The organism is Herbaspirillum sp. AP02, from assembly GCF_015767275.1.
Lineage (GTDB): Bacteria > Pseudomonadota > Gammaproteobacteria > Burkholderiales > Burkholderiaceae_D > Herbaspirillum.
On the sequence record NZ_JADWMY010000012.1, the window covers coordinates 53,985 to 148,106 of the forward strand.

80 protein-coding genes and 4 tRNA genes (1 of these 84 cut by a window edge) are annotated in these 94,122 nt (G+C 63.1%); 36 read left to right on the forward strand and 48 right to left on the reverse strand.

Annotated elements, in window-relative coordinates; translation table 11 throughout:
• The 25 genes from I5R65_RS20655 to I5R65_RS20775 all read right to left on the reverse strand — a co-directional run.
• Positions 1–1,370: the 5' portion of a TonB-dependent hemoglobin/transferrin/lactoferrin family receptor gene (locus I5R65_RS20655; protein WP_370546799.1), read on the reverse strand. The gene continues 877 nt to the left of window position 1, outside the view; the window shows 1,370 of its 2,247 coding nt (coding positions 1–1,370); it begins with the start codon at positions 1,368–1,370; its stop codon lies beyond the left edge, outside the window.
• Positions 1,371–1,739: 369 nt separating this feature from the next.
• On the reverse strand, positions 1,740–5,981 hold the full coding sequence (gene rpoC, locus I5R65_RS20660; RefSeq protein WP_196872256.1) for a DNA-directed RNA polymerase subunit beta': 4,242 nt from the start codon (positions 5,979–5,981) through the stop codon (positions 1,740–1,742).
• 250 nt (positions 5,982–6,231) lie between these two features.
• Positions 6,232–10,338: a DNA-directed RNA polymerase subunit beta gene (gene rpoB, locus I5R65_RS20665; protein WP_196872257.1), complete on the reverse strand. Its 4,107-nt coding sequence runs from the start codon at positions 10,336–10,338 to the stop codon at positions 6,232–6,234.
• A 280-nt stretch (positions 10,339–10,618) separates the two neighbouring features.
• Positions 10,619–10,996, reverse strand: a complete 378-nt coding sequence (rplL, locus tag I5R65_RS20670) for a 50S ribosomal protein L7/L12 (protein ID WP_196872258.1) — start codon at positions 10,994–10,996, stop codon at positions 10,619–10,621.
• A gap of 96 nt (positions 10,997–11,092) precedes the next feature.
• Entirely contained in the window at positions 11,093–11,590 is a 498-nt protein-coding gene (gene rplJ / locus I5R65_RS20675) for a 50S ribosomal protein L10 (protein ID WP_196872259.1), read from the reverse strand.
• A 326-nt stretch (positions 11,591–11,916) separates the two neighbouring features.
• A complete protein-coding gene (gene rplA / locus I5R65_RS20680; RefSeq protein WP_196872260.1) occupies positions 11,917–12,612 on the reverse strand; it encodes a 50S ribosomal protein L1 in 696 nt (231 codons plus the stop codon).
• Entirely contained in the window at positions 12,612–13,043 is a 432-nt protein-coding gene (gene rplK, locus I5R65_RS20685; RefSeq protein WP_007875265.1) for a 50S ribosomal protein L11, read from the reverse strand. Before rplK ends, rplA begins: the two co-directional genes overlap by 1 nt.
• 158 nt (positions 13,044–13,201) lie before the next feature.
• Positions 13,202–13,792, reverse strand: a complete 591-nt coding sequence (gene nusG / locus I5R65_RS20690; protein WP_006465499.1) for a transcription termination/antitermination protein NusG — start codon at positions 13,790–13,792, stop codon at positions 13,202–13,204.
• Between the two features lies 1 nt (position 13,793).
• A complete protein-coding gene (gene secE, locus I5R65_RS20695) occupies positions 13,794–14,174 on the reverse strand; it encodes a preprotein translocase subunit SecE (RefSeq protein ID WP_006465500.1) in 381 nt (126 codons plus the stop codon).
• Positions 14,175–14,205: 31 nt separating this feature from the next.
• Positions 14,206–14,281 (reverse strand) — tRNA-Trp (locus tag I5R65_RS20700).
• Between the two features lie 73 nt (positions 14,282–14,354).
• Positions 14,355–15,545: an elongation factor Tu gene (tuf, locus tag I5R65_RS20705; protein ID WP_077234960.1), complete on the reverse strand. Its 1,191-nt coding sequence runs from the start codon at positions 15,543–15,545 to the stop codon at positions 14,355–14,357.
• Between the two features lie 80 nt (positions 15,546–15,625).
• A tRNA-Thr gene (locus I5R65_RS20710) sits at positions 15,626–15,700 on the reverse strand.
• 46 nt (positions 15,701–15,746) lie between these two features.
• Positions 15,747–15,820 (reverse strand) — tRNA-Gly (locus tag I5R65_RS20715).
• A 79-nt stretch (positions 15,821–15,899) separates the two neighbouring features.
• Positions 15,900–15,985: transfer RNA gene (locus I5R65_RS20720), tRNA-Tyr, on the reverse strand.
• Positions 15,986–16,113: 128 nt separating this feature from the next.
• The gene (locus I5R65_RS20725; protein WP_196872261.1) at positions 16,114–17,376 is read right to left on the reverse strand and encodes an AmpG family muropeptide MFS transporter; all 1,263 of its coding nucleotides are present in this window, start codon (positions 17,374–17,376) and stop codon (positions 16,114–16,116) included.
• Positions 17,377–17,480: 104 nt separating this feature from the next.
• Positions 17,481–18,083 (reverse strand): methionine biosynthesis protein MetW, encoded by a 603-nt coding sequence (gene metW / locus I5R65_RS20730; protein WP_196872262.1) that lies wholly within the window; start codon positions 18,081–18,083, stop codon positions 17,481–17,483.
• On the reverse strand, positions 18,080–19,219 hold the full coding sequence (locus I5R65_RS20735) for a homoserine O-acetyltransferase (RefSeq protein ID WP_196872263.1): 1,140 nt from the start codon (positions 19,217–19,219) through the stop codon (positions 18,080–18,082). Before I5R65_RS20735 ends, metW begins: the two co-directional genes overlap by 4 nt.
• 337 nt (positions 19,220–19,556) lie before the next feature.
• Positions 19,557–21,344 (reverse strand): phosphoenolpyruvate--protein phosphotransferase, encoded by a 1,788-nt coding sequence (gene ptsP / locus I5R65_RS20740; protein ID WP_196872264.1) that lies wholly within the window; start codon positions 21,342–21,344, stop codon positions 19,557–19,559.
• 251 nt (positions 21,345–21,595) lie between these two features.
• On the reverse strand, positions 21,596–21,865 hold the full coding sequence (locus I5R65_RS20745) for an HPr family phosphocarrier protein (RefSeq protein WP_196872265.1): 270 nt from the start codon (positions 21,863–21,865) through the stop codon (positions 21,596–21,598).
• Between the two features lie 72 nt (positions 21,866–21,937).
• Entirely contained in the window at positions 21,938–22,414 is a 477-nt protein-coding gene (locus tag I5R65_RS20750; protein WP_102664096.1) for a PTS sugar transporter subunit IIA, read from the reverse strand.
• Positions 22,414–23,382 carry a glutathione synthase gene (gene gshB / locus I5R65_RS20755; RefSeq protein WP_196872266.1) on the reverse strand — a complete coding sequence of 323 codons (969 nt, stop codon included), beginning with the start codon at positions 23,380–23,382 and terminating at the stop codon, positions 22,414–22,416. Before gshB ends, I5R65_RS20750 begins: the two co-directional genes overlap by 1 nt.
• A gap of 38 nt (positions 23,383–23,420) precedes the next feature.
• The gene (gene gshA, locus I5R65_RS20760) at positions 23,421–24,722 is read right to left on the reverse strand and encodes a glutamate--cysteine ligase (protein ID WP_196872267.1); all 1,302 of its coding nucleotides are present in this window, start codon (positions 24,720–24,722) and stop codon (positions 23,421–23,423) included.
• Between the two features lie 393 nt (positions 24,723–25,115).
• Positions 25,116–26,651, reverse strand: a complete 1,536-nt coding sequence (locus I5R65_RS20765; RefSeq protein ID WP_196872268.1) for an ammonium transporter — start codon at positions 26,649–26,651, stop codon at positions 25,116–25,118.
• 16 nt (positions 26,652–26,667) lie between these two features.
• The gene (locus tag I5R65_RS20770; RefSeq protein ID WP_006713297.1) at positions 26,668–27,006 is read right to left on the reverse strand and encodes a P-II family nitrogen regulator; all 339 of its coding nucleotides are present in this window, start codon (positions 27,004–27,006) and stop codon (positions 26,668–26,670) included.
• A gap of 12 nt (positions 27,007–27,018) precedes the next feature.
• Positions 27,019–27,801 (reverse strand): TorF family putative porin, encoded by a 783-nt coding sequence (locus tag I5R65_RS20775; RefSeq protein WP_196872269.1) that lies wholly within the window; start codon positions 27,799–27,801, stop codon positions 27,019–27,021.
• 418 nt (positions 27,802–28,219) lie between these two features.
• On the opposite strand from I5R65_RS20775, the gene I5R65_RS20780 reads away from it, so the two are divergent.
• From I5R65_RS20780 to I5R65_RS20790, 3 genes are all read left to right on the forward strand, one after another.
• Positions 28,220–28,465 carry an accessory factor UbiK family protein gene (locus I5R65_RS20780; protein ID WP_006713294.1) on the forward strand — a complete coding sequence of 82 codons (246 nt, stop codon included), beginning with the start codon at positions 28,220–28,222 and terminating at the stop codon, positions 28,463–28,465.
• 73 nt (positions 28,466–28,538) lie between these two features.
• Complete coding sequence (locus I5R65_RS20785; protein ID WP_196872270.1) at positions 28,539–30,062, forward strand: YifB family Mg chelatase-like AAA ATPase; 1,524 nt, start codon at positions 28,539–28,541, stop codon at positions 30,060–30,062.
• 127 nt (positions 30,063–30,189) lie between these two features.
• Complete coding sequence (locus I5R65_RS20790) at positions 30,190–30,822, forward strand: LysE family translocator (protein ID WP_196872271.1); 633 nt, start codon at positions 30,190–30,192, stop codon at positions 30,820–30,822.
• 8 nt (positions 30,823–30,830) lie between these two features.
• Here I5R65_RS20790 and I5R65_RS20795 read toward each other — a convergent pair whose 3' ends face one another.
• Complete coding sequence (locus tag I5R65_RS20795; protein ID WP_196872272.1) at positions 30,831–32,837, reverse strand: OPT family oligopeptide transporter; 2,007 nt, start codon at positions 32,835–32,837, stop codon at positions 30,831–30,833.
• A 141-nt stretch (positions 32,838–32,978) separates the two neighbouring features.
• On the opposite strand from I5R65_RS20795, the gene I5R65_RS20800 reads away from it, so the two are divergent.
• From I5R65_RS20800 to I5R65_RS20840, 9 genes are all read left to right on the forward strand, one after another.
• Positions 32,979–33,506: a hypothetical protein gene (locus tag I5R65_RS20800; RefSeq protein WP_196872273.1), complete on the forward strand. Its 528-nt coding sequence runs from the start codon at positions 32,979–32,981 to the stop codon at positions 33,504–33,506.
• Between the two features lie 177 nt (positions 33,507–33,683).
• Entirely contained in the window at positions 33,684–34,028 is a 345-nt protein-coding gene (locus I5R65_RS20805; protein WP_102664087.1) for a DUF1840 domain-containing protein, read from the forward strand.
• A gap of 211 nt (positions 34,029–34,239) precedes the next feature.
• A complete protein-coding gene (gene rsmB, locus I5R65_RS20810; protein WP_196872274.1) occupies positions 34,240–35,565 on the forward strand; it encodes a 16S rRNA (cytosine(967)-C(5))-methyltransferase RsmB in 1,326 nt (441 codons plus the stop codon).
• Positions 35,562–36,185, forward strand: a complete 624-nt coding sequence (locus I5R65_RS20815; RefSeq protein WP_231395269.1) for a DUF4390 domain-containing protein — start codon at positions 35,562–35,564, stop codon at positions 36,183–36,185. Before rsmB ends, I5R65_RS20815 begins: the two co-directional genes overlap by 4 nt.
• Positions 36,182–38,476 carry an ATP-binding protein gene (locus tag I5R65_RS20820; RefSeq protein ID WP_196872275.1) on the forward strand — a complete coding sequence of 765 codons (2,295 nt, stop codon included), beginning with the start codon at positions 36,182–36,184 and terminating at the stop codon, positions 38,474–38,476. Before I5R65_RS20815 ends, I5R65_RS20820 begins: the two co-directional genes overlap by 4 nt.
• Before the next feature lie 153 nt (positions 38,477–38,629).
• Positions 38,630–39,379: a response regulator gene (locus I5R65_RS20825; protein ID WP_196872276.1), complete on the forward strand. Its 750-nt coding sequence runs from the start codon at positions 38,630–38,632 to the stop codon at positions 39,377–39,379.
• Positions 39,380–39,913: 534 nt separating this feature from the next.
• Positions 39,914–40,171 (forward strand): DUF3567 domain-containing protein, encoded by a 258-nt coding sequence (locus I5R65_RS20830; RefSeq protein WP_006713246.1) that lies wholly within the window; start codon positions 39,914–39,916, stop codon positions 40,169–40,171.
• 142 nt (positions 40,172–40,313) lie between these two features.
• Positions 40,314–40,991, forward strand: a complete 678-nt coding sequence (locus tag I5R65_RS20835) for a methyltransferase domain-containing protein (RefSeq protein WP_196872277.1) — start codon at positions 40,314–40,316, stop codon at positions 40,989–40,991.
• Positions 40,988–41,833, forward strand: a complete 846-nt coding sequence (locus I5R65_RS20840) for a DMT family transporter (RefSeq protein ID WP_196872278.1) — start codon at positions 40,988–40,990, stop codon at positions 41,831–41,833. Before I5R65_RS20835 ends, I5R65_RS20840 begins: the two co-directional genes overlap by 4 nt.
• 65 nt (positions 41,834–41,898) lie before the next feature.
• Here I5R65_RS20840 and I5R65_RS20845 read toward each other — a convergent pair whose 3' ends face one another.
• The 5 genes from I5R65_RS20845 to I5R65_RS20865 all read right to left on the reverse strand — a co-directional run bounded on the left by I5R65_RS20845 (position 41,899) and on the right by I5R65_RS20865 (position 47,574).
• The gene (locus tag I5R65_RS20845; RefSeq protein WP_196872279.1) at positions 41,899–42,621 is read right to left on the reverse strand and encodes an amino acid ABC transporter ATP-binding protein; all 723 of its coding nucleotides are present in this window, start codon (positions 42,619–42,621) and stop codon (positions 41,899–41,901) included.
• 8 nt (positions 42,622–42,629) lie between these two features.
• The gene (locus tag I5R65_RS20850; RefSeq protein WP_006465352.1) at positions 42,630–43,382 is read right to left on the reverse strand and encodes an amino acid ABC transporter permease; all 753 of its coding nucleotides are present in this window, start codon (positions 43,380–43,382) and stop codon (positions 42,630–42,632) included.
• A gap of 137 nt (positions 43,383–43,519) precedes the next feature.
• Positions 43,520–44,299: a basic amino acid ABC transporter substrate-binding protein gene (locus I5R65_RS20855; protein WP_196872280.1), complete on the reverse strand. Its 780-nt coding sequence runs from the start codon at positions 44,297–44,299 to the stop codon at positions 43,520–43,522.
• Between the two features lie 256 nt (positions 44,300–44,555).
• Positions 44,556–45,482, reverse strand: a complete 927-nt coding sequence (gene rocF / locus I5R65_RS20860; RefSeq protein WP_077236518.1) for an arginase — start codon at positions 45,480–45,482, stop codon at positions 44,556–44,558.
• A 190-nt stretch (positions 45,483–45,672) separates the two neighbouring features.
• Positions 45,673–47,574, reverse strand: a complete 1,902-nt coding sequence (locus I5R65_RS20865) for a potassium transporter Kup (RefSeq protein ID WP_196872281.1) — start codon at positions 47,572–47,574, stop codon at positions 45,673–45,675.
• A 452-nt stretch (positions 47,575–48,026) separates the two neighbouring features.
• On the opposite strand from I5R65_RS20865, the gene I5R65_RS20870 reads away from it, so the two are divergent.
• Genes I5R65_RS20870 through I5R65_RS20885 form a run of 4 tightly spaced genes read left to right on the forward strand, consistent with a single transcriptional unit; the run spans position 48,027 to position 51,813 of the window.
• Positions 48,027–49,067, forward strand: coding sequence for an ABC transporter substrate-binding protein (locus I5R65_RS20870; protein WP_196872282.1), 1,041 nt, complete (start codon positions 48,027–48,029; stop codon positions 49,065–49,067).
• A gap of 1 nt (position 49,068) precedes the next feature.
• On the forward strand, positions 49,069–50,094 hold the full coding sequence (locus I5R65_RS20875) for an ABC transporter substrate-binding protein (RefSeq protein WP_370546809.1): 1,026 nt from the start codon (positions 49,069–49,071) through the stop codon (positions 50,092–50,094).
• Positions 50,075–50,938: an ABC transporter ATP-binding protein gene (locus tag I5R65_RS20880; RefSeq protein WP_196872283.1), complete on the forward strand. Its 864-nt coding sequence runs from the start codon at positions 50,075–50,077 to the stop codon at positions 50,936–50,938. Before I5R65_RS20875 ends, I5R65_RS20880 begins: the two co-directional genes overlap by 20 nt.
• An 8-nt stretch (positions 50,939–50,946) precedes the next feature.
• Positions 50,947–51,813, forward strand: coding sequence for an ABC transporter permease (locus I5R65_RS20885; RefSeq protein WP_196872284.1), 867 nt, complete (start codon positions 50,947–50,949; stop codon positions 51,811–51,813).
• Positions 51,814–51,846: 33 nt separating this feature from the next.
• Here the strand turns inward: I5R65_RS20885 and I5R65_RS20890 are convergent, their stop codons facing one another.
• Positions 51,847–52,419, reverse strand: a complete 573-nt coding sequence (locus I5R65_RS20890) for a methylated-DNA--[protein]-cysteine S-methyltransferase (RefSeq protein ID WP_196872285.1) — start codon at positions 52,417–52,419, stop codon at positions 51,847–51,849.
• Positions 52,420–52,548: 129 nt separating this feature from the next.
• A complete protein-coding gene (locus I5R65_RS20895; protein WP_196872286.1) occupies positions 52,549–52,899 on the reverse strand; it encodes a hypothetical protein in 351 nt (116 codons plus the stop codon).
• 347 nt (positions 52,900–53,246) lie between these two features.
• On the opposite strand from I5R65_RS20895, the gene I5R65_RS20900 reads away from it, so the two are divergent.
• Positions 53,247–54,452, forward strand: a complete 1,206-nt coding sequence (locus tag I5R65_RS20900) for a threonine ammonia-lyase (RefSeq protein WP_196872287.1) — start codon at positions 53,247–53,249, stop codon at positions 54,450–54,452.
• Between the two features lie 27 nt (positions 54,453–54,479).
• Here I5R65_RS20900 and I5R65_RS20905 read toward each other — a convergent pair whose 3' ends face one another.
• Genes I5R65_RS20905 through I5R65_RS20915 form a run of 3 tightly spaced genes read right to left on the reverse strand, consistent with a single transcriptional unit; the run spans position 54,480 to position 56,835 of the window.
• On the reverse strand, positions 54,480–54,764 hold the full coding sequence (locus I5R65_RS20905) for a DUF6587 family protein (protein ID WP_196872288.1): 285 nt from the start codon (positions 54,762–54,764) through the stop codon (positions 54,480–54,482).
• Positions 54,761–56,587 carry a ferrous iron transporter B gene (locus I5R65_RS20910; protein WP_196872289.1) on the reverse strand — a complete coding sequence of 609 codons (1,827 nt, stop codon included), beginning with the start codon at positions 56,585–56,587 and terminating at the stop codon, positions 54,761–54,763. Before I5R65_RS20910 ends, I5R65_RS20905 begins: the two co-directional genes overlap by 4 nt.
• Positions 56,584–56,835: a FeoA domain-containing protein gene (locus I5R65_RS20915; RefSeq protein ID WP_196872290.1), complete on the reverse strand. Its 252-nt coding sequence runs from the start codon at positions 56,833–56,835 to the stop codon at positions 56,584–56,586. The genes I5R65_RS20910 and I5R65_RS20915 overlap by 4 nt, the downstream gene beginning before the upstream one ends.
• Positions 56,836–57,414: 579 nt before the next feature.
• On the opposite strand from I5R65_RS20915, the gene I5R65_RS20920 reads away from it, so the two are divergent.
• A complete protein-coding gene (locus I5R65_RS20920; protein ID WP_196872291.1) occupies positions 57,415–57,867 on the forward strand; it encodes a hypothetical protein in 453 nt (150 codons plus the stop codon).
• A 40-nt stretch (positions 57,868–57,907) separates the two neighbouring features.
• Here I5R65_RS20920 and I5R65_RS20925 read toward each other — a convergent pair whose 3' ends face one another.
• Positions 57,908–58,813, reverse strand: a complete 906-nt coding sequence (locus I5R65_RS20925) for a LysR family transcriptional regulator (protein ID WP_196872292.1) — start codon at positions 58,811–58,813, stop codon at positions 57,908–57,910.
• A gap of 140 nt (positions 58,814–58,953) precedes the next feature.
• Here I5R65_RS20925 and I5R65_RS20930 point away from each other — a divergent pair, with 140 nt between their 5' ends.
• Positions 58,954–60,213, forward strand: a complete 1,260-nt coding sequence (locus I5R65_RS20930; RefSeq protein WP_196872293.1) for an MFS transporter — start codon at positions 58,954–58,956, stop codon at positions 60,211–60,213.
• Positions 60,214–60,375: 162 nt separating this feature from the next.
• On the opposite strand, the gene I5R65_RS20935 is transcribed toward I5R65_RS20930, so the two are convergent.
• Together I5R65_RS20935 and I5R65_RS20940 are read right to left on the reverse strand one after the other, a co-directional pair.
• Positions 60,376–60,732 (reverse strand): hypothetical protein, encoded by a 357-nt coding sequence (locus tag I5R65_RS20935; RefSeq protein ID WP_196872294.1) that lies wholly within the window; start codon positions 60,730–60,732, stop codon positions 60,376–60,378.
• Between the two features lie 302 nt (positions 60,733–61,034).
• Complete coding sequence (locus tag I5R65_RS20940; protein ID WP_196872295.1) at positions 61,035–61,769, reverse strand: glutamine amidotransferase; 735 nt, start codon at positions 61,767–61,769, stop codon at positions 61,035–61,037.
• Positions 61,770–62,253: 484 nt separating this feature from the next.
• On the opposite strand from I5R65_RS20940, the gene I5R65_RS20945 reads away from it, so the two are divergent.
• Together I5R65_RS20945 and I5R65_RS20950 are read left to right on the forward strand one after the other, a co-directional pair.
• Positions 62,254–62,655 carry a DUF4148 domain-containing protein gene (locus I5R65_RS20945; protein WP_196872296.1) on the forward strand — a complete coding sequence of 134 codons (402 nt, stop codon included), beginning with the start codon at positions 62,254–62,256 and terminating at the stop codon, positions 62,653–62,655.
• Between the two features lie 638 nt (positions 62,656–63,293).
• Positions 63,294–63,584 carry a DUF4148 domain-containing protein gene (locus I5R65_RS20950; RefSeq protein ID WP_196872297.1) on the forward strand — a complete coding sequence of 97 codons (291 nt, stop codon included), beginning with the start codon at positions 63,294–63,296 and terminating at the stop codon, positions 63,582–63,584.
• A 278-nt stretch (positions 63,585–63,862) separates the two neighbouring features.
• Here the strand turns inward: I5R65_RS20950 and I5R65_RS20955 are convergent, their stop codons facing one another.
• The 3 genes from I5R65_RS20955 to I5R65_RS20965 form a co-directional block, all read right to left on the reverse strand.
• Complete coding sequence (locus I5R65_RS20955) at positions 63,863–64,996, reverse strand: mechanosensitive ion channel family protein (protein ID WP_196872298.1); 1,134 nt, start codon at positions 64,994–64,996, stop codon at positions 63,863–63,865.
• 87 nt (positions 64,997–65,083) lie between these two features.
• Positions 65,084–67,270 (reverse strand): FUSC family protein, encoded by a 2,187-nt coding sequence (locus I5R65_RS20960; RefSeq protein ID WP_196872299.1) that lies wholly within the window; start codon positions 67,268–67,270, stop codon positions 65,084–65,086.
• 287 nt (positions 67,271–67,557) lie between these two features.
• Positions 67,558–68,454 carry a LysR substrate-binding domain-containing protein gene (locus I5R65_RS20965; RefSeq protein WP_196872300.1) on the reverse strand — a complete coding sequence of 299 codons (897 nt, stop codon included), beginning with the start codon at positions 68,452–68,454 and terminating at the stop codon, positions 67,558–67,560.
• 186 nt (positions 68,455–68,640) lie between these two features.
• Between I5R65_RS20965 and I5R65_RS20970 the strand changes: the two genes are divergently transcribed.
• Positions 68,641–70,131 (forward strand): acetyl-CoA hydrolase/transferase family protein, encoded by a 1,491-nt coding sequence (locus I5R65_RS20970; RefSeq protein WP_196872301.1) that lies wholly within the window; start codon positions 68,641–68,643, stop codon positions 70,129–70,131.
• 28 nt (positions 70,132–70,159) lie between these two features.
• Here the strand turns inward: I5R65_RS20970 and I5R65_RS20975 are convergent, their stop codons facing one another.
• Positions 70,160–71,149: a LysR family transcriptional regulator gene (locus I5R65_RS20975; protein ID WP_196872302.1), complete on the reverse strand. Its 990-nt coding sequence runs from the start codon at positions 71,147–71,149 to the stop codon at positions 70,160–70,162.
• A gap of 134 nt (positions 71,150–71,283) precedes the next feature.
• Between I5R65_RS20975 and I5R65_RS20980 the strand changes: the two genes are divergently transcribed.
• From I5R65_RS20980 to I5R65_RS21015, 8 genes are all read left to right on the forward strand, one after another.
• Positions 71,284–72,525, forward strand: a complete 1,242-nt coding sequence (locus I5R65_RS20980) for an MFS transporter (protein WP_196872303.1) — start codon at positions 71,284–71,286, stop codon at positions 72,523–72,525.
• A gap of 195 nt (positions 72,526–72,720) precedes the next feature.
• Entirely contained in the window at positions 72,721–73,257 is a 537-nt protein-coding gene (locus I5R65_RS20985) for a GbsR/MarR family transcriptional regulator (RefSeq protein ID WP_196872304.1), read from the forward strand.
• A gap of 100 nt (positions 73,258–73,357) precedes the next feature.
• Entirely contained in the window at positions 73,358–74,650 is a 1,293-nt protein-coding gene (locus I5R65_RS20990) for an SDR family oxidoreductase (protein ID WP_196872305.1), read from the forward strand.
• 11 nt (positions 74,651–74,661) lie between these two features.
• Entirely contained in the window at positions 74,662–75,126 is a 465-nt protein-coding gene (locus I5R65_RS20995) for a DUF2269 domain-containing protein (protein ID WP_196872306.1), read from the forward strand.
• Between the two features lie 169 nt (positions 75,127–75,295).
• Positions 75,296–75,547 (forward strand): hypothetical protein, encoded by a 252-nt coding sequence (locus tag I5R65_RS21000; protein WP_196872307.1) that lies wholly within the window; start codon positions 75,296–75,298, stop codon positions 75,545–75,547.
• 23 nt (positions 75,548–75,570) lie between these two features.
• Positions 75,571–76,209 (forward strand): ATP-binding cassette domain-containing protein, encoded by a 639-nt coding sequence (locus tag I5R65_RS21005; RefSeq protein WP_196872308.1) that lies wholly within the window; start codon positions 75,571–75,573, stop codon positions 76,207–76,209.
• Between the two features lie 277 nt (positions 76,210–76,486).
• Entirely contained in the window at positions 76,487–78,091 is a 1,605-nt protein-coding gene (locus I5R65_RS21010; protein ID WP_196872309.1) for a methyl-accepting chemotaxis protein, read from the forward strand.
• Positions 78,092–78,254: 163 nt separating this feature from the next.
• Positions 78,255–79,886, forward strand: a complete 1,632-nt coding sequence (locus tag I5R65_RS21015) for an acyl-CoA synthetase (RefSeq protein WP_370546821.1) — start codon at positions 78,255–78,257, stop codon at positions 79,884–79,886.
• A 22-nt stretch (positions 79,887–79,908) separates the two neighbouring features.
• Here the strand turns inward: I5R65_RS21015 and I5R65_RS21020 are convergent, their stop codons facing one another.
• Positions 79,909–81,186 carry a DUF445 domain-containing protein gene (locus tag I5R65_RS21020; RefSeq protein ID WP_196872311.1) on the reverse strand — a complete coding sequence of 426 codons (1,278 nt, stop codon included), beginning with the start codon at positions 81,184–81,186 and terminating at the stop codon, positions 79,909–79,911.
• 261 nt (positions 81,187–81,447) lie between these two features.
• On the opposite strand from I5R65_RS21020, the gene I5R65_RS21025 reads away from it, so the two are divergent.
• On the forward strand, positions 81,448–81,708 hold the full coding sequence (locus I5R65_RS21025; RefSeq protein ID WP_077236492.1) for a helix-turn-helix domain-containing protein: 261 nt from the start codon (positions 81,448–81,450) through the stop codon (positions 81,706–81,708).
• Positions 81,709–81,737: 29 nt separating this feature from the next.
• On the opposite strand, the gene I5R65_RS21030 is transcribed toward I5R65_RS21025, so the two are convergent.
• Both I5R65_RS21030 and I5R65_RS21035 read right to left on the reverse strand, forming a co-directional pair.
• Complete coding sequence (locus I5R65_RS21030) at positions 81,738–83,156, reverse strand: heavy metal sensor histidine kinase (protein WP_196872312.1); 1,419 nt, start codon at positions 83,154–83,156, stop codon at positions 81,738–81,740.
• Positions 83,153–83,824 (reverse strand): heavy metal response regulator transcription factor, encoded by a 672-nt coding sequence (locus I5R65_RS21035; protein WP_196872313.1) that lies wholly within the window; start codon positions 83,822–83,824, stop codon positions 83,153–83,155. Before I5R65_RS21035 ends, I5R65_RS21030 begins: the two co-directional genes overlap by 4 nt.
• Before the next feature lie 223 nt (positions 83,825–84,047).
• Between I5R65_RS21035 and I5R65_RS21040 the strand changes: the two genes are divergently transcribed.
• From I5R65_RS21040 to I5R65_RS21060, 5 genes are all read left to right on the forward strand, one after another.
• Entirely contained in the window at positions 84,048–84,338 is a 291-nt protein-coding gene (locus I5R65_RS21040; protein WP_102664339.1) for a DUF4148 domain-containing protein, read from the forward strand.
• A 127-nt stretch (positions 84,339–84,465) separates the two neighbouring features.
• On the forward strand, positions 84,466–84,843 hold the full coding sequence (locus I5R65_RS21045) for a cobalt transporter (RefSeq protein ID WP_196872314.1): 378 nt from the start codon (positions 84,466–84,468) through the stop codon (positions 84,841–84,843).
• 66 nt (positions 84,844–84,909) lie between these two features.
• Positions 84,910–86,181 (forward strand): TolC family protein, encoded by a 1,272-nt coding sequence (locus tag I5R65_RS21050; RefSeq protein ID WP_196872315.1) that lies wholly within the window; start codon positions 84,910–84,912, stop codon positions 86,179–86,181.
• An 8-nt stretch (positions 86,182–86,189) separates the two neighbouring features.
• Complete coding sequence (locus I5R65_RS21055) at positions 86,190–87,458, forward strand: efflux RND transporter periplasmic adaptor subunit (RefSeq protein WP_196872316.1); 1,269 nt, start codon at positions 86,190–86,192, stop codon at positions 87,456–87,458.
• 55 nt (positions 87,459–87,513) lie between these two features.
• A complete protein-coding gene (locus I5R65_RS21060) occupies positions 87,514–90,726 on the forward strand; it encodes a CusA/CzcA family heavy metal efflux RND transporter (protein WP_196872317.1) in 3,213 nt (1,070 codons plus the stop codon).
• A gap of 27 nt (positions 90,727–90,753) precedes the next feature.
• On the opposite strand, the gene I5R65_RS21065 is transcribed toward I5R65_RS21060, so the two are convergent.
• Positions 90,754–93,084, reverse strand: coding sequence for a bifunctional diguanylate cyclase/phosphodiesterase (locus I5R65_RS21065; protein ID WP_231395270.1), 2,331 nt, complete (start codon positions 93,082–93,084; stop codon positions 90,754–90,756).
• A gap of 41 nt (positions 93,085–93,125) precedes the next feature.
• Positions 93,126–94,052, reverse strand: coding sequence for a hypothetical protein (locus I5R65_RS21070; protein ID WP_196872319.1), 927 nt, complete (start codon positions 94,050–94,052; stop codon positions 93,126–93,128).
• Positions 94,053–94,122 lie beyond the last annotated feature (70 nt).

Consider the following 94,122-nt stretch of genomic DNA (forward strand, 5'->3'; position numbering starts at 1 on the left):
AGTTCATAGCCATCGAAGCGCAGGCCGGCAATGGTGGTGAGGACCCCTGTGCGCATCTCGTCCTGCACATAGGCGCCCAGTTGCGAATACTCGGTCTTGGGGAAGTACTGGCAATACTGGGTACCGGTGCAACTGCTCCAGCCAGTGCCGTTGGCATTCACCTGCAGCGTGGACAGGCTCAGATCGAGCCCGTAGACCAGCTTGTGGCGCCAGCTATCCGAACCGAAATTGCTCTCGGCCAGGACACTGCCCGCGAGCATCTGGTCACGGTAGGACACTTCACGAAACCGGGGCCGGACCAGGGAGGGCGTACTGGTGCCGGCCTCGTAGGTGGTCTGGTCGGTATCGGCATTGCGATAACTGAGGGTGGCCTTGATTTTCTGTATCCAGGGTTGCTCGGCATCAGCATGCTCGTAGGCCAGCGTGGCGCGTTGGCCTTTCGCCTTGCTGCTGGTGCGATAGGCGGTGATGCCATTGCCAAGGGCCGAGAGGCTCTCGCCGCTATCGCGCTCTTCGGTTGCCTGCAGGGTCAGCTTGAAGCTGTCCACCCCATTGGGCCGATACACCAGCTTGCCCAACGCTGAACGATTGGTATAGCTCATCGGATCGGGCGTGGTGCGGGCGCTGCCGCGCACGTCGTTGCTGCCCTTGTTGCTGGTCTCGTCACCGTGGCGCGCATTGAGGATCAACATCGCCTGCCACTGCTCGCCACCCCAGGCGGCGCTGGCGGCGGCGCCGAAACTGTGGTCCGCGGTGTCGTAGGAAGGCTTGAAGGAAAAATAGCTGCTCTTGCCGAACACATCAAGCAGGTCCGCAGGATCCTTGGTGATGAAATTGACCGCCCCGGTCAGGCCATCGCTGCCATAGAGCGACGACGCCGGTCCGCGCAACACTTCGATGCGGCGATACAGTTCGGTATCGGTCGTGGCGCCCCGCCCTACGCTGGCCACGCCCTGGCTGAACGCGCGCGGCATGCTGATGCCGTCTTCCAGCATCAGCACCCGGTTGCCGTCCAGGCCTCGGATGCTGATGCCCTCGTTGCCGCCGCGCCCGGTGGTGGCGGTAGCGCCGGTGATGCCGGACATCCGGTAGACCGAGCGTCGCACTTCCACACCGGGCTCATAGCGCAAGGCATCCTTGATATCCCTGGCATTGTGATTTTCCATCTCCTCCGCACTGATCACCGAGACGGTCGCCGCCGCATGATCGAGATCGGTACTGCCGGAACGGTTGGCTGTCACGACCACGTCCTGCAGCGTCTTGCCGCCGGCCTGGGCCAGCGTGATGGATTGCCCTGATTGACTGGATTGCTGGTCCGCCGATTGCGCGAAAGCGCCGGCACATAGCCACTGCTGCAGCGCCAGCAACACGGCTGCTGCACACCTTGATTTGCATGGGAACACTGGTAACCACCCCTTGGTTAGGTCCGGTTACTAGCGACTGCTGGCTACCTCTTGGAATGAAAACGACCTGCTGGCGCAGACCGCGACGAAAGCTGTGCTGGGTCCCTCAGACCGCCACAAATGAGAATAATTATTATCTGGAGATAATAGGACATTCAGTATTCATTGGCAATAACTGATCCCCCATCTCCCCATTGCCGACAGGGTGATGGAGCGCGGCCGCACGGACGAAAAAAAACGGCGCCGGAATTGCTTCCGACGCCGTCCTGTCCTGCAAGCGTTCAAGGCGATCAACCCGGGTGGCCCATCTTGCCGGCCACCTCGGCGATGTAGTGCTTACGCTTCGCCCTCGCCACCGCCGATGGACTCGGTGGAGGAGACTTCCTCGTCGCCGAACTCGGAACGGGAGGCACGTTCGGCCTCGAGCAGTGCAGCACGCTCTTCGGCTTCCCATACATCCTTTTCCTTGCGGGCGCGGTGGAACGCCAAGCCGGTACCGGCCGGGATCAGGCGGCCGACGATGACGTTTTCCTTCAGACCGCGCAGGCCATCCTTCTTGCCCATGATGGCGGCTTCGGTCAGCACGCGGGTGGTTTCCTGGAACGAAGCGGCCGAGATGAAGGAGTCGGTCGACAGCGATGCCTTGGTAATACCCAGCAGCACGTTTTCGTAGGTCGCCGGGATCTTGCCTTCGGCGTTCACGCGGTCGTTTTCGTCCAGCAGTTCGGAGCGCTCGACCTGCTCACCGGTGATGTAGTTGGTGTCGCCCGGCTCCACCACCTGCACGCGGCGCAGCATCTGACGCACGATCACTTCGATGTGCTTGTCGTTGATCTTCACGCCCTGCAGTCGGTACACGTCCTGCACTTCGTCGACGATGTAACGGGCCAGCGCTTCGATACCCAGGAGGCGCAGGATGTCCTGCGGATCGGCCGGGCCGTCCACGATCATTTCGCCCTTGTTCACCACCTGGCCGTCGTGCACCAGCACTTGCTTGTCCTTGGTGATCAGGAACTCGTGCTTGGTGCCTTCCATGTCGGTGATTTCCAGACGCTGCTTGCCCTTGGTTTCCTTGCCGAAGGCAACGGTACCAGTGACTTCGGCCAGCATGCCGGCGTCCTTCGGTGAACGTGCTTCGAACAGTTCGGCCACGCGCGGCAGACCACCGGTAATGTCACGGGTCTTCTGCGATTCGGTCGGGATACGGGCCAGCACTTCACCCACATGCACCTGTTGACCATCCTTGACGGTAATCAGTGCGCCGACCTGGAAGCCGATGGTCACCGAGTGTTCGGTGCCGGCGATCTTCACTTCTTCGCCCTGTTCGTTCAACAGCTTGACCTGCGGACGCAGGACCTTGGAGGACGGACCACGACGCTTCGCATCGATGACCACCAGGGTCGACAGACCGGTGACTTCGTCGATCTGCTTGGCCACGGTGGAGCCTTCTTCCACGTTCTCGAACTTCACGGTACCGGAGTACTCGGTGATGATAGGACGGGTCAGCGGATCCCAGGTTGCCAGCGCGGTACCGGCCTTGATGGTCATGCCATCCTTGACGATCAGGGTGGCGCCGTACGGCACTTTGTGACGTTCGCGCTCACGACCCAGGTCGTCGGTGATCAACACTTCGCCGGAACGGGAAATGACGATCTGTTCGTTCTTGCCATTGGTCACATAACGCATCGTGACGGTGAAGCGCACGGTACCGTTGGACTTGGCTTCCACCGAGGAGGCCACGGCGGCACGCGATGCAGCACCACCGATGTGGAAGGTACGCATGGTCAGCTGGGTACCCGGTTCACCGATGGACTGCGCTGCCACCACGCCGACGGCTTCGCCGGAGTTGACCAGCAGGCCACGGCCGAGGTCGCGGCCGTAGCACTTGGCGCACAGGCCATAGCGTGTGTCGCAGGTCAGCGGGGTACGCACCTTCACTTCGTCGATACCCATGCGTTCGATCTCTTCGACCTTGTCTTCGTCCAGCAGGGTGCCGGCTTCGTACAGGGTGGCCTGATCTTCAGGGTTGACGATGTCGGTCGCAGCCACGCGGCCCAGGATACGGTCGCGCAGGGCTTCGATGACTTCACCACCCTCGACCAGTGCCTTCATGGCCGCGCCGTTGGAGGTGCCGCAATCATCTTCGATCACGACCAGATCCTGGGTCACGTCCACCAGACGACGGGTCAGGTAACCGGAGTTCGCCGTCTTCAGCGCGGTATCGGCCAGACCCTTACGGGCGCCGTGCGTCGAGATGAAGTACTGCAACACGTTCAGACCTTCGCGGAAGTTCGCGGTGATCGGCGTTTCGATGATGGAGCCGTCAGGCTTGGCCATCAGGCCGCGCATACCGGCCAGCTGGCGGATCTGGGCTGCCGAACCACGGGCGCCGGAGTCGGCCATCATGTAAATCGCGTTGAACGATTCCTGAGTGGTCTTCTTGCCTTCGCGGGTAACGACGTCTTCCACCTTCAGCTGGTCCATCATGGCCTTGCCGACTTCGTCACCGGCCTTGCCCCAGATGTCCACGACCTTGTTGTAGCGCTCGCCTGCGGTCACCAGACCGGAGGAGTACTGCTGCTCGATCTGCTTGACTTCGGACTCGGCAGCGGCGATCAGGGTGGCCTTTTGCGGCGGCACCAGCATGTCGTCCACGCAGATCGAGATACCGGCGCGGGTGGCCAGGCGGAAGCCCGACTGCATCAGCTGGTCGGCGAACACCACGGTGGCACGCAGACCGCACTTGCGGAAGGACGTGTTGATCAGCTTGGAGATTTCCTTCTTCTTCAGCGCGCGGTTCAGCACCGAGAACGGCAGGCCCTTGGGCAGGATCTCGGAGAGGATGGCGCGGCCGATGGTGGTCTCGTAGCGCTTGACGGTACGCACGAATTCGCCGGTGACCGGGTCCTTCGGATGTTCCACGATACGCACCGTGATACGGGTGGCCAGCTCCACTTCCTTGTTGTCGTAGGCGCGGATGACTTCCGACACGTCCTGGAACAGCATGCCTTCGTTCTTGCCGTTGATGGCTTCACGGGTGGCATAGTACAGACCCAGCACGATATCCTGGGACGGGACGATGGACGGTTCGCCGTTGGACGGGAACAGGATGTTGTTGGAGGCCAGCATCAGGGTGCGGGCTTCCATCTGCGCTTCGATCGACAGCGGGACGTGGACAGCCATCTGGTCGCCGTCGAAGTCGGCGTTGAACGCCGCGCAAACCAGCGGGTGCAGCTGGATCGCCTTGCCTTCGATCAGGACCGGCTCGAACGCCTGGATGCCCAGACGGTGCAGGGTCGGCGCACGGTTCAGCATCACCGGGTGTTCGCGGATGACTTCTTCCAGGATGTCCCAGACCACCGGTTCCTGTGCTTCCACCAGCTTCTTCGCAGCCTTGATGGTGGTCGACAGACCCATCAGTTCCAGCTTGTTGAAGATGAAGGGCTTGAACAGTTCCAGGGCCATCAGCTTGGGCAGGCCGCACTGGTGCAGCTTCAGCTGCGGACCCACCACGATGACCGAACGGCCGGAGTAGTCCACGCGCTTGCCCAGCAGGTTCTGACGGAAACGACCGCCCTTGCCCTTGATCATTTCGGCCAGCGACTTCAGCGGACGCTTGTTGGCGCCGGTCATGGCCTTGCCACGACGACCGTTGTCCAGCAGCGAGTCGACCGCTTCCTGCAGCATGCGCTTTTCGTTGCGCGTGATGATTTCAGGCGCGCGCAGTTCCATCAATCGCTTCAGGCGATTGTTACGGTTGATGACGCGGCGATACAGGTCGTTCAGGTCGGAGGTCGCGAAGCGGCCGCCATCCAGCGGCACCAGCGGACGCAGTTCCGGCGGCAGCACCGGCAGCACTTCCATGATCATCCAGTCGGGCTTGATGCCCGAGCGCTGGAACGCCTCCAACACCTTCAGGCGCTTGGCGTACTTCTTGATCTTGGCTTCGGACTTGGATTCTTTCAGTTCCTGGCGCAGGGTTTCCGCTTCGCGGTCGATGTCGATCGCGCGCAGCAGTTCGCGGATACCTTCGGCGCCCATGAAGGCGATGAAGTCGTCACCGTACTCTTCGTACTTGGCAGCGTAGTCGTCTTCCGACATGATCTGGCACTTCTTCAGCGGGGTCATGCCGGGATCGGTCACGACGTAGGCTTCGAAGTACAGCACGCGCTCGATATCGCGCAAGGTCATGTCCAGCACCATGCCCAGACGGGATGGCAGCGACTTCAGGAACCAGATGTGGGCGGTGGGGGAAGCCAGCTCGATGTGGCCCATGCGCTCGCGGCGCACCTTGGCCAGGGTCACTTCCACGCCGCACTTCTCGCAGATCACGCCGCGGTGCTTCAAGCGCTTGTACTTGCCGCACAGGCACTCGTAATCCTTGATGGGGCCAAAGATCTTGGCGCAGAACAGGCCATCGCGCTCGGGCTTGAAGGTACGATAGTTGATGGTTTCCGGCTTCTTGACTTCACCGAAGGACCACGAACGGATCTTGTCAGGCGAAGCCAGACCGATCTTGATCGCGTCGAATTGTTCGTTTTGCTGGACTTGCTTGAATAGATCGAGCAGTGCTTTCATGTATCACTCCAGGTTGGCGTGAAAAAACTAAGTTTACGTGTGGCCGGTTCACCCTGCTTAACCCTGTTCGCATCGGCGGGAGAGCCATCGAAGCGCTTGCTTCGTGGTGCCGCTCGATACCGGGACAGACCTCCCCAGCTTACTGCCGTACTTCTCTTGAATCTCGTGATTCGTTATCTTTGCTGCGCCGGAAAGACCGGCGGGGCGCGCAGCTCACGCTGCAGCGCCCCTCTTTACATCACTGCCTGCATCACTCGCGTTCGAGATCGATGTCGATACCCAGCGAGCGGATTTCCTTCACCAACACGTTGAAGGATTCCGGCATGCCGGCGTCGATCACGTGATCGCCCTTGACCAGGTTTTCGTACACCTTGGTACGGCCGTTCACGTCGTCCGACTTGACGGTCAGCATTTCCTGCAGGACATAGGAGGCACCGTAGGCTTCCAGTGCCCAGACTTCCATTTCGCCGAAACGCTGGCCGCCGAACTGCGCCTTGCCACCCAGCGGCTGCTGGGTCACCAGCGAGTACGGGCCGGTGGAACGGGCGTGCATCTTGTCGTCGACCAAGTGGTGCAGCTTCAGGTAGTGCATGTAGCCCACCGTCACGGTGCGCTCGAAGGCTTCGCCGGTACGGCCGTCATACATGGTGACCTGGTTCTTGGACGGGGTCATGCCCAACTGCTTGGCCACCGGATCCGGGTAGGCCAGGTCCAGCATGCGACGGGTCTCGTCTTCATGCGCACCGTCGAACACCGGGGTTGCGAAAGGCACGCCCTTCTTCAGGTTTTCCACCAGCTCGACGATTTCCTCGTCGGTGAACGTGTCCAGCTCTTCCTGCTTGCCGGACTCGTTGTAGATGGTGGTCAGGAACTTGCGCAGCTCGGCAATCTTGGCTTGCGCCTGCACCATTTCGCCCAGACGCAGGCCCAGGCCCTTGGCCGCCCAGCCCAGGTGAACTTCCAGAACCTGACCGACGTTCATACGGGAAGGCACGCCCAGCGGGTTCAGCACGATGTCGGCGGGGGTACCGTCGGCCATGTGCGGCATGTCTTCGATCGGCAGGATGCGGGAGACCACACCCTTGTTACCGTGACGACCGGCCATCTTGTCGCCAGGTTGCAGACGACGCTTCACGGCCAGGTAGACCTTGACCATCTTCTGCACGCCCGGCGGCAGTTCATCGCCCTGGGTCAGCTTCTTGCGCTTCTCTTCGAAAGCCAGGTCGAACTGGTGACGCTTCTCGGCGATCGATTCCTTGATCGCTTCCAGTGCGTTGGCGATGTCGTCGTCGGCCGGACGGATGTCGAACCAGTGGAACTTGTCCAGGTCGTCCAGGTAGGCCTTGTCCAGCTTGGCGCCCTTGACCAGCTTCTTCGGGCCGCCGTTGGCGACCTTGCCGATCAGCAGGCGTTCCAGACGCTGGAAGGCATCGCCTTCCACGATACGCAGCTGGTCGTTCAGGTCCAGGCGATAGCGCTTGAGTTCATCGTCGATGATCTGCTGAGCGCGCTTGTCACGCTGGATGCCTTCGCGGGTGAACACCTGCACGTCGATGACGGTGCCGACCATGCCCGAAGGCACGCGCAGCGAGGTGTCCTTCACGTCGGAAGCCTTCTCGCCGAAGATCGCGCGCAGCAGCTTCTCTTCCGGGGTCAGTTGGGTCTCGCCCTTCGGGGTGACCTTACCGACCAGGGTGTCGCCGGCTTCGACTTCAGCGCCGATGTAGACGATGCCCGACTCATCCAGACGGGCCAGTTGGTTCTCGGCCAGGTTGGAGATGTCGCGGGTGATTTCTTCCGCGCCCAGCTTGGTGTCACGGGCGACCACCGACAGTTCCTCGATGTGGATCGAGGTGTAGCGGTCATCGGCCACGACCTTTTCGGAGATCAGGATCGAGTCTTCGAAGTTGTAGCCGTTCCAGGGCATGAAGGCCACCAGCATGTTCTGGCCCAGTGCCAGCTCGCCCATGTCGGTCGAGGCGCCGTCGGCGATCACGTCGTGCTTGGCGACGCGGTCACCGATCTTGACGATCGGACGCTGGTTGATGTTGGTGTTCTGGTTGGAACGGGTGTACTTGATCAGGTTGTAGATGTCCACACCGACTTCGCCGGCTTGCGCCTCGTCGTCGTTGACGCGGATCACCACACGGCCTGCATCAACGTAGTCCACCACGCCGCCACGCAGGGCTTGCACGGTGGTACCGGAGTCGACTGCCACGGTACGCTCGATGCCGGTGCCGACCAGCGGCTTTTCCGGACGCAGGCAAGGCACGGCCTGGCGCTGCATGTTGGCGCCCATCAGTGCACGGTTCGCGTCATCGTGTTCCAGGAACGGAATCAGCGAGGCTGCCACCGACACCACCTGGCCCGGGGCCACGTCCATGTACTGCACGCGTTCCGGCGAGACCAGGATGGTTTCGCCGGCTTCACGGGCCGACACCAGTTCGTCGGACAGCTTGCCTTGACCGTCGATGGTCGCGTTCGCCTGGGCGATCACGTAACGACCTTCTTCGATGGCCGACAGGTAGTCGATCTGGTTGGTGACCTTGCTGCCCTCGACCTTGCGGTAAGGGGTTTCCAGGAAACCGTATTCGTTCAGGCGGGCGTACAGCGCCAGCGAGTTGATCAGGCCGATGTTCGGGCCTTCAGGCGTTTCGATCGGGCACACGCGGCCGTAGTGGGTCGGGTGCACGTCGCGCACTTCGAAGCCGGCGCGTTCGCGGGTCAGACCGCCAGGGCCCAGGGCGGAAACGCGACGCTTGTGCGTGATTTCCGACAGCGGGTTGGTCTGGTCCATGAACTGCGACAGCTGGGACGAACCGAAGAACTCACGGATGGCAGCCGAGATCGGCTTGGAGTTGATCAGGTCGTGCGGCATCAGGTTGTCCGCCTCGGCTTGGCCCAGGCGCTCCTTGACAGCGCGCTCCACGCGCACCAGACCGGCACGGAACTGGTTCTCGGCCAGTTCGCCCACGCAACGCACGCGACGGTTACCCAGGTGGTCGATGTCATCGACTTCGCCACGGCCGTTACGCAGTTCGACCAGGATCTTGATGACGGCCAGGATGTCGTCATTGGACAGGGTCATGGTGCCGGTCAGCTCGTCGCGGCTGACGCGACGGTTGAACTTCATGCGGCCCACGGCCGACAGGTCGTAGCGGTCTTCGCTGTAGAACAGGCCGTTGAACAGGGCTTCCACGGACTCTTCGGTCGGCGGTTCGCCAGGACGCATCATGCGATAGATCGCCACGCGTGCGGCGGTCTGATCGGCGGTGTCGTCGGTGCGCAGGGTCTGCGAGATGTAGCCGCCCTGATCCAGGTCGTTGGTGTACAGGGTCTGGATGGCCGAAATGTTGGCTTCGCGCAGCTTGGCCAGCAGGTCTTCGGTCAACTCGTCGTTGGCACTGGCAACCACTTCACCGGTGTCCGGATCGACGATGTTCTTGGCCAGCACGCGGCCCAGCAGGTAGTCTTCCGGCACGGAGATGTGCTTGATGCCGGCGGCTTCGATGTCGCGCACGTGCTTGGCGTTGATGCGCTTGTCCTTGGCGACCATCACCTTGCCCGACTTGTCGGTGATGTCGAAACGTGCGACTTCACCGCGCAGGCGCTCGGAGACAAACTCCATGTCCGCGCCTTCGGCGTGCAGGTTGAAGTTATCGAAGACGAAGAAGTTCGCCAGGATCTGCTCGGAGGTCATGCCGATGGCCTTCAGCAGGATCGTCACCGGCATCTTGCGGCGGCGGTCGACGCGGAAGAACAGGATGTCCTTCGGATCGAATTCGAAGTCCAGCCAGGAGCCACGGTAAGGAATGATGCGGGCCGAGAACAGCAGCTTGCCCGACGAGTGCGTCTTGCCGCGGTCGTGTTCGAAGAACACGCCCGGGGAGCGGTGCAGCTGGGACACGATCACGCGCTCGGTGCCGTTGATGACGAAGGAACCGGTGGTGGTCATCAGGGGCAGTTCGCCCATGTAGACTTCCTGTTCCTTCATTTCCTTGACGACCGGCTTGGTCGGCGATTCCCTGTCCAGGATCACCAGACGCACCTTGGCACGCAGCGGAGACGCGAAGGTCAGGCCACGTTGTTGGCACTCTTTGACATCAAACGGTGGAGCGCCCAGCACATACGACAGGAATTCGAGCCGCGCAAAACCATTGTGCGACACGATGGGGAAAATCGAGGTGAAAGCTGACTGCAGGCCTTCGTTCTTGCGCTCCGATGCGATACGTTCGGGTTGCAGGAAATTCTGATACGACTCGATCTGAGTCGCGAGCAGGAACGGAACGTTGTGGACGTTTGCGCGTTTCGCGAAGGACTTGCGAATGCGCTTCTTCTCAGTAAATGAGTAGTGCATGGACACTCCGTGAGTGACAGGAAGGATAGATAGTTCAAGATTCGATCAAACCGTGTGACTTGCCGACTAGGCAGCCGCAGGTTATCGGCACTCAAATCTTCAAATGTCTACCCTAGTTTTTTGCTGCGATCGCGCTTAATATTCCCGACAACGAACACTGCAGCGCATCAACTTCACCAGCAAAAATAAGAAACGACAAAGGAGCCAAAGCCGAATCCCTTTTTCAAGGGATTCTGCACTTTGACTCCGGAGTAATGACTCGCCTTGGTAGGCAAGAGAATTACTTCAGTTCGGCCTTGGCGCCAGCTTCTTCCAGCTTCTTCTTGGCAGCTTCAGCGTCAGCCTTGGCGATGCCTTCCTTGACCGGCTTCGGTGCACCGTCAACCAGATCCTTGGCTTCCTTCAGACCCAGGCCGGTGATTTCACGGACGGCCTTGATGACGCCGACCTTGTTGGCGCCGACTTCAGCCAGCACAACGGTGAACTCGGTCTGTTCTTCAGCAGCAGCAGCGCCAGCACCAGCGCCACCGGCGGCCGGAGCAGCCATCGCGGCAGCGGAAACACCAAACTTCTCTTCGAATGCCTTGACCAGGTCATTCAGTTCCATCACGGACAGCGCGCCAACGGCTTCCAGGATGTCTTCTTTGCTAATTGCCATTTGAAACTCCTAAATTTATTTCGGTAATAACATCAGATTGGTAATGACGCGAAAGCGTCGAAACTGCAGAGCTGGGCCGCCTCAGGCGGCCGTGCCTCATGCGGCTTCGGCTTCCTTCTTGGCTGCCAGAGCAGCCAGAGCGCGCGCAAAGCCCGACACCGGAGCCTGCATCATGCCCAGGACCTGGGCCAGCAGAACTTCGCGAGACGGGATGCTTGCCAGCGAAGCCACAGCAGCCTTGTCCAGCTGCTTGCCTTCGTAGTTACCTGCCTTCACAACCAGCTTGTCGTTGGTCTTGGCAAAGTCCGACAGGACTTTGGCAGCGGCCACGGCATCTTCCGAGATCGAGTAGATCAGCGGACCGGTCAGTTGCGGGGCGAGGTCGGCAAACTTCGTGCCTTCAACAGCGCGACGAGCCAGCGTGTTTTTCAACACGCGCAGGTACACGCCTTGGGCACGCGCTTGTGCGCGCAGTTGCGTCAAGGAACCAACCTGGATGCCACGGTATTCGGCCACGACGATCGTTTGCGCAGTTGCAACCTTTGCGGAAACTTCGGCGACGACGGCCTTCTTGTCATTCAGATTGAGACTCAAGATCAACCTCCAAAAATAGTACTTGGCCACCACACAGGCATATGCCTGCTTGCCTTGCACCGGTTCGAACACGGCGTCCGACGTTTAGGAGTTCACTGCAGCATAGGGCAAAACCGAAAATGCTGCCTGAGACCACAAAACTTGCTCGGGTTCACCATCTGCGTTGGGTCAACTGAACTTTCGTACAGCCTTTTTAACTTTGGCCAGCTTGTTGCTGCCGGCTTCCGCCCAACGGTCTTTGAAGGCCTGCCGTCATCATCGAAACAACGACGACAGCCCAAAGAGATGCCCCGCTTCCAGTCGGAAACGGGGACTATATTGCTTGCTTAGGCAGCCAGGGAAGCCTGGTCCACGCGAACGCCAGCGCCCATGGTGGACGACAGAGCGATCTTGCGCAGGTACACACCCTTGCTGCTGGCCGGCTTGGCCTTGTTCAGCGCGTCGATCAGGGCCAGCAGGTTGGCCTTCAGATCAGCGTCGGTGAACGACTTGCGGCCGATGGTAGCGTGGATGATGCCCGACTTGTCGGTACGGTATTGCACCTGGCCAGCCTTGGCGTTCTTGACGGCGGTAGCGACGTCCGGGGTCACGGTGCCAACCTTCGGGTTAGGCATCAGGCCACGGGGGCCCAGGATCTGACCCAGGGTACCGACGATACGCATGGTGTCGGGCGAAGCGATGACGATGTCGAACGGCATGTCGCCGGCCTTCACGCGCTCTGCCAGATCTTCCATGCCAACCACGTCGGCGCCAGCTGCCTTGGCAGCTTCAGCCTTGTCGCCGGAAGCGAACACGGCCACGCGGACGGACTTGCCGGTACCGGCAGGCAGCACCACCGAACCACGAACGACCTGGTCCGACTTCTTGGCGTCCACGCCCAGCTGGACGGAAACGTCGATCGATTCATTGAACTTCGCGGTGGCGAATTCCTTGATCAGGGAAACGGCGTTGTCGAACGGATAGGCCTTGGTACGGTCGACCTTTTCCTTCATTGCCTTGACGCGCTTGGATACCTTAGCCATTACAGACCCTCCACCGTGATGCCCATCGAACGTGCGGAACCAGCGATGGTACGCACAGCAGCTTCCAGATCAGCAGCGGTCAGGTCCGGCTTCTTCTGGGTTGCGATCTCTTCCGCTTGCTTGCGGGTGATCTTGCCGACCTTGTCGGTATGCGGCTTGGCCGAACCCTTCTGGATACCAGCAGCCTTCTTGATCAGGATGGTCGCCGGCGGGGTCTTCATCACGAAGGTGAAGGACTTGTCCGCGAAGGCGGTGATCACGACCGGAATCGGCAGACCCGGCTCAACACCTTGAGTCTGGGCGTTGAACGCCTTGCAGAACTCCATGATGTTCAGGCCGCGCTGACCCAGCGCAGGACCGATCGGGGGGGACGGGTTCGCTTTACCAGCTGGCACTTGCAGCTTGATAAAACCAATAATCTTCTTTGCCATGATGGCTCCTTATTGATTGAGTTGTAGCGCCGGTTCGTCAGCCTTGCGGCTTTCTACTTTGGCTCCTCGGGATGCTGTATTGTCGGACGATGACTTGTCCGGTGCGCTCCAGCGGGCGCTGAAATCTTGGCAGGGAAAGGCGGGATTCCGGAGCGGGATCAGACTTTTTCCAATTGGCCGAATTCGAGTTCGACCGGGGTGGCGCGACCGAAGATGGTGACCGAGACGCGCACGCGCGACTTCTCGTAGTTCACTTCCTCGACGTTGCCGTTGAAATCGGTGAACGGGCCTTCCTTGATACGGACCATTTCGCCAACTTCGTAGAGCACCTTCGGACGGGGCTTCTCAACGCCTTCCTGCATCTGGCGGAGCAGCGAATCCACTTCGCGCTGCGGCAGCGGAGTCGGGCGATTCGACTTGCCACCGATGAAACCGGTCACCTTGGCGGTATTCTTGACCAAGTGCCAGGTTTCGTCCGTCATTTCCATCTCGACCAGGACGTAACCCGGGAAGAAACGACGTTCGGTCACCGACTTGTGACCATTCTTCATATCCACGACTTCTTCAGTCGGCACCAGGATCTGGCCGAACTGTTCTTGCATACCGGCGCGATTGATGCGCTCGGTCAGCGCGCGCTGCACGCTCTTTTCCATGCCGGAATACGCATGCACCACGTACCAGCGCTTATTTCCGGCGCCTGAAACGCTTTGCGCACCAATCGGTGCGCTGTCTTGCGTGCTATCGCTCATGTTATTTCCAGCCCAAAATTACGTCGTACAACAGGAACTCGAGCAACTTGTCCGTACCCCACAGGAAGATGGCCATGACCAGCACGAAGGCGAATACCACCGCGGTGATCTGCATGGCTTCCTTGCGGGTGGGCCAGACGACTTTCTTGGTTTCGCGGACGGATTCCTTGGCGAAACCGACAAAGCCGCGGCCTTGTGCAGAGGTCCAGGCAAACGCCACAGCCACCAGCAGACCGGCCACCAGGGCGACAGCGCGCACCGGAGTCGACTGATCAGACAACACAAAAAAACCGACCACGCCTGCAACCACAGCCACGATCGCCAGGGCGATCTTGATCTTGTCGTTGGAGGTGTTGACGGTTTGAACTGGCTGGCTAGACATATTTACTTTCAGTACCCTGCACCAGATTCGGTGGCAGGGGCGGAGGGCATCGAACCCCCAACCTTCGGTTTTGGAGACCGACGCTCTGCCAATTGAGCTACGCCCCTACAAAAACTCGCGATTGAGACACCAATGCCGCGATACGTTACGCACCGCGGCAAAGTGTTTTACAGCTTGATCTTAGTCGAAGATCTTGGCGACGACGCCGGCGCCGACGGTACGACCGCCTTCACGGATAGCGAAACGCAGACCTTCTTCCATGGCGATCGGGTTGATCAGTTGCACGGTGATCGACACGTTGTCGCCCGGCATGACCATTTCCTTGTCCTTCGGCAGTTCGATCGCACCAGTCACGTCGGTGGTACGGAAGTAGAACTGCGGACGGTAGTTGTTGAAGAACGGGGTGTGACGGCCGCCTTCGTCCTTCGACAGAACATAGATCTCGCCGGTGAAGTGCTTGTGCGGCTTGATCGAACCCGGCTTGGCCAGAACCTGGCCACGCTGCACGTCTTCACGCTTGGTGCCGCGCAGCAGCACGCCAACGTTGTCGCCAGCTTGACCTTGATCCAGCAGCTTGCGGAACATTTCCACGCCGGTGCAGGTGGTCTTCTGGGTGTCAGCGATACCGACGATTTCGATTTCTTCGCCGACCTTGACGATGCCGCGCTCAACGCGACCAGTCACCACGGTGCCGCGACCCGAGATCGAGAACACGTCTTCCACCGGCATCAGGAAGGTACCGTCAACAGCACGTTCCGGGGTCGGGATGTAGGTGTCCAGCGCTTCGGCCAGGGCCATGATCGCTTGCTCGCCCAGGGGACCGGTGTCGCCTTCCAGCGCCAGCTTGGCCGAACCCTTCACGATGGGCAGGTCGTCGCCAGGGAACTCGTACTTCGACAGCAGTTCGCGCACTTCCATTTCCACCAGTTCCAGCAGCTCTTCGTCGTCCACCATGTCAGCCTTGTTCAGGAAGACGATGATGTACGGCACGCCAACCTGGCGCGACAGCAGGATGTGTTCACGGGTCTGCGGCATCGGGCCGTCAGCGGCCGAGCACACCAGGATCGCGCCGTCCATCTGCGCGGCACCAGTGATCATGTTCTTCACATAGTCGGCGTGGCCTGGGCAGTCAACGTGCGCGTAGTGACGGTTCGCGGTTTCGTATTCGACGTGCGCGGTGTTGATGGTGATGCCGCGGGCCTTTTCTTCAGGCGCTGCGTCGATCTGGTCGTATGCCTTCGCTTCGCCGCCGAACTTCTTCGACAGAACGGTGGCGATTGCTGCGGTCAGGGTGGTCTTGCCGTGGTCAACGTGACCGATGGTGCCAACGTTCACGTGCGGCTTGGTCCGTTCAAACTTGCCTTTTGCCATCTTAGACTCCTAAATTTGATGAGAATGTCCAGGCAACACGCCCGACTGATTACTGACTTGTCAGCGATACGACGAGAAACTGGTGCCCTTGACGTGGATTGAACACGTGGCCTCTCCCTTACCAAGGGAGTGCTCTACCACTGAGCTACAAGGGCATTTTTCCGACTGCACAACAACCAAACATGCAACCGGACCAAAACTTGGAGCGGGTGAAGGGAATCGAACCCTCGTCTTAAGCTTGGAAGGCTTCAGCTCTACCATTGAGCTACACCCGCGAGGAAACAACGTTCACTTCACAACCGCCGCGTCTTTCGATCGCGCTTTACTGCAGGACTGCTTTGACTCCCGGCCTATTGGTGGAGAGGGCTGGATTCGAACCAGCGTACTCGTAAGAGGGCAGATTTACAGTCTGCTGCCATTAACCACTCGGCCACCTCTCCGTGCAGGGAACTCAAAACTATAGAGGAACATCTCTAGACTGTCAACTAAATTTTCGCTTCAGGGCTAAATATTTTATCGACTGCCGGATATTGCTCAGAGGAACGACCCGCGACGTTTTTTCGAATCTTCAGGCTTTTTGTGTCTGCGACTCAACCGGCTTTTCATTCCAGGGCGCAATTCTAGGCAACATCAGCATTCCAGGCAAGGCCAGAACGAAGCAAATCAGAAAAAAATTTAACCAGCCGGTGTCGGCGACGATATAACCGACCGAAGAATTGACGAAAGTCCGGGGTACCGCCATCAAACTGGTGAACAGGGCAAACTGCGTGGCCGTGTAGCGCGGATCGGTTTCGCGCATGATATAGGCCACAAAGGCGGTAGTGCCCAGGCCGACGCCGAAGGCCTCCAGCCCGATCACCACGGCCAGCACCGGCAGGCTGGCACCGACATGGGCCAGCCAGGCAAAGCCCAGGATGGGCACCGCCTGCAGCACGCCGAAGACCCACAGGCCGCGATTGATGCCCAGGCGCACCATCCAGATGCCACCGATGATGCCCCCGGCCACGCTGGCCCACAGGCTGGTGGTCTTGGAGACCACGCCGATCTCGGTCATCGAAAAGCCGAGGTCGATGTAGAACTTGGTCGCCAGCGCGGTCGCCATGCTGTCGCCCAGCTTATAGAGAAAGATGAAGCCCAGCACCCACAGCGCGTTGCGCCAGCCGCCACGGGCGATGAATTCGCGGAACGGCAGCACCACGGCCTCGCTCAGGCTCTTGGGCGGGGTCCCGTAGACCTCGGGTTCCTGCACCACCAGCGAGCACAGCAGCCCGGGCAGCATGAAGGCGGCGGTGATCCAGAACACGGTCGACCACGGCATCTGGTCGGCCAGCACCAGCGACAGGGCGCCGGGCACCATGCCGGAGAGCTTGTAGGCGTTGACGTGGATGGCGCTGCCCAGGCCCAGCTCGGCCTCGGGCAGGATCTCGCGCCGATAGGCGTCGATGGCGATGTCCTGGCTGGCCGAGAGAAAGGCGACCACCGAGGCCATGAAGGCAATCGTGCTGACATCAGAGAGCGGGTCCAGCATGCCCATGCCGCCGATGGCGAGGAACAGCAGCAGCTGGGTGAACACCATCCACCCGCGCCGCCGGCCCATGCCGCCGAAGTGGAAGCGGTCCATCAGCGGCGACCAGACGAACTTCCAGGTGTAGGGGAACATCACCAGCGCGAACAGCCCGAGGGTCTTCACGTTCAGGCCGGACTTGGCCAGCCAGGCCTGCAGCAGACTCAACAGGATGAACAGCGGAAGGCCGGAGGTGAAGCCGAGGAAGACGCAGATCAACATGCGCCGGTTCAGGTATTGGTGCCAGGAAGCGGCAGGTGCGGTCATGGGCGGGTCAGCTCGAAAAACGCGGGATATGAAAGAAAAAACGCCGGAGGCCAGCGATGGGGCGCTGCCGGACCGGCGTCTGCGGGGCATGTGAAGTTTATCGCCTATTTCTTGCGCAACCTGAACACCGCCAGGCTGCCGCGCCAGTTGGGCAGGTAACGCACCGGCTTGCCGTCCTTCAAGGCCACGCACTCCAGCACTTCCAGCCCGACCTGGTTGGCCAGCGCCTCGAAGTCCCTGATCGTGGCGCAGCGCAGGTTCGGCGTATCATACCACTGGTAGGGAAGGCTTCTGGAGACCGGCATGCGCCCCCGCAAGAGCGCCACCCGGTGCGGCCAGTAGGCAAAATTGGGGAAGGACACCGTCACCTCGCGCCCGACCCGGGCGATCTCGCGCAGCGTGCCTTCCACATCCTTGACCATCTGCAGCGCCGACAGGCACAGCACGGTATCGAAGGCATTGTCCTCGAACATGGCCAGGCCGCCATTCAGGTCCTGCTGGATCACCGAGACGTCGCGCGCCACGCACTTGGGTATCTGCGCATCGTCGATTTCAACGCCATAGCCGGAACAGCCCTTGTCGCTCTGCAAATAATCCAGCATCACGCCATCGCCGCAGCCCAGGTCAAGTACGTGGGTCTGCTCGCGCACCCAGTGGGCGATGAAGGCCAGGTCGGGGCGCAGCGCGCTCAATTGTTCGAAATTCATGCGCGGCCCTCCTGTTGCAATTCGTTCCAGATGCTGGCGTAGTACTCGCGCACCACCTTCATGTAGCGCGCATCGTCGAGCAGGAAAGCATCATGCCCGTGCGGCGCATCGATCTCGGCATAGCTCACGCGGCGCTTGTTGGCCACCAGCGCCTGCACCATCTCGCGGCTGCGTTCCGGCGAGAAACGCCAGTCGGTGGAGAAGGACACCAGCAGGAACCTGGCCCGGGTACGGGCGAAGGCTTTGGCCAGGTCGCCGCCGAATTCTCGCGCCGGGTCGAAGTAATCCAGTGCCTTGGTGATCAGGAGATAGGTATTGGCGTCGAAGTAGGTGGAGAACTTGTCGCCCTGGTAACGCAGGTAGGATTCGATCTCGAAGTCCACGCCGTAGCCGAACTGGTACTCGCCGGAGCGCAGGTCGCGGCCGAATTTCTCGGCCATGTCGTCATCCGACAGATAGGTGATGTGACCCACCATGCGCGCCACCCGCAGACCGTTCTTGGGGACCACGCCGTGCGCGTAGAAATCGCCGCCATGGTATTGGGGATCGGTCAGGATGGCCTGGCGGGCCACGTCGTTGAAGGCGATGTTCTGGGCCGACAGCTTGGGGGTGGACGCGATCACCAGGCAATGGCGCAGGCGATCCGGATACATCATGCTCCAGGCCAGCGCCTGCATGCCGCCCAGCGATCCGCCCATGACGGCGGCAAAGCAATCGATGCCCAGACGGTCCGCCAGACGTGCCTGGGCGTTGACCCAGTCTTCCACCGTCACCACCGGGAAATCGGCGCCATAGGGCTGGCCGGTAGCCGGATTGCGGTGCATGGGACCGGTCGAGCCGAAACAGGAGCCCAGGTTATTCACGCCGATGACGAAGAAGCGGTCGGTATCGAGCGATTTGCCGGGGCCGACCATGTTGTCCCACCAGCCCAGGTTGTCGGGGTCGTCGGCATAGACGCCGGCCACATGGTGGGAGGCATTGAGGGCGTGGCACACCAGCACGGCATTGGATTTGTCGGCATTGAGCGTGCCGTAGGTTTCATAGGTCAGCGCGTAATCGGCCAGCGCGGCGCCGCTCTGCAGCGGCAAGGGCTGGTCGAAATGCATGACCTGGGGCGATACGATTCCGATCGACATGATGTTTCTGCGTAAGTGACTCGGCGCCAGGCGATCCTTGGGGACCAGGGCTGGCGGTCGCTTCGCCGGGTTGGGCTTGAGGCCGTCTTCGGTGTGCTTGTCGCGGACAGCAAAAAGCCCGGAAGCAATGCTTGCGGGCTCACTCATCGATGGGGCTGGGGGCTGGTCTTGGGAAGAACTGCTGATCCAAGCTCGCTTTAGCCGCATTTAGATGGGATCAGGATCCCGGCGCCCGCAAGCTGAAGTTGGTCAAACCGTTCAAATCGGCGCAGTGGCGTAAGAATACCCAAGTCGGGCAAGCCCGTCAAACGGCCCTGCCCGGCCAGTGCGGCTCGGCTCAGCGTCGCCTTGCCACCTTGGCTTCGACTGCCGGCGCTTCTGCGTGCAAGGCCTGCAGTTGCGCCATGGCCGTGCTGATGGCTGAGGGTTCGGAGGCGCGCAAGACCTTCTTGACCTGCGGTTCCAGCAGGCGCAGGTCGCTGTTGAGGATCTCGTTCTTCACCGACAGGATCTGCGAGGGATGCATGGAGAATTCCAGCAAGCCCATGCCCAGCAGCAGCCGCGTCCATTTCAGGTCGCCCGCCATTTCACCGCAGACGGAGACCGGAATGCCGGCCTTGCGGCCCTGGGCGATCACCGTCGAGAGCAGGAACAGCACTGCGGGATGCAGCGGGTCGTAGAGGTGCGCCACTTCGTGATCAACGCGGTCGATGGCCAGCGTGTACTGGATCAGGTCATTGGTACCGATGGAAAGGAAGTCCAGCCGCTTGATGAACAAGGGCAGCGCCAGTGCCGCCGCAGGAATCTCGATCATGGCGCCCACCGGGATGTCCTCATCGAACTTCTGCTTGCGATCGCGCAGCTGCTGCTTGGCCTGCTCGATCATCGTCAGCGTCTGATCGATCTCGAAGGCATGCGCCATCATCGGGATGAGCAGCTTGATCGGTCCATACGCGGAAGCACGCAGGATGGCACGCAACTGCGTGAGGAACATCTGCGGCTCGGACAGGCAATAGCGGATGGCGCGCAGACCCAGGGCCGGATTCAGGGCGGTCTCCTCATCCTCGTCCAGCGGCTTGTCGGCGCCGACGTCGAGCGTACGGATGGTGACCGGCCGGCCCTTCATGGCAATGACGACCTGCTTGTACGACTCGCACTGCTCGTCCTCGGAGGGGAATTTCTCCAGATGCCCGGCGCGCCCCATGAAGAGGAATTCCGAACGGAACAGACCGATGCCCATGGCCCCCGCCTCGAAGGCCGGCGCGGCATCGCCCGGCAGTTCGATGTTGGCCAGCAGCGTGATGGGTTCGCCATCCTGGGTGATGGCCGGGGTCTTCTTCAGCCGCGAAAGCTTCTTGCGCTCGCGCAGCAGGCGCTCCTGGCGGGCACGGTACTGCGCCAGTACCAGCGGGGAGGGGTCCACGATGACCACGCCGGCATCACCATCGATGATGAGCACGTCGTCATGCTTGACCAGCACCGAGGCGTTATGCATGCCCACGGCCGCCGGAATGGCCAGGCTGCGGGCGACGATGGCGGTATGTGAATTGGGCCCGCCGAGGTCGGTGACGAAACCGGCAAAGGCGTTCCCGCGGAACTGCAGCATGTCGGCCGGCGAGATATCGTGGGCCACCACGATGATGTTGGCGGCGGCTTCTCCCGTGGGAGGGAGATGGTTGGCGCTGCCGGTCATGACCTTGAGGATGCGCTCGCCCACCTGCTGGATGTCAGCCTTGCGCTCGCGCAGGTAGGGGTCTTCGATTTCGTCGAACTGCGCCGACAATTCCTCGATCTGGGTGACCAGCGCCCACTCGGCGTTGTAGTAGCGGTGACGGATGATGTCCTGGGGCACTTCGGCCAGCATCGGGTCCGACAGGATCAGCGAATGCACATCGATGAAGGCACCCAGTTCCGGCGGCGCATCCTTGGGCAGTTCCGAACGGATGGTGTGCAGTTCCTGGTGCACTGCCTTGACGGCGCCCTTCAGGCGCGCGATCTCGGCTTCGACCTGGTCGGCCGCGATCAGGTAATGTTTGACGTCCAGTGCGGCCGGCGCCATCAAGTGCGCGCGTCCGATGGCGATGCCTTGCGACACCGCGATTCCATGTAAGCTGAAAGAAGCCATCGCGTATCTCCTGCCTGTGTTCTTATAGTCCGCCGTGTTTCCAGCGCGCGGTAGCCTGGAGCAAGTTACCGAACAAATAGCGGTTTGGCAATCGCGACCGGGGACATCGCGGCGGAGCAGTAGTGACAGGCAGCTGGGGTGAACATTGTTTCATGTCACGCAACTTGTACGTGACCGTCCTCACATCGCAAGAAGCATTCCAGCCGCGCCGCGATGTTGCGGCGCAAAACCGCGGGCGCGGTCGGAAAGGGTTACTGGCCTTCGCCGAACTTGTCGGCAATCAGCGCTTCAAGCGCCGTGCAGCATTCCTGCTCGTCGGCGCCATTGGTTTCCAGGGTCACCATGCTGCCCTTGCCGGCGGCCAGCATCATCACGCCCATGATGGACTTGGCATTGACGCGGCGCTTGTTGAAGGTGAGCCAGACTTCGCACTTGAACTTGCCGGCCAGTTGCGTGAACTTGGCCGAAGCGCGGGCATGCAGGCCAAGCTTGTTGACGATTTCGAGTTCTTTTTGAATCATGTTCCGCTTTCGTTTTTATCTTGTTGGCGCGTGCAGTCCATGACTGCAGTCCACTACAGCCACGGCGATGGATCAGGCCGACGCTGCCACGCGGATGCGATTGTCGATCCGCACTGCACCATTCTGCCCCCCCGCCAACGCCATTTCAACCACCACATCCAGCGTGTCATTGCGATAGGTCAGAGCCCGCAGCAGCATCGGCAGGCTGATGCCTGCAATCACCTGGACGTTGCCCAGACCGCACAGGAAGCCCGTACAGTTGGAGGGCGTGCCGCCCATGACATCGGTGATGACCAGCACGCCGCTGCCATCATCAAGGCGACCTACCGCCTCGATGGCGAGTTTTTGCACTTCAGCCGGGTTCTGGTCGGCGATCACGTCGATCGCCTCCATCCGTTCGGGACGGCCGCGGAAGACGTGTGTAGCGGCGGCCAGGAAAGCTTGCCCCAGCGGGGCGTGCGTCAAGAGAAGAATACCAACCATGGATTTGTTGCCATCTGATGCGACGCGCTTTTCCCCGAGCAGCCCGTCATGCTCTGCCGATCCCATTATCCGATCGACCCTGTTGTTTCTGCTGCCCCTGCGGCTGCCTCCAGTGCGTCCACGAACATCGCTGCCACGTCAAACCCGGTCTGCTGGGTGATTTCCTGGAAGCAGGTCGGACTGGTCACGTTGATCTCGGTGAGATAGTCGCCGATGGCGTCCAATCCTACCAGCAACAGGCCACGTTCATACAGGACAGGACCCAGCGCCTCGCCGATCTCGATATCCCGCGCCGATGCCGGCTGCGCACGGCCCAGACCACCGACGGCCAGATTGCCGCGCACCTCGTTGCCCTGCGGAATGCGTGCCAGCACGTTGGGCACCACCTTGCCGCCGATCAACAGGATGCGCTTGTCGCCTGCGCTGATCTGAGGAATGAAACGTTGCGCCATGATCGTGCGTTGACCGTTGTCGGTCAGGGTCTCAATGATGGAGCCCAGATTCATGCCATCGGCCTTGACGCGGAAGATGCCCATGCCACCCATGCCATCCAGGGGCTTGAGGATCACGTCCTGGTGCTCACCGTGGAAATCGCGCAGGCGCTTGGCATCCCGCGTGACCAAAGTCGGCGCGGTGTATTGCGGGAACTGGGCGATGGCCAGCTTCTCGTTGTGGCTACGGATGGCCGCCGGCTTGTTGAACACCCGCGCACCCTGCTTCTCGGCCAGCTCCAGCAGATAGGTGCTGTAGATGTACTCCATGTCGAAGGGCGGGTCCTTGCGTACGATCACCGCATCAAATTCGGAGAGGAAAGATGCGGCCGGCTTGTCGGCCCGGTACCAGTCATCGGCATCACCGGTCAGCGTCACCTTGAAGGCATTGGCGGTCACCAGTCCGCTTTCCAGCACCAGGTCGCCCTGTTCGAAGGCATAGATGACGTGACCACGACGCGCGGCTTCGCGCATCATGGCAAAGGTGGAATCCTTGTACGTCTTGAACGTATCCAGAGGATCGGCGAGGAAAGCGATTTTCATGAGGCTGGGGTCCTGTTGGGCCAGGCGCGGGCCCGATATTAATAAACTTCCGGGTTGGGATCGGTCTTTTCCATCTCCACCGATGCCGCCAGCAGCGCCAGTCGCGCCACCACGCCATACATGTAGAAACGGTTGGGCGCGGCCGTCCCCGGCTTGGCGTGCATGTCCGGCAAGGCGTGCTGCTGGGCGAAGGCCAGCGGCACGAAATGCGCGCCGGGCGCATTGAGGTTCTCGTTGACGTCGCGGTCGGCATGCACGCGGTAGAAACCACCCACCACGTAGCGATCGATCATATAAACCACCGGTTCGGCGACCGACTGGTTGATGCGTTCGAAGGAATGCACGCCTTCCTGCACGATCACCTCCGACACCTCCAGCCCTTCCTTGCCGGCGGCCAGCATGCCGGTGCGCTGCTTGCGGTTGAGGTCCTTGATCTCGCTGGCGTCCTTGACGGCCATGATACCCATGCCATAGGTGCCGGCATTGGCCTTGACGAAGACGAAGGGCTGTTCCTTGATGCCGTATTCCTTGTACTTCTTGCGGATCTTCGAGAGCAGCGAGGAGACGCTGTCAGCCAGTGCGTCGGTGCCGCTGTTGTCCTGGAAGTCGATGTCGCCGACCTTGGCGAAGAGCGGATTGAGCATCCAGGGGTCGACTTCCACCATCTTGGAAAACTTCTTCACCACCTCATCATAGGCAGCGAAGTGATTGCTCTTGCGACGCATCGCCCATCCGGCATGCAGCGGCGGCAGCACACTCTGTTCGTGCAGGCCTTCCAGCACCGAGGGAATGCCGATGGACAGGTCGTTGTTGAGCAGCACCGTACAGGGGTCGAAATTCTTCAGGCCGAGGCGGCGACCATTGGCCGAGCGCTCCAGCGGCTCCAGGGTGATCTGGGTGCCGTCGGGCAACTCGATGTGCTGTGGCTTGGTCACGCCCGGCGCCAGGGTACCCAGGCGCACGTTCAGGCCGGTCTGGCGGAAGATCTGCATCAGCCGGCCGATGTTTTGCAGGTAGAAGGTGTTGCCGGGCTGGTTTTCCGGGATCAGCAGCAGATTGCGCGCATCCGGACAGTATTTCTCGATGGCCGCCATGGCCGCCTGCACCGCCAGCGGCAGCATTTCCGGCGACAGGTTGTTGAAACCGCCCGGGAACAGGTTGGTATCGACCGGGGCCAGCTTGAAGCCGGCGTTGCGCAGATCGACCGAGCAGTAGAAGGGCGGCGTATGTTCCTGCCACTCCATGCGGAACCAGCGTTCGATGGCCGGCGTGGCGCCCAGGATTTTCTTCTCCAGCTCCAGCAGGGGACCATTCAGAGCGGTGACGAGATGCGGGACCATATGAAACCTTAACGAGATGTAAATGCCGGCAGCGAGTGACGATTTTAGCGGATTCCTGAATCCGTGTTGCGACGCGGTAGAACCCATCGGGTTGCGCTGTTGCCATTTCAGCCACGCCCCACGACCGGCCACGGTCGCTGCAAGGGCGTGGCTGGGAGACTCCAGATGGCGATGATGAAGGTATTTTAAAGAGCCCGAGTCAAATAGTCGGGAATTATTGCGCGGCGATGCAAAAGCGCATCACCGAATGCATTGCCATGTAGAAATCTTCCTGTCGGGTGCCTCTCTGGGCAGGTTTAAGCGTCCAAGAATGAAAAAAGGCGCCCGAAGGCGCCTTATAAAGAGGCCGTTTCCAACCCCGAAGGAATACTGCAGACTCAGTACAGCTGATGCTTAGTGGTAAGCCGATTCGCCGTGGCTGGAGATATCCAGGCCTTCGCGCTCTTCCTCTTCGGTCACACGCAGACCGATGACGACGTCGACGATCTTGTAGGCGATGAAGGAGACCACGCCCGACACCACCACGGTGGTCAGCACGCCCTGGAACTGGATCCAGACCTGGCCGCCGATGGAGTAGTCAGGAGCGACGGCATTGGCGACGTAGTCGTAGATGCCGGTGCCGCCCAGGCTCGGTGCAGCGAACACACCGGTCAGGATGGCACCCAGGATGCCGCCCACACCGTGCACGCCGAACACGTCCAGCGCATCGTCGGAACCCAGCAGCTTCTTCAGGCCGCTGACACCCCACAGGCACAGCAGGCCAGCCAGCAGGCCCATGACCACGGCGCCGATGACACCCACGAAGCCCGCCGCCGGGGTGATCGCCACCAGACCGGCGACAGCACCCGAAGCAGCACCCAGCATGGAGGGCTTGCCCTTGCCGATCCATTCGCCGAAGCTCCAGGACAGCACGGCCGCAGCAGTTGCCAGGATGGTGTTGACGAAGGCCAGGGCAGCACCGCCGTTGGCTTCCAGACCGGAGCCGGCGTTGAAGCCGAACCAGCCGAACCACAGCAGCGAGGCGCCGACCATGGTCAGGGTCAGGCTATGCGGCTTGAAGGCTTCCTTGCCGAAACCGATACGCTTGCCGATCACGTAGGAACCGACCAGGCCAGCGATAGCCGCGTTGATGTGCACCACGGTGCCACCGGCGTAATCCAGCGCGCCCTTCTGGAACAACCAACCCGAGATGGCAGTCGCTTTTTCAGCGGCCGCAGCGTCGGTGAAGGCGTCCGGACCCGGCCAGAACCAGACCATGTGTGCCATCGGCAGGTAAGAGAAGGTGAACCACAGGATCGAGAACAGGATCACGGCGGAGAACTTCACACGCTCGGCGAAGGAACCGATGATCAGCGCCACGGTGATGGCTGCGAACGCCCCCTGGAAGGCGACGAACACCAGTTCCGGAATCACTACGCCCTTGCTGAAGGTACCGGTATTGGAGTCACCGGTCAGGCCATGCAGGAACAATCGGTCGAAGCCGCCGAAGAATGCTCCGCCCTCGGTGAACGCGATGCTGTAGCCGTAGACGAACCACAGGATGTAGATCAGCGAGAAGATCATGAAGCACTGCATCAGCACCGACAACATGTTCTTGCTGCGCACCAGGCCGCCGTAGAACAGGCCCAGGCCTGGCAGGGTCATGAGAATGACGAAGGCGGTGCAGACCAGCATCCAGGCGGTATCGCCCTTGTTGGGCACCGGTGCCGGTGCGGCTGCAGCCGCCGCCGGGGCAGCAGGTGCAGCAGCGGCCGGAGCCGCGGCTTCAGCCTTGGGGGCAGCCGGAGCCGCCGCCGCCGGGGCAGCGGCAGTAGCCGCTGCAGCTTCGGGCTTGGGCGCGTCCTGCGCCTGGGCCGGAGCGGTAAAACCTACCGCCAACAACAGCGCGCCAATGGCGAGCGCGCCGGAAAACATTTTCTTCATGCTCATTGGAATTCCCCTTTTTTTACAGAGCGTCTTTGCCGGTTTCGCCGGTACGGATACGGATCACATCCAACAGATCCTGGACGAAGATCTTGCCGTCACCGATCTTGCCGGTGCGGGCTGCGGTCTCGATGGCTTCCAGCGCGCGCTCGACGATGGCGTCGTCCACCGCTGCCTCGATCTTGGTCTTGGGCAGGAAATCGACCACATACTCGGCGCCACGATAGAGCTCCGTGTGGCCTTTCTGACGACCGAAGCCCTTGACTTCGGTCACGGTGATGCCTTGCACACCGATCGCGGAGAGGGCTTCACGCACCTCGTCCAACTTGAACGGTTTGATGATCGCTGTGATCAGTTTCATACGAACCTCTTGTTAGAAAGTTTTGCTGATGGAGACGACAACACCATTCTTGCCGACGTTCTTGGCACCGTCCGATTGCGGAGTGGTGGCGAAACCGTCTTTCATGTCGGTACCGACATAGGCCACCCCCAGGGTGATACCGGCAGCCTCGTCGAAGGTCTTCGACAGACCGATCTTCCAGTCGGTATAGCTGGCGTCGCTGGGGTTGCCACGCACGCTCTGGTGACCGACATGCAGACCCAGCATCACACCGTAGAAGGTCTCGATGTTGGCGCCCAGGTCGTAGTACTGGCTGTATTTGCTGTTGACCGCGCCGAACAGGTTGGTCAACGATTGCGAATACTTGAAGTAGGCCGGGCCGTAGCCGAGCTGGCCATACAGTTCGAAGGTATTGGCATTCTTCAGGCCGGAATTGGCCAGGGTGTTGCCCGGGTAGTAGTAGTACAGGCCGCCGACGTCATAGGTGAAGCCGCCGCCGATGTCACCACGCTTGCCGCCGTAGATATCCCACTCGACGTTGCCCTTGGTGTCGGTACCGGTCAGGGCACCGGCATCCTTGATCCACTTGATGTTGGTCAGCCAGGTGCCGGCGTAGAGACCGGTCGGGTTGTGCGTGTAATCAGCGCCAACCTGCAGGGCCGGGTCGAAACGCGTCTGGGTCAGGCCACGGTAGCGGTAATCGCTCACGATCGCGGCGTTGAAGCTCAATTCGTTGTCTGGCTTGGCGTCCTCTGCACGGGCCACGGTAGAAACGAAGGATGCTGCGATGGCTGTTGCAAGAATCAGTTTCTTCATGACTTTCCCTCTGGTTTGTGTTTAACAGTTAAGTCTTTTAGTCTTTTGCCCAAACCATGTAGCAGGAGCCGTGCCATGTCCTTTCGGCAAGGCAGACTTGTGTTTTTGCTGTAAAGCGGAGATTTGCAACGATTTTTTTCGATACCAGCTTCAAAATAGTGCACCGGAAGCGAAAATGCACGACTGTGGTGCGATATTGATTGCTTTTTGATAATCCTGCGTCAAACGAGGCAAACACATTTTGGTGCGTGGGCCCGGGGCGAAGCCAAAGTCACCAAGTCGGCGCATTTCCTGAAGGAAAATTCTTCACTTTCCGGCACCCGCTCGCAAAAAAACGGTCTCATCATGGCATCGCGTTTTGAGGATGGCTGCGAAACCGCTAAACTTGCAGCTTAGCTATCTGCCAAGGAGATCCGACATGGACAAGCCCCCATTTTTTGAAGACCTGCAATCCAAGATCAACAAGGCGATCGAGAATTCTCCGGCCAAGGACATCGAGAAGAACGTCAAGGCCATGCTGAGCCAGGGTTTTGCCAAGCTGGACCTGGTCACGCGCGAGGAATTCGACATCCAGGCCCAGGTGCTGGCCAAGACCCGCGCCCGCCTGGAAGCGCTGGAAGCGCGTGTTGCCGAGCTTGAGGCTCAGCAAAAACAGACCCCATGACCCTGGCGACGACCTTCTCTTCCTTTCCTCCCCCTCCCCTTTTCCCTTCCAGCACACTGCCGGGCTCGTTGCGATGAGCCTGGCGGTCTTGTGCAGCCGCGCCCTGGCCGGCATGGCCGCCCCGCCGGTGACGGTGGAGGTGCATCTGGCCAATGGCCTGCCGGCCTTCACCATCGTCGGTCTTCCCGAGGCCGAGGTGAAGGAAGCCAAGGACCGCGTCCGGGCGGCTTTGCAGAATGCCCGGTTCGAATTCCCGGCGCGTCGCATCACGGTCAACCTGGCGCCAGCCGAACTCCCCAAGGAATCAGGTCGCTTCGACCTGGCCATCGCACTGGGCATCCTGGCGGCCTCGGGGCAAATTCCCTCGGACCAGCTGGATGACTACGAATACGCAGGCGAACTGTCGCTGTCGGGCCAGTTGCGGCCGATCCGCGGGGCCTTGGCGATGACCTGCGCCATGCAGCACAGCAGCGGGCCGGATAGCCGGCAACGGGCCTTCATCCTGCCGGCGGCCAACGCCGACGAAGCGGCACTGGTCGAGCAGGCGACCATCCTGCCGGCCGGGTCACTGCTGGACGTGTGTGCGCACTTCAGTGCCCGCGACGACAAGGCGCGCCTGCAGCGGTACCGGGCACGGCCAGACAGTCAGCGCCCGGTGTATCCGGATTTCAGCGACATCAAGGGGCAATCTCAGGCCAGGAGGGCCATGGAGGTCGCAGCGGCCGGCGGCCACAGCATCCTGCTGGTCGGGCCACCCGGTGCAGGCAAATCCATGCTGGCCACGCGTTTTGCCGGCATCCTGCCACCCATGAGCGAAGCGCAGGCACTGGAATCGGCAGCCGTGCAATCGCTGGCCGGCCATTTCGACATCGCCCGCTGGAAGCAGCGACCTTTTCGCGCGCCACATCACACTGCCTCAGCGGTAGCCCTGGTCGGTGGCGGCGGCACGCCTCGGCCCGGTGAAATTTCACTGGCCCATCATGGCGTCCTGTTCCTGGACGAAATCGCCGAATACCCGCGCAGCGTGCTCGATGTGCTGCGTCAGCCGATGGAGTCGGGTCACATCGTCATTTCACGGGCGGCGCGCCAGGCGGAGTTTCCGGCGCGCTTCCAGCTGGTAGCCGCCATGAACCCCTGCCCATGCGGCTTCTACGCGGACCCTTCCGGCCGCTGCCGTTGCACGCCGGAGCTGGTCAAACGCTACCAGCAGCGCCTGTCCGGCCCCCTTCTGGATCGCATCGACATGCAGTTGCAGGTGGCGGCACTGACGCCGACAGAGCTGGGCGCGCCTGGCCAGGGGGAATCCAGCGATACCATCGCAGCGCGGGTGGCGGGCGCGGCCGAGCGGCAATGGCAGCGCCAGGGGATGCTCAACAGTCAGTTGAGCGGCAGCGCGGTGGACCGGTATTGCGAGCCCGGCACCGACGGCGCGCAACTGCTGCTGCAGGCCATGGTCCGCTTGCAGTGGTCGGCCCGGGCCTATCACCGCGTGCTGCGGCTGGCGCGCACCATCGCCGATCTGGCCGGCGCGCCCGCCATCCAGGCAGCCCACGTCGCCGAAGCCATCCAGTACCGTCGCGCAATCCATACTGGATAAGCCCCACGGTCTGTTGCGATGGTGGGGCGGCGGCTCTGTATCTTTTGGGCCCGCCCTGACCGGGCTAGTCTGTACCTGCTGGAGTGGCGATGACGCCGCTCGCGTCATTTCCGAAAAGAGCCCGCCCATGCCCACCACCTCCACCCTGCTTGCCTTCGGCGCGATCTGCCTGGGCATGGTGCTCACACCCGGCCCCAACATGCTCTATCTGGTCTCGCGCTCAGTCTGCCAGGGGCGCAAGGCCGGCCTGATCTCGCTGGCGGGCATCGCCCTGGGGCTGGTCTTCTATATGCTCTGTGCCGCAGGCGGTATCACCGCGCTGGTGATGGCGGTGCCGCTGGCCTATGACGCGCTACGCCTGGGTGGGGCGGCCTATCTGCTCTACCTGGCCTGGCAGGCAGTCCGCCCGGGCGGACGCTCGCCGTTCGCCCTGCGCGAACTGCCACCGGACAGTCCACGCAAGCTCTTTGCCATGGGCCTGGTGACCAGCCTGCTCAATCCCAAGATCGCCGTGATGTACTTGTCCCTGCTACCGCAGTTCATCCATCCGGGCCAGGGTAGCGTGCTGGGACAATCACTCGCGCTGGGGATGACCCAGATCGTGGTGGGCGTGAGTGTCAATGCCATGATCACGCTCTCGGCGGCGTCCATCTCGGCCTTGCTGGCTGCGCGCCCCGGCTGGCAGCTGGTGCAACGCTGGCTGATGGGGACGGTACTGGCGGGGCTGGCCTTGCGCATGATGATGGAAAGCCGCCGCTAGGGTTGTCCTCAGCGCACCGGCATGATGCGCCGTACGAACGCCACCAGGATCAGCACCAGCGCCGCCAGTCCCAACCATTGTCCGGTGGACTCGAAGTCGCCCGACACCAGCGCCAGCGGCGCATCCTTGCCGGTGAAGCCGATCACGGCCGCCAGCAGCACCCCGACCAGGCTTTCGCCGACGATCAGGCCGGAAGCCACCAGGATGCCGCGCTGGCGCGGCTTGTCGGCATAGGCATCGAACTCAGCTCCGGCCGCCCGGGCGCGGCTTCTCAGGCCGCGCTCGATCAGCCAGCCCAATACCGCCCCGAGGAACAGTGCGCTGCTGACCATCGGCGGCAGATAGATGCCGATACCCACCGCCAGTACCGGCAAGCGCGCCACACCGCCGCGGCGCGCCAGCAGCCAGTCGATCACGATCAACACGATGCCCAGCAACACACCCACGCCCAGCATGCTCCAGTTCAGCTCACGGGTGAAGATGCCGGTGGCAATGGCCGTCATCAGGGTCGCTTGCGGTGCCGCCAGCGCCTGTGCCGCATCCATGCCAGCTCTCGGCAAGGCGCCGGTGAAACCGTAGGCGTTGTACAGCAGGTTCAGTACCGGCGGGATGATCAGCGCGCCCACCACGCAACCGACCAGCAACGCCACCTGCTGGCGCCATGGCGTGGCACCGACCAGTTGGCCTGTCTTGAGATCCTGCAGGTTGTCGTTGGCGATGGCGGCCACGGCAATGATGGCGGCCGTCACGAACAAGGCCACGGCAATGGCCAGCTTGCTGCCTTCAGGCGTGGCCAGCAGCGGATCGACCGCCCCCGAGACCAGCAACAGGACCGACACCAGGATCACGGCAACGATGCCGATGCCGGAAATCGGGCTGGACGAGGAGCCGATCAGCCCGGCCATGTAGCCGCAGGCCGCCGCCACCAGGAAACCGAACACGAAGGCGAAGACCACCGCATAGACGACCAGTCCGGCGAACAGGGCCGGCGTCACCGGCGTACCCGAGAGAAAAGAGGCAAACACCACCGCCAGCAACGCGATCATGGCCAGGCTGATGACGATGATCCAGCGCGGCGACATGTCCTGATCGGTGCGCTCGGTGCTGCCCTGCTGACGTCGCGCCAGCGTCGACAACGAGGCCCGGACGCCTTCCAGCATGGGCTTGAAGAGCGTGATCAGGGTCCAGATCGCGGCCACGCCGATCATGCCGGCGCCAATGAAGCGCACCTGGCTTTTCCAGAGCCCGTTGGCGAAGTCGGACAGCGCCACACCGGCGGCATGTGGAGTCACGGCAGTCAGGTAAGGCACGGCCACGCCCCAGGCCAGGATCATGCCGATCAGGATGGCAATGCCGGAGACGATACCGATCATGTAGCCCGCGCCCACCAGTGCCAGAGAAAAGCCCATCGTCAGCCGTACCACCGAGGCACCGGCTGTGAACCACAGGCTGATGCTCTCGGCAAACAGCTTCAGGCCGCTGGCGATCACGCTGAAGGCAGCGGCCAGGGCGCCGCCGAAGAGGATGTCCCGCAGCCCGCGGCGCGTCTCCTCGCCGCCATCGGCGTCGGCGCTGCCTACCCGCAGGATTTCGGCCGCCGCCACGCCCTCGGGATAGGGCAGCGCACTTTGCACCACCATCACCCGCCGCAGCGGGATGGAAAACATCACGCCCAGCATGCCGCCGGCGGCACAGATGCCCAGCGTCTGCAGGAAAGGGAAGCCCTGCCAGTGCCCCATCATGACGAGGCCCGGAAGGATGAAGATGATCGAGGACAGGGTACCGGCCGCCGAGGCCTGGGTCTGCACCATGTTGTTTTCGAGGATGTTGGCATTGCTGAACAGACGCAGCACCGCCATCGAGATCACCGCGGCAGGAATCGCCGACGAGAAGGTGAGGCCGACCTTCAGCCCGAGATAGACGTTGGAGGCGGTAAACACTACCGTGATCAGCGCGCCCAGCAGCATGCCGCGTAGCGTCAGTTCCGGCAGGCTGGTTTGGTTGTCGTTTTGCATAGCCGTAGAGGGTTCCGTTGGGATGCGTTCTTATACCGCAAGAATTGCCGGCCGGCCATCAGACAATGGCGCATTTTCAGCGGCCCAGGCTGCGCCTGATGCCTTTGCTATGATGAACGCCCCTTCATTCCGGTCCGCCCCATGCGCCCTTTCCGCCTCGCCGTCGTTTCGCTGAGCCTGGCCTGCCTGAGCCTGACAGCCTGTTCCCCGCGTTACAACTGGCGCGAAGCCAGCGACAACGGTGCCCATTTCGTGGTGCTGCTACCGGCCAAGCCGGCCAGCGTCACGCGCGCGGTCGATCTGGACGGCCCCAAGGTGGAAATGAGCATGACCGCCGCCGAGGTGGACGGCCTGACCTTCGCCGCCGGCACCGCCGAATTGCCCGACGACGCCGGTGCCAGCCGGGCGCTGGACGCCATGCGCACGGCCCTGCTCAACAACATCGGTGGGCAGGACAAGCCCGGCGCGGCCTGGCCGGGCAAGACCGAGGGCTTTGCGCGCACCGTCGATCTGGATGCCCGCGGTGTCTCCCGCGGTCGGCCGCTGCGGCTGGCGGCGCGCCTGGTGGCGCGCGACCGGCGGGTCTACCAGATCCTCATCGTGGGCGATGAAAAAGCCTTCACAGAGGAAAACATTGAAACCTTTTTCAGCTCTTTCAAACCAAGCTGAGCGGGGCCACTGCAAGATGACAGAGTTCAGGCGACGGGAGTATTCTTGTCGCTGCCCGTCACTCCAAACGGGCAATCCCGCAGGAATGCGGATGCAGTCTGCAGCGCATTTCCACCATGGTGCGGCCAGCGCGGTCGCACCCTAAGACACGTTTTCAATCAAAGACCCTGAGGAAATATGCTGATTACATTCAAATCAAAAGCGGCTGCCGATGTGGTGATGTACGAATCACACGCCAAACCCATCCTGGACCTGCTGCACAAGGATCCCGCACGCGGCGTGATCACCGCTGCCGAAGCCGGCGACGCCGTCGCCCTGCTGGAACAGCAGATCAATGCCAGCAAGGCACACGAAGCGGCCGAAGCACTGGCACGTGACGTCAACGCCCACCACAACGCCGACACCGACGACCACAACCACGAAAAGATCGAGGCCGTCAGCTTCTCGGCGCGCGCCTATCCGCTGCTGGACATGCTGCGCGAGGCCAAGAAGGGCGGCTACGACATCCTCTGGGGCGTCTGAGCTGCCGACAACGCTCCCCCGACACTGAAGACGGCTGCCGCGATCATCCACCGCGGCAGCCGTTTTTTCATGGGCTGCCGCCAGCCATCCGGCCACAGCGACAGGTGTAGTACCCGTGGACGACTGGTACACTGGCGGCCCGCGCCCGTTTCGCAAACCGTTGCCGCAGCACAATTACGGTCTGCGCCAGGCCTTCTCGATAAGCATAGACGTGATCCAGATTTCCCTCCTCTCTCCCTCGGCCAAGGCCGATTCGCTGGCGTACCAGCTGGCCTACGCAGCCCAGGCCGTGGCTTGCGTGCGTGCCGGCCATGCCCTGCCGCAGGCGCTGGCACAGATATTCGCCCGCAGCGACGCGCCGGCGCCGACCCGTGGCGCCATCCAGGACCTGAGCTACCGTGCGATGCGCCGGCTTGGTCTGACCGACGCCCTGTTGAGCCTGCTGGCCAACAAGCCGCCCCAGCCTGACGTGCTCCACGGCCTGCTGGTGAGCGCCCTGGCGCTATTGGTCGAAGAGGACGAGGCCGGCTATGACAGCTTCACCGTGGTCAACCAGGCCGTCGAGGCGGCCGCCATCAGCCCGGAGATGAGCTTCGCCAAGGGCGTGGTCAATGCCATCCTGCGCCGCTTCCTGCGCGAGAAGGCTGCGCTGATGCCGCAGGCCACCAAGACCCCGCCGGGTACGTGGAATTACCCCACCTGGTGGATCGACCGTCTCAAGGCCGCCTATCCCGAGCAATGGCAGGCCATCCTGCATGCCGGCAACCAGGTGCCACCGCTGACCTTGCGGGTCAACCGCCGACGCGCCAGCGTGACCGAGTATCTGGCCGAGCTGCAACAGGCCGGCATCGGAGCGCGACAGGTCGGCCCCTACGCGGTGCGACTGGACCAGCCCACGCCGGTGCAACAGATTCCCGGTTTCGCCGCCGGCGTGGTCTCGGTACAGGACGCCGCCGCCCAGCTGGCCGCGCCGCTGCTGGATGTCGCCGATGGCATGCGTGTGCTGGATGCCTGCGCCGCCCCCGGCGGCAAGACCGGCCACCTGCTGGAGCTGGCCGATCTCGAGCTGCTCGCGCTGGATCACGATACCCGCCGCCTGCAGCGCATTGCCGAAAACCTCGAACGCCTGCACCTGCGGGCCGAACTCGTCACCGGTGACGCCCGCGAGAGCGACTGGTGGGACGGCCAGCCCTTCGACCGCATCCTGGCCGACGTGCCTTGCACCGCCTCCGGCATCGTGCGACGTCACCCGGATATCCGCTGGCTGCGCCGCAAGACCGACACCGCGCAGCTTGCAACACTTTCGGCGCAAATTTTGGACAAGCTTTGGCAGATGCTGCGACCCGATGGTAAATTGCTGCTCGTAACCTGCTCGCTGTGGCCCCAGGAATCGGAACAGCAAGCGATCGCCTTCGCGCAGAAACACAACGCCATCCGGTTGCCCGCTCCTGGTCAACTATTGCCGACCGCAGACGCAAAAGCAGATGCCGACCACGATGGCCTGTTCTATGCGCTGTTCCAAAAACCTGGTGCATGAATTTGACGCAATCGGCCCTCCTCCCCTCTCCAGCACGCAGCCTGACCACGGGCGGCGCCCGACTGCTGCGCGGCGTGCTGCTATGGCTGCTGGCCGTGCTGCTGGCCTGTTCCGCCCTCACCGCCCAGGCCGCCGAGATCACCGTCAGCCAGGCCAGCATCGAAGCCAGCGACCAGGGCTACCGGCTGTCGGTGTCCTATGACTTCGAATTGAATCGCGGCCTGGAAGACGCGCTTTCACGCGGTGTGCCGCTGTACTTCACGACCGAAGTCCAGCTGACGCGGCGGCGCTGGTACTGGTTCGACGAAACCAGCGTCTCGGCCACGCGCACGGTACGCGTGTCCTATAACGTGCTGACCCGGCAATATCACACCGCCATCAGCGGCCAGCTGCAGCAGAGCTTCAGCAACCTGGACGATGCGATGACGCTGATCCGCCGCCCGCCGCGCTGGATCATTGCCGACAACAACACCCTCAAATCCGGCGACGCCTATCAGGTCGGCCTGCGCATGCGCCTGGACGTGGCGCAGTTGCCCAAGCCCTTCCAGGTCAATGCGCTCAACAATAGCGACTGGCGCCTGTCCTCCGACTGGATCGAATTCACCTATAAGCCCGAATGAGCCGCACCTTACGCTATCTGCTGGTGGTCGGCGGGGGCGTCATCAGCGTCCTGCTCTTCCTGCTGGCCTCGGCCTCCGAAAACTCCGCCCTCTTCGAGCAGCACTACCCGTGGCTGCTGTTCCTCAATGGCCTGGCCGCCATCTCGCTGCTAGGCCTGGTGCTGCTACTGCTGGGCCGGCTCTATAAACGCTACCGCCGCGGCAAGTTCGGCTCCAAGTTGCTGGCACGGCTGGTACTGATGTTCGCCCTGGTGGGCATCGTACCGGGCGCGGTGATCTACCTGATGTCGGTGCAGTTCGTGTCGCGCTCCATCGAATCCTGGTTCGACGTGCGCATGGAAGCGGCGCTGGAGTCGGGCCTGAACCTGGGCCGCAATGCCCTCGATTCCTCGCTGTCGGACCTGGTCTCGCGTGCACGCGGCATGGCCCAGGAACTGTCCGACATGAGCGACTCCGAGCAGGTCACCTACCTCTCGCGCCAGCGTGACCAGAACATGGAAATCACCATCATCAATGGCAATGGCCAGGTGATGAGTACCGTGGGCGGCTCCATCGGCTCGCTCACGCCCATCCTGCCGAGCACGCAGGCAATGCGCCAGGCACGGGTCTCGCGGGCCTTCTCGGCGGTGGAAAGCGACGACGCCCGTCCCACCACCGGCGAATCCGACACCGACGGCAACCTGCGCCTGCACGTAGTCGTCCTGGTCCCCGCGCCCAGCCGTGGACTGTCCTTGCAGAACGAGACCCGCTATCTGCAGGTGCTGCAGCCGGTTCCTGATTACCTGGCCTCCAATGCAGAAACGCTCAGGCTGGCCTACAACGAATACCAGCAACGCTCGGTCTCGCGTTCCGGCCTGCGCAAGATCTACCTGGTCACGCTCACGCTCACCCTGCTGCTGGCCATCTTCGCGGCCATCGCCAGCGCCTTCCTGATCGCCAGCGACCTGGCCAAGCCGCTGCTGCTGCTGGCCGAAGGCACCAAGGCGGTGGCCGAGGGCAATCTTTCTCCGCGGCCCATCGTCACCACCTCCGACGAGCTCGGTACCCTGACCCAATCGTTCAACACGATGACGCGACAGTTGCTGGAAGCCCGTACCTCGGTCGAAACCAACCGCGCCGAGCTGGAAAACGCCAAGGCCTACCTGGAATCTGTGCTGGCCAACATGTCCGCCGGGGTGATGGTGCTGGACGGCCAGTTCAACATCGTCAGTGCCAACGATTCGGTACGCCGCATCCTGGGCTACGACTTCTCGGCCGACATCGGCACCCCGCTGCAGACCATCGAAAGCCAGGCCCCCTTTGCCCAGGCCATCATTCGCGCCTTCTCCGAGCAACTGGCCCAGCACAGCGGCGAAGCCGGCGACGGCCTGCACTGGCAGCGACAGTTCGAACTGTCGCGCCAGCCCGGCGTGAGCTTCGAGGCCAATGACGAACAGGGTGGCAAGCCCGACCACGACAAGCTGACCCTGCTGGCGCGCGGCTCGCACCTGCCGGTGGAAAACGGCGTGGGCTATGTGGTGGTGTTCGACGACATCAGCAACGTCATCTCGGCCCAGCGCTCGATCGCCTGGGGCGAAGTGGCCCGCCGCCTGGCGCACGAGATCAAGAACCCGCTCACCCCCATCCAGCTCTCGGCCGAACGCCTGCAGCACCGCCTGTCGGACAAGCTCATGCCGGGCGACGCTGCCATCCTGGAAAAAGGCACCACCACCATCGTCAACCAGGTCACGGCCATGAAGCGCATGGTCGACGACTTCCGCGACTACGCCCGCACCCCGCCAGCCAAGCCGGTGGCACTGGACCTGAACGCGCTGATCGAGGAAATCCTCAACCTCTACCTCAGCGGCGACGGTCGCGACGTGATCCACGCCCGCCTGGCACCGCAGATGGCCAAGGTCATGGGGGATGCCACCCAGATGCGCCAGGTCATCCACAATCTGCTGCAGAATGCCCAGGACGCCGTCAGCGACGACGGCCAGGAGGCGCCACGCATTGACGTGCTGACCGAACAGATCGATATCGCCGGAGCCAACGGCCAGCGCCAGCCGGCGGTACGCCTGTCGATCATGGATAACGGACCCGGTTTCTCGGCCAAGATCCTGGCCCGCGCCTTCGAGCCCTACGTCACCTCCAAGACCAAGGGCACCGGCCTGGGGCTGGCGATGGTCAAGAAAATCGTCGAAGAACACGGTGGACGCATCGATATACAGAACCGTACCGAGGGCAGAGGCGCAAAAATTGTAATTTTGCTGGTAAAGTTAGCATCTATTGATCAAGAGACGGTTTCATAGGGAAACCGACCCTACGGCTCAAGATTGGACAGCACTACGCCGGGAGGGACCTGGCAGTTCATCAAGGCTTGCTGGCTCACGCCGCGTTGAGCAGGCCGGCCCGGAACAAGATCGAAAACTTGGACAATGAACTAGCAGCGAGGAAAGCAGCACATGGCAAACATCCTGGTCGTCGATGACGAAATGGGTATCCGCGAATTGCTCTCAGAGATTCTGGGCGATGAGGGACATGTCGTGACCACTGCGGAAAACGCGCAGCAGGCACGCGAGCTTCGCCAGGCCGGGGTCCCCGACCTCGTGCTGCTCGATATCTGGATGCCCGATACCGACGGCGTCACTTTGCTCAAGGAGTGGCAGCGCGACGGCCTCTTGACCATGCCGGTCATCATGATGTCCGGACATGCCACCATCGATACGGCGGTCGAAGCCACCCGCATCGGCGCGCTGAACTTCCTGGAAAAGCCGATCGCCCTGCAAAAGCTGCTCAAGGCCGTGCAGCAGGGTCTTTCGCACAGTCGCGAGGCAGTGCGTCCGGCCAGCTATCGTCCGGCCCCGGTGGCGGCCGTGACCAATGGCGCCGCCGACAGCCTGCACTCCCCCGAACATGTGGCACCGGTGGCCGCCTACGCTCCGGCCATGGGCAGCGAAACGCTGCACCACGGCACCCCGGCTGCAGCGCCGTTCGGGCAGGTCGCCGATAACGCCGCCAACATCTCCTTCGACCTGCCGCTGCGCGAAGCTCGCGACGCCTTCGAACGCGCCTATTTCGAGTACCACCTGGTGCGCGAGAACGGCAGCATGACCCGCGTGGCCGAGCGCACCGGGCTGGAACGCACCCACCTCTACCGCAAGCTCAAGCAACTGGGCGTGGAGCCGGGCAAGCTGGCGCGCAAGAATCACTGAGGCAACTGAGGCCACCGGGCAGGACACCCCGGTTCACACACCATCAGGCAGCACAGTACGGGATCGCAGCGCGATCCCGTTTCTTTTGCTAGCCTGGCTTCGCCCCCGGATAGGGCGACGGCAGTGTGGCGGGTTCAGAGATTTCCTGATGTTCTTTTCACGCTGACAGCGGCATCCTGCAGTCATGGGGGTGGGCTTGCCGAGTTGCAATGGATGCATCTGCTGACATGGTCATCGATGAACTTCCGTGGCAGCGCGTCATCTACCCTGAGCAGGGATGTGCAGGTGCAAGCCTCCCAGCAGTAAAGATTTGTGCAGATTGCATGACTTGCAGGCAAGGAACACGACAGGGGCCAAAGTTTTCCGCCGTCCCTGCCGTAACCAGACTCAGGAGCGCAGGCGACGCGGCGCTCCCCGAGGGAGCTGTATCGAAGCAGCAGAAATGCACCAACGGCGCGGCCCGCAAGGGCCTTGAAATTTTCGGTGATGGCGCCACTTCCTTTTCGAAGCAGTATTCCAGCATAAGGAGTCACTATGAACCTGATCTACAACAGCGAGCAGTACAGCGTCGTCGAATTCGGTGCCGATACCGACCACGAAGCCCTGCGCTTCGGTGGCTACGAGATCATGGACAAGTCAGGCCAGCGCGAGATCTACATCGATGGCCCGGCCGCCGAACTGTTCCGCAAGGACGTCCAGGAACTGATCGCCTCCGAGCCGACCATGGAAGACATCGACAATTTCCTGAGTCGCTACGACGTGATGATGCGTCATCCCATGACCTTGCACTGATCGGGTCCATTACCCCGGGCCAAGCCCGCACCACCACGCCGCGCTGCCAGCGCGGCGTTTTTATTTGCGGGTCAGCTTGCTGCCGGCGTGCGGCGCGCAGAGTCCATTAAAATGACGCTTTGTCGCCCACCCCTGGTTTTCCGTGAATTCCTCGCCCATCAGCAGCGCCCAGACCGGCGTGCATGAGCAACTGGCCGAGCTGGTCGCCCGTCATGCCAAGCACTCTTTTCGCAAACCCGTCACCGACTACAACCAGCGCGCCTTCGACGCCAGCATGCGCGCCTGGCAGTCCGCCGGTGCGGCGCCACTGATCCTCGATACCGGTTGCGGCGTGGGCCTGTCCACTCTCAACCTGGCCACGCAATACCCTGATCATTTTGTCATCGGCATCGACCAGTCGGCCGACCGCCTGGCGCGCAACACCCACTGGGACGGCCCGCCACCGGAGAACCTCTGCTTCGTGCGCGCCGACCTGGTCGACTACTGGCGCCTGGCGCAGCAGACCGGACTGCGCCCAGCCCGGCATTACCTGCTCTATCCCAATCCCTGGCCCAAGATTGGCCACCTGGCGCGACGTTGGCAAGGACATGCGGTATTTCCCAGCATCGTGGCCCTGGGCGGCCAGATCGAATGCCGCAGCAACTGGCGCATCTACGTCGAAGAATTCGCCGCCGCGCTGAACCAGTTGAGTGGCCTGTCCATCCAGACCCAGGCCTGGCATCCCGCAGCACCGATCACCCCCTTCGAGCGCAAGTACCTGGCCTCCGGCCATGCGCTGTGGCGCTGCGCGGCGGATCTGGATCAGGGAGCCGCCGCATGAACCTCGGCGTCATCGGCCTGGTGCTGGCCGCAGCCCTCCTGCACGCCTCCTGGAACGCCCTGCTCAAAAGCAGCCATGACCGCCTGGCCTCGCTGTCGCTGATGACCATCGGCGCCGGTCTGGGCGCCCTCCCGCTGGTCCTGTGGCGACCGCTCCCGGACCCCGCCAGCTGGTTCTACATCATCCTTTCCGGCCTGCTGCACACCGGCTACAACCTGTTCCTGATCCGCGCCTACCGGATCGGTGACTTCGGCCAGTCCTACCCGATTGCACGCGGCTCCTCGCCCTTGCTGGTGGCATTGGGCGCGGCCCTGTTCGCGGGCGAGCAACTGGGTAGCACCACGGTCATCGGCATCGCCCTGGTATCGGCGGGCATCGTCAGCCTGGCCAACCTGCGCGCCGTGCGCAGCCGCGAACACCTCTCCGGCCCGCTGGCAGCGTTTGCCACCGGCGCCTTCATCGCGGCCTATACCATCACCGACGGCATCGGTGCGCGCCTGGCGGGTGACGCCATCGCCTATGCCGGCTGGCTGTTCGTCCTGGACAGCATCCCGCTGGCCCTGATCTATCAACGCAAACACGGCCGCTTGCCACTCGTGCTGTCGCAGAAGGAAACCTGGATCGGCCTGGCTGGCGGCGTCATGTCGTTGCTGGCCTATGGCATCGTGATCTGGGCGGTCACGCTGGCGCCCATGGGCATGGTGTCGGCCCTGCGCGAAACCTCGGTGCTGTTCGCGCTCCTGATCGGCACCCTCTTCCTGGGCGAAAAGCTCACCACACGGCGCGTGCTGTCCTGCCTGGTCATCGCCGCCGGCGCAGTGGTATTGGGCACGCATCATTAGGGCGCCAGAGCAGGAGGGCCACAAATGCAAAACGCCGGGTAGTCCCCGGCGTTTTGCATGGTCGCTTACAACACCTTGCGCAGGAAGTCCCGCGTACGCTCATGGTGCGGATCACCCAGCACCTGCTGCGGCGGTCCCTCTTCCATGATCACGCCCTGGTCGATGAACAAGACCCGGTCCGCCACCTCGCGGGCAAAGCCCATTTCGTGCGTGACCACCACCATGGTCATGCCCTCTTCGGCCAGTTGTTTCATCACGGTCAGCACTTCGCCCACCAGTTCCGGGTCCAGCGCCGAGGTCGGCTCGTCGAACAGCATCACCTTGGGCTCCATCGCCAGCGCGCGGGCAATCGCCACGCGCTGTTGCTGGCCACCCGACAGCTGATTGGGGAAAGCATCGATCTTGTCCAGCAAGCCTACCTTCTGCAACAGCTTCTCGGCCACCAGCACGGCCTCGCGGCGCGACATGCTCTTCACCTGCATGGGTGCCATGATCAGGTTTTCCAGCACCGTCATGTGCGGGAACAGGTTGAAGCGCTGGAACACCATGCCCAGCCTGGCGCGCAGTGCATTGAGATCGACCCGGGGGTCATTGAGCTTGACGCCCTCGATGAAGATATCGCCGTCGCTGACCTCTTCCAGCCCGTTCAGGCAGCGCAGGAAGGTACTCTTGCCCGAGCCCGAAGGTCCGATCACGCAGACCACCTCGCCGGCCCTGATCTCGCAGTCGATGCCGCGCAAGATGTGCGCCTGGCCGAAGCGCTTCTGGAGCTGATTCACCTTGATCATCGTCGTACTCATCGTGCATCCCCCTTGCCGTAACGGGCTTCCAGGTGGCGCACCAGCGCCGACAGGGCCAGCGTGATGACCCAATAGATCACCGAGATGGTGAGGTAAGGCTCCCAATAGCGGGCATAGGCACCGGACACCGTACGCGCCGCATAGGCCAGTTCAGCCAGGCCGATGGCAGAGGCCAGCGAGGAGTCCTTGACGATGGCAATCGCATTGTTGCCCAACGGCGGCAGCATGCGGCGGAAGGCCTGCGGCAACACGACCTTGCGCAGCGTGGCCATGTAGGTCATGCCCAGCGAACGCGAGGCCTCGCTCTGACCACGGTCGATGGACTGGATGCCGGCGCGGAAGATCTCCGACACATACGCCCCCGAGTTGAGCGTGATGGCCAGCACCGCCGAAGCGAAGGCGCCATAGTGCGAGCGGATTTCGCGGGCCAGGTCGCCGGAGAGGATCAGCCCGCCGCTGGGATTGATCAGCACCGGCATGAGCGCGAAGTGGATCAGCAGGATCTGCACGAACAGCGGTGTGCCGCGCAGGAAGCTGACGTAGAAGCGGATCGGCCACTGCACGCAGTAGCACAGGAAATATTTCCAGAAACCATGGCGAGCCTCGGCCAGGCGGCCGACGCCCAGCACCAGGCCCCAGCAGGTACCGGCGATCACGCAGATGATCGCGGCCTTGAGGGTCATCCAGGTGCCTTCGACGAACAGGGGCAGGTATTCGCCGATGATTTCCCATTGGAAGAAGGAATTCATGATGAGGTCCGTTCAAACGGAGGAGTTGAGCAGAGGAAGCGGGCCGCCGACATTGCGTGGGCGCAGGGTGGCGGCCGTGATCGGGCAGATCAGACAGGCGGTGCGCATGCAGGATCGTGCAGGCGCTCCGGGGGTGCTTACTTCAGCGGCAGGGTCGGTACTTCGCCATCGAACCAGGTCTTGTAGATCTTGGCGTAGGTGCCATCGGCCACGATCTTGGTCAGGCCGGCGTTGATCTTGTCCAGCAGTTCCTTGTTGCCCTTCTTGACGGCGATACCGAAGTACTGGCGCACGAACTTGGTGTCGCCGACCACCTTGAACTTCTTCTCGGGATGGCTCTTGATGTAGAACTTGATGACGCCGACGTCGCCCACGGCGGCGTCCACGCCACTGCGATACAGCTCTTCCAGCATCAGCACGGTATTGTCGAAGCGGTGGATGGCGGTGCTGGACTTGCCCAGTTCCTCGGAGACCACGATGTCACCGGCAGTGGAATTGACCACGGCCACCTGGGTCTTCTTCAGATCGGTCAGCGCGGTGATCTTGGCATCGGCATTGGTGATGATGACCTGCTCGGCGGGGAAATACGGCAGCGAGAAATCCACCATCTGGGCACGCTTGTCGGTGATGGTGATGCCGGAGATGATGATGTCGCGGTCACCCTGGCCGAGGGTGGCGAAGATGCCTTCCCAGGGCGTGCTCACCAGCTGGATCTTGAAGTTGGAAGCTTGCGAGATGGCCTTGATCAGGTCGATGTCGAAGCCGACCAGTTCCTTCTTCGGGGTTTCGAATTCGAAGGGACGGTAGGTACCGCCGGCACCAACCACGTAGGTCTGGTCGGCAGCCAGGGTGCTGCCGGCAGCACAGGACAGGGCCAGCGCGCTGGCGGCAACGGTGAAGAATTTCTTGAACGACATGGGGACCTTCTTTCTGACGGAAAAATGGGCCGCGCCACCCGCAGGCAGAGGCAAGTTGGAGCAGGCGCGGCAGACTGGCGTTTCCTGACGGACGGGAATGCGTGAGTAAAACCCGCACGGGCCCGCCGGAAGCGGAAAAACCCTGAATAATCCGGCATTCGCCGCAATCCTTCAACCTCAAATTGCAAGCCTGTCGCAAAGCCTCTGCAAATATCGCCGCCCGTCACCGCCCCCTCGACGGCCATGTCAGCAGGCGTCAGTAGGGCCCTTCCGGGCGACGGATCAGGGTGGACTTGCCGAACAGGCTTTCCACCAGGTCCACCACCAGCTCCGCGGTCTGGTTGCGCACGTCACAGGCCGGGTTCAGTTCCATTACGTCCAGCGAGGCCAGGCGTCCGGTGTCGGCGATCATTTCCATGCACAGTTGCGCTTCCCGGTAGGTGGGACCGCCCGGCACCGCAGTCCCCACCCCGGGCGCCAACGCGCTATCCAGGAAATCCACATCGAAACTCACGTGCAGATGGGTATCGGGGCCGATACCGGCGAGAGCCTGCTCCATGGTCACGCGCATGCCGTGCTCGTCGATATGGCGCATGTCGTAGACGCGCACGCCCAGCTCCCGCAGATGGCGCTTTTCTTCGCGATCCACACTGCGGATGCCGACCTGGCAGATCTGTTGCGGCTGTAAGGCCGGCACCTGGCCGCCGATACCGGTCAACTCTGCCGGCCCCACGCCCAGCAGGCAGGCCACGGGCATGCCATGGATATTGCCGGTCGGGGTGGAATGGCTGGTATTGGCATCGGCATGGGCATCCAGCCACAACACGCGCAGGTCCTTGCCCTGCTCGCGGCAATGGCGCGCCACGGCGGCAATGGAGCCCACCGCCAGCGCATGGTCGCCGCCCATCAGCAGCGGCACTTCACCCGCGCGCAGGCTATGCTCCACCGCCGCGTAGACGGTCTGGTTCCATTGCACCACCTGGTCCAGGTGACGCAGGCCCTGCACCGGTGGCTGTTGCGGATTGGCCGGACCGGCCAGGTCACCGCCATCGACCACCTCCAGTCCATGCTGCTGCAAGCCGCGCTGCAACTCGGCCACGCGCAAGGCCGCCGGCCCCATCGAGGCACCGCGCCGGCTTGCGCCCACATCGGTGGGGGCGCCCATCATCCTGATCTTGTTCATGGCTGTACCGCTCCTTACAGTGAAAACAGTGAATGACCGCTGCCTCGGGCGGCAGGGATCCTTGCGATTGTCCTACGATGGTCCTTCGACGTGCACAGGCCGCATGAATTCCGCCCGCCTGCCTGACCACAAAGAAAAATGCCGTTCAGCGGTCAGCTGAACGGCATCCTTGCAGCATCATCGCGGACGATCAGATCTCGACCTTGGTTCCCAGCTCCACCACCCGGTTGGCGGGGATGTGGAAGAAGTCCGAAGGCTTGGCGCCGTTCTGGTACATCCAGGCGAACAGGCGCTCGCGCCACAGCGACATGCCCAGCAGCTTGCTCGGCACGACCGTGTCGCGCGCCAGGAAGAAGGAGGTATCCATCAGGTCGAAGTGATGACCGAACTGCTGCTCGGTCAGGGTCATGACCTTCTGCACCTCCGGCGCTTCCTTGAAGCCGAAGGCCGCGCGCAGCAGATAGACATCGCCACCCAGCTCCTTCATGGTCAGGCGCTCGCTATCGGCCACGTAGGGCACGTCCCAGATGCTGATCTTCAGGAAGAACACCCGCTCATGCAGGATGCGGTTGTGCTTCAGGTTGTGCAGCAGCGCGACCGGCACGGTGGCGATATTGCCCGTCATGAACACGGCCGTGCCGCCGACCCGGTGCGGCGGATGGGCCAGCAGGCCCTCGATGAAGGGCTCGATGGGAATGCCGTCATCCTTGATGCGCATGCGCAGCAGCATGCGGCCCGAATACCAGGTCATCAGCAAGAAGAAGGCCGCGCCGCCGATGACCAGCGGGAACCAGCCGCCCTCGGTGAGCTTCAGCAGGTTGGCGGCAAAGAAGGCCACATCGACGATCAACAGGCAGGCAATGGTCAGCACCACGGCCGACGTGCGCCACTTCCAGATATGACGCATCACCACCCCCAGCAGCATGGTGGTGATGACCATGGTGGTGGTGACGGCCACGCCATAGGCAGCCGCCAGGTTGTCGGATTTCTTGAAGGCCAACACCACCGCGAACACCAGCACCAGCAGCATCCAGTTGATCAGCGGGATGTAGATCTGGCCCTGTTCATCCTCGGAGGTATGCAGGATGCGCATGCGCGGCACGAAACCCAGCAGGATGGCCTGGCTCGTCAGCGAGAACGCGCCCGAGATCACCGCCTGCGACGCAATCACGGTGGCGCAGGTCGCCAGCAGCACCATGGGCAGCACCAGCGGATCGGGGATCATCAGGTAGAAGGGATTCTTGATCGCCTCCGGATTGGCGATCAGATTGGCACCCTGGCCGAAATAATTGATCAGCAGCGAGGGCATGACCGTGAAGATCCACGCATAGCGGATCGGCTTGATGCCGAAGTGCCCCATGTCGGCATACAGCGCCTCGGCGCCGGTCAGCACCAGCACCACCGAGCCCAGCACGATGAAGGCCTGCAGCGAGTGCTCGGCCATGAAATGCACGGCATAGTAGGGATTGATCGCCACCAGCACCTCCGGTGCCTTGACGATGTTGTAGATGCCCAGCAGCGCCAGCGACAGGAACCACAGGAACATCACCGGACCGAAGAAACGCCCCACCACGCTGGTGCCATGGCGCTGGATCAGGAACAGGATCACCACGATCACCAGCGTCAACGGGATGACCACATGGGCCGTCTGCGGCGCGGCGATTTCCAGCCCTTCCACCGCCGACAGCACCGAAATGGCCGGCGTGATGACCACGTCGCCATAGAACATGCAGGCCCCGAACACGCCCAGCATCATCAGCAGCTTGGCCCGCGGCGAGCCCGAGACGGCCGAGCGCAAGGACAGCGCCATCAGCGCCAGCACGCCGCCTTCGCCGTTGTTGTCGGCGCGCAGCACGAACATCACGTACTTGATGGTCACCACGATGGTGATGGCCCAGAACAGCATGGAGATGATGCCCAGCACCGCCCCCGGGGAAAAGGCGATACCGTGGTCGGGGCTGAAACATTCCTTGAGTGCGTACAGCGGGCTGGTACCGATGTCGCCAAACACCACGCCCAGCGCTGCCAGGGTAATCAAGTGGAATTTGGATGATCGGAGGGAAAGACTCGGATTGGTGTGAGATGAACTCATCTTGCTCCCTTGCTTCTTCAAATGAGTGCCGGCGGACAGGGCTCTGGCTTCAACAGGGCTTGCCAGGGAGGCAAGCGACCGTCTGTCCGGGCAGGACGCGTACTTTATCGCACTCTACCCGTGGTCGGCTCAAATTGCCGCCGACGCCCACCCTGACGTTGCGCCCCAGCCTCTTACTAAGCTTGTCGAACTTGACAGACGGGCCATGTCACGGTTCCTGAATCATCTACAGGGAAAATCCGAGTTTCCCGCGCAAACCCTTGCCGGACAGGCGATTGCGGCCTATACGGGCGACGCATATGGATATGCGGTAATCGAGTTTTTCTTTCTCTCCCGCCCTTTATATACTCCGAACGAATAAAGAACCGCGCTTTTCCATCGTGACGGTTCTAAGCCACGACGCGTCACTACCTGCCGGATTCTCCGGCCCGCTATCCACAGTACAGGACACCATGACCATCACCCTCTCCCCCCGAGGACGCCTGCGGCGTCTGTTGACCACCACCCTGGCCGGCGGCCTGGCGCTGACCCTGGCGGCCGCGCCCTTGTTGGCACGCGCCGAAGGCCAACTGCGTATCGCCGAGCAGTTCGGCATCGTCTATCTGCTGCTCAACGTGGCGCAGGACCAGCAACTGATCGAAAAGCACGGCAAGGCCGCCGGTGTCGATATCAAGGTGGAATGGCTCAAGCTCTCCGGTGGCTCGGCCGTCAACGATGCCCTGCTGTCGGGCTCGGTGGACATCGCCGGCGCCGGTGTGGGACCGCTGCTGACCATCTGGGACCGCACCCATGGCCGCCAGAACGTACGTGGCGTCGCCTCGCTGGGCAACTTCCCCTACTACCTGGTGAGCAACAACCCCAAGGTCAAGACCATTGCCGACTTTGGCGACAAGGATCGCATCGCCGTGCCGGCCGTCGGTGTCTCGGTGCAGTCGCGCGTGCTGCAGCTGGCCTCGGCCAAGCTGTGGGGTGACGCCCAGTACAACCGGCTGGACAAGCTCAGTATCGCCGTGCCGCATCCCGATGCCACCGCCGCCATCATCAGCGGCGGCACCGAGATCACCGGCCACTTCGGCAATCCGCCCTTCCAGGAACAGGAACTGGCGGGCAACCCGAATGCCCACATCGTGCTGAAGTCCTACGACGTGCTGGGTGGCCCGTCTTCGGCCACGGTGCTGTACGCCACCGAGAAATTCCGCAAGGACAATCCCAAGACCTATGGCGCCTTCCTGGGCGCGCTGGAAGAGGCCGCCAGGTTCATCGCCGCCAACCCAGAGAAGGCGGCCGATATCTACCTCAAGGTCAGCAAGGGCAATACCGATCGCAAGCTGCTGCTGCAGATCATCACCAACCCCGAAGTGCAATTCAAGATCGCTCCGCAGAATACCTACGGCCTGGCTGAATTCATGCACCGCGTGGGCGCGATCAAGAACAAGCCGGCCTCGGTGAAGGATTACTTCTTCGACGACGCCCACATCCAGGGAGGTAGCTGAGATGCGCCGTCCCTCCTTATCCTGCATCTCGCCTAGATGGCTGGCGGTCTTGGCCGCTGGCGTACTGGCGGCTGGTGTATCGACCCAGGCCATGGCCGAAGGCAGCATCCGCATCGCTCAGCAATTCGGCATCGGCTACCTGATCCTGGACGTGGTACAGGACCAGAAACTCATCGAGAAATACGGCAAGCAGGCCGGCCTGGACATCAAGGTCGAATGGACCAGCCTGTCCGGCGCCACCGGCATGAACGAGGCGCTGCTGGCCGGCGCCCTGGACGTGGTCTCGGCCGGCGCGCCACCGGCGCTGGTGCTGTGGGACCGCACACGCGGCCGCCAGAACGTCAAGGCCATCGCTTCCCTGGGCTCCATGCCCAACTACCTGCTGTCGAACAATCCCAACGTCAAGAGTATCAAGGACTTCAGCGACAAGGACCGTATCGCCGTGCCGGCCGCCGGGGTCGGCTTCCAGTCGCGCACGCTGCAGATCGAAACCGCCAAGGTCTTCGGCAAGGAAGACTTCAAGCGCTTCGACAGCATCAGCGTGAGCCTGTCGCACCCGGACGCCACGGCCGCCCTGATCGCCGGCGGTTCGGAAATCAACGCCCACTTCTCCAGCCCGCCCTTCCAGTACCAGGCCCTGGAAAACAAGAACCTGCACAAGGTGATCAGCTCCTACGACATCATGGGCGGCCCGGCGACCTTCAACGTGCTCTACACCACCCAGAAATTCCACGACGACAATCCCAAGACCTATCGCGCCTTCTACCAGGCACTGGTGGAGGCCGCCGAATTCGTGCGCAACAACAAGGCCAAGGCGGCCGATACCTTCATCCGCGTGCAGAAGTCCAAGCTGGCACCGGAGTTCGTGCGCAAGATCGTCGAAGATCCGGAAATCCGTTTCACCGTCTCTCCCGAGCGCACCTTCGTCTATGCCGAAAAGCTGCATGAACTGGGCGTCCTGAAGAACCGCGCCAGCTCCTGGAAAGACTACTTCTTCGAGGAAGCGTATGCACAACCCGGCAGCTGAGACCGCCAGCGTGAGCGCCACCGCAAGCCTGCAACCCCTGCTGCAGGTGGACCGCGTGAGCCTGCAATATCGCAGCGCCACGGCGGTGGTGCAGGCGACGCACGAAGTCAGCTTCGACGTGCATCCGGCTGACCGCTTCGTGCTGCTGGGGCCGTCTGGCTGCGGCAAGTCCAGCCTGCTGAAATCGGTGGCGGGCTTCCTGCCGCCGGCCGCCGGCGAGATCCGCCTGGAGGGCCGCACCGTGCGCCAGCCGGGACCGGACCGCATCGTGGTGTTCCAGGAATTCGACCAGCTGCCCCCCTGGAAGACGGTACTGCACAACGTGATGTTTCCGCTGCTGGCCTCGCGCACCCTGGGCAAGCGGGAAGCCGCCGAACGCGCCCGCCACTACCTTGACAAGGTCGGTCTGACACGCTTTGCGGATGCCTATCCGCATACGTTGTCCGGTGGTATGAAGGCGCGCGTGGCCATCGCCCGCGCCCTGGCGATGCAGCCCAAGATGCTGCTGATGGATGAACCCTTCGCCGCCCTCGACGCCCTGACCCGCCGCAAGATGCAGGAAGAACTGCTGGCGCTGTGGGACGAAGTGCGTTTCACGCTGCTGTTCGTGACCCACTCCATCGAGGAGGCGCTGGTGGTCGGCAACCGCATCCTGTTGCTGTCGCCACACCCGGGCCGCGTACGCGCCGAGATCAACAGCCACCAGTACGACCTCTCCAGCCTGGGTGGGGTCGGTTTCCAGCAGACCGCACAGCGCATCCACCGCCTGCTGTTCGACGAAGGTGCGGCGGCTGCCGCGCCTGAGCGTGCCATCAACTTCAGCGATGTCCGCTTCTCTTATTGAGTGACGCCATGCCCCAGACTCCCCCTATCCGCGAGGAATACGAAATCCCGCTGACTCCCCTGCCTGGCCTGGTATTGCAACGCCAGTTCACGCTGCCGCAACGCATCTGGCAACAAGGCTGGGTGCGCAAGGGCGCCATCCTGCTGCTGCTGGCGCTCATATGGGAAGCCACTGCCCGCTGGCAGAACAACGATCTGCTGCTGCCCACCTTCCTGCAGACGGCGCAGGCCTTCGCCGAGGGCATTCGCAGCGGTGAGCTGTTCGGCAAGACCTGGCTGTCGCTGCAGGTCTTGCTCAAGGCCTATGTGCTGGGGATCGTCGCCGCCTTCGTGCTGACCACGCTGGCCGTGTCCACGCAGTTCGGCCGCGATCTGCTGGGCACCCTGACTTCCATGTTCAATCCGCTCCCGGCCATCGCCCTGCTCCCCATTGCCCTGCTGTGGTTCGGCCTGGGTGAAGGCAGCCTGATCTTCGTGCTGGTGCATTCGGTGCTGTGGGCGCTGGCGGTGAATACCTATGCGGGCTTCCTGGGGGTATCGGACACCCTGCGCATGGCCGGCCGCAACTACGGCCTGCGCGGACTGGGCTTCGTGCTGCAGGTACTGGTCCCGGCGGCCCTGCCCTCCATCCTGGCAGGCCTGCGCATCGGCTGGGCCTTCGCCTGGCGCACCCTGATCGCAGCCGAACTGGTGTTCGGTGCCACCAGCGGCAAGGGCGGCCTGGGCTGGTACATCTTCCAGAACCGCAACGAGCTCTATACCGACAAGGTCTTCGCCGGACTGGCCATGGTGATCCTGATCGGGCTGCTGGTGGAAAACCTGGTCTTCAATACCCTGGAACGGGCGACCGTGAAGAAATGGGGCATGCAGCGCTGAAGCGCCGCACCGGAAGAAAATGATTTATATCGTTTACAGCAGGGACAGCTGATTCGGGTCTTCGCGTCGACGTGACTGCGCCTTGCGACGCGGGTCGATGACCTGGCCGGCATCCTGCCCTTCGGTGGCGATGCCTTCGATGGCCAGCAGCAGCTTCTTGACATGCAGGCCGCCGGCGAAGCCGGTCAGCGCCCCGCCCACACCGATGACGCGATGGCAGGGCGCGATGATGGAAATGGGATTGCGGCCATTGGCCGCGCCCACGGCGCGCACCGCCTTTTCATTGCCGAGCTGGCGCGCGATGTCCAGGTAGGTACGGGTCTGGCCGTAGGGAATGTCCAGCAGCGCCGACCAGACCTGGCGCTGGAATTCGGTCCCCTCGAAGTGCAACGGCAGGTCGAAGCTGTCGCGTTCGCCGGCGAAGTATTCGCGCAACTGATGTTCGGTCTCCAGCAAGACCGGGCGGTCCTCATCCTCCACCATCTCGCCCAGACGCACGCGCAGGGCGTCATCGTCCTCCCACAAGATAGCCGCCAGGTGATCGCCCCGGGCCACCAGCTTGAGCAATCCGGCCGGAGAGGCCATCAGCTTGTAGGCATATTCCATTCGCATCTCTTCTGTTGCATCGAGGGGGTGATTCTACTGTGCGCAGATGTGGATGGGTGATCCGCTTTTGAAAAGAAACAGGGCGCCGGCCCCCTGGGTTAGCGCCCTGCATATCAGGCGTGCTGATGATTACACCGTCAACACCGAATATCCGCTTTCATTGAGGGCGTCATAGACCCGGGTGCAGCTCCTGCAGAACAGGTGGCTGCGCTTGACATGCCGGTGCCGCAGCACCAGTTGCAAGGCCACTCCATCGCAGTGCGGGCAGGCCTCGCGCATGGGTCCCACCGGGACCACGTCGGCGGTGACAAAGCCGGCCGGCGTCATCACGCCCTCGATGACCTCGCGCGGGTCCAGTTCGACCAGTTTCAACAATAGTGGGGAGGTGCGCTGTACATAGCGTGGACGGTCGGGCAGGGCAGTGCCGAAGGGCGGCAACGAGGGGGGCCGGACATCCGGATGCCGGGTAGCGATGCTCATGGTGTCTCCTTGGTGAGAACGGCTGAGTCTGATCGGACCTGCGAGAGGAGGAAGGCCGGGTGGCCCTTCCGGGTGTCGCTTCCACTGGGGCAAGAGATCCAGGCGGTGGCGCGACGAGTCTTTACTCTAGTCGCCCGATCCAGCGACTTCAATGGTGGTGGCGAAAGAAATTTGGTGTTGGCGAAGCGACAATCCGCGTCGCCTGCGCAAAACGAAAAATCGACATCAGCACGCCCGGATTTTTCCAATTGCCAAGTTGCTCCGGCCACGGCTTCGATTTATCGCCATCCTCCACGGCGTGCGGTACGAGGTACTACAAACCGGGGCATTGGCTCTACAATCACAGGATGACAACGCTCAACGATATCGAAGCAGCCGCCCGCCGGCTGCAAGGCCAGATCCTGGAAACCCCCTGCGTGGAATCGCGCACGCTGTCCCAGATCGTCGGTGCCCAGGTCTTCCTCAAGTTCGAGAACCTGCAATTCACCGCCTCCTTCAAAGAGCGCGGCGCCTGCAACAAGATGGTCGATGTCGCCGCCAGCCCGGAAGGTGCACGTGGCGTGGTCGCCATGTCGGCCGGCAACCATGCGCAGGGCGTGGCCTATCACGCGCAACGGCTGGGCCTGCCGGCCACCATCGTCATGCCGCGCTTCACGCCCGGCGTGAAGATCGAGCGCACCCGTGGCTTCGGCGCCAACGTGGTGTTGCATGGCGATACCCTGGAAGCGGCACGCGCCCATGCCTACGAGCTGGCCGAGAAGGAAGGTCTGACCTTCGTCCACCCCTATGACGACGAAGCCATCATCGCCGGCCAGGGTACGGTCGCGCTGGAAATGATGAAGGCGGTGCCGGACCTGGATTGCCTGGTGGTGGCCATCGGCGGCGGCGGTCTGCTGGCCGGCATGGCGGTCGCAGCACGGGCGATCAAGCCGGAGATCGAGATCGTGGGCGTACAGACACGGCGTTTTCCGACCATGGTCAACGCGGTCAAGGGCACCGACCACCCGGTCGGCTCCAGCACCATCGCCGAAGGCATCGCGGTCGGCACGCCAGGCACGCTGACCCGCGCCATCATCGCCCGCGAAGCCAACGAACTGCTGCTGGTCGATGAGGGCGATATCGAACAGGCCGTACTGATGCTGCTGGAAATCGAAAAGACCCTGGTCGAAGGCGCGGGTGCGGCCGGACTGGCGGCACTGGTGCGTTACCCGGACCGCTTCCGCGGCAAGCGCGTGGGACTGGTGCTGTCGGGCGGCAATATCGATCCGCTGCTGCTGACGGCCATCATCGAGCGCGGCATGGTCCGCGCTGGCCGCCTGGCGCGAGTGAAGGTCAGTTCGCGGGACGTTCCCGGCACGCTGGCCCGCATCACCGGCATCGTCGCCGAAGCCGGCGCCAACATCGACGAAGTGCACCATCAGCGCGCCTTTACGCTGCTGGCCGCGCAGAACGTGGATATCGAACTGGTCTTGCAGACCCGGGGCCGGCCACATCTGGCACAGGTGCTGCAGGCACTGCGCGCAGCCGGCTTCGAGGCCGAGGAACTGCACTGACCGCCAAGCCGTCGCCGATGGTGGTCCTTATCTGCGGCGATGGAAGCTGATCTTCTGCTCCAGTGGCGGCAAGGCGTCGCCACTGTCGCCACAACCGTCACAGGCACCTCCGCCACATCCGCCCGCCCGGGCCGGTGGCAGGATGCGCCGGCCCAGCGCCTGCCAGGGCGCGCCACGCCGCCGCACCAGCCAGCTACCCAGCTGCGCCTGCCAGCGCCAGCTCAGCGCAGGCGCCAGCTTGCGCGCCATGTAGAGCAGGCTGCCCGCCACCAGCAGGCCGATGATCAGGTATTGCCACCACAAGCCGCTCATGCCAGCCACCCCGCGATCCGGTAAGTCAGGAAAGATGCTGCGTAGGCCAGCACGAACATGTAGCCGAAGGACAGCGCCACCATGCGCCAGGACTGCGTCTCGCGCCGGATGATGGCCAGCGTGGACATGCACTGCGGCGCAAAGGCGAACCACACCATCAGCGACAGCGCGCTGGCCAGCGAGATATGCGCAGCCAACGCCGTCTGCAAGGCCGCCCCCTCGTCGCCACCGACGGCGTAGACGGTGGCCAGCGTCGCCACCGCCGTTTCGCGGGCGGCGAAGGCGGGAATCAGCGACAGGCTGATCTGCCAGTTGAACCCCAGCGGTGCGAACAGGTACTGCAGGCTATGGCCGATATGGCCGGCGATGGAATAGTCGATGGCCGCCTCGGTGGCGCCGGCCGGCGGGGCAGGGAAGGTACAGATGGCCCACATCAATACCGTCAGCGCCAGCATCACGCCGGTCAGGCGCTTGAGGAAGATCGCACCGCGCTCCCACAAACCCAGCGCGACGTCACGCCAGTGGGGCAGGCGATAGGAGGGCAACTCCATCAGCAATGCACGCTCCTGGCGCGCACGGCCGATGCGCTTGGCCACCCAGGCCACCAGCATGGCGGCAGCGATGCCCGCCACATACAGGCAGAACAGCGCCAGCCCCTGTAGATTGAAGAAGCCCAGCACCAGACGATGCGGGATGAAGGCTCCAATCAGCAAGGCATACACCGGCAGGCGCGCCGAGCAGGTCATCAGCGGCGCCACCAGGATGGTGGCCAGCCGGTCGCGTGGATCGGTGATGCTGCGCGCCCCCATGATGCCGGGAATGGCACAGGCGAAACTGGACAACAGGGGAATGAACGAGCGCCCGGACAGGCCCACCGACACCATCACCCGGTCCAGCACGAAGGCCGCGCGCGGCAGGTAACCGGATTCCTCCAGCAACAGGATGAAGAAGAACAGCACCAGGATCTGCGGCAGGAAACCCAGTACCGTGCCCAGCCCGGCCACCAGGCCATCGGTCACCAGTCCGCGCAATGGCCCCTCCGGCAGCCACTCGCCGACCACGCCGCCGAGCGCGCCGAAACCATCGGCAATGGCATCGGTCATCGGCTTGCCGATGGCATATACGGCCTGGAACACCAGGAACATGGTCAGCGCCAGCAACAGCACGCCCCATACCGGGTGCAGGGCGATACGGTCGATCGCGTCATCGCGCCGGTCGGTCGGGGCAGGCATCACGATGGTATCGGCCAGCAAGGCGCGCACTTCCACGTGCAGGTCAGCCACTGGCGGCACGGTGGGCACGACCAGCGATTGCGCGTCGTCGATGGCCGCCTGCAAGGCATTGGCACCGCCGCGCCTGACGGCGATGGTTTCGATCACCGGCATGCCCAGCCGCTGCGACAGCGCCGCCACGTCGACCCGGATACCGCGCCGGGCGGCTGCGTCCATCATGTTCAGCGCCAATACCATGGGCCGTCCCAGGCGCCGCACTTCCAGCACGAAGCGCAGGTGCAGGCGCAGGTTGGTGGCGTCGGCCACGCAGACGATCAGGTCCGGCACCGCTTCACCCGGATAGCGCCCCTGCAGCACCGCCTGCGTCACGCGTTCGTCGGGGCTCACCGACTGCAGGCTATAGGCACCGGGCAGGTCCACCACCCGCACCTGGCGACCGGAGGGGGCAGTAAAGCTGCCCGACTTGCGCTCCACCGTCACACCGGCATAGTTGGCCACCTTCTGACGCGCGCCGGTCATCTGGTTGAACAGCGCGGTCTTGCCGCAGTTGGGATTGCCGACCAGGGCGATGTTGAGTGCGCCCGCATTCATGCCGCCATCTCCGTATCGGCCTGCAGCGACACCCGCTGCGCTTCAGCGCGCCGCAGGGCAAAACGGGTCGAGCCGATCTGGACCACGATGGGATCGCCGCCGAAGGGAGCCGTGGCCACCACCCGCACCGGTTCGCCCATGACGAAACCGAGGTCGCGCAGACGGGCGGCGACGGCATCGGCCGCGTGCAGGTCGGAAACATGATCGACGATGGCGACAACGCCCTTGGCAAGTTCGGTGAGACGCATGATGGTGTGTTTCAGTCGGTGGGATCGGTAACGATTCTCATTATATTGGTTCACCCTGAGAACTGCCTGACAGAAGCTGTCCTACTCCAAGCGCAGCAAAACCGACCTGCGGGGAGCGCGCAAGCCCGGCTTCCCGGCGTCTGGCGGGCGATCGGGCAGCAGGATCTGGATGGAATCGGGCCGACGGCGAGCCCTCTGCACGGTCCGGACTGCGACGATTTGCCGCAACCCGGTGGTGCAATCCACACGAAAATGTTGGATTACAGACAACAAAAAAACGCAACCAGGCGATTTTCTTTTATTATTCAAACAATAAAGTCGCCGAAAGTGTCGCTTCTGCGTCCAAACGACAGATTTTTTCATGCGTAAATTTTTGCAGCGCACTATACTTTCTTTAGTTTCCTCGTGGAAATTTATGCTGGATATCGCATATTCGGCGTATGAGCACCGGCGAGACAACCGCATGGGGGCGGCATCGCCGGCACGATCGATTCAAGCAGCTTGCCCGGTCTCTGCCCTGGCAGGCTGAGCAACAACAACAATATGAATCCACATCCAGCAGGTCCAGCCGAATCCGACATGCCGCAGCAAATGCCGCTGCGCTCGTTGCTCGCTGAAATCAGTGCCTTGACGCTGCATGTGCAGCAACTGAGTCGCATGGCAGGGGAGGCCAGCGCACTCATCGAAAACAGCCAGATGCCGGCACCGATCGACCCCGAGCCACTACGCCGGGAGGATCGTCTGCCGCGCAGCGAGCGGATACAGCTGGAAGAAGCCATCATGCGCATCTTCGATGAAGTCTTCGGTCCGCGCATCGACACCCTTGAACGCCAGATGAGCATGAGCCTGATCGCCGAGATCGGACCGGCCGCCTTTGTGCAAAAGGTACTGTGGGGCGAGGAAATCAGCGACATCGCCCTGACCATTGCCCTCGAACGCATGCTGCCGGCCCTCGAACAACTGGTGGAGGCGCATCCACAGGCCTTCCTGCAACAGGCCAACAAGCTGCTGGGACGCTTCAAGGGCAACTGAGGCGGGCCTCGCACGCTGGCTGTCGCCCGGCACCGTCTGGCTACGCTTCCCGTTCGCCCGCCACGCGCCTGAGCGAACGTTGCAGGTGCGCGGCAAAGCGCGCTGCGGCGATCGACTGGCGGTGGTAAGCCAGCGACAACTGCGCACGCGGCGCCGGTTCGCGGATCTCGATGTAGCGCACCTGCGCCAGTTGCACCTGCTCGATGGCCTCCGGCACGATGGAAATTCCCAGCCCGGCCGCCACCAGGTTGATGGCCGAGGTCAGTTGCGGCGCCAGCTGGATCACCTGCGGGTCGAAGCCGGCCGCCTGGCAGGCGCTGAAGATGTTGTCGTACAGCGCCGATCCCTTGCCACGCGGCACCATGATGAAGTTTTCCTCCGCCAGGTCCTGCAGGCGCAGCGATTTACGCCGCGCCAGCGGATGCGAGCGCGGCAAGGCCACCTTCAGCTTCTCGGCCGGCAGCTCCACCACTCCCAACTCGGCCGACGGCGTCGTCACGATGCGGACGAAGGCCGCATCCAGCTGCGAAGCGGCGATATCGGCCAGCAACTGCTCGGTGATCCCCTCGCTGAGGGAAATTTCCAGCTTGCGATGGCGCTCGCGAAATTGCTGGAGCGCATGCGACACCAGCGGATGGAATACCGCCGACGAGGTAAAGCCCATGCGCAGCAAGCCCACCTCCCCGCTGGCCGCCTGTTGCGCGGCACGCAGCGCCTGCTCGGCATTGTCCACCGCCGTCTGGGCGTGCGGCAGCAAGACCCGTCCCACCTCCGACAACTCCACGCCATGCGAGGTACGGATGAACAGTGCGCCGCCGACTTCCTGTTCCAGGTCCTTGATCTGCATCGATAGCGGCGGCTGGCCGATGCCAACCTTCTCGGCCGCCCGTGTGAAGCTGCGCTGTTCGGCCACGGCCAGGAAATAGCGGAGATGTCGCAGTTCCATTTTGCTCACCTGATATCTGTTTCATAGATGGCTGGGCCACCTTCCATATATTGGACAATATAGCGCATTTATCCCAGACTGCACCTCTCCACAACACATGGCGGTACGCCTTCCTCCGGCGCGTCCGCCGTCCCGTCGCCATGCAGTCGCTCTCCGATTCACCCTCCTCCACCGTCCCGCGCCCGGAAGCAGCTCCTGCCACCGGCACGGTCATCCGTGGTGCAGTCCGCGGCTCCGCCGCCTATCGCCACATCGTGCTGGCGCTGTTCTGCTCGGGCTTCGCCACGTTCTCGCTGCTGTACTGCGTACAACCGCTGCTGCCGGCCTTCGCGCAGGAATTCAACATCGGCGCGGCCAGCGCCTCGCTGGCACTGTCGCTGTCGACGGGCTTTCTGGCCGTCTCGATCCTGATGGCGGGCATGGTGTCGGAGCGCTTCGGCCGCAAGGAACTGATGTTCGCCTCCCTGGCCACCGCCGCCTGCTGCAACCTGCTGGCCGCCATCGCACCGAGCTGGCACCTGATCCTGGTCGCCCGTGCGCTGGAAGGCATCGCCCTGGGCGGCGTGCCGGCCGTGGCCATGGCCTATCTGGCCGAGGAAATCGACGCCGGTGGCCTGGGCTACGCCATGGGGCTGTATGTGGGCGGCAACGCCTTCGGCGGCATGGTCGGCCGGGTCGCCATGAGCACCCTGGCCGAATCCTTCGGCTGGCGCCACGCCATGCTCGCCATCGGCGCACTGGACCTGGTGCTGGCAGTGGCCTTCGTGATGATGCTGCCGGCCTCGCGCAACTTCGTGCGCAACGGCACGCTGCGCCTGCGCGATCACGTCGGCCTGTGGCGCCGCCACCTCGGCCACGCCCGCCTGCCGCTGACCTTCGGCATCGCGGCGCTGAACATGGGCATCTTCGCCACCTCGTACAACTATGCCGGCTTTCGCCTGATGAGTCCGCCGTTCTCGTTGTCAGCCACGCTGACCGGGCTCATCTTCAGCGCCTACATCTTCGGCATCGTGTCCTCTTCGTGGGCCGGAGCACTGGCTGACCGCTACGGCCGCGCCCCGCTGGTGGCAGCCGGCATCGGCACTTCCTGCCTGGGCCTGTTCCTGACCTGCACGCCCTGGCTGGCGGTAGTGATCGCCGGTATCGTGCTGTTGACCATCGGCTTTTTCACCACCCATTCGGCGGCCAGCAGCTGGGTCGGTCGTCTGGCGGTGCAGGGCAAGGGTCATGCTGCCTCGCTGTACCTACTGGCGTATTACCTCGGTGGCAGCGTGCTGGGCTCGGCCGGCGGCTGGTTCTGGGAACACGCAGGCTGGAACGCCGTAGCCGCCTTCATGCTGCTGCAGGTCGTGACGGCCGCATGGCTGGCCCGCTGCCTGTGGCGGCAGGGTCGCAACTGAAGCGTCTGCAAGTCTTCATCGACTGCCTGCCGGCGCGCATCGCGGCCGAGAACATTGCGCCGCCCACAACCGTGACCAAAGTTCGCAGGCGCTGAACGGACGCAGGCAAAAAAAATCCCCGGCCGCAGCCGGGGATCTTCATCACGACATGCACGCCGCAGATTACGGAGTCTTGTCGGACTTGTCAGGAGTGGCCGCCAGGGCTGCATTACGCTCGGCGGTGGACTCCTTCTTCTCTTGCTTCAGCTGCGCCCTGGCAGCCTTCTTGTCGGACTTGTATTCCTGCTTGGCAGCCTTCTTCTGTGCTTTGTACTCGGCCTTGGCATCGGAATCGGCCTGACGCTTCTGGACGAACGGGTCATTGGAAGGCACGGCCGAAGGCGATGCGCTCGAAGCCGACGACATCGGCGCGGTCGGCGCAGCGCCCACGGCGTTGCCATTGGTCGGTGCATTCTGCGCCATGGCGCTACCGGCCAGGGCCATGAACAGGGACGAGATCAGAATGTGACGAGTCTTCATGTGTACCTCCTTGCGTTATGTTTTTCGGAAAAGCCCGAGGCTTGGATACTCAAGAAAATTACAGGATGCGGGATCGCTGATCCGTGTCATCACTATAGGCAAGCTTGCGGTCGCGCTATGTCGGACAAGGACTGATTCTCCGCTTCCCCGATCACGCAAAATGCAGAGCCTGATGGCCTGCCTGTTCTGCGCAACAGGTGAGTCTCTGAAGCCATTTGCGACAGGAAGGTTCTGGGAGAAGTGCAAGCGTTGGTGAGCGGTGCAAGCAAACGTAACAAGCGGGAGCCGGCGATCGGACTCGGCTACCGCACCTCTGCCACCGCCTCGGTGCGCAGGCCGGCCAGCCAGGCCTGCAGGAAGCGTCGCATCGCACTCCCGAACGAGGCGCCGTGACGTTGCGCATCGGCGCGCAAGCTGGCCAGGCTGATATTGCGGTTGTGCGCGATCTCGTGTGCGTGGCTGACCAGCCATTGCTCGACCATACGCGCGTCCACTTCCGGGTGGAATTGCAGCGCCAGCCCGTGCCGCCCCCACGCAAAGGCCTGGTGAGGATAGCGCGCCGAAGAGGCTAGCAGGCGCGCTCCCTGGGGCAGGTCGAAAGTGTCGCCATGCCAGTGCAGGACCGGAGTCTGCTGCTCCACCAGTTCATGCAGGCAAGGCAATTCGGCCACGTGCGGACCCGGCTGCAAGCCGCCCCATCCGATCTCCTTGCCACAACTGCCGGGATAGACGCGCGCATGCAAGGCTGCGGCCATCAGTTGCGCACCCAGGCCGATGCCCAGGGTGGGCAGGTCTTCCAGCAGACGCGCACGCAGCCAGGCCGTCTCGGCGCGCAGCCAGGGGTAAGCCTCTGCATCGTAGACCGCTATCGGCCCGCCGAGCACCACGACCAGCTCCGCGTCCAGCGGCGAGATATCGGCGAAGGCATCCACCCCCACATCGAAGTAGCTGATGCGGTAACCATCAGCGGCCAGCAGCGGCGCCAATTGTCCGAGGTCTTCGTTGGCGAGGTGGCGCAAGGCCAGGGCAGTCTTCATCGGCGGAGTCCTGTGCAGGAAGGATGGGCAGGGCGGGGGAGGCGAATGGCTTTACGCTATATCTTATTGTATACAACGAATACCTGAAAAACTCGATCAAATCTATTGAACAAGTTATTAGTATTTTGTATTGAGGCGATAGGATTATCTTTGCGGCATCGCAAAATACTTTCCGTGCCAATTTAGGCCCGGACATGAAAATATCACTAAATTCCTTATTTATCAGTGACTTACATCAATAACGAAATTGCCAAAAAGGAAATACCACCTCGACCGAGGATGTGCAGTTGCGGAAAAAAAACAGCAGTACAGGCTCGAAAAAACTGATTGTTCGCGTTTCTGGAATGATGTATTCCGGTTTGTCTGCTTTTTCTGCCGCGCTTGGATCTCTAAACTTGGTTCCACGATGACAGCACACAACGACTGAACCACAAGTGTCGGCCCAGGTTGCAGTGCTCATCCCCTCACTCACAAAGGAATGATCATGAACACCAAGAATATTGCCAAGAACCTGTTTGCCGGCCTGCTGTTGACTACCGCTGTCGGCGCCGCCATGGCTGAAGCCCAGTATCCCGCCGAGACCCAGATCGTCTCGACCAAGAGCCGCGCCGAAGTGGTCGCCGAGTTGAAGCAAGCCCGCGCCAATGGCGACCTGCTGGTGACCGACCAATATCCGGTCGACAAGCCCTTCGTCTCGACCAAGACCCGCGCCGATGTGCGCGCCGAACTGATCCAGGCCCGCGCCAACGGCGACCTGCTGGTGACCGATCAATATCCGGTGGAGAAGCCCTTCCACTCGACCCTGACCCGTCAGCAAGTGCAAGAAGAACTGCAGCAAGCCCGTAACCAGGGCACTGCTGTGAGCAACAGCAACGCTCCGCTGTAATCCGCATGCCCTGATGCCAGGCCGGCGCCATCCGCGCCCCTGGCTGTGCATCAGCCGCACCGGCGATCCCGGTGCGCCAGTTTCTCCCCAGGCGGGCCTCATGAAAGCGACGTTCTCTCCCCTCGGTCGCCGGTAGTGAGGTCCGCCTGCCTGTTTTCTGAGTCCATCTCGATTTCGGACAATTCCCGCTGCCCCCCTGACGCTGCCACGCTGCTAGCCGCTTTAGAAAAATTTCGACATTTTTCTAAGTTTTTCCAGCGGTCTCTATCCAGAATTTTCCCCCTCTCAAAGCGCGATTTTCACTCTGCAATATGCTCAATTTTCGACCAATTCGGCGGAGCATTTCCTTTTTTATTTTCTAAGTTTTACTATTTTCAACTTCTAAGTTTTGGCAATCTGTATTTCTAAGTTTTCTGAAATCGACTTTATCGTTCGTGCTGGCATACCACGGCACGCACAAGAGGCAACAATGGACGTGCTTGTTCTGAAATCCGGAACGATGAATTCCGATTTCACGTCTTTATCCGTCGTCCGTTGATCTCTAAACTTGGTTTCACGATGACAGCACACAACGACTGAACCACAAACGTCGGCCCGGGTTGAAGTGCTCATCCCTTCTCTCACACCAAGGAACCATCATGAACACCAAGAACATTGTCAAGAACCTGTTTGCAGGCCTGCTGTTGACTACCGCTGTCGGCGCCGCCATGGCCGAAGCTCCGTATCCCGCCGAAAGCCGCTTCGTCTCCACCAAGAGCCGCGCCGAAGTGGTCGCCGAACTGCAACAAGCCCGTGCCAACGGCGAACTTCTGGTCAGCGATCGCAACCGCGATGACAAGCAAGTGGCCTCCGCCAGGACCCGTGATGAAGTGCGCGCCGAACTGGCCCAGGCCCGCGCCAATGGCGAAATGCGCGTCACCGATCAATAAGCCTTGGCGGGCAGCAAGCCGGGTTGGCCGGCACACCAGTTTCTCCCCTGCAGGCGGGTCCATGACAGCGACACTCTCTCCCCTCGGTCGCCAGTCGTGAGATCCGCCTGATCCTTTTCGCGTGCGGTTTCATCAGTCGCCGACAACGCGCATCAGAAAAATCACATCGACAATTTTTTTAATTTTTTGTCCTTGTGATTACTTAGTTTCAATAATCCGACTTTCTAAGTTTTTCATGCCATGCCGGTGTTGTAGAAATGCGACTTCCGGCGAGCTCATTACTGCCCCTTCAACGGCTCTCCGGGAGCACCGTCGATGAGGGTATCCAATGCATCTGGCTGATTGCGCGAACTCAGTTCTGCACGCAGGCGGGGCAGGGCGTCCGGGTAATGGGTGGCGATGAAGGTGATCATGTGCTCGCGAATCTGACAGCGCAGGTCGAAGGCACTGCCGGAATCCCTCGCTGAAACCAGCAGGCGAACCTGCATGGTGCGCTCGCTGGCGTCGGTGACGTGCATGACGCAGACCCGCTTGTCCCAGAGCGGCAGGGTCTGGCAGATGCGCTCGAATTCGGCACGCACGGCCTGCGTAGGGACCGAAAAATCCAGCCACAGGAATACCGTGCCCAGAATGGTGGAGGAGGTGTGGGTCCAGTTCTCGAAGGGGTTTTCGATGAACCACTGCAGCGGCACGATCATGCGCCGTTCATCCCAGATCCTGACCACGACGAAGGTCCCGGTAATTTCCTCCACGCGCCCCCATTCGCCCTTGACGATGAGTACATCGTCGATGCGGATCGGTTGCGAGAAGGCAATCTGCAGGCCGGCAAAGAAATTGCCCAGCACCGGCTTGGCGGCAATACCGGCGACGATGCCGGCCACCCCGGCCGAGGCCAGCAGGCTGGCACCGAACTGGCGCGCGCCGGGCAGGCTCAGCAGCACAAAAGCCAATCCCAGCAGGGCGATGAGGAAGTAGGCACTACGCGAGAGCACCCGGGTCTGGGTCAGGATGCGACGCGCCTTGAGGTTGTCGGCCACGTCATAGGGATTCAAATTGACCACGGTCAGGCTCACCGATTTCACGCAGCGCATCAGGAACCAGGTCAGCGCCAGGATGAAGCCGATCGAGGTGAGATAGGAAATGCGGGTCAGGCCGGGGGTATTGTCGGGCGCACCGGCCAGCACGATACGCAGCATGAACAGGATCACGCAGGCGCGGCTGGCGTTGAAGGTGACCTGCGTGGCAGTGGTGGTAAAGGGCCGGCCGCGCGCCAGGCGCCTGACCAGCGCGACCCCCAGCCGATGCAGGAAGATCGCCACCAGCACCGCCACCAGGGCGACGCCGAGCACGATCAGGCCCGAACGCAGCGGGCCTTCGTTCATGTTGTAGAGAAAATCCAGGTCCAGGCTCATCCGTTCCCTTCCATCTGTTGTGTTGTCGATTCGGTACACCCGCAGGTGTTTTTCCGGTTCGAACAGGGAAGGGGGATTTTGTTTCCGCTAATTTTCCGAGGCGGGCGCCAGCTCGGCTGCTTCCAGGGTGGTCACCAGCAGGCAGGCGGTCTCGACGGCGGCGGCCTGTGCCAGCTGCACCGGGGCAGGGCGCTGGCGGATAAGGGCTTGCAGGGCGGCCGCATCGCGCGCCTGCAGCGCCTGGGCCAGCGCGTGCAGCCACGCCAGCAATTCCGGTTCGGCCGGCTGGGGATGCGCCCAGAGGTGGCTGGCCGCCGCCGCCAGGCGCCGCGACAGGGCCACCGCCGTGCGGCCACGCCCATGGTCGCGCTCGCGCCAGCCGCGTTCCCGTGCCACCCGTTGCAGCAGCAGACCGGCTTCGACATTGGCCACGCAGGCGTCGCGGCGGTGGGCATGCAACTGGGCGAGGGTGGCCTTGTCCGGTCCGCTGGCGGCGGCCGGCATGGCCGGCGCCAGTGCCGCCGCCAGGTAATCCAGGTTGAGCTGGGCCATGCGGCGCAGTTGCACCTGCGGGTCTTCCTGCTGGCGACGCGGCCAGAACAGGTAGCTGGCCAGGACCGCCACCACGGCGCCGATGACGTTGTTGCCGGCACGCAGCGCGGCATTGGCCAGTTCATGGGCAGGATCGCCGCCGACATCGGCCACCAGCACGAATACCGGCGTGAGGAAGGTGGCATACAGGCCATAGCTGACCGGCCGCAGGGCCATGGTCAGCACGGTCAGCGGGAACACCAGCAAGGCCAGCCCCAGCGGCGAATGCACCACCAGACAGACCGCCACCGCCAGCACGCCACCGACCACGCTGCCGACGGCACGCTCCATGCTGCGCGACCAGCTATCGGAGATGCTGGGTTGCATCACCAGCATGGTGGCCATGGTGGCCCAGTAGCCGAAGGGCAATTCCAGCAGATGCACGATCAGGTAGGTCGCGCCGGCGGCGGCCGCGCAGCGCCAGGCGTGATGCCACTCGGCCGAACCGGCGCGCACGTGCAGGGCAGCCTTGCGGGCCGCCGCATGCAGCAGGTGCAGCCAGGCAGATATTCCCACCCGTTGCGCGCGCTCGGCCCGGGCCGCCTGCTTCAGGCGAGCGGGATCATCGCCGCCATTGGCCAGCGGCGTGTCCACCCGCTGCAACAGCCGGCCGGTGCCGCTGGGCAGACGCGCCACCAGTTGCCGCAGGCGCAACATGATGCGGGCATCGTCATCGGCGGCAATGGCATCACCGCGCTGCATGTCGCGCTGCATGGCCTGCAACTGGCGGGCGATGGCGGCCAGCACGCGGCCGGTGCGCTGGCGGGCGCGGGGCGCCTGGTAATGCGTCAGCTGCAGGTCGGCCAGCACGGTGATGCCATCGAGCAGCACCTCGGCGCGGGCCAGGCGGACCAGCAGGTTTTCATACAGACGACGCGATTCGGTGCGCTCCACGGCCACCGCCTCCAGGGCGCGATGCGCACTGGCCAGGTCGAAGCGGGCGTGACGGCGGGTGTGGGCGGCCAGTTCGGCGGCGTGCACCGCATAGGCCGGGTCGTCCAGGTCATTGGCGGCCGCAATCGCGGCCAGTTCGGCCAGGGTGCCATAGGCGCGCGCGACAGCCTGGCGTGCCGGGGCGAAGGGGTGGATGCGCCAGACCGTCAGGCCCAGCAGCAGCGCCCATAGGCAGCCGGCGAAATAGATCAGGACATGGCTTTGCGAGAGCGGCCACAACACCACCGGCGCATCGGCCATGATGGCCGAGACCCCGGCCGCCAGCATCAGCACCAGGCCGACGGCTGCGCCATAGATACGCGAAAAGCCGGCCGCACCGGCGCAGGCCATGATGGCCAGCAAACCCGCTTCCACGCTCAGGCCGGCAGCGCTGGCGGCGACCATGCCGCCCAGCGTCGAAGCCAGCGCGAAGCCGCCCATGGACGCCAGTCTTGCCCGGTTGGAGCCGGCACTGTCGGCCAGCGAGGTGAGAAAGGCACCGATGGCGGCCCAGGAGAAGAGCGGATTGCCCAGCCATTCGCCCAGCAACAGCATGGCCGCCGCACCGCAAGCGGCACGCAGGCCTTCGGAGAGATTGGCGTGACGCAGCGGGAACTGCATGCGCCAGCGTTCGACCCGGGTGCGGCAACGACGGCAATGGGTCAGCAGTAGAAACCGGTAAAGCGACAACCGCGAGGACAGCAGCGACAGGGATTGCAAAAGCGGGAGCGACGACAAAGGCGGCGGCATGATCACGTGCTGACGTAGAGGACTGGAGCGCAAGCGGCCTGGAGACTGGCCAGGAGGATTGCCGACACCTGCGCACTCACGGTCGCAACGACGTCATTCCGGTTCCGCCATCACGGGTGAGGAGGGGCGGCAGGCATCGGCAGTGCTCAGTATAGGAAGCTGTACTCATGCACGGCATGACTTAAATTCCCGCTTTGCATTCCATTTGAGAATATTGGGGTATGCATCGGGAGGTGCCACCCGGCGGGTGAGAGAAGCGGCCTGACTGCGGTCCTAGTCAGCCGACCCTACTTGCGGCCCTTGCCACCGGCGAACAGCTCGCCGCTCAGCTCCATCCATGCCCTGGCCGCATGCGAGAGATACCCGCCCCGGGTGACGTAGGCCACCTGCCACTGCACCTCCGGCTCGACCAGGCGTACCGCCTGCAACTGGTCGGTGGCCAAACGGTGGATGAAGGGTTCCGGCAGCAGCGCGGCGCCCATGCCGGCCAGGGCCATGGCGACCAGCCAGTCCCATTGCGCGCTCTGGGCCACGATCTCGGGCGCGATGCCCTGTTCGCGGAACACCCCGCGCAGGCTGCGGGTGAGGCCGAATTCATTGTTGAGCAACACCAGCGGCATGCCATCGAGCTGGGCACAGCGCAGGGTAGAGCGGTTCTTCTGGAAACTGCCGGCCTGGGCGATGGCCCACATCGGATAGCGCGCCACCGGCATGGTCTGCAACTCCAGCGCGGGGTCGGCCGGCAAGACCGTCATGCCGATCTCCAGCTCACCGCTGGCGACGCGCTGCTCGATCTGCGGGCCGGTATCTTCCTGGAGCACGATGGCGATCTCGGGATGGCGCTCGCGGAAGGCCTTCAGGACCGGCGTGCAAAGGATGTTGATCATGGGCGGGATGCCGATCTCCAGCCGGCCGCTGCGCAAGGCCTTGGTATCGCGTACCTCGGCATCCAGGCGCTGCATCGAGGCCAGTATCTGCTGCCCCTGCTCATAGACCACGCGGCCGGTGTCGGTCAGCTGCAGGCGGCGGCCATCCCGAATGAGCAGGGGAGCTTCCATCTCGTCCTCCAGCTGCCGCACCATCTTGCTGACGGTGGACTGGGTCACGTGCAAGGCATCGGCGGCGCGGCTGAAGCTGTTCAGGCGCACCGTTTCGGTGAAATAGCGCAGGGCGCGAATGTCCATGGCGAGGGCTTTCTGCAGCGGGAAGGCGGGCCAGCCCACCTATGCGTTTTACGACTGGAATGCGGGAATTTTAATCATACAGTGCATAGCCACCCGCTCCTACACTTGATACAAACAAGAATGCAGGAAGTCCGTCGAGGATGCACTGCACACCCTCTAAAGAACCCGAGCAGGAGCACACCATCCATGGATAGCCAGCGCATCCGCCAGCCCGCATTGGCCGGCAAAGTGATGTCGGCCGCAGAGGCGGCGACATTTTTCCACAACGGCATGACCATCGGCCTGAGCGGGTTCACCCGCGCCGGCGACGCCAAGGCCATGCCCCGTGCGCTGGCCGACCGGGCCGCGCATGAAGAACTGCATTTCACCGTCATCACCGGCGCCTCGCTGGGCAATGGCAGCGATGGCCTGATGGCCGAAGCGGGCCTGCTGGCGCGTCGCCTGCCGTTCCAGGTCGATCCCACGCTGCGCAAGAAGATCAATGCCGGCGAGGTGATGTTCATCGACCAGCATCTCTCGGAAACCGCTGAGCAGCTGCGCAGCGGCACACCCTCGCGCATCGACATCGCCGTCATCGAAGCGGCGGCCATCACCGAGGAGGGCATCGTGCCCACCATGTCGGTGGGCAATTCGGCCAGCTTCGTGGAGCAGGCTGCGCAGATCGTCATCGAACTCAACACCAGCATGCCGCTGGCACTGGAAGGCCTGCACGACATCTACCTGCCGGCCGCGCGCCCGGAGCGCAAGCCCATTGCGCTGACCGCCGCCGGTGACCGCATCGGCCATCCCACGATTCCCTTCGATCCGGCCAAGGTGGTGGCCATCGTGCTCACCGAGACGCCCGACAGTCCTTCTTCAGTGCTGCCGCCGGATGACGAAACGCGTGCCATCGCCGGCCATGTGATCCACTTCCTCGAATGCGAAGTCGAAGCCGGTCGCCTGCCACATACGCTGGCGCCGCTGCAGGCCGGCATCGGCACGATTGCCAATGCGGTACTGCACGGCCTGGTCGATTCGCCGTTCCGCAACCTGGTGATGTATTCGGAAGTCTTGCAGGACAGCGCCATCGACCTGCTCGATTCGGGCCAGCTGGCCTTTGCCTCGGCTTCCTCGATCACGCTGTCGCAGGCCAAGTACGCGCACTTCCTGGCCAACATCGAACGTTATCGCGACAAGCTGGTACTGCGCCCGCAGGAGATCAGCAATCATCCAGAGCTGGTACGACGGTTGGGCATCATCGGGCTGAACACGGCGCTGGAATTCGACATCTACGGCAACGTCAATTCCACCCACGTGGGCGGCACGCACATGATGAACGGCATCGGCGGCTCGGGCGACTTTGCGCGCAATGGGCAGATTTCGATCTTCGTGTCGAAGTCGGTGGCCAAGGACGGTGCCGTCTCCAGCGTAGTGCCGATGGTTTCGCATGTGGACCACAGCGAGCATGATGTCGATGTGCTGGTCACCGAATGGGGCCTGGCCGACCTGCGTGGCCTGGCGCCGCGCGAGCGCGCCGTGAAGGTGATCGAGCAGTGCTGCCATCCGGATTACCGCCCGCAACTGCGCGACTATTTCGAGCGCGCCTGCCGTGCTGGTGGCCATACGCCGCACCTGCTGGGCGAGGCGTTCTCCTGGCACCAGCACTTTGCCACGCACCAGACCATGCGTCTGGACTGACATGGCGCGACCGTCGGGCGGCTACGGGTCAGGTCCGGCCGACGGCCTTGTGGACCACACCGGGCATGGCTTCTTTCATGGTATCGATGAAGTGGCGCAGGCGCGCCGGGTAGAAGCGGGCATACGGGTACAACAACGAGACCGGCAAGGGCGACGGCTCCCATTCCGGCAGCAGTTGCACCAGCCGGCCAGCGGCCACATCCTCGGACAGCACCCAGGATGAACCCACGGCCACGCCCATGCCGGCAATGGCCGCATTGCGCAGGGCGTAGAGGCTATCGGTGACCAGTTGAGGCCGGAACGCAACCTGGCTGCGCTCGCCACTGTGCGCATGGGTCAGCGTCACCTCGCGGCGATAGAAGGTGGGGATGGCGATCCATGGCAGGTCTGCCAGCTCGGCCGGCGACTGTGGCAGCGCCCGGCCCTGCAGGAGAGCAGGGGCGACCACTGTCATGCGCGGCACCTCGGCCAGATGGATTGCCACCACCGAGGGGTCGGCGACTTCCCCCACCTGGATCGCACAATCGATCCCCTGGCTGATGAAATCGGCGGCACGGTCGTGCAGCAGCCATTCCACCGTGATGCGCGGATGCTGCCGCATGAACTGGACCAGCGGGCCGATCAGTTGCTCCTGGCCGAAGGCGTGCGGCACGGCTACCCGCAGCGAACCCTCGGCATGCTGCCGGGCGCCACGCAACTCGTTCTCGAACTCATCCCAGCCGGCCAGCAATTCCTTGGCCCGTTCATAACAGCGCTCGCCATCCTCGGTCATCTTCATCGCATGCGTGGAACGCTGCAGCAGGCGCACGCCCAGCGAGCGCTCCAGCGTCTGCAGGCGACGGCTGATGGTCGGCTGGCTGGTGGACAGTTGGGCCGCCGCCGCCGACAGGCTGCCGGCATCGACGATGCGCACGAAGGTCTGGATCAGTTCGATGCGATCGGTCAGCCCGGCAGCGGAAAAGCTGGCCGTATTGGGCTGATCGGACGCGCCGGGGGAGGAGGGAATAGGCTTGCTCATACGGCAAACGTATAACAATTCTGCTGCGTGCGCTACTACCGGATGCGAGCCAGGAAGCGGAGAATCCGTTCCAACGCTGGCAAAGAGGGGATTTCCCGGGCCGGCCGCAAGACAAACCCTACGGAGTTTCCACCATGAACAGCATTCAAAAGACGCATACCGCTGGCCCGGCTTCTGCCCAGCCGGCCGCGCATGCCAACGGCCTGTCGCCGACCCTGATCGGCCTTTTGGCCACTGGCGCCGGCCTGGCCGTGGCTTCCCTCTACTATTCGCAGCCCATGCTGGGCGTGCTGGCCGATGACATCGGCGCTTCCGAGCGCGCGGTGGGCATGGTGCCGATGTCGACCCAGCTCGGCTATGCCCTGGGCATCCTGTTGCTGGCGCCGCTGGGTGATCGCTATGACCGCCGCCGCATCATCCTGATCAAGGCCGCCATCCTGACGGTGGCGCTGCTGCTGGCCGGCGCAGCCTCGGGCGTAGGCACGCTGCTGGCCGCCAGTCTCGCCATCGGCCTGACCGCCACCCTGGCCCAGGACATCGTCCCGGCCGCCGCCACCCTGGCACCGGAACAACATCGCGGCCGCATCGTCGGCACCGTCATGACCGGCTTGCTGCTGGGTATCCTGCTCTCGCGGGTGGTCAGCGGCTTCGTGGCCGAGCACTTTGGCTGGCGCGCCATGTTCGTGGGCGCCTCGGCCAGCATCGCCCTGATCGGCCTGGCCGCATGGCGTGGCCTGCCGCGCTTCCATCCGACTTCGCGTCTGTCGTATGGCGCGCTGCTGGGCTCGCTGGGTACGCTGGTCCGCAAGCATGGCGCCCTGCGCCGCGCCGCCCTGGCCCAGGGCCTGCTGTCGGTCGGTTTCTCGGCCTTCTGGTCGACCCTGGCGGTGATGCTGCATGGCGCCCCGTTCCACCTGGGTAGCGCCGCTGCCGGCGCCTTTGGCCTGGCCGGTGCGGCCGGTGCGCTGGCCGCTCCCCTGGCTGGCCGCATTTCCGACAAGAAAGGTCCGGAACTGGTGACCCGTCTGGGCGTGACACTGGCCGCCCTGGCCTTTGCCTCGATGGCGCTGGCACCGTGGTTCTCGACCCAGGGTCAACTGGTCTTGCTGGCCCTGGCCGCCATCGGCTTCGACCTCGGCGTTCAGGCGACCCTGGTGGCGCACCAGAGCATCGTCTACAGCATCGAACCGGGCGCCCGCAGCCGTCTGAATGCCGTGTTGTTCGTGGGCATGTTCGTCGGCATGGCGACCGGTGCCGCCCTGGGTAGCCTGGCGCTGGCACAGTGGGGCTGGATCGCCGTGGTGGCCCTGGCAACCCTGTCGGCCCTGCTGGCCCTGGTGGTGCGGATGTGGCCGGGGGCGGCCAAGGCGCGCTGAGCCTGCAGCGCGATCCGTTCTACCCGAGATTGACGGAGACAACGACGGTCTCGGCTTTGCCGGGGTCGTTTTTTATTTTCCGGTCCGTCATGCCGTCTCCCCGTCTGTCATTAACAGACCCGCAGTCAGGTTGACGGCCACGGCAGTCCTGTCTACAATTTCTGTAATGACAGAAATAACGGAAGTGGAATGACAATGGATCTTGGCCCAACCGCACAGAAATACGTTCTCCACTGGGGAGAAATGGGAACACGCTGGGGCGTCAATCGCACCGTCGCGCAAATCCAGGCTTTGCTGTTCCTGGCCGACCAGCCCATGCACGCGGAAGAAATCGCTGAAACGCTCAATGTTGCACGGTCCAACGTCAGTAACAGTCTCAAGGAGCTGCAAAGCTGGGGCCTGGTACGCATTGTTCATCTCGCTGGCGACCGGCGTGATCATTTCGTGGCGCTGCAAGACGTCTGGGAAATCTTTCGGGCCATTGTGGAGGAGCGCAAGCGGCGCGAGATCGACCCGACCTTGACGGTATTGCGCGACTGCGCTTCCGAAGCCAGGCATGACAAAAGTTTGAGCAAAGCCGCGCAGGGGCGCATGGATGAGGCGCTGGACTTCCTGCAGATGTTGACGGCTTCCTATGACGACTACAAGCATCTCCCACCTGCCACGCTCAAGCGCTTCCTGAAAATGGGCGGCAAGGTGGCGCGACTGCTGAGCACCGACGACAAGACCTGAATGATCAAGCGAGATCGTCTTACCAGAAGATCTCGCATTTTTTTAAAGAACTATTTCTGTATTTACAGAAATAAGTGACAAAACTTTCGGAGAAACGGCGATGAGGATTCTGGTTCTGGGCGCCACGGGCGCCATCGGCGCGTGCACCCTACAGGCATTGCTGGCAGAGGGTCATGAGGTCATCGGCGCCAGTCGCCGACAGCCTAAAAAAGACGTCGCGGCGAGCGCTGCGCCATGGATCAGCATGGACGTCACCCAATTGCCGACTATCGCCCAGTGGGAGGCCATGCTGGAGGGGGTCCAGCTCGTCGTCAACTGCGTCGGCATCATCGCCGAAAAGCGAAGCGGAGACTTCGAGATACTCCATTGCACCATGCTGCAAGCCCTCAGCGCGGCATGCAGGAAGCAGCAGTGCGCACTGATCCATCTCTCCGCGCTGGGCAGTGCCAGCACCGCACCTACTGCATATTGGGCCAGCAAAGGAAGGGGAGAAGAGTGGCTGGCCGCGCAGAATATCGCCTGTACCATCCTGCGCCCCTCGCTGGTCTTCAGTCCCCAGGGCGCCAGCAGCAAGCTGTTCCTGGGACTGGCCACACTGCCCCTTGCGCTGCTCCCTGGCGCGAACGTGCCGGTGCAACCCGTCTCCGTGGACGACCTGGCGGCGCTGGTCGTGGCCCTCGTGCGCATGCGGCTGGACGGAGAGACCTGGCCAAGCCGCATTGACGTCGCCGGCCCGCGCAAGATGACCCTGGCGCAGTACATCAGCCTTCTGCGTCAGGCCATGGGAGCGCCGCCTGCCTGGCTGGGCCGCTTGCCGTTTGCCCTGGCGCAACCGATCGCGCGCGTCGGCGCCTGGCTGCGACTGCCGATGCTCGCCCCGGAGCCGCTGACCATGCTGGCGGCCAGCCAGGACGGTCGCCTCTGTCCGGATAACAGCATGATGTGCCAGATTCTGGGCGGTTCACCACGTGATCCAGCCGGTTTCGCCACACCCTCCCTTCGGCCAGCGGCCATCGCCGGCTGGGCCTATCCGGCCTTGACCTTGATCATCGCCTGGCTATGGCTATACACCGCGTATGTCTCATGGTTCGCTTGGCCACACGAACAAAGCCATGCCTGGCTGTCAGCATGCGCCATCCCGCCTGGGCTGCATGAATTAGTGCTAGCCACCGCCAGCCTCACCGACGCCGCGCTCGGTACGGCCCTGTTGACAGGACTGGTCCATGCCCGTCGATGGCATGGCGTGCTGTGGCCGGTGCAAATGGGCCTGGTCGCGGGTTACACGCTGCTGATGACGGTCTTTCTGCCGCAATTCTGGGCTCACCCATTCGGGCCGCTCTCGAAGAACCTGCCTTTGCTGCTCCTCTTTTGCGTCATGTGGCGCCTACGTTGAAAGGAATTTCCATGACCTACCTCACCATCAAGTGGGTACACATCATCTCGGCCACATTCATGTTTGGAACCGGCTTCGGCACCGCCTTCTACATGTTCTTCGTCAATCGCAGCCAAAACGTGCAGGCCATTGCCGTGGTCACGCGCTGGGTCGCACGCGCCGACTGGTGGTTCACGACGCCGTCGGTGATCGTGCAGCCCCTATCGGGCTTCTGGATGATCCACCTGGCGGGTTATCCCTTGCATTCGCCCTGGATCATCTGGTCACTTGCGCTCTACGCCCTGGCTGGCGCGTGCTGGCTGCCGGTCGTCTGGCTGCAATTGCGGATGCGCGACATGGCGCAGATCGCCGCTAGGCAGGGCATTGAGTTGCCGGCGCGCTTTTGGCGCCTCGAAAAAATCTGGACTGTGCTCGGCTTTCCCGCTTTCGGCGGACTGCTCATGGTGTATTGGTTGATGGTCAACAAGCCGATGTAAACAGGTTTTCTCGCGGGGAACATCTGTCGCCGCATGCCCCCTGATCCTTCACATCTTCTATAATCGCGGGCAGGAGACAACCCATCGCCAGCATGATCCCGGCCAGTGATAGCGCCCATCCGGCGCGATTCGGCGGCCACGCGGCGAATAACACGGCACGGTGAACGGCATGGCCCTGTATTTCAAGAACAAGCGACAGAAGACCTTCCTTGGTGCCCCCGTGGGCTGGCCACTGATGTTCCTCATGGCCGTCGACCTCTGCATTGCGGCCCTGATGTTTCTTTCCGATCATGACTGGAGCGGCCTGATCCTCCTGTATCCGCCGCTGGCGCTGGCGCTGGCGATGCTGGCCGATGCCCGCAGGGAGAAACGGGCCGCCCAGGAAGCGGAGCGGCAAGCCGCCCGTCGCCAACGCCGTTGAACCGGCCTCACCCAATCCATCCGATGACCCAAGCCGATGATCGTCCGGCCCTGCTGCTGGCTTCCCGTCTCAATTTTTCCTACCCCGGTCTCGACCTGTTCCAGGATTTCTCTGCCCGCATCACCTCCGGCGTGACGCTGGTGCGCGGCGGCGATGGGCGCGGCAAGACCACGCTGCTGAACCTGCTGGGTGGCTTCATGCCGGCCCGCGACGGCGTACTGGAACTGGACGGCATGCGACTGGACAGCGATGGCGAAGCCTATCGGCGCCAGGTCTTCTTCATCGACCCGCGTACCGAGGCCTACGACCAGATGATACCGGCGGAGGTATTCGCGGCAATGGCCGAGCGTTTTCCGCGTTTCGACCACAGCCTGCTGCCGGCCCTGACCGAGGGCCTGTCGCTGACGCCCCACCTGGAAAAGAAGCTCTTCATGCTCTCCACCGGCAGCAAGCGCAAGGTCTACCTGGCTGCCGCCTTTGCCGCCTACGCCAGGCTTACACTGCTGGACGACCCCTACGCCAGCCTCGACCGGGCCTCGATCAACTTCGTCGCCGCCACGCTCGATGCGCATGCCGATGATGCGCAGCTGGCCTGGGTGGTGGCGATGTACGAAACCCCGACGGCCGTCCGCCTGGCCGGGACCATCGACCTGGGCGACTGAGCGATCTCGGGCCCGGACCGGCTTCATCTTCTTCACACTTTCTCCCCGCTATCTGCGCCGGGACGCCCGATCGTCCCTCCTGGCGACCTCCTGGCCGGCCCACCAGACGGCCGCTCGCAGTGCTCACCAGCGACAAAGCCGCGCTTGGCTTCACCTGCATCGTCTTCTATGCTGGAATGGGAAGGGCGCAACCCGACTGCGGCAATTGCCTTGCTTTCCGGTTACGCGGCCCGACCCGCTTGCCTGCCGACAACGAAACGATAACAGGGGGAATTCCATGCAACTTTCCAACGTCACGATCCGTGTGCGTCTGTGGTTGGGCTTCGGCCTGCTGATGGTATTGATGCTGGCCATGGCCGCCAGCGGCATCGCACGCCTGGCGCAGCTGAATGGCCAGATGAAGGATGTGATCCACGACAAGTATCCCAAGACCGTGGTGGCCGGCGACATTGTCGACCAGCTCAACCTGGTGGCGCGCTCGGTGCGCAACATCGTGCTGCTCAAGAAGGAAGCGCAGATCAAGAGCGAGTACGAGCGCATCAGCGGTGCCGACAAGGCCGTGCGCGACGACCTGGCGCAACTTGACCGCCTGCTCACCGACGCCGACAGCCGCACCGCCCTGGGCAAACTGCTCAGCGCCCAGGTGGCTTACATGGAAAAACGCGACAAGGTCCTGACCATGGTGCAGCAGGGTGGCAAGGAGGGCGCCATCGATGTGCTCATCGACGAAGTGCGTCCGGTGCAGAGCGCCACCATGAACGCCGCCGACGCCCTCATCAAGCTGCAGCACGACATGATGAAAAGTGCCGGCGAGGAGGTCGAGGACAACTACCAGCACGCGCGCACGCTGCTGCTGACGCTGGCCATCATCGGTCTGGCGGCCGCCACCGCCATCGCCTGGATGATCACGCGCAGCATCACCCGGCCCCTGGACCGGGCCGTGCGCGTGGCAGAGACGGTGGCCGCCGGCGACCTGACCTCGGCCATCGATGCCCATGGGCGCGACGAAACCAGCATGCTCCTGCGTGCCTTGAAAAAGATGAATGACCGGCTGCTGGAGATCGTGAGCCAGGTGCGCGTCTCCACCGATACCATCGCCACGGCCAGCAGCGAGATTGCGCGAGGCAACCTGGACTTGTCTTCCCGCACCGAGGAGCAGGCGGCGTCGCTGGAAGAGACCGCCTCCTCGATGGAGCAGCTCACCGCCACGGTCCGGCAAAATGCCAGCCACGCCGGCCAGGCCGACCAGCTTGCGGGCTCGGCCTCGGACATCGCGCGCCAGGGTGGGGATGTGGTCAGCCAGGTGGTAAAGACCATGGGGGCCATCGACGATTCTTCCAGGAAGATCGTGGACATCATCGGTGTCATCGATGGCATTGCCTTCCAGACCAACATCCTGGCCCTGAACGCAGCGGTGGAAGCGGCCCGCGCTGGTGAGCAGGGACGCGGCTTTGCGGTGGTGGCCTCCGAGGTGCGCGCGCTGGCACAACGCTCGGCCACGGCCGCCCACGAGATCAAGGGCCTCATCGCCGACTCGGTGCAGCGGGTGAGTGATGGCAGCAAGCTGGTGGAACAGGCCGGACTGACCATGCAGGAGGTGGTGCAAAGCGTGCAGCGGGTGGGTGCCGTGGTCAACGAAATCAGCGCCGCCGGCCAGGAGCAGAGCGCCGGCATCGAACAGGTGAACCTGGCCATCGTGCAGATGGACCAGGTGACCCAGCAGAATGCAGCGCTGGTGGAGCAGGCCGCCGCGGCGGCGCAGTCGTTGCAGGACCAGGCCGCGCAACTGGCGCGGCTGGTGTCGGTGTTCAGGCTGGAAGGGGGGACGCCGGGGTTGGCGGTGCTGGAGTTGCCGACAAGGGGTCGGCTGGCGCTCGCCTAGCGCCTCTCCTGGACAGGGTGAATTGTTTTCATCTCGTAGCACGGGCTTGCGGGGGCTTGCAGCAGGGAGGCTATGATATGCGGGCAGGCGATACCCACGCAGGTGTCGCCACCTGAACATCCCACAGGAGACCTCCGTGAGCCACGACATCCCGCCGCAGCCGGTGATCACCGCTGCGCATTACCCTCAGGACACGTCCGCCATCCCTTCACGCTACGACTGGCAGATACCCGAATTCTTCAACATCGGCATCGCCACCTGCGACCGCTGGGCCGATGGCAGTGGCCGACCCGCCATCCTCAGCGAGGAGGCCGATGGCAGCGTCACCACCTGGAGCTATGACCAGCTCAAGACACTGAGCGACCAGTTCGCCCAGGTGCTGGCCGAGGCCGGCATCGGGCGCGGGGACCGTATCGGTATCTACCTGTCACAGCGCATCGAGACGGTGATCACCCATATCGCCGCCTACAAGCTGGGAGCGATCACGGTGCCGCTGTTCTACCTGTTCGGGCCGGAGGCGATCGCCTATCGGCTGCAGAACAGCGAAGCGGCGGCGCTGGTGACCGACAGCAGCGGCATGGACAAGGTCCACCTGGCAGGCGAACTGCCGGCGCTGAAGGTGGTGTTCTGCGTGGAGCAGTCCGATATCGTGCTGCCGCAGACCACCGACTTCTGGGACCGCCTGCACGCGGCCCCGCCGCTGCCGCAGGCGGTGCAAACGCGGGCCGACGATCCGGCCATGATCATCTATACCTCCGGCACCACCGGTAAGGCCAAGGGGGCACTGCATGCGCACCGCGTACTGCTGGGGCACCTGCCGGGGGTGGAGGTCTCGCACGACAGTTTCCCGCAACCTGGCGACCGCTTCTGGACGCCGGCCGACTGGGCCTGGATCGGGGGGCTGCTGGACGTACTGCTGCCGTCGCTGTATCACGGTGTGGCGGTGGTGGCGCGGCGTCTGGAAAAGTTCGATGCCGAGGCCGTGTTCGGCCTGCTGGCGCGGCATGGCATCCGCAATGTGTTCTTCCCGCCGACCGCCCTGAAGATGCTGCGCGGTACACCGTCACCACGGGAACAGTGGAATTTCTCGCTGCGCAGCGTGGCCAGCGGTGGCGAAACGCTGGGGGATGACCTGATCGCCTGGGGGCGCGAGGCGCTGGGCGTGACCATCAACGAGTTCTATGGCCAGACCGAGTGCAATCTGGTGGTCTCCTCCTCGTCGCAGCTCTATCCCAGCGCTTCGGGCAGCATGGGCCGCGCCGTGCCTGGCCACGATGTGCAGATCGTCGACGAGGACGGTCGGATCGTGGCGCGCGGTGCCGTCGGCAACATCGCCATCCGTGCGCCGGACCCGGTGATGTTCCTGCGCTACTGGCGCAATGAAGAGACCACGCGGGAGAAATTCGCCGGCGACTTCCTGCTCACGGGGGATCTGGGCAACATGGATGAGCAAGGCTATATCCGCTACCTGGGCCGCAACGACGATGTCATCACCAGCGCCGGTTATCGCATCGGGCCGGCGCCGATCGAGGAGTGCATCATGCGCCATCCGGCGGTGCGCATCGCGGCGGTGGTGGGCATCAAGGATGCATTGCGGACCGAGGTGGTGAAAGCCTTCGTGGTGCTCAAGGAGGGATACGCGCCGGGCCAGTCACTGGTGGCCGAGCTGCAGCAGCATGTGCGGGCGCAACTGGCGGCCCACGAATATCCCCGCGTGATCGCCTTCGTCGATACGCTACCCACCACGGCGACCGGCAAGATCATGCGCAAGACCCTCAAGGAGATGGATCAGTAGTCCGGTTCAAAGCGCCACGGGGTCATGGGCCATGCACGGCCCATTGCATCAGCCATGACAGGCCGTACAGCAGCGCACCGATCAGTCCACCCACCAGCGTGCCGTTGATGCGGATGTACTGCAGGTCGCGCCCGATGTTCAGTTCGATCTGGCGCGACAGCTCGGCGCTGTCCCACTGCTTGATGGTGTCGCTGATGTGGCGCGTGAGCAGTTGCGCCACCTCCGGGCTGAGGCTGGCCATGGCCTGCTCCAGGTGGTCGTTGAGGGAGGCGCGCAAAGCGGCGTCCTCCTGCAGGGCGCGACCTATCCACCGGGTGGCGGCAGCGGCCTGCGCATGCAGGGCCGAATCGGGGCGTTCCAGGTCTTGTCGCAGCCAGGTGCGCAGGCTTTCCCAGAGACAGCCTACATAGGCGTTCACGGCATCGCCTTGCAGCACCTCGCGCTTGATCTGCTCGGCGCGCTCGCGCAGGGCAGGGTCCTGCTTCAAGCGCTCGATGAAGCTGGCCAGTTGCCGGTCGAAGGCCTGACGCAGCGAGTGTTGCGGGTCGTCGGCAATGCCGCTCAACAGCTTGTCCAGGATGTCGGCCAGGGTGGCAGCGGATTTCTCGCCGATCCAGTTGGACGGCAACAGCTTTTCGATCTTGGGATATTCGCGCTGCAACCACTCCACCATGCGCTCGGCGATGAAGATGCGGGTGTCTTCGCGATTGAGCAATTCCGCCAGCGCCACGATGGCGCGATCCAGCAGCTGCTGGTGACGACCGTCCAGGGTGAGCGTATCGAGGATGGTCGCCAGCGAGCGCGACAGGTCCAGCTTGCCCAATGCCGCATGCAGAGCATCACGCACGAAGGCCTGGATGCGGCGGTCATCGGTGAGCGTCAGCACGGCGCCGACCGCCTGCGCCATGTAGACGCCCAGGCGCGCTGCATTCTCGGGCGCGGCCATCCAGGCCGACAGGCGCTGCGCCGGATCGTGCCGGCGCACCAGTGCGGCGAGCGATTGCGGGCTCAGGAATTTCTCTTCGACGAACACCGCCAGGTTATCGGCAATGCGATCCTTGTTGCGCGGGATGATGGCGGTGTGCCGCGACAGCCAGGGCAGGGGCAGGTGGCGGAACAAGGCGCTCACCGCAAACCAGTCGGCCAGGGCGCCTACCATCGCTGCCTCGGCCATGGCCCGCAGCAGGCCGCTCCACAGCGAAGGCGGTGCCAGCGATGCGCCGACGAACAGCGCCATCGCCGCCAGCAGGCAAGTCAGAGCCAATCGTTTGGCGCGACGCAGGGCTTGTTGTTTGTCCATATCAATGCAGTGCGTGTGATGAGGATCCTTTTGCTCGCAGGATGAGACGGAGAGCAACAATCAACACAGAAAGTTCTGAATATTTCGAAGAAAAACTAGTGCTTTTTCGAAGAAACACTCAACCAAACTACGATAACAATCTCGTTATTTTTCGATTATTCCGCGAGAGATTCGCAGGTATAAGTGTTTGTCGCGGATAGTTTGTGCGTTTGTAATTGTAGCTAATCGACCGTCACCCCTAGCCGCCCGATCCTTGCGCACATGAAAAACACAGAGACTCCACCAAGCGCCCGCATCATCTTCGGACAAAACGTCCGCAGGGTTCGCCGGCTTAAAGAGATGTCACAAGAAGAACTGGCATTCCGCGCTGACATCAGTCGCACCTACCTGAGCGAGGTTGAACGCGGAGATCGCAATATCTCCGTAGACAACATGGAAGCCCTCGCCATCGCCCTGGAGATGGAATTGCCCGATCTCATGCGGCATACCCTGCTGGCGCTGCCCAGCGAGGATTCGCGCTGACACCTCGGTGCGGCCGGTGCCCCTGGCCTTCAAGCCTTACCTGACGAACCTGCCTGCGCCATGGGAAAGCGCAGGGTGAATACCGTCTGACGGCCCGGTACGTCGCTCACGCCTGCCTGGCCACCATGTAACACCATGATCGACCGCACGATCGCCAGCCCCAGCCCGCTGGAGCCGCTGGCGCTGCTGCGCGAGGGATCGGCCCGATAGAAGCGATCGAAGATGCGCTCCAGCAGGTCGGCCTGGATGCCCGGGCCGGGGTTGGACACTGCAATGACGGTGGCGCCATCGACGGCGCTGGCTTCCAGGGTGATCGTCCCCTGCGCCGGCGTAAAGCGGATGGCATTGGCCACCAGATTGCCGACGGCACGCCGCAGCAGCATCACGTCGGCCTGGATGCGTCCGCTACCGATGACCGCGATGCCCACCTGGGCTTCTTCGGCGATGCCCTCGAAATACTCGGCGATGGTGTTGAGTTCCTGCGCCACATCAAGATCCTGTATCTGCAGCATCACATGCGCGTTTTCGGCACGGGCCAGGAACAGCATGCTCTCCATCATCCGCGACAGGCGTTCGTACTCCTCGATATTGGAACTGAGCAGGGCCTGGTATTCATCAATGCCACGGGGCTTGCCCAGTGCCACCTGGGTCTGCACCATCAGGTTGTTCAGCGGCGTGCGCAGGTCATGCGCCAGGTCGGCCGAGAACTGGCTCAGTTGCTGGAAGCTGCGATGCAGGCGGTCCAGCATCTCGTTGAAGGATTGCACGATCTCGTGCAGTTCGCGCGGTGCGGCCTGCAGGTCGAGCCGGGTATCCAGACGGTTGGCGGAGATGGCGCGGGTCTGCAAGGCCATCATGCGCAGCGGACGCAAACCGCTGCGCACCAGGAAGTAGCCGAGCAGGGTGGCCAGGATCGTCCCGATGCTGGCCGCCCACCATACATCGGAGCGATAGTCGGCCAGCAGCTGCATGCGGTCCGAGGCGGTGCGTACCACCAGCACCACGGCCTGCTCCCCCGAGCGCGTGACCGGCTTGCTGGCGATGTAGCGGGCGCGCAGGTCGCCAATGTGCAGCGACTGGATACTGTCCCAGGCGCGGATGTCGATCCGTGACAGGTCCAGCCCCGGCTTGCCGGCGGCCGGGTCGTGGCTTTCCATCAGCGTGCTGCCCTCGGCGCGGGCGATGCGCACCAGCAACTGGTCGTGGCCGGAGAGGGTATCGAGCACCAGATGGCGGCGCGCCAGGATGTCGTCCAGCGAGGCCGCATGTTCGACCAGGTGATTGATGGAGCGACACTTGCCGGCCAATTCCTCATCATCGCGCCGCTCCAGCTGTACATGCAGCGAATGCGAGAGATAGCTGCCCACGGCGGTGAAAATGAGCAGCGCCAGCAGCCCGAACAGCACCACCAGCCGCAGGCTCATCGAGGCCGGTGCGCGCTGGCTCACTGGCGCGCCTCGAACACGTAGCCCATGCCCCAGACGGTATGCAGCAGCTTCTTGTCGAAACCGTCATCGAGCTTGGCACGCAGACGGCGCACGGCGACGTCGACCACATTGGTATCGCTGTCGAAATTCATGTCCCACACCTGCGAGGCGATCTGCGGCCGCGACAGCACTTCACCGGGTCGCCGGATCAGCATGTGCAGCAGCGCGAATTCCTTGGCGGTGAGGTCGATGCGCTGGCCGGCCCGCGTCACCTTGCGTCTGACCACATCGACCACGACGTCGTCATAGTCGATGATGTCGGCCTCACGGCTGGGGCCACGGCGCAACAGGGTGCGTACCCGCGCCAGCAGTTCGGTGAAGGCGAAGGGCTTGACCAGGTAATCGTCGGCACCCAGTTCCAGGCCCTTGACGCGGTCTTCCACCTCGTCGCGCGCGGTCAGGAACAGCACCGGCGTGTCGTGGCTGCGCCGCAGTTCACGCAGGATGTCCCAGCCGTTCATGCCGGGCAGCATCACATCCAGGATGATCAGCTTGTAGTCCAGCGTGCGCGCATGGTGCAGGCCATCCACGCCGGTCTGCACCCAGTCCACGACGAAGCCGGACTCGGTCAGCCCGCGCTGCAGATAGTCGCCGGATTTGGGCTCGTCTTCCACCAACAAGATATGCATGATCGGATTCCTGACGGATGAGCCGGTATTGTGAACCAGCCGCGTCGGGCATTCATTACAAATCTGTAATGACTGGGCAATCTTTCTGTGCGGACCAGCTCCTTAGAATCCATTCCAACGATACGCCAGAGACACCACTGGTCATCGCGTCGGCCCTGTCGCCACCCATCCGGGCGTGTATCGGCAAGGGCCTTGTGGAACCACTTTTCAAAGGAGCTTCATCATGAAAATCTCGCATCTCGTCATCGGCACCCTGGTCAGCGCTTTCTCCCTGTCGGCCTTCGCCCAGTCCACCGTCCCCACCGAAGCGGCCCGCGACCAGGCCAACCTGTCGGCCCGCAACAACTATCCGGTGGTGCAATACCAGGGGACCAAGACCCGCGCCGACGTGGTTGCCGAACTGAAGGCTGCCGAACTGGGCCAGCCGATGCAGACCGCCGGCGCCAAGCCCTCCATGCAGGACAGCAGCACCCAGAACCAGGCCTTTGACTCCTCGCTCTACAACGGGGCATAATCGGCGCCGGTCGTTACCGCAGCGGTAACGGCAACTGTGGTTGTCGCTGTGGCTATGGCTACGGTGACAGCGACACATCGTGGCTACCTGCCTGTCCCGGGCCGGTAGCCAAACCCACGTCTCCTCCATGCGCGCATTGATTCTTTTCCTGGCCTTGTTGTTGCCGTTGCAGCTCTCGTGGGCAGCGGTGGCCAGCTATTGCCAGCCGGAAAAGGAAACCCACGGTGCCGCGCCTGCCGGCCATCCCGGCCACCATGAACACGTTGCTGCACCAGCAGGCGACGAAGCCTCACCCGACGCCCGCGGCAACGCGGGGCAGGGTGGCGATGCCGATGCGGCCTGCCCGGTCTGCCAGCTTTCCTGCATGAAATCGATGCAATGGCAGGGCGCGCCGATGGCCGAACAGATCGGCACCGCGCTTGACGTTTTCAGCACCATCGCCCCCCATCCCACTTCCCACATCGCCGACGGGCCGGACAAGCCCAACTGGCCGCTCGCCGCCTAGCCCGGCGAGCACGCTTCCCTTCATTCTGCACTCGCCGGATTCCCCTTTTCACCACTGGAGAATTCGATGTACCGGCATATCCCCATGCTGGCGCTTGCCCTGCTTGCGCCGGCCCTGGCCGTGGCCCAAGCCACGCCGCCAGTTGCTGTCCCGTTTTCGGCACCATCCACCGACGCGGCGCCCATCCTGACCCTGGCCGCCGCACTGGACCTGGCCGCCGCCCACAACAAGGCCTTGTCAGCGGCCCGCCTGGAGATCGAAGCAGTCGAAGGCAGCCTGATGCAAGCCGGTGCGCGCCCCAATCCGGAGTTTTCCGCGCTCATGGAAGACACCCGCAAGGCCAGCCGCACCACCACCTACCAGATCAACCAGCCCATCGAACTGGGCGGCAAGCGCAGCGCCCGCATCGATGCGGCGCAGCGTCAGCTGGACATGGCCAGGCTGGAGTACGCCAGCCTGCGCCAGCAGATGCGCAGCCGCGTCACCACCGCCTATCACGACGCCCTGCTGGCCGGCGAACGCCAGCGCCTGGCGGCCGAACTGGTGCAGCTGGCGCAGACCGCCGCCGACATGACGGCGCGCCGCGTGCAGGCCGGCAAGGTCTCGCCGGTGGAGCAGACCAAGGCGCAGCTGGCGCTCTCCACGGCGCAACTGGAACGCCAACAGGCCGACAGTGACGCCACTCTCGCGCGCGGCCAGCTCGCCAGCCTGTGGAACGCCCGGCAGGCCGACGTCGTGCTGGCCGATACGGCGCTGGACACCCTGCCGCCGCTACCGGCCATCGCCGACCTCACCGCACGCGTGGCCAACGGACCGGCGGTGCAACTGGCACGGCTGGAGGTGGAGCGGCGCGGCGCGCTGGCACGCATCGAAAGCAGCAAGCGGGTTCCCGACCTGACGCTCTCGCTGGGCAACAAGCGCGACGAAGAAGCGGCACGCAACATGTGGGTGGTCGGCTTCTCGCTACCCATCCCGGTGTTCGACAGCAATCGCGGCAATGAGCTGGAAGCCCTCAAGCGCACCGACAAGGCACGTGACGAACTGGCCCTGGTCGAACTGCAGATGCAGAACGACGCCGCGCAATCCTACGAGCGCCTGCGCAATGCACGGGCCGAAGCACAGGCGCTGCGCCAGGACATCGTCCCCGGCGCACAGAGCGCCTATCTGGCCGCCCGCACCGGCTTCACGCTCGGCAAGTTCGGCTTCCTCGATGTGCTGGATGCGCAGCGCACCTACTTCCAGGCCAGGGCGCAGTACTGGAAAGCCCTGTCGGCCGCCTTCCAGGCCGCCGCCGAACTCGATCGCCTCAGTAGCGACACCACCCTCAACCTGCAATGAGAACCACCATGACCAGCAAACAGAAACTCGCCATCGCCGCGATCATCGCCATCGCCGCGCTGCTGTGCGGATGGACCCTGATGAAGGGCCAGGGCGGCGCCGAAGCCGCCTCTGCGCATCAGGAAGAGGGCGCCCACAAGGAGGACGACCATCAGGAAAAAAGCAAAGCCGACGGCCAGCAAGCGCATGGCGACCATGAAGAACATAAAGACCATGACGAGGACAAGGAAGGACATGGCGAGTCCGAAGGCAAGGTCGCCCTCAGCCAGGAACAGATCACTGCGGCCGGTATCACCCTGAAGCAGGTCGGCGCAGCGCGCATCGAAAGCGGGCTGCAACTGCCGGGCGAAATTCGCTTCAACGAAGACCGCACCGCGCATGTGGTGCCGCAGGTGGCCGGCGTGGTCGAATCGGTCTCGGCCACGCTGGGCCAGAAGGTGCGCAAGGGCCAGGTACTGGCCGTCATCAGCAGCAGCGCCGTCTCCGAACAACGTTCCGAACTGCTCAACGCCGAACAGCGCCTGAGCCTGGCACGCAGCACCTGGCAACGCGAGAAACAGTTGTGGGAACAGAAGATCTCGGCCGAACAGGACTACCAGCAGGCGCAACTGTCCCTGCAGGAAGCCGAGGTCGCCGTGCGCAATGCACGCCAGAAGCTGCGCGCCATCGGTGTCACCGGAACGGGTAGCGGCGCCCTCAGCCGGCACGAGATCCGCGCCCCCTTCGACGGCACCGTGGTCGAGAAGCACCTGGGACTGGGCGAGGCCGTGCGCGAGGATGCCAACGCCTTCATCATCGCCGACCTCTCCAGCGTATGGGCCGAGATCATCGTCTCGCCCAGGGACTTGCAGAAGGTCCGCGTCGGTACGTCCGCCGTGGTGCGCGCCACCGCCTTCGAGGCGAACGCTACCGGCCGCATCTCCTATGTCGGCGCCCTGATCGGGGAACAGACCCGCACCGCCAAGGCCCATGTAGTTCTGCCCAATCCGCAGGAGAGCTGGCGCCCAGGACTGTTCGTCACCGTCGATGTGATGACCGAGGCCAGCGAGGTAGCACTGGCAGTGGATGCGGAAGCGCTACAGACGGTGGACAACAAGAGCGCGGTCTTCGTACGGGTGGACGATGGCTTCAAGGTGCAGGAAGTGCGCACCGGGCGCAGCGACGGCAAGTCGGTGGAAATCCTCTCCGGCCTGGAAGCGGGGCAGCAGTATGCCGCCGCCGGCAGCTTTGCCATCAAGGCCGAGCTGGGCAAGGGCGCGGCCGAGCATAGCCACTGAGGTGGATCGCGAACATCGCGCCACGCCACTCCCACCATTCTGAAAGACGACGATCATGTTTGAACGCATCATTCGCTTCGCCATCGAGCATCGATGGCTGGTCCTGCTGGCGGTGCTGGGCATGGCGGCCTATGGGGTCTACAACTACCAGAAGCTGCCCATCGACGCCGTGCCCGACATTACCAACGTGCAGGTGCAGATCAACACCGCCGCCCCCGGCTATTCACCGCTGGAAACCGAGCAGCGCATCAGCTACCCGATCGAGACCGCCATGTCGGGCCTGCCGCAACTGGAACAGGTACGCTCGCTGTCGCGCTACGGGCTGTCGCAGGTCACGGTCATCTTCAAGGACGGTACCGACATCTACTTTGCGCGGCAACTGGTCAACGAGCGCATCCAGCAGGCCAGGAGCCAGCTGCCCGCTGGCATCGATCCGGCCATGGGGCCGATCTCCACCGGCCTCGGTGAAATCTACCTGTGGACCGTGGAAGCCCGCGAGGACGCCCGCAAACCCGACGGCACGCCCTATGGCGCTGCCGACCTGCGCGAGATCCAGGACTGGGTCATCAAGCCACAACTGCGGCTGGTGCCGGGCGTGACCGAGATCAACACCATCGGCGGCTACGCCCGCGAATACCACGTGGCACCCTCGGCCGAACGCCTGGCCTCCTATGGCATGACCATGGACAGCATCATAAAGGCCCTGGAAAAGAACAATAGCAATGTCGGCGCCGGCTACATCGAACGGCGCGGCGAGCAGTACCTGATCCGGGCGCCGGGCCAGGTGGCCTCGCTGGACGACATCGGCAATATCATCCTGGCCAATGTGCGCGGCGTGCCCATTCGCATCCGTGATGTGGCCGAGGTCGGTATGGGACGTGAGTTGCGCACGGGTGCGGCCACCGAGAACGGGCGCGAAGTGGTCCTGGGCACGGTCTTCATGCTGATCGGCGAGAACAGCCGCACGGTCTCGCAGGCGGTGGACAAGAAGCTGCGCGAGATCAACCGCAACCTGCCGGCCGGGGTCGAGGCCATCACCGTCTACGACCGTACCGTGCTGGTGGACAAGGCCATCGCCACGGTCAAGAAGAACCTGATCGAAGGCGCGCTGCTGGTGATTGCGGTGCTGTTCGTCTTCCTCGGCAACATCCGCGCCGCCATCATCACGGCCATGGTGATTCCGCTGGCCATGCTGTTCACCTTCACCGGCATGGTCTCCAACAAGGTCAGCGCCAACCTGCTGAGCCTGGGTGCGCTGGATTTCGGCATCATCATCGATGGTGCGGTGGTGATCGTGGAAAACTGCGTGCGCCGCCTGGCCCATGCCCAGCAACATCACGGCCGCCCGCTCACGCGCAGCGAGCGCTTCCATGAGGTCTTCGCCGCCGCCCGCGAGGCACGCCGGCCGCTGCTGTTCGGGCAACTGATCATCATGATCGTGTACCTGCCCATGTTTGCGCTGACCGGGGTGGAAGGCAAGATGTTCACGCCGATGGCCTTCACCGTGGTGGCGGCACTGCTGGGCGCGATGATCCTGTCGGTGACCTTCATCCCGGCGGCCATCGCCCTGTTCATCGGCGAGCGCGTCTCCGAGAAGGAGAACATCCTGATGCAATGGGCCAAGCGCCTCTATGCGCCGCTGCTGGTGCGCATCATGGACAACAAGCCGGTGGTGCTCAGTTTTGCCGGTGCGCTGATCGTGGTGTGCGCGGTGCTGGCCACGCGCCTGGGGACCGAGTTCGTGCCTAGTCTCAACGAGGGTGACATGGCGATCCAGGCCTTGCGCATCCCCGGTACCAGCCTGACGCAATCGCTGGAGATGCAGCAGCAGATCGAGAAGGCGCTGATGCGGCAATTCCCCGAGATCGAACGCGTCTTCGCCCGCACCGGCACTGCCGAGGTGGCCTCGGACCCGATGCCGCCCAATATCTCCGACGGCTACATCATGTTGAAGCCGGAGTCGCAATGGCCGCAGCCCCGCAAGACGCATGAGCAATTGCGCGACGCGATCCAGCAGGCCGTAGCCGGCATCCCCGGCAACAGCTACGAGTTCTCGCAGCCTATCCAGCTGCGCTTCAACGAGCTGATCTCGGGCGTGCGCAGCGATGTCGCGGTCAAGGTCTTCGGTGACGACATGGGCGTGCTCAACGACACCGCCGCCAAGGTCGCCGCCGTACTGCAGAAGACCCGCGGCGCCACCGAAGTGAAGGTGGAACAGACCACCGGCCTGCCGATGCTGAGCGTGGATATCGACCGCCAGAAACTGGCGCGCTATGGCCTGAACGTCTCCGACCTGCAGGACACGATTGCCACCGCCATCGGCGGCACCCAGGCCGGCACGCTATTCCAGGGCGACCGCCGCTTCGCCATCGTGGTGCGCCTGCCCGAAGCCGCCCGCGCCGACCTGGACGCCCTGCGTCGCCTGCCCATCGCGCTGCCGCTGCAGGAGGGTGCCAGCCGCATCAGCTATGTCCCGCTGGCGGAGGTGGCGACGCTCAACATCGCCCCCGGCCCCAACCAGGTCAGCCGCGAAGACGGCAAGCGCCGCATCGTGGTCAGCGCCAACGTACGGGGCCGCGATCTGGGTTCCTTCGTGGCCGATGCGGAACAGGCACTGCAGGCGCAGGTGCGCATCCCCACCGGTTACTGGACCACCTGGGGCGGGCAGTTCGAGAATCTGCAATCGGCCACGCAACGCCTGCAGATCGTCATCCCGGTGGCGCTGCTGATGGTGTTCGTACTGCTGTTTGCGATGTTCAACAACGTCAAGGATGGCTTGCTGGTCTTCACCGGCATTCCCTTCGCGCTGACCGGCGGCATCCTGGCGCTGGCCGCACGCGGCATCCCGATGTCGATCTCGGCGGCGGTGGGCTTCATCGCGCTGTCGGGCGTGGCGGTCCTCAACGGGCTGGTGATGATCTCCTTCATCCGCAGCCTGCGCGAGGAAGGTCGCACCCTGGATGCGGCGATCCACGAGGGTGCCATGACACGCCTGCGCCCGGTGCTGATGACGGCGTTGGTGGCGTCACTGGGCTTCGTGCCGATGGCACTGGCCACCGGCACCGGCGCCGAGGTACAGCGACCGCTGGCCACGGTGGTGATCGGCGGCATCCTGTCCTCCACGGCGTTGACGCTACTGGTGTTGCCACTGCTGTATCGGATGGCGCATGGAGCGGACGAGGAAGGCGACGGTGAGCGCCCGAACGCAAAGAAGCGTCGCCCGCGCTGGTTGGCCTGGTTGCCGGACTACCTGACTGCGCGGCGCTGATGTCCAGCGGCAGCCCTGCCGACCGGATCAGCGGAAGCGATCCGGCGTCGCCAGCAGTTCGACGAATTGCTCCCCCGGCACGGGCTTGCCGTACCAGTAGCCCTGGTACAGCGAACAGCCTTGTGCATGCAGCAGGTCGCGCTGCTGCTGCGTCTCCACCCCTTCGGCGATGATGGACAGGTTCAGGCTCTGGCCCAGCATGATGATGCTGCGCACGATGCTGGCCATGGCGGCATCGGTCTCCATCTCGCGCACGAAGCTCTGATCGATCTTGATCTGGTCGATCGGGAAGCGTCCCAGATAGGCCAAGGAAGAGTAGCCAGTACCAAAATCATCCAGCGAGATCGAAATCTCGCTGGACTTCAGCCGCTGCATCTTGGCGATCACGTCTTCGACCTGGTCCACCATCATGCTCTCGGTCAACTCCACCTTCAGGGAATGACTGTGAATCCGATATTGGCGGATGATCTCGCGGAAGCGGCCCACGAAATTGTCCACCTTGAATTCCTGCGCCGACACATTCACCGCCACCACCAGCTCACGCGCCAGCCCCTGGCGTTGCCAGGCCTGCAGATCGCCACAGATGGCATGCAGCACCTGCTGGCCGATCTGCTCCATCAAGCCCATGTCTTCGGCCACCGGGATGAACCCGCCCGGCGCAACGAGGCCCCGCTCTGGATGCTTCCAGCGCAGCAGCGCTTCGGCACCTACCACGTCCCCTTCATAGGTCACCTGCGGTTGGTAATACACGATGAACTGGCGCTGTGCGACCGCCTGCCGCAGTTCCGCTTCCAGCTGGCCGCGCTGGTTGGCCAGTGCCTGCATGGCGGGATCAAAGAAGCGGAAGGTATTGCGGCCGGCCAGGCGCGACTGCACCATCGCCAGCTCGGCCTGCATCAGCAGTTCGGCCGCGCCGTGGTGATCGTCGTGGACGATATTGATGCCCAGGTTGATCGTGCAGGGAAAGCGCGCAACAGCCAGGGCATGGGGATCGGTGAAGGTGGCGATGATGCGATGGGCCAGCGCTTCACAGAAGCGGAGGCATTCGGCCAGGTCCTGGCTCCGGATCTCGCTGCCCAGCGCGAACTTCTCGCCATCCAGGCGTGCCACCGTCTGCTCGGGTGTGACGCAGCTGGAGAAGCGGCGCGCGCATTCGACCAGCAACTGCTCCACCTCGTCGGACTTGGCGCCACCATAGAAGAGGTCGGCGCGAGTGATTTCCATCACGAACACCGCGCCTGCCGTACCGTTGTTGCGACGACGCCCCAGACCGCGTTGCAGGCGATCCATGAACAGCTTCTTGTTGGGGAGATGGGTGACCGGATCATAGAAGGCCAGGCGATCAATGCGGTTTTCCGCTTCCAGCCGTGCGCTGACATCGATGACCACCCAGATCTGGTCCGACGGCCGCGCCGGGTCGATCAGCGAGGTATGCAATTCGGCCGGGAAGCTCCCTCCATCGCCACGGCGCAACAGCACGATCTCGCCGACCGCACCGCTGGAACGGGCCACCGCCTGTGCCACGTAGGCCGCCTGCTGGGCCGGTTCGACGAACACCTCTTCGGCGGGCTGGCCGACGAGCTTCTTGTCCGCAGCGCCAAGCAAGACCTGGGCGGCCTCGTTGACGAACACGATACTGCCGTCGCGCACGAACAGCACCCCTGCCGGGATGTTGCCGAGAATGGCTGCCTGTTCATCGAAGAGCGCCTTCAGGCTGCTCTGCATGGCCTCCATATGGCGCGCCAGCTGGCCGATTTCATCCTCCTGGGGGATGGCGATGCGTTCATCGAAACTGCCGTGCTCGATGCGCTCGGTGGCCTCGGTCAGCATGCCGATGGGCTTGAGAATGCGGCGATAGACCAGCAGCCCGATGATGATCAGCGAGGCCACCGCCTGCGCCAGCAGCACCAGGGTGTGGAAGCTCTTGTCGGCGGCCAGCTTGCGTTGCAGCTGGTAGTCCGACACGATCAGGCGCAGGCTGCCCAGGCTCACGTCTTGGTGGTTCTGCTGCATCACCAGCGGTACGCTGCGCGAGATGATGTTGCCCAGGCGCCGCTGCCCGTCTTCCACGCGGGCGATGATCTTTTCATCGGGATCGGCGATTTCGGCCGACACCACCTGCGGATCAAGCATGGCCCCTTGCAGCACGGCGTTGATGTCGGACTTGTCCAGGCTCCACACCGGCAGCACCAGGCTGTGCTGCATGGTTTGCGCCTTTTCGTTGACCAGTGCCTGCATCTCGATACCGATCTGCTTTTCGCGCACGCCGTTGAGCACGGTCAGCGCCAGCACCACCGGCAGGCACAGGGCCACCAGCATGGCAATGGCGATATAGACGCCGAGGCTATTGAGTTTCATTTTCATGGTCTTGCAGAGAACGTGACGCGGGCGAAGCCCGCTTATTTGAACCAGTCCAGGCGATAGGTCTCGATGGCCTTGCGCTCCAGGGGCGTGAGGCGATCATTGTTGAGGACGATGACGCGTGGATGAGTGGACTTCAGCAACTGGCGCGCCTGGCGCGTGGAGCGATGCTGGCGGATCAACTCGGCCAGCTCGCCGCTGCGATGAATCTTGCGCAGGCCTTCGAGCAGGGCGTCGCGGATATCGTCGCGCCCCGGCGTGGTGTAGAAGAACAGGTCCACCGGGTAGTACAGCACCAGGTCCGGCACGATGGCCAGCTGGTGGTCGCGGTCGTAGGTCTCCAGCTCGCCGCCCGCTTCGAAGACGGAGCGGTTATAGAAGTCGAAGCGCCTGGCCTTGAGCATCTCGAAGAGATTGAGATAGTTGCCCTGCACGACGTCCAGGCCATTGGCCTGCATGATGCTGGTGTCGGTCCAACCGATGCCGGAGCCGATGCGGAACCTGCGCAGGTCGTCGAGGCTACGGATATCCCTGGCGCGCTGCAGGCTGGCGGTATTGGCCATCAGCACCCGGTAGCCACCCCCGCCGAGGTAGATCGGAAAGGGAATGCCTTCCAGCCCCCGGGTCATGGAACTGCCGGCGGACGTGGTCATCAGGTTGCAGTACTGGCCGGCCTGGATCAGCTGGACGTAGCGCTGGTCGGAGGTCGCCACATCGGCCACCTGGCAACCCTTGATGGAGAAGCGCTTGCCGGTCGCCCGCATCGCCAGTTCAAGGACGGCCTTGCGGTAATCGATGAGGGGATTGTCATCGTTGAGATCGGCCAGCTTGATCTCGATGACGGGGTTGGCGGGGTCAGGGCTGGCGGGGGATTGGGCGCGGGCGATCCTGGCGCAGGACAGACCCATCATCAGGACGAGCAAGACTGCGGCAACTGGTCGGGCGCTCGTCTTGATGTTACTCATACAGGGCGGTGTGATCGAATTGAGAGTCGATGGTATGCAAGCATTGGGGGATGCGCAAGATTTTGTGGGG

Coding starts and splice junctions, on each gene's coding strand:
- rpoC (WP_196872256.1), bottom strand. CDS start 5,981: ATGAAAGCACTGCTCGATCTATTCAAGCAAGTCCAGCAAAACGAACAA.
- rpoB (WP_196872257.1), bottom strand. CDS start 10,338: ATGCACTACTCATTTACTGAGAAGAAGCGCATTCGCAAGTCCTTCGCG.
- rplL (WP_196872258.1), bottom strand. CDS start 10,996: ATGGCAATTAGCAAAGAAGACATCCTGGAAGCCGTTGGCGCGCTGTCC.
- rplA (WP_196872260.1), bottom strand. CDS start 12,612: ATGGCTAAGGTATCCAAGCGCGTCAAGGCAATGAAGGAAAAGGTCGAC.
- rplK (WP_007875265.1), bottom strand. CDS start 13,043: ATGGCAAAGAAGATTATTGGTTTTATCAAGCTGCAAGTGCCAGCTGGT.
- nusG (WP_006465499.1), bottom strand. CDS start 13,792: ATGAGCGATAGCACGCAAGACAGCGCACCGATTGGTGCGCAAAGCGTT.
- secE (WP_006465500.1), bottom strand. CDS start 14,174: ATGTCTAGCCAGCCAGTTCAAACCGTCAACACCTCCAACGACAAGATC.
- tuf (WP_077234960.1), bottom strand. CDS start 15,545: ATGGCAAAAGGCAAGTTTGAACGGACCAAGCCGCACGTGAACGTTGGC.
- I5R65_RS20725 (WP_196872261.1), bottom strand. CDS start 17,376: ATGACCGCACCTGCCGCTTCCTGGCACCAATACCTGAACCGGCGCATG.
- metW (WP_196872262.1), bottom strand. CDS start 18,083: ATGAATTTCGAACAATTGAGCGCGCTGCGCCCCGACCTGGCCTTCATC.
- I5R65_RS20735 (WP_196872263.1), bottom strand. CDS start 19,219: ATGTCGATCGGAATCGTATCGCCCCAGGTCATGCATTTCGACCAGCCC.
- ptsP (WP_196872264.1), bottom strand. CDS start 21,344: ATGGCTTCTTTCAGCTTACATGGAATCGCGGTGTCGCAAGGCATCGCC.
- I5R65_RS20745 (WP_196872265.1), bottom strand. CDS start 21,865: ATGATTCAAAAAGAACTCGAAATCGTCAACAAGCTTGGCCTGCATGCC.
- I5R65_RS20750 (WP_102664096.1), bottom strand. CDS start 22,414: ATGGGATCGGCAGAGCATGACGGGCTGCTCGGGGAAAAGCGCGTCGCA.
- gshB (WP_196872266.1), bottom strand. CDS start 23,382: ATGAAAATCGCTTTCCTCGCCGATCCTCTGGATACGTTCAAGACGTAC.
- gshA (WP_196872267.1), bottom strand. CDS start 24,722: ATGGTCCCGCATCTCGTCACCGCTCTGAATGGTCCCCTGCTGGAGCTG.
- I5R65_RS20765 (WP_196872268.1), bottom strand. CDS start 26,651: ATGAGCATGAAGAAAATGTTTTCCGGCGCGCTCGCCATTGGCGCGCTG.
- I5R65_RS20770 (WP_006713297.1), bottom strand. CDS start 27,006: ATGAAACTGATCACAGCGATCATCAAACCGTTCAAGTTGGACGAGGTG.
- I5R65_RS20775 (WP_196872269.1), bottom strand. CDS start 27,801: ATGAAGAAACTGATTCTTGCAACAGCCATCGCAGCATCCTTCGTTTCT.
- I5R65_RS20780 (WP_006713294.1), top strand. CDS start 28,220: ATGGACAAGCCCCCATTTTTTGAAGACCTGCAATCCAAGATCAACAAG.
- I5R65_RS20785 (WP_196872270.1), top strand. CDS start 28,539: ATGAGCCTGGCGGTCTTGTGCAGCCGCGCCCTGGCCGGCATGGCCGCC.
- I5R65_RS20790 (WP_196872271.1), top strand. CDS start 30,190: ATGCCCACCACCTCCACCCTGCTTGCCTTCGGCGCGATCTGCCTGGGC.
- I5R65_RS20795 (WP_196872272.1), bottom strand. CDS start 32,837: ATGCAAAACGACAACCAAACCAGCCTGCCGGAACTGACGCTACGCGGC.
- I5R65_RS20800 (WP_196872273.1), top strand. CDS start 32,979: ATGCGCCCTTTCCGCCTCGCCGTCGTTTCGCTGAGCCTGGCCTGCCTG.
- I5R65_RS20805 (WP_102664087.1), top strand. CDS start 33,684: ATGCTGATTACATTCAAATCAAAAGCGGCTGCCGATGTGGTGATGTAC.
- I5R65_RS20815 (WP_231395269.1), top strand. CDS start 35,562: ATGAATTTGACGCAATCGGCCCTCCTCCCCTCTCCAGCACGCAGCCTG.
- I5R65_RS20820 (WP_196872275.1), top strand. CDS start 36,182: ATGAGCCGCACCTTACGCTATCTGCTGGTGGTCGGCGGGGGCGTCATC.
- I5R65_RS20825 (WP_196872276.1), top strand. CDS start 38,630: ATGGCAAACATCCTGGTCGTCGATGACGAAATGGGTATCCGCGAATTG.
- I5R65_RS20830 (WP_006713246.1), top strand. CDS start 39,914: ATGAACCTGATCTACAACAGCGAGCAGTACAGCGTCGTCGAATTCGGT.
- I5R65_RS20840 (WP_196872278.1), top strand. CDS start 40,988: ATGAACCTCGGCGTCATCGGCCTGGTGCTGGCCGCAGCCCTCCTGCAC.
- I5R65_RS20845 (WP_196872279.1), bottom strand. CDS start 42,621: ATGATCAAGGTGAATCAGCTCCAGAAGCGCTTCGGCCAGGCGCACATC.
- I5R65_RS20850 (WP_006465352.1), bottom strand. CDS start 43,382: ATGAATTCCTTCTTCCAATGGGAAATCATCGGCGAATACCTGCCCCTG.
- I5R65_RS20855 (WP_196872280.1), bottom strand. CDS start 44,299: ATGTCGTTCAAGAAATTCTTCACCGTTGCCGCCAGCGCGCTGGCCCTG.
- rocF (WP_077236518.1), bottom strand. CDS start 45,482: ATGAACAAGATCAGGATGATGGGCGCCCCCACCGATGTGGGCGCAAGC.
- I5R65_RS20865 (WP_196872281.1), bottom strand. CDS start 47,574: ATGAGTTCATCTCACACCAATCCGAGTCTTTCCCTCCGATCATCCAAA.
- I5R65_RS20870 (WP_196872282.1), top strand. CDS start 48,027: ATGACCATCACCCTCTCCCCCCGAGGACGCCTGCGGCGTCTGTTGACC.
- I5R65_RS20875 (WP_370546809.1), top strand. CDS start 49,069: ATGCGCCGTCCCTCCTTATCCTGCATCTCGCCTAGATGGCTGGCGGTC.
- I5R65_RS20880 (WP_196872283.1), top strand. CDS start 50,075: ATGCACAACCCGGCAGCTGAGACCGCCAGCGTGAGCGCCACCGCAAGC.
- I5R65_RS20885 (WP_196872284.1), top strand. CDS start 50,947: ATGCCCCAGACTCCCCCTATCCGCGAGGAATACGAAATCCCGCTGACT.
- I5R65_RS20890 (WP_196872285.1), bottom strand. CDS start 52,419: ATGGAATATGCCTACAAGCTGATGGCCTCTCCGGCCGGATTGCTCAAG.
- I5R65_RS20895 (WP_196872286.1), bottom strand. CDS start 52,899: ATGAGCATCGCTACCCGGCATCCGGATGTCCGGCCCCCCTCGTTGCCG.
- I5R65_RS20900 (WP_196872287.1), top strand. CDS start 53,247: ATGACAACGCTCAACGATATCGAAGCAGCCGCCCGCCGGCTGCAAGGC.
- I5R65_RS20905 (WP_196872288.1), bottom strand. CDS start 54,764: ATGAGCGGCTTGTGGTGGCAATACCTGATCATCGGCCTGCTGGTGGCG.
- I5R65_RS20910 (WP_196872289.1), bottom strand. CDS start 56,587: ATGAATGCGGGCGCACTCAACATCGCCCTGGTCGGCAATCCCAACTGC.
- I5R65_RS20915 (WP_196872290.1), bottom strand. CDS start 56,835: ATGCGTCTCACCGAACTTGCCAAGGGCGTTGTCGCCATCGTCGATCAT.
- I5R65_RS20920 (WP_196872291.1), top strand. CDS start 57,415: ATGCCGCAGCAAATGCCGCTGCGCTCGTTGCTCGCTGAAATCAGTGCC.
- I5R65_RS20925 (WP_196872292.1), bottom strand. CDS start 58,813: ATGGAACTGCGACATCTCCGCTATTTCCTGGCCGTGGCCGAACAGCGC.
- I5R65_RS20930 (WP_196872293.1), top strand. CDS start 58,954: ATGCAGTCGCTCTCCGATTCACCCTCCTCCACCGTCCCGCGCCCGGAA.
- I5R65_RS20935 (WP_196872294.1), bottom strand. CDS start 60,732: ATGAAGACTCGTCACATTCTGATCTCGTCCCTGTTCATGGCCCTGGCC.
- I5R65_RS20940 (WP_196872295.1), bottom strand. CDS start 61,769: ATGAAGACTGCCCTGGCCTTGCGCCACCTCGCCAACGAAGACCTCGGA.
- I5R65_RS20945 (WP_196872296.1), top strand. CDS start 62,254: ATGAACACCAAGAATATTGCCAAGAACCTGTTTGCCGGCCTGCTGTTG.
- I5R65_RS20950 (WP_196872297.1), top strand. CDS start 63,294: ATGAACACCAAGAACATTGTCAAGAACCTGTTTGCAGGCCTGCTGTTG.
- I5R65_RS20955 (WP_196872298.1), bottom strand. CDS start 64,996: ATGAGCCTGGACCTGGATTTTCTCTACAACATGAACGAAGGCCCGCTG.
- I5R65_RS20960 (WP_196872299.1), bottom strand. CDS start 67,270: ATGCCGCCGCCTTTGTCGTCGCTCCCGCTTTTGCAATCCCTGTCGCTG.
- I5R65_RS20965 (WP_196872300.1), bottom strand. CDS start 68,454: ATGGACATTCGCGCCCTGCGCTATTTCACCGAAACGGTGCGCCTGAAC.
- I5R65_RS20970 (WP_196872301.1), top strand. CDS start 68,641: ATGGATAGCCAGCGCATCCGCCAGCCCGCATTGGCCGGCAAAGTGATG.
- I5R65_RS20975 (WP_196872302.1), bottom strand. CDS start 71,149: ATGAGCAAGCCTATTCCCTCCTCCCCCGGCGCGTCCGATCAGCCCAAT.
- I5R65_RS20980 (WP_196872303.1), top strand. CDS start 71,284: ATGAACAGCATTCAAAAGACGCATACCGCTGGCCCGGCTTCTGCCCAG.
- I5R65_RS20985 (WP_196872304.1), top strand. CDS start 72,721: ATGGATCTTGGCCCAACCGCACAGAAATACGTTCTCCACTGGGGAGAA.
- I5R65_RS20990 (WP_196872305.1), top strand. CDS start 73,358: ATGAGGATTCTGGTTCTGGGCGCCACGGGCGCCATCGGCGCGTGCACC.
- I5R65_RS20995 (WP_196872306.1), top strand. CDS start 74,662: ATGACCTACCTCACCATCAAGTGGGTACACATCATCTCGGCCACATTC.
- I5R65_RS21000 (WP_196872307.1), top strand. CDS start 75,296: ATGGCCCTGTATTTCAAGAACAAGCGACAGAAGACCTTCCTTGGTGCC.
- I5R65_RS21005 (WP_196872308.1), top strand. CDS start 75,571: ATGACCCAAGCCGATGATCGTCCGGCCCTGCTGCTGGCTTCCCGTCTC.
- I5R65_RS21010 (WP_196872309.1), top strand. CDS start 76,487: ATGCAACTTTCCAACGTCACGATCCGTGTGCGTCTGTGGTTGGGCTTC.
- I5R65_RS21020 (WP_196872311.1), bottom strand. CDS start 81,186: ATGGACAAACAACAAGCCCTGCGTCGCGCCAAACGATTGGCTCTGACT.
- I5R65_RS21025 (WP_077236492.1), top strand. CDS start 81,448: ATGAAAAACACAGAGACTCCACCAAGCGCCCGCATCATCTTCGGACAA.
- I5R65_RS21035 (WP_196872313.1), bottom strand. CDS start 83,824: ATGCATATCTTGTTGGTGGAAGACGAGCCCAAATCCGGCGACTATCTG.
- I5R65_RS21040 (WP_102664339.1), top strand. CDS start 84,048: ATGAAAATCTCGCATCTCGTCATCGGCACCCTGGTCAGCGCTTTCTCC.
- I5R65_RS21045 (WP_196872314.1), top strand. CDS start 84,466: ATGCGCGCATTGATTCTTTTCCTGGCCTTGTTGTTGCCGTTGCAGCTC.
- I5R65_RS21050 (WP_196872315.1), top strand. CDS start 84,910: ATGTACCGGCATATCCCCATGCTGGCGCTTGCCCTGCTTGCGCCGGCC.
- I5R65_RS21055 (WP_196872316.1), top strand. CDS start 86,190: ATGACCAGCAAACAGAAACTCGCCATCGCCGCGATCATCGCCATCGCC.
- I5R65_RS21060 (WP_196872317.1), top strand. CDS start 87,514: ATGTTTGAACGCATCATTCGCTTCGCCATCGAGCATCGATGGCTGGTC.
- I5R65_RS21065 (WP_231395270.1), bottom strand. CDS start 93,084: ATGAAACTCAATAGCCTCGGCGTCTATATCGCCATTGCCATGCTGGTG.
- I5R65_RS21070 (WP_196872319.1), bottom strand. CDS start 94,052: ATGAGTAACATCAAGACGAGCGCCCGACCAGTTGCCGCAGTCTTGCTC.